The sequence below is a fragment of the Pyrococcus woesei genome (genome assembly GCF_050496105.1).
Lineage (GTDB): Archaea > Methanobacteriota_B > Thermococci > Thermococcales > Thermococcaceae > Pyrococcus > Pyrococcus furiosus.
This window is the reverse complement of sequence record NZ_CP179867.1, coordinates 948,698-1,064,040: the sequence shown is the minus strand read 5'-3', so window position 1 is coordinate 1,064,040 and position 115,343 is coordinate 948,698. Positions and strand designations below refer to the sequence as shown.

108 protein-coding genes, 3 tRNA genes, 2 other RNA genes and 3 pseudogenes (2 of these 116 running past the window's edge) are annotated in these 115,343 nt (G+C 39.5%); 73 read left to right on the top strand and 43 right to left on the bottom strand.

Annotated elements, in window-relative coordinates:
• The 4 genes from ACMFNG_RS05845 to ACMFNG_RS05830 form a co-directional block, all read left to right on the top strand.
• A protein-coding gene (locus tag ACMFNG_RS05845) for a cyclic 2,3-diphosphoglycerate synthase (RefSeq protein ID WP_011011665.1) crosses the window boundary here: on the top strand, window positions 1-205 show its 3' end. It extends 1,142 nt beyond the left edge of the window; only the last 205 of its 1,347 coding nucleotides appear in the window; its start codon lies beyond the left edge, outside the window; the stop codon is at window positions 203-205.
• A gap of 219 nt (window positions 206-424) precedes the next feature.
• A complete protein-coding gene (locus ACMFNG_RS05840) occupies window positions 425-1,717 on the top strand; it encodes a hypothetical protein (RefSeq protein WP_011011664.1) in 1,293 nt (430 codons plus the stop codon).
• Window positions 1,677-1,970, top strand: coding sequence for a hypothetical protein (locus tag ACMFNG_RS05835; protein WP_011011663.1), 294 nt, complete (start codon window positions 1,677-1,679; stop codon window positions 1,968-1,970). Before ACMFNG_RS05840 ends, ACMFNG_RS05835 begins: the two co-directional genes overlap by 41 nt.
• Entirely contained in the window at window positions 1,963-2,364 is a 402-nt protein-coding gene (locus tag ACMFNG_RS05830) for a secondary thiamine-phosphate synthase enzyme YjbQ (protein WP_011011662.1), read from the top strand. Before ACMFNG_RS05835 ends, ACMFNG_RS05830 begins: the two co-directional genes overlap by 8 nt.
• On the opposite strand, the gene ACMFNG_RS05825 is transcribed toward ACMFNG_RS05830, so the two are convergent.
• The 7 genes from ACMFNG_RS05825 to ACMFNG_RS05795 form a co-directional block, all read right to left on the bottom strand.
• Window positions 2,361-2,633: a ubiquitin-like small modifier protein 1 gene (locus ACMFNG_RS05825; protein WP_011011661.1), complete on the bottom strand. Its 273-nt coding sequence runs from the start codon at window positions 2,631-2,633 to the stop codon at window positions 2,361-2,363. The genes ACMFNG_RS05830 and ACMFNG_RS05825 overlap by 4 nt on opposite strands.
• 11 nt (window positions 2,634-2,644) lie before the next feature.
• Window positions 2,645-3,850, bottom strand: coding sequence for a molybdenum cofactor synthesis domain-containing protein (locus ACMFNG_RS05820; RefSeq protein ID WP_430515101.1), 1,206 nt, complete (start codon window positions 3,848-3,850; stop codon window positions 2,645-2,647).
• 27 nt (window positions 3,851-3,877) lie between these two features.
• Window positions 3,878-3,964, bottom strand: a tRNA-Ser gene (locus tag ACMFNG_RS05815).
• Between the two features lie 41 nt (window positions 3,965-4,005).
• Complete coding sequence (gene map, locus ACMFNG_RS05810; RefSeq protein ID WP_430515100.1) at window positions 4,006-4,893, bottom strand: type II methionyl aminopeptidase; 888 nt, start codon at window positions 4,891-4,893, stop codon at window positions 4,006-4,008.
• A 49-nt stretch (window positions 4,894-4,942) separates the two neighbouring features.
• The gene (locus ACMFNG_RS05805; protein ID WP_430515099.1) at window positions 4,943-5,551 is read right to left on the bottom strand and encodes a hypothetical protein; all 609 of its coding nucleotides are present in this window, start codon (window positions 5,549-5,551) and stop codon (window positions 4,943-4,945) included.
• 129 nt (window positions 5,552-5,680) lie between these two features.
• On the bottom strand, window positions 5,681-6,415 hold the full coding sequence (gene thyX, locus ACMFNG_RS05800) for an FAD-dependent thymidylate synthase (protein ID WP_430515098.1): 735 nt from the start codon (window positions 6,413-6,415) through the stop codon (window positions 5,681-5,683).
• Between the two features lie 144 nt (window positions 6,416-6,559).
• A protein-coding gene (locus ACMFNG_RS05795; RefSeq protein WP_430515260.1) for an IS982 family transposase occupies window positions 6,560-7,431 on the bottom strand; the annotation gives its coding sequence in 2 pieces (ribosomal slippage) (window positions 6,560-7,005 and window positions 7,005-7,431; 873 coding nt in all).
• Between the two features lie 107 nt (window positions 7,432-7,538).
• Here ACMFNG_RS05795 and ACMFNG_RS05790 point away from each other — a divergent pair.
• From ACMFNG_RS05790 to ACMFNG_RS05765, 6 genes and pseudogenes are all read left to right on the top strand, one after another.
• Window positions 7,539-8,975, top strand: a complete 1,437-nt coding sequence (locus tag ACMFNG_RS05790; protein WP_011011655.1) for a hypothetical protein — start codon at window positions 7,539-7,541, stop codon at window positions 8,973-8,975.
• Window positions 8,976-9,606: 631 nt separating this feature from the next.
• Window positions 9,607-9,684 (top strand) — tRNA-Arg (locus tag ACMFNG_RS05785).
• A gap of 207 nt (window positions 9,685-9,891) precedes the next feature.
• Window positions 9,892-10,029: pseudogene (locus tag ACMFNG_RS05780) on the top strand (argonaute domain-containing protein); the annotation flags it as partial.
• Between the two features lie 111 nt (window positions 10,030-10,140).
• Entirely contained in the window at window positions 10,141-12,168 is a 2,028-nt protein-coding gene (locus tag ACMFNG_RS05775) for a Piwi domain-containing protein (RefSeq protein ID WP_430515097.1), read from the top strand.
• 510 nt (window positions 12,169-12,678) lie between these two features.
• Window positions 12,679-12,734, top strand: an RNA gene (locus tag ACMFNG_RS05770) — C/D box small nucleolar RNA.
• Between the two features lie 44 nt (window positions 12,735-12,778).
• Complete coding sequence (locus ACMFNG_RS05765) at window positions 12,779-13,207, top strand: Tfx family DNA-binding protein (RefSeq protein ID WP_011011652.1); 429 nt, start codon at window positions 12,779-12,781, stop codon at window positions 13,205-13,207.
• 89 nt (window positions 13,208-13,296) lie between these two features.
• Here ACMFNG_RS05765 and ACMFNG_RS05760 read toward each other — a convergent pair whose 3' ends face one another.
• The 3 genes from ACMFNG_RS05760 to acdAII are packed head-to-tail and all read right to left on the bottom strand — an operon-like array spanning window position 13,297 to window position 17,214.
• Window positions 13,297-13,905 (bottom strand): indolepyruvate oxidoreductase subunit beta, encoded by a 609-nt coding sequence (locus ACMFNG_RS05760; protein WP_048192917.1) that lies wholly within the window; start codon window positions 13,903-13,905, stop codon window positions 13,297-13,299.
• A 2-nt stretch (window positions 13,906-13,907) separates the two neighbouring features.
• Window positions 13,908-15,848, bottom strand: coding sequence for an indolepyruvate ferredoxin oxidoreductase subunit alpha (gene iorA, locus ACMFNG_RS05755; protein ID WP_011011650.1), 1,941 nt, complete (start codon window positions 15,846-15,848; stop codon window positions 13,908-13,910).
• Entirely contained in the window at window positions 15,841-17,214 is a 1,374-nt protein-coding gene (acdAII, locus tag ACMFNG_RS05750) for an acetate--CoA ligase I subunit alpha (RefSeq protein ID WP_011011649.1), read from the bottom strand. The genes iorA and acdAII overlap by 8 nt, the downstream gene beginning before the upstream one ends.
• Window positions 17,215-17,389: 175 nt before the next feature.
• Here acdAII and ACMFNG_RS05745 point away from each other — a divergent pair, with 175 nt between their 5' ends.
• The 4 genes from ACMFNG_RS05745 to ACMFNG_RS05730 are packed head-to-tail and all read left to right on the top strand — an operon-like array spanning window position 17,390 to window position 19,714.
• Window positions 17,390-18,004 (top strand): energy-coupling factor ABC transporter permease, encoded by a 615-nt coding sequence (locus ACMFNG_RS05745; RefSeq protein WP_011011648.1) that lies wholly within the window; start codon window positions 17,390-17,392, stop codon window positions 18,002-18,004.
• Window positions 18,001-18,252 carry a PDGLE domain-containing protein gene (locus ACMFNG_RS05740; RefSeq protein WP_011011647.1) on the top strand — a complete coding sequence of 84 codons (252 nt, stop codon included), beginning with the start codon at window positions 18,001-18,003 and terminating at the stop codon, window positions 18,250-18,252. Before ACMFNG_RS05745 ends, ACMFNG_RS05740 begins: the two co-directional genes overlap by 4 nt.
• A gap of 2 nt (window positions 18,253-18,254) precedes the next feature.
• On the top strand, window positions 18,255-18,908 hold the full coding sequence (locus ACMFNG_RS05735; protein ID WP_011011646.1) for an energy-coupling factor transporter transmembrane component T family protein: 654 nt from the start codon (window positions 18,255-18,257) through the stop codon (window positions 18,906-18,908).
• Window positions 18,905-19,714, top strand: coding sequence for an energy-coupling factor ABC transporter ATP-binding protein (locus ACMFNG_RS05730; protein WP_011011645.1), 810 nt, complete (start codon window positions 18,905-18,907; stop codon window positions 19,712-19,714). The genes ACMFNG_RS05735 and ACMFNG_RS05730 overlap by 4 nt, the downstream gene beginning before the upstream one ends.
• Here ACMFNG_RS05730 and ACMFNG_RS05725 read toward each other — a convergent pair.
• Genes ACMFNG_RS05725 through ACMFNG_RS05710 form a run of 4 tightly spaced genes read right to left on the bottom strand, consistent with a single transcriptional unit; the run spans window position 19,694 to window position 22,272 of the window.
• Window positions 19,694-20,035 (bottom strand): hypothetical protein, encoded by a 342-nt coding sequence (locus ACMFNG_RS05725; RefSeq protein WP_011011644.1) that lies wholly within the window; start codon window positions 20,033-20,035, stop codon window positions 19,694-19,696. The two genes, ACMFNG_RS05730 and ACMFNG_RS05725, sit on opposite strands and share 21 nt — an antisense overlap.
• Window positions 20,016-20,792: a ParA family protein gene (locus ACMFNG_RS05720; RefSeq protein WP_011011643.1), complete on the bottom strand. Its 777-nt coding sequence runs from the start codon at window positions 20,790-20,792 to the stop codon at window positions 20,016-20,018. The genes ACMFNG_RS05725 and ACMFNG_RS05720 overlap by 20 nt, the downstream gene beginning before the upstream one ends.
• 46 nt (window positions 20,793-20,838) lie before the next feature.
• On the bottom strand, window positions 20,839-22,065 hold the full coding sequence (gene ftsZ / locus ACMFNG_RS05715; RefSeq protein ID WP_011011642.1) for a cell division protein FtsZ: 1,227 nt from the start codon (window positions 22,063-22,065) through the stop codon (window positions 20,839-20,841).
• Window positions 22,066-22,083: 18 nt separating this feature from the next.
• Complete coding sequence (locus ACMFNG_RS05710; protein WP_048059034.1) at window positions 22,084-22,272, bottom strand: ribbon-helix-helix domain-containing protein; 189 nt, start codon at window positions 22,270-22,272, stop codon at window positions 22,084-22,086.
• A gap of 203 nt (window positions 22,273-22,475) precedes the next feature.
• On the opposite strand from ACMFNG_RS05710, the gene cgi121 reads away from it, so the two are divergent.
• The 4 genes from cgi121 to ACMFNG_RS05690 all read left to right on the top strand — a co-directional run bounded on the left by cgi121 (window position 22,476) and on the right by ACMFNG_RS05690 (window position 25,710).
• Entirely contained in the window at window positions 22,476-22,904 is a 429-nt protein-coding gene (cgi121, locus tag ACMFNG_RS05705; protein WP_011011640.1) for a KEOPS complex subunit Cgi121, read from the top strand.
• 161 nt (window positions 22,905-23,065) lie between these two features.
• The gene (locus ACMFNG_RS05700) at window positions 23,066-24,238 is read left to right on the top strand and encodes a pyridoxal phosphate-dependent aminotransferase (protein WP_011011639.1); all 1,173 of its coding nucleotides are present in this window, start codon (window positions 23,066-23,068) and stop codon (window positions 24,236-24,238) included.
• A 10-nt stretch (window positions 24,239-24,248) separates the two neighbouring features.
• Complete coding sequence (locus ACMFNG_RS05695) at window positions 24,249-24,509, top strand: TMEM165/GDT1 family protein (protein ID WP_011011638.1); 261 nt, start codon at window positions 24,249-24,251, stop codon at window positions 24,507-24,509.
• Window positions 24,510-24,519: 10 nt separating this feature from the next.
• Window positions 24,520-25,710: an MFS transporter gene (locus ACMFNG_RS05690; protein WP_011011637.1), complete on the top strand. Its 1,191-nt coding sequence runs from the start codon at window positions 24,520-24,522 to the stop codon at window positions 25,708-25,710.
• Here the strand turns inward: ACMFNG_RS05690 and ACMFNG_RS05685 are convergent.
• Genes ACMFNG_RS05685 through ACMFNG_RS05665 form a run of 5 tightly spaced genes read right to left on the bottom strand, consistent with a single transcriptional unit; the run spans window position 25,703 to window position 29,487 of the window.
• Entirely contained in the window at window positions 25,703-26,116 is a 414-nt protein-coding gene (locus ACMFNG_RS05685; protein ID WP_011011636.1) for a hypothetical protein, read from the bottom strand. The genes ACMFNG_RS05690 and ACMFNG_RS05685 overlap by 8 nt on opposite strands.
• Window positions 26,110-27,333 carry a DUF58 domain-containing protein gene (locus tag ACMFNG_RS05680; protein WP_011011635.1) on the bottom strand — a complete coding sequence of 408 codons (1,224 nt, stop codon included), beginning with the start codon at window positions 27,331-27,333 and terminating at the stop codon, window positions 26,110-26,112. The genes ACMFNG_RS05685 and ACMFNG_RS05680 overlap by 7 nt, the downstream gene beginning before the upstream one ends.
• Before the next feature lie 10 nt (window positions 27,334-27,343).
• Window positions 27,344-28,288 carry an AAA family ATPase gene (locus tag ACMFNG_RS05675; protein ID WP_011011634.1) on the bottom strand — a complete coding sequence of 315 codons (945 nt, stop codon included), beginning with the start codon at window positions 28,286-28,288 and terminating at the stop codon, window positions 27,344-27,346.
• Window positions 28,275-28,694: a hypothetical protein gene (locus tag ACMFNG_RS05670; RefSeq protein WP_011011633.1), complete on the bottom strand. Its 420-nt coding sequence runs from the start codon at window positions 28,692-28,694 to the stop codon at window positions 28,275-28,277. Before ACMFNG_RS05670 ends, ACMFNG_RS05675 begins: the two co-directional genes overlap by 14 nt.
• On the bottom strand, window positions 28,684-29,487 hold the full coding sequence (locus tag ACMFNG_RS05665; protein WP_011011632.1) for a DUF4129 domain-containing protein: 804 nt from the start codon (window positions 29,485-29,487) through the stop codon (window positions 28,684-28,686). The genes ACMFNG_RS05670 and ACMFNG_RS05665 overlap by 11 nt, the downstream gene beginning before the upstream one ends.
• Before the next feature lie 136 nt (window positions 29,488-29,623).
• Between ACMFNG_RS05665 and ACMFNG_RS05660 the strand changes: the two genes are divergently transcribed.
• Together ACMFNG_RS05660 and ACMFNG_RS05655 are read left to right on the top strand one after the other, a co-directional pair.
• Window positions 29,624-31,177: an alanine/glycine:cation symporter family protein gene (locus ACMFNG_RS05660; protein ID WP_014835159.1), complete on the top strand. Its 1,554-nt coding sequence runs from the start codon at window positions 29,624-29,626 to the stop codon at window positions 31,175-31,177.
• A gap of 58 nt (window positions 31,178-31,235) precedes the next feature.
• Window positions 31,236-32,615, top strand: coding sequence for an acetyl ornithine aminotransferase family protein (locus ACMFNG_RS05655; protein ID WP_011011630.1), 1,380 nt, complete (start codon window positions 31,236-31,238; stop codon window positions 32,613-32,615).
• On the opposite strand, the gene ACMFNG_RS05650 is transcribed toward ACMFNG_RS05655, so the two are convergent.
• Window positions 32,616-33,140 carry a multiprotein bridging factor aMBF1 gene (locus tag ACMFNG_RS05650; RefSeq protein ID WP_011011629.1) on the bottom strand — a complete coding sequence of 175 codons (525 nt, stop codon included), beginning with the start codon at window positions 33,138-33,140 and terminating at the stop codon, window positions 32,616-32,618.
• 125 nt (window positions 33,141-33,265) lie between these two features.
• On the opposite strand from ACMFNG_RS05650, the gene ACMFNG_RS05645 reads away from it, so the two are divergent.
• The 4 genes from ACMFNG_RS05645 to ACMFNG_RS05630 are packed head-to-tail and all read left to right on the top strand — an operon-like array spanning window position 33,266 to window position 38,503.
• Window positions 33,266-34,084, top strand: a complete 819-nt coding sequence (locus tag ACMFNG_RS05645; RefSeq protein WP_011011628.1) for a DNA-3-methyladenine glycosylase family protein — start codon at window positions 33,266-33,268, stop codon at window positions 34,082-34,084.
• Window positions 34,081-34,371: a MazG nucleotide pyrophosphohydrolase domain-containing protein gene (locus ACMFNG_RS05640; RefSeq protein WP_011011627.1), complete on the top strand. Its 291-nt coding sequence runs from the start codon at window positions 34,081-34,083 to the stop codon at window positions 34,369-34,371. Before ACMFNG_RS05645 ends, ACMFNG_RS05640 begins: the two co-directional genes overlap by 4 nt.
• Window positions 34,368-36,470: a DUF6541 family protein gene (locus tag ACMFNG_RS05635; RefSeq protein ID WP_430515096.1), complete on the top strand. Its 2,103-nt coding sequence runs from the start codon at window positions 34,368-34,370 to the stop codon at window positions 36,468-36,470. The genes ACMFNG_RS05640 and ACMFNG_RS05635 overlap by 4 nt, the downstream gene beginning before the upstream one ends.
• A 5-nt stretch (window positions 36,471-36,475) precedes the next feature.
• Complete coding sequence (locus ACMFNG_RS05630) at window positions 36,476-38,503, top strand: ArnT family glycosyltransferase (RefSeq protein ID WP_011011625.1); 2,028 nt, start codon at window positions 36,476-36,478, stop codon at window positions 38,501-38,503.
• Here the strand turns inward: ACMFNG_RS05630 and ACMFNG_RS05625 are convergent.
• Together ACMFNG_RS05625 and ACMFNG_RS05620 are read right to left on the bottom strand one after the other, a co-directional pair.
• Window positions 38,493-38,687: a hypothetical protein gene (locus tag ACMFNG_RS05625; RefSeq protein ID WP_014835157.1), complete on the bottom strand. Its 195-nt coding sequence runs from the start codon at window positions 38,685-38,687 to the stop codon at window positions 38,493-38,495. The genes ACMFNG_RS05630 and ACMFNG_RS05625 overlap by 11 nt on opposite strands.
• 86 nt (window positions 38,688-38,773) lie before the next feature.
• Window positions 38,774-38,968: a class III signal peptide-containing protein gene (locus tag ACMFNG_RS05620; protein ID WP_430515095.1), complete on the bottom strand. Its 195-nt coding sequence runs from the start codon at window positions 38,966-38,968 to the stop codon at window positions 38,774-38,776.
• Window positions 38,969-39,077: 109 nt separating this feature from the next.
• Here ACMFNG_RS05620 and ACMFNG_RS05615 point away from each other — a divergent pair, with 109 nt between their 5' ends.
• The 9 genes from ACMFNG_RS05615 to ACMFNG_RS05575 are packed head-to-tail and all read left to right on the top strand — an operon-like array spanning window position 39,078 to window position 46,481.
• Window positions 39,078-39,626, top strand: a complete 549-nt coding sequence (locus tag ACMFNG_RS05615; protein WP_011011622.1) for a helix-turn-helix domain-containing protein — start codon at window positions 39,078-39,080, stop codon at window positions 39,624-39,626.
• A gap of 39 nt (window positions 39,627-39,665) precedes the next feature.
• On the top strand, window positions 39,666-42,116 hold the full coding sequence (locus tag ACMFNG_RS05610) for a tRNA(Met) cytidine acetyltransferase TmcA (RefSeq protein WP_011011621.1): 2,451 nt from the start codon (window positions 39,666-39,668) through the stop codon (window positions 42,114-42,116).
• A gap of 29 nt (window positions 42,117-42,145) precedes the next feature.
• Entirely contained in the window at window positions 42,146-43,141 is a 996-nt protein-coding gene (locus ACMFNG_RS05605; protein ID WP_011011620.1) for a FecCD family ABC transporter permease, read from the top strand.
• Window positions 43,134-43,850, top strand: coding sequence for an ABC transporter ATP-binding protein (locus ACMFNG_RS05600; protein ID WP_430515094.1), 717 nt, complete (start codon window positions 43,134-43,136; stop codon window positions 43,848-43,850). Before ACMFNG_RS05605 ends, ACMFNG_RS05600 begins: the two co-directional genes overlap by 8 nt.
• Before the next feature lie 30 nt (window positions 43,851-43,880).
• Entirely contained in the window at window positions 43,881-44,435 is a 555-nt protein-coding gene (locus ACMFNG_RS05595) for an NTPase (protein ID WP_011011618.1), read from the top strand.
• Window positions 44,404-45,240 carry a tRNA(Phe) (4-demethylwyosine(37)-C(7)) aminocarboxypropyltransferase Taw2 gene (taw2, locus tag ACMFNG_RS05590; RefSeq protein ID WP_011011617.1) on the top strand — a complete coding sequence of 279 codons (837 nt, stop codon included), beginning with the start codon at window positions 44,404-44,406 and terminating at the stop codon, window positions 45,238-45,240. Before ACMFNG_RS05595 ends, taw2 begins: the two co-directional genes overlap by 32 nt.
• Window positions 45,241-45,244: 4 nt before the next feature.
• On the top strand, window positions 45,245-45,958 hold the full coding sequence (locus ACMFNG_RS05585; RefSeq protein ID WP_011011616.1) for an arginase family protein: 714 nt from the start codon (window positions 45,245-45,247) through the stop codon (window positions 45,956-45,958).
• Window positions 45,955-46,272, top strand: coding sequence for an Sjogren's syndrome/scleroderma autoantigen 1 family protein (locus tag ACMFNG_RS05580; protein ID WP_011011615.1), 318 nt, complete (start codon window positions 45,955-45,957; stop codon window positions 46,270-46,272). The genes ACMFNG_RS05585 and ACMFNG_RS05580 overlap by 4 nt, the downstream gene beginning before the upstream one ends.
• Window positions 46,269-46,481 carry an ArsR family transcriptional regulator gene (locus ACMFNG_RS05575; RefSeq protein WP_011011614.1) on the top strand — a complete coding sequence of 71 codons (213 nt, stop codon included), beginning with the start codon at window positions 46,269-46,271 and terminating at the stop codon, window positions 46,479-46,481. The genes ACMFNG_RS05580 and ACMFNG_RS05575 overlap by 4 nt, the downstream gene beginning before the upstream one ends.
• Window positions 46,482-46,585: 104 nt before the next feature.
• On the opposite strand, the gene trmBL2 is transcribed toward ACMFNG_RS05575, so the two are convergent.
• From trmBL2 to ACMFNG_RS05550, 5 genes are all read right to left on the bottom strand, one after another.
• Window positions 46,586-47,380, bottom strand: a complete 795-nt coding sequence (trmBL2, locus tag ACMFNG_RS05570; protein WP_430515093.1) for an HTH-type transcriptional regulator TrmBL2 — start codon at window positions 47,378-47,380, stop codon at window positions 46,586-46,588.
• Window positions 47,381-47,592: 212 nt separating this feature from the next.
• Window positions 47,593-51,237, bottom strand: coding sequence for a reverse gyrase (gene rgy, locus ACMFNG_RS05565; RefSeq protein WP_011011612.1), 3,645 nt, complete (start codon window positions 51,235-51,237; stop codon window positions 47,593-47,595).
• 83 nt (window positions 51,238-51,320) lie between these two features.
• Window positions 51,321-54,503 carry a DNA topoisomerase I gene (gene topA, locus ACMFNG_RS05560; RefSeq protein WP_011011611.1) on the bottom strand — a complete coding sequence of 1,061 codons (3,183 nt, stop codon included), beginning with the start codon at window positions 54,501-54,503 and terminating at the stop codon, window positions 51,321-51,323.
• Window positions 54,500-56,479: a DUF460 domain-containing protein gene (locus ACMFNG_RS05555; protein WP_011011610.1), complete on the bottom strand. Its 1,980-nt coding sequence runs from the start codon at window positions 56,477-56,479 to the stop codon at window positions 54,500-54,502. The genes topA and ACMFNG_RS05555 overlap by 4 nt, the downstream gene beginning before the upstream one ends.
• Before the next feature lie 58 nt (window positions 56,480-56,537).
• Window positions 56,538-56,615, bottom strand: a tRNA-Lys gene (locus ACMFNG_RS05550).
• A gap of 104 nt (window positions 56,616-56,719) precedes the next feature.
• Between ACMFNG_RS05550 and ACMFNG_RS05545 the strand changes: the two genes are divergently transcribed.
• From ACMFNG_RS05545 to ACMFNG_RS05535, 3 genes are all read left to right on the top strand, one after another.
• Window positions 56,720-57,001 (top strand): hypothetical protein, encoded by a 282-nt coding sequence (locus ACMFNG_RS05545; protein ID WP_011011609.1) that lies wholly within the window; start codon window positions 56,720-56,722, stop codon window positions 56,999-57,001.
• 116 nt (window positions 57,002-57,117) lie between these two features.
• Window positions 57,118-57,705 carry a transcription factor E gene (gene tfe, locus ACMFNG_RS05540; protein WP_011011608.1) on the top strand — a complete coding sequence of 196 codons (588 nt, stop codon included), beginning with the start codon at window positions 57,118-57,120 and terminating at the stop codon, window positions 57,703-57,705.
• Window positions 57,706-57,722: 17 nt separating this feature from the next.
• Window positions 57,723-58,454, top strand: coding sequence for a DUF2110 family protein (locus ACMFNG_RS05535; RefSeq protein ID WP_011011607.1), 732 nt, complete (start codon window positions 57,723-57,725; stop codon window positions 58,452-58,454).
• Here the strand turns inward: ACMFNG_RS05535 and ACMFNG_RS05530 are convergent.
• The gene (locus ACMFNG_RS05530; RefSeq protein WP_430515092.1) at window positions 58,451-58,957 is read right to left on the bottom strand and encodes a hypothetical protein; all 507 of its coding nucleotides are present in this window, start codon (window positions 58,955-58,957) and stop codon (window positions 58,451-58,453) included. The two genes, ACMFNG_RS05535 and ACMFNG_RS05530, sit on opposite strands and share 4 nt — an antisense overlap.
• A 387-nt stretch (window positions 58,958-59,344) precedes the next feature.
• Window positions 59,345-59,722 carry a 30S ribosomal protein S6e gene (locus ACMFNG_RS05525; RefSeq protein WP_011011605.1) on the bottom strand — a complete coding sequence of 126 codons (378 nt, stop codon included), beginning with the start codon at window positions 59,720-59,722 and terminating at the stop codon, window positions 59,345-59,347.
• A gap of 189 nt (window positions 59,723-59,911) precedes the next feature.
• On the opposite strand from ACMFNG_RS05525, the gene ACMFNG_RS05520 reads away from it, so the two are divergent.
• Entirely contained in the window at window positions 59,912-60,913 is a 1,002-nt protein-coding gene (locus ACMFNG_RS05520; protein WP_011011604.1) for a cell wall-binding repeat-containing protein, read from the top strand.
• Here ACMFNG_RS05520 and ACMFNG_RS05515 read toward each other — a convergent pair.
• On the bottom strand, window positions 60,900-61,754 hold the full coding sequence (locus ACMFNG_RS05515) for a DMT family transporter (protein WP_011011603.1): 855 nt from the start codon (window positions 61,752-61,754) through the stop codon (window positions 60,900-60,902). The genes ACMFNG_RS05520 and ACMFNG_RS05515 overlap by 14 nt on opposite strands.
• 113 nt (window positions 61,755-61,867) lie before the next feature.
• Here ACMFNG_RS05515 and minD point away from each other — a divergent pair, with 113 nt between their 5' ends.
• The 5 genes from minD to ACMFNG_RS05490 are packed head-to-tail and all read left to right on the top strand — an operon-like array spanning window position 61,868 to window position 67,556.
• Window positions 61,868-62,605, top strand: coding sequence for a cell division ATPase MinD (gene minD / locus ACMFNG_RS05510; RefSeq protein ID WP_430515091.1), 738 nt, complete (start codon window positions 61,868-61,870; stop codon window positions 62,603-62,605).
• Between the two features lie 47 nt (window positions 62,606-62,652).
• Window positions 62,653-63,399 (top strand): ATP/GTP-binding protein, encoded by a 747-nt coding sequence (locus tag ACMFNG_RS05505; protein ID WP_011011601.1) that lies wholly within the window; start codon window positions 62,653-62,655, stop codon window positions 63,397-63,399.
• A gap of 52 nt (window positions 63,400-63,451) precedes the next feature.
• Window positions 63,452-63,940 carry a hypothetical protein gene (locus ACMFNG_RS05500; protein ID WP_011011600.1) on the top strand — a complete coding sequence of 163 codons (489 nt, stop codon included), beginning with the start codon at window positions 63,452-63,454 and terminating at the stop codon, window positions 63,938-63,940.
• Window position 63,941: 1 nt separating this feature from the next.
• On the top strand, window positions 63,942-67,091 hold the full coding sequence (locus ACMFNG_RS05495) for an ATP-binding protein (RefSeq protein WP_011011599.1): 3,150 nt from the start codon (window positions 63,942-63,944) through the stop codon (window positions 67,089-67,091).
• Between the two features lie 42 nt (window positions 67,092-67,133).
• Complete coding sequence (locus tag ACMFNG_RS05490) at window positions 67,134-67,556, top strand: translation initiation factor IF-2 subunit beta (protein ID WP_011011598.1); 423 nt, start codon at window positions 67,134-67,136, stop codon at window positions 67,554-67,556.
• A gap of 150 nt (window positions 67,557-67,706) precedes the next feature.
• Here the strand turns inward: ACMFNG_RS05490 and ACMFNG_RS05485 are convergent, their stop codons facing one another.
• The gene (locus tag ACMFNG_RS05485) at window positions 67,707-68,480 is read right to left on the bottom strand and encodes an alpha/beta hydrolase (protein WP_011011597.1); all 774 of its coding nucleotides are present in this window, start codon (window positions 68,478-68,480) and stop codon (window positions 67,707-67,709) included.
• Window positions 68,481-68,639: 159 nt separating this feature from the next.
• Between ACMFNG_RS05485 and ACMFNG_RS05480 the strand changes: the two genes are divergently transcribed.
• Window positions 68,640-70,037 (top strand): hypothetical protein, encoded by a 1,398-nt coding sequence (locus ACMFNG_RS05480; RefSeq protein ID WP_011011596.1) that lies wholly within the window; start codon window positions 68,640-68,642, stop codon window positions 70,035-70,037.
• A 73-nt stretch (window positions 70,038-70,110) separates the two neighbouring features.
• Window positions 70,111-72,279, top strand: coding sequence for an alpha-amylase family glycosyl hydrolase (locus ACMFNG_RS05475; RefSeq protein ID WP_014835154.1), 2,169 nt, complete (start codon window positions 70,111-70,113; stop codon window positions 72,277-72,279).
• Here the strand turns inward: ACMFNG_RS05475 and ACMFNG_RS05470 are convergent.
• Window positions 72,205-73,581: an alpha-amylase gene (locus tag ACMFNG_RS05470; RefSeq protein ID WP_143522516.1), complete on the bottom strand. Its 1,377-nt coding sequence runs from the start codon at window positions 73,579-73,581 to the stop codon at window positions 72,205-72,207. The genes ACMFNG_RS05475 and ACMFNG_RS05470 overlap by 75 nt on opposite strands.
• A gap of 156 nt (window positions 73,582-73,737) precedes the next feature.
• Between ACMFNG_RS05470 and ACMFNG_RS05465 the strand changes: the two genes are divergently transcribed.
• The 3 genes from ACMFNG_RS05465 to ACMFNG_RS05455 are packed head-to-tail and all read left to right on the top strand — an operon-like array spanning window position 73,738 to window position 77,011.
• Entirely contained in the window at window positions 73,738-74,496 is a 759-nt protein-coding gene (locus tag ACMFNG_RS05465) for a molybdopterin-binding protein (protein WP_011011593.1), read from the top strand.
• On the top strand, window positions 74,496-75,326 hold the full coding sequence (locus tag ACMFNG_RS05460) for a translation initiation factor IF-2 (RefSeq protein WP_011011592.1): 831 nt from the start codon (window positions 74,496-74,498) through the stop codon (window positions 75,324-75,326). The genes ACMFNG_RS05465 and ACMFNG_RS05460 overlap by 1 nt, the downstream gene beginning before the upstream one ends.
• On the top strand, window positions 75,323-77,011 hold the full coding sequence (locus ACMFNG_RS05455) for a MutS-related protein (protein WP_011011591.1): 1,689 nt from the start codon (window positions 75,323-75,325) through the stop codon (window positions 77,009-77,011). Before ACMFNG_RS05460 ends, ACMFNG_RS05455 begins: the two co-directional genes overlap by 4 nt.
• Here ACMFNG_RS05455 and ACMFNG_RS05450 read toward each other — a convergent pair.
• Window positions 77,001-77,663 carry a Kae1-associated kinase Bud32 gene (locus ACMFNG_RS05450; protein ID WP_014835152.1) on the bottom strand — a complete coding sequence of 221 codons (663 nt, stop codon included), beginning with the start codon at window positions 77,661-77,663 and terminating at the stop codon, window positions 77,001-77,003. The genes ACMFNG_RS05455 and ACMFNG_RS05450 overlap by 11 nt on opposite strands.
• A gap of 71 nt (window positions 77,664-77,734) precedes the next feature.
• Here ACMFNG_RS05450 and ACMFNG_RS05445 point away from each other — a divergent pair, with 71 nt between their 5' ends.
• From ACMFNG_RS05445 to ACMFNG_RS05430, 4 genes are all read left to right on the top strand, one after another.
• Complete coding sequence (locus tag ACMFNG_RS05445; protein ID WP_014835151.1) at window positions 77,735-77,899, top strand: class III signal peptide-containing protein; 165 nt, start codon at window positions 77,735-77,737, stop codon at window positions 77,897-77,899.
• Between the two features lie 13 nt (window positions 77,900-77,912).
• Window positions 77,913-79,106 carry an A24 family peptidase C-terminal domain-containing protein gene (locus ACMFNG_RS05440; protein ID WP_288072545.1) on the top strand — a complete coding sequence of 398 codons (1,194 nt, stop codon included), beginning with the start codon at window positions 77,913-77,915 and terminating at the stop codon, window positions 79,104-79,106.
• A gap of 73 nt (window positions 79,107-79,179) precedes the next feature.
• Complete coding sequence (locus ACMFNG_RS05435) at window positions 79,180-79,521, top strand: ASCH domain-containing protein (RefSeq protein ID WP_011011587.1); 342 nt, start codon at window positions 79,180-79,182, stop codon at window positions 79,519-79,521.
• Entirely contained in the window at window positions 79,518-80,090 is a 573-nt protein-coding gene (locus ACMFNG_RS05430; protein ID WP_011011586.1) for an ASCH domain-containing protein, read from the top strand. The genes ACMFNG_RS05435 and ACMFNG_RS05430 overlap by 4 nt, the downstream gene beginning before the upstream one ends.
• On the opposite strand, the gene ACMFNG_RS05425 is transcribed toward ACMFNG_RS05430, so the two are convergent.
• Entirely contained in the window at window positions 80,087-80,455 is a 369-nt protein-coding gene (locus tag ACMFNG_RS05425) for a Mov34/MPN/PAD-1 family protein (RefSeq protein WP_014835150.1), read from the bottom strand. The two genes, ACMFNG_RS05430 and ACMFNG_RS05425, sit on opposite strands and share 4 nt — an antisense overlap.
• 55 nt (window positions 80,456-80,510) lie before the next feature.
• Between ACMFNG_RS05425 and lonB the strand changes: the two genes are divergently transcribed.
• The 5 genes from lonB to ACMFNG_RS05400 are packed head-to-tail and all read left to right on the top strand — an operon-like array spanning window position 80,511 to window position 87,672.
• Window positions 80,511-83,597: an ATP-dependent protease LonB gene (gene lonB, locus ACMFNG_RS05420; protein ID WP_011011584.1), complete on the top strand. Its 3,087-nt coding sequence runs from the start codon at window positions 80,511-80,513 to the stop codon at window positions 83,595-83,597.
• Window positions 83,584-83,874 (top strand): hypothetical protein, encoded by a 291-nt coding sequence (locus tag ACMFNG_RS05415; RefSeq protein WP_011011583.1) that lies wholly within the window; start codon window positions 83,584-83,586, stop codon window positions 83,872-83,874. Before lonB ends, ACMFNG_RS05415 begins: the two co-directional genes overlap by 14 nt.
• The gene (locus ACMFNG_RS05410) at window positions 83,864-84,916 is read left to right on the top strand and encodes a glycosyltransferase (RefSeq protein WP_011011582.1); all 1,053 of its coding nucleotides are present in this window, start codon (window positions 83,864-83,866) and stop codon (window positions 84,914-84,916) included. Before ACMFNG_RS05415 ends, ACMFNG_RS05410 begins: the two co-directional genes overlap by 11 nt.
• Before the next feature lie 49 nt (window positions 84,917-84,965).
• Entirely contained in the window at window positions 84,966-86,927 is a 1,962-nt protein-coding gene (gene gor / locus ACMFNG_RS05405) for a glyceraldehyde-3-phosphate:ferredoxin oxidoreductase (RefSeq protein WP_011011581.1), read from the top strand.
• A 40-nt stretch (window positions 86,928-86,967) separates the two neighbouring features.
• Window positions 86,968-87,672, top strand: a complete 705-nt coding sequence (locus ACMFNG_RS05400; RefSeq protein ID WP_014835149.1) for a TIGR02253 family HAD-type hydrolase — start codon at window positions 86,968-86,970, stop codon at window positions 87,670-87,672.
• Here ACMFNG_RS05400 and ACMFNG_RS05395 read toward each other — a convergent pair.
• The 4 genes from ACMFNG_RS05395 to ACMFNG_RS05380 form a co-directional block, all read right to left on the bottom strand.
• Window positions 87,663-87,720, bottom strand: an RNA gene (locus ACMFNG_RS05395) — C/D box small nucleolar RNA. The genes ACMFNG_RS05400 and ACMFNG_RS05395 overlap by 10 nt on opposite strands.
• The gene (gene pgsA, locus ACMFNG_RS05390) at window positions 87,719-88,282 is read right to left on the bottom strand and encodes an archaetidylinositol phosphate synthase (RefSeq protein WP_011011579.1); all 564 of its coding nucleotides are present in this window, start codon (window positions 88,280-88,282) and stop codon (window positions 87,719-87,721) included. The genes ACMFNG_RS05395 and pgsA overlap by 2 nt, the downstream gene beginning before the upstream one ends.
• Window positions 88,230-88,811: a tRNA (cytidine(56)-2'-O)-methyltransferase gene (locus ACMFNG_RS05385; RefSeq protein WP_011011578.1), complete on the bottom strand. Its 582-nt coding sequence runs from the start codon at window positions 88,809-88,811 to the stop codon at window positions 88,230-88,232. Before ACMFNG_RS05385 ends, pgsA begins: the two co-directional genes overlap by 53 nt.
• Before the next feature lie 15 nt (window positions 88,812-88,826).
• Window positions 88,827-90,431, bottom strand: a complete 1,605-nt coding sequence (locus ACMFNG_RS05380; RefSeq protein WP_011011577.1) for a hypothetical protein — start codon at window positions 90,429-90,431, stop codon at window positions 88,827-88,829.
• 72 nt (window positions 90,432-90,503) lie between these two features.
• Here ACMFNG_RS05380 and ACMFNG_RS05375 point away from each other — a divergent pair, with 72 nt between their 5' ends.
• From ACMFNG_RS05375 to ACMFNG_RS05360, 4 genes are all read left to right on the top strand, one after another.
• On the top strand, window positions 90,504-91,277 hold the full coding sequence (locus ACMFNG_RS05375; protein ID WP_011011576.1) for an SAM hydrolase/SAM-dependent halogenase family protein: 774 nt from the start codon (window positions 90,504-90,506) through the stop codon (window positions 91,275-91,277).
• Between the two features lie 5 nt (window positions 91,278-91,282).
• A complete protein-coding gene (locus ACMFNG_RS05370; RefSeq protein WP_011011575.1) occupies window positions 91,283-91,849 on the top strand; it encodes a nicotinamide-nucleotide adenylyltransferase in 567 nt (188 codons plus the stop codon).
• A 10-nt stretch (window positions 91,850-91,859) separates the two neighbouring features.
• Entirely contained in the window at window positions 91,860-92,426 is a 567-nt protein-coding gene (locus tag ACMFNG_RS05365; RefSeq protein ID WP_011011574.1) for a metalloprotease, read from the top strand.
• A gap of 104 nt (window positions 92,427-92,530) precedes the next feature.
• Complete coding sequence (locus ACMFNG_RS05360) at window positions 92,531-94,030, top strand: carboxypeptidase M32 (protein WP_011011573.1); 1,500 nt, start codon at window positions 92,531-92,533, stop codon at window positions 94,028-94,030.
• On the opposite strand, the gene ACMFNG_RS05355 is transcribed toward ACMFNG_RS05360, so the two are convergent.
• Both ACMFNG_RS05355 and ACMFNG_RS05350 read right to left on the bottom strand, forming a co-directional pair.
• Window positions 94,027-94,359, bottom strand: a complete 333-nt coding sequence (locus tag ACMFNG_RS05355) for an ASCH domain-containing protein (RefSeq protein ID WP_011011572.1) — start codon at window positions 94,357-94,359, stop codon at window positions 94,027-94,029. The two genes, ACMFNG_RS05360 and ACMFNG_RS05355, sit on opposite strands and share 4 nt — an antisense overlap.
• Window positions 94,360-94,369: 10 nt before the next feature.
• Complete coding sequence (locus ACMFNG_RS05350) at window positions 94,370-95,482, bottom strand: geranylgeranyl reductase family protein (RefSeq protein ID WP_011011571.1); 1,113 nt, start codon at window positions 95,480-95,482, stop codon at window positions 94,370-94,372.
• A gap of 105 nt (window positions 95,483-95,587) precedes the next feature.
• On the opposite strand from ACMFNG_RS05350, the gene ACMFNG_RS05345 reads away from it, so the two are divergent.
• The 4 genes from ACMFNG_RS05345 to glnA all read left to right on the top strand — a co-directional run bounded on the left by ACMFNG_RS05345 (window position 95,588) and on the right by glnA (window position 99,350).
• Window positions 95,588-97,171 carry a hypothetical protein gene (locus ACMFNG_RS05345; RefSeq protein ID WP_011011570.1) on the top strand — a complete coding sequence of 528 codons (1,584 nt, stop codon included), beginning with the start codon at window positions 95,588-95,590 and terminating at the stop codon, window positions 97,169-97,171.
• Window positions 97,172-97,180: 9 nt separating this feature from the next.
• Entirely contained in the window at window positions 97,181-97,591 is a 411-nt protein-coding gene (locus ACMFNG_RS05340) for a DUF61 family protein (RefSeq protein WP_011011569.1), read from the top strand.
• A gap of 2 nt (window positions 97,592-97,593) precedes the next feature.
• Entirely contained in the window at window positions 97,594-97,872 is a 279-nt protein-coding gene (locus ACMFNG_RS05335; RefSeq protein WP_011011568.1) for a hypothetical protein, read from the top strand.
• Window positions 97,873-98,030: 158 nt separating this feature from the next.
• Window positions 98,031-99,350 carry a type I glutamate--ammonia ligase gene (gene glnA / locus ACMFNG_RS05330; RefSeq protein WP_011011567.1) on the top strand — a complete coding sequence of 440 codons (1,320 nt, stop codon included), beginning with the start codon at window positions 98,031-98,033 and terminating at the stop codon, window positions 99,348-99,350.
• Here the strand turns inward: glnA and ACMFNG_RS05325 are convergent.
• Window positions 99,347-100,225, bottom strand: a complete 879-nt coding sequence (locus ACMFNG_RS05325; RefSeq protein WP_011011566.1) for an AEC family transporter — start codon at window positions 100,223-100,225, stop codon at window positions 99,347-99,349. The two genes, glnA and ACMFNG_RS05325, sit on opposite strands and share 4 nt — an antisense overlap.
• A 61-nt stretch (window positions 100,226-100,286) precedes the next feature.
• Between ACMFNG_RS05325 and ACMFNG_RS05320 the strand changes: the two are divergent.
• The 6 genes and pseudogenes from ACMFNG_RS05320 to ACMFNG_RS05295 form a co-directional block, all read left to right on the top strand.
• Window positions 100,287-100,733, top strand: a pseudogene (locus tag ACMFNG_RS05320) (nucleotidyltransferase family protein); the annotation flags it as partial.
• A 72-nt stretch (window positions 100,734-100,805) separates the two neighbouring features.
• Window positions 100,806-101,507 (top strand): IS6-like element ISPfu2 family transposase, encoded by a 702-nt coding sequence (locus ACMFNG_RS05315; protein ID WP_011011181.1) that lies wholly within the window; start codon window positions 100,806-100,808, stop codon window positions 101,505-101,507.
• A gap of 4 nt (window positions 101,508-101,511) precedes the next feature.
• A pseudogene (locus ACMFNG_RS05310) lies at window positions 101,512-102,078 on the top strand (sugar phosphate nucleotidyltransferase); the annotation flags it as partial.
• 42 nt (window positions 102,079-102,120) lie between these two features.
• Window positions 102,121-103,179 (top strand): galactokinase, encoded by a 1,059-nt coding sequence (locus ACMFNG_RS05305; RefSeq protein ID WP_011011563.1) that lies wholly within the window; start codon window positions 102,121-102,123, stop codon window positions 103,177-103,179.
• Window positions 103,176-104,270: a hydrolase gene (locus tag ACMFNG_RS05300; RefSeq protein ID WP_011011562.1), complete on the top strand. Its 1,095-nt coding sequence runs from the start codon at window positions 103,176-103,178 to the stop codon at window positions 104,268-104,270. The genes ACMFNG_RS05305 and ACMFNG_RS05300 overlap by 4 nt, the downstream gene beginning before the upstream one ends.
• Entirely contained in the window at window positions 104,257-105,588 is a 1,332-nt protein-coding gene (locus ACMFNG_RS05295; RefSeq protein ID WP_430515090.1) for an MFS transporter, read from the top strand. The genes ACMFNG_RS05300 and ACMFNG_RS05295 overlap by 14 nt, the downstream gene beginning before the upstream one ends.
• Here ACMFNG_RS05295 and ACMFNG_RS05290 read toward each other — a convergent pair.
• Window positions 105,577-106,842, bottom strand: a complete 1,266-nt coding sequence (locus ACMFNG_RS05290) for a glycoside hydrolase family 1 protein (RefSeq protein ID WP_430515089.1) — start codon at window positions 106,840-106,842, stop codon at window positions 105,577-105,579. The genes ACMFNG_RS05295 and ACMFNG_RS05290 overlap by 12 nt on opposite strands.
• 56 nt (window positions 106,843-106,898) lie before the next feature.
• Between ACMFNG_RS05290 and galT the strand changes: the two genes are divergently transcribed.
• Together galT and ACMFNG_RS05280 are read left to right on the top strand one after the other, a co-directional pair.
• Entirely contained in the window at window positions 106,899-107,882 is a 984-nt protein-coding gene (gene galT / locus ACMFNG_RS05285; protein ID WP_011011559.1) for a galactose-1-phosphate uridylyltransferase, read from the top strand.
• A gap of 206 nt (window positions 107,883-108,088) precedes the next feature.
• A complete protein-coding gene (locus tag ACMFNG_RS05280; protein WP_011011558.1) occupies window positions 108,089-113,311 on the top strand; it encodes a vitamin B12-dependent ribonucleotide reductase in 5,223 nt (1,740 codons plus the stop codon).
• 232 nt (window positions 113,312-113,543) lie between these two features.
• Here the strand turns inward: ACMFNG_RS05280 and ACMFNG_RS05275 are convergent, their stop codons facing one another.
• Window positions 113,544-113,771 carry a hypothetical protein gene (locus tag ACMFNG_RS05275; protein WP_011011557.1) on the bottom strand — a complete coding sequence of 76 codons (228 nt, stop codon included), beginning with the start codon at window positions 113,769-113,771 and terminating at the stop codon, window positions 113,544-113,546.
• Between the two features lie 1,016 nt (window positions 113,772-114,787).
• Between ACMFNG_RS05275 and ACMFNG_RS05270 the strand changes: the two genes are divergently transcribed.
• Window positions 114,788-115,343, top strand: partial view of a PQQ-binding-like beta-propeller repeat protein gene (locus ACMFNG_RS05270; protein WP_014835146.1) — the 5' end (the start) only. 581 nt of this gene lie beyond the right edge of the window; 556 of the gene's 1,137 nt are visible here — the first part of the coding sequence; its start codon is at window positions 114,788-114,790; the stop codon falls past the right edge of the window.

Here is a 115,343-nt window from a genome sequence, read left to right as displayed (position 1 = left end):
GAAGCAGATCAAAGAGCTAGAGGAAACAATTAACAGAGCAGATGCAGACGTTGTCGTTATGGGAACTCCAGTAGACCTAAGAAGATTCATGAACCTCAACAAGCCTGCAGTAAGAGTCAAGTATGAGCTTGAGGAAATAGGCAAGCCAAAGCTCAGAGACGTTCTTGAGGAGTGGGTAAAGAAGTGTGAAAAGCTCAAGAAGTAAAGTATCTTCCCTCTATTTTCTTTGTTTCGCCTCTTTTCTTTAAATTTGAGACAACATTTTGACTACACCTTAAGCTTTTATTTAAACATTTTGAAACCATTAGTTCATCATCTTCCTACAAAAAGATTTGCTTCAAAAACGAAAAGATTAAAATATCTATGTCCATAAATTTACCTTAGTAAGTGCGTTTTGCCATGTATAATCTTATGGTGAGGTATTATGGTAATAGATGAAATATTAGAGTTAGTACCCTCGATACCAGACCCATTCGTTAGGGTATTAACATATGGGAGAATAGGAGTATATTTGTCTAAAATAAAAGATCCCAGGGCAGGAAAAGCATTCAGAAAAGCTTTCGAAGAATTATCAAAAATAGAAGATCCTTATATTTTAGTAAGAGCTCTTCTCGCCATTGGATATTCAACAAGTTTAGCAGGGCTTAAATCAGCAAAGAAAGCATTTAGAGAGGCCATATCATCGGCACAACTTCTTCCAGAGGAAATTCAGGACATTGTAAAAGCCGAAGCAATCGATTATTTGCTTTCATTAAAAGACACTGACGAAGCGGTATTTTATGCCGTGGAGATTAAGAACAAGAAGCTTAGAAACAAAAAACTTCTTGAAATACTCGAAAAAGTTTTAGAAAATTTGGAAGGGGAAAAACTAAACAAAATATATAAAAGAAGGAAAGTACTCCTAATTCTCGAAACTATTGAGGAGCCCTATAGAGAGGAGGCAATAGTCAAGTCAATTAAACCACTACTTTCACTAGGAGAATACAAGCTTGTTCTTGAGTTAATAAACTCTATAGGGAGCAAACTCTGGATAGCACAGGCATTAAATGAGGTTCTAGAATTTTTGAAGAATAATGAGGAAAACTCAGAAATAGTAAAAATTTTGATAGAAGAGAGTGAGGAGCTGGCTAAAAAAGTGGGAGAAGATATAAGGGAAGATATTGCCTACATATTTGCAATTCACGGATTTATCCAACAATCGATTGAAGTATTAAAGACAATACCGCCCACCACGCAAAGAATAATAGTTAGGGAAATTCTAACTTCTCTACTTTCTAAAGAAGACTTAGATAAGCTGAAAATTTTAATGGAAAGCCTTCCCCCTGATATGGTCCTAATGGTTAAGGATATCATATTTAGGATTCTAGAGAGGGGTTCTCCCAAGATGGAGCCAATGATTCAAGTCCTCCTCGAGAAAGAGGGAATAAGCGAAGACATACTAGTAGGAATAACAAAGTATTATTTAGAGCTCAACAACCTTCAACAGGCAGTTAGAGTAATAAAAAGAATTAATAGCGAACGGCACAGGTCAGTTGCCTTAGGATTCCTAGCCCATTATCTCATTAGAATTGGGCGTGTTGGAGATGCTATTGACGTTGTTTTGAATATTAAAGATAGAGGTATTGCTTCAAAACTTGCTTCCGAACTTTTAGTAAAAGTGGTAGAGGGGAAAGTCAATGAGAAGATTAATACTAAGAAGGAAGCTATTGCAAGATAGAATATTCATTCTAGATCGAATCCTCGAAGGACTATCTAAGAAAACCCTAAGAGAGGAGAGCATAGACGAAGCATACTTAATGCTAAAAAGAATTCTAAAAGAGACAACAGATCAAAGGTTATTGGAGGCCTTTGAGAGCATTGTTACTGTTAGGGCCACGTTAAAAAACATTAATGAAGAAGAGGCAAATAAGCATATAGAAAACGCTAGGGAGATGATAAAAAGGTATCTAGAGGGGAAGAAATATGATTGAAACCATCACTATAAGGACTTCCAAAGAAGTTGAAATAATAGATATAACGGAAAAAGTCCAGGAAATCGTTAGAAAAAGTGGCATCGATAATGGAATTGCCGTTGTCTATACTAGGCATACCACCACAGGAATAATAGTAAATGAGAACGAGCCAAGGCTCCTTAACGACATAGAAAATATTCTCTCAAAATTAATTCCCAAAGGTGCAGGATACAGACACGATTCTATAGATAACAACGCCCACTCTCACCTCAGAGCTATAATACTTGGCCCAAGCGTGACTATTCCAATAGTAAATGGCCAACTTATGTTAGGAACTTGGCAGAGCATTCTCTTTGTAGAGTTAGATGGACCCAGGAGAAGAGAAGTTTATGTAAAAGTATGTAAATGTTAACCTCCGCTTACGGGAGGAAATACTCCAACAACATCCCCATCCTTTAACTCTTCATCCCAGCTTACATACCTTCCATTTACGGCAATGTTAACATCGGCATCCTCATCGTATCCTTCTCCAAAGACCTCCTCCTTAAATTTTTCATGTCTTTTCTTTATTTCTTCTATCAAGTCCCTAACTCTAGCTCCCTCTGGAAGCTCAATCTCCTCTTCATCAACTCCTGCAAGTTGCCTAAATCTAGCAAAGTACTTAACCTTAACCTTGACCATACTATCACCTCCTAAAACGAGAACAACGTTACCGTTACTTCTTCTCCCTCATCAAGGCTTTCTACATTCTCGGGAATTTCCACAAAACCATCTGCCTCCACAAAGCTTGTGACTGCTCCGCTTCCCTTCAAGATAGGAACCGCTACATCTCCCTCAAGTTTAACTGGGAGGAATTGTCTTCTTCCCTTTACCGAAAATACTTTATGCTTAATTTTCGCCTTAACCTTCTTAATTTTTCCTTCCCTTCCAAGTAGCCTCAAAAGCAGGGGAGCAACTAAGAGGGTGAAGTTTGTTAAGCAACTTGTTGGATACCCAGGAAGACCAAAGACTGGTTTACCATCTATATCACCTATTATTGTGGGTTTACCTGGCTGAATTGCAATTCCGTGAACTTTAACTTCTCCAAGCTCCTCTATTACCGACGCTGTTAAGTCCTTCATTCCCCCACTTGCCCCCCCACTAATAACGATAATATCTCCAACTTCTAAGGCTTGAAATATCATTTTTTTGAGGCTTTCTTTATCATCTTGTGCTATTCCAATGAATATTCCCTCTCCCCCTATTTCATTTACGGCATCAACTATTGCCCTACCATTTATGTCGTATATTTGCCCAGGCTTAAGCTCTTCACCTGGGAGAACAATTTCATTCCCCGTACTTATGACCGCAACTTTAGGCTTTTTAAAGACCTTTACTTTTAAAAATCCTACAGCAGAAAGCAGGGCAGTTTCTTTAAACGTCAGCTTAGTTCCTTTTTTAATTAAAAGCTGACCCTTTTTTATGTCAGTTCCTTTCTTCATGACTCCTAACCCTGGGTATGCAGGCTTGTAAATTCTTATAGTGTCTCCTTCTCTCTCCACTTCTTCAAAAGGTATTACAGCATCTGCATTCTCTGGTAGCATTGCCCCAGTTGTAATGTAGACTGCCTCTCCCCTACTAAGCTTTACTAAAGGCTCCTCTCCTGCATGAACATTACCAATTACTTTAAGTTCCACTGGATTGGCCTCACTGGCCATAAAAGTGTCCTCCGCCCTAACGGCATATCCATCAACAGTTGATCTATCGAAGGGGGGAATATCTAGGGGAGAGTAAATATCCTCCGCAACTATTCTCCCCAGTGCTTTATCTAGTGTAACTTCCTCACTCTCTATTTCAAGTTTAAAGCTATTGATTATTGAAAGTGCTTCCTCCAGTGACACTACCTTCAGAAATGCCATATTATCAACCTCCAAGTGCTCGGCAGGTGGCGCCGGGGCGGGGATTTGAACCCCGGTGGGCGAACGCCCACGGGATCTCGAGTCCCGCGCCTTCCCTGGCTAGGCTACCCCGGCGCTCCCAATTTCTTCATACCTGGGAATTTATAAAGTTTAACTCATTCAGTTGTTACTATCACAGAATCTTTTTCAACAATGATTGTGTGCTCAAATTGCGTCACAATACCATTTCTAATTTCTTTGAGCACGGGGTATCCATATATGGATCCAGCCTTTTCAAGGGTTTTTAAGGCCAATTTAAGCTGTCCTTCGGGCATCTCGTTCTGAAGCCACCTGTAGGCAAAAGGCAAGGTTTTATACTCTCTCTTTATCTTAGCCAAAAGGAACCTAGCTTGGACCATTCTAACTGGAGCATCTCTAACATACATGTAGATTAAGGTTGGAGGAACCTCAATTACTTGACCAGCCCCTGTAGTGGCAAAGGGCTCAATTGCAAAAACATCTCCTTCCTTCAGAACATAGTTGTCGTGGGGCCTGTAAATGTTTGGGATGCTAATTCCCGCATGAAGCTTATACCTTTCTATCTTATGTCCACTTAGGTTAACTATTGGGTTAAATCCTCTCTTTCTAATTTCATTCTCTATTGCCTTCCCTAGTTCCTTTATCTCTACTCCAGCCCTAGCTACAGAGATTGCAGCGTTTAATGCTTCTTTGGCAGCCTCCATAAGCTCGTCTTCCTCCATCCCAACCCTGACTGTAACCGCAGTGTCGGCAATATATCCATCTATGTGAACCCCCACGTCGATCTTTAGATAATCCCCCTCTTTCAGAACAGTAGTATCTCCCTTGTAAGGAGTATAGTGAGCTGCAATTTCATTAATTGATAAATTTACTGGGAAAGCAGGTTTACCCCCAAGTTCCATTATCATCTTTTCTATAGACTCTGCAAGTTCTAACAACAACATCCCAGGTCTAGCAAGTTTAATAGCTTTCTCTCTTACTTTTTTTGCTATTTCTCCGGCTTTCATAAGTTTTTCAGTATCCATTAGCTCACCCTAATTTAAAGATAAAGGAAAACTTTAAAGACTTTTATGTCTAAATTTTCCAAACCTTAACATATACTCCAGAAGAATCTAACTGAGAGTCTCGTATTATTCTCCATTTTCCTTCAAAAAAAGCACAAGAGTGAGTATTATTGCCTACCAATGAGACGTAGTATCTTCCATTTGTGACGCTTGCGAAGACGTCTTGAATTTTATCTAGGGGGAGCGTATCTTCAAAAACTACTTCACCTCCCGAAAGGAAAAAGTAAATCCCAAGAGCAGTGTCGAAATCTCTCACTATTTTAGTTAAAAGAGCTTCAAATGGCATCTTAAGTTTTAATGGATTGTCGAGTAATTTTGGGATAAGCTCTAATATTAAATCCTCGGGAGTTCTATACTTTTTCACGGGAATAGAAAACAGAATATGAACTTCATCATTTATGATAATCTCCTCCTCATTATTCTCAACATCTCCTATCACATAAATTTCCGAGAATATTCCGTCCCTTAAACTGAACACACCAACAACTCTTGGATGTATATATTCTTTTACTTCTCTCCAGACTTCTCTTATTTTATCAAAATCCGTCATTGAATGAGCTACACTTCCTATTTCTTCATGAGTTTCAAATGTCCTAATACTTCCATACTCCATTTCCATCAGTATCGCTCTTGAGACTATGATTTATAAACCTTTCTTTAATTGATATGAAAATTCAATTCTATCTTGTTTTTGTAATAATAATAAAAATCTAGAAGAGATCAAAGAAATTTATACTTAATGTTGTAATTAACTCTTGCTCCCTACAACTTGTTCCCACTTTTTTCTAGTTTTCTTTAAGCACCCAGGAGGCATTAGATCTCTCTCGGGACAATAGCCAAACTGAATGCACCTAGGCCCAAGTTTAGCCCACTTTATTATCGGCCTTATATCATCCCTCTTCGCCATCTCCTCTAACATCTTCCATGCAACTTCCCTAATCTCCCATTGAGCCCTTTCACATAGTCTAAGGCCAAAGAAGTGCTTCAATTCTCTCAAGTTCATCGTCACAATTATCTTCGTTTTCACAGCTTGAGGAAGAATGAATCGAGCATCTTCCTGGTGAACTCCCCTATTTATGCTCTCCTTGTAAAGGCTTATTGTCTCAGCCATGACCTTCTTCCATTTTTCATAAAGCTCTCTATCTTTCTTTATCGATTCAGGAATTACAAACGTTTCCTCAACGTTCTCCTCGTCAAGAACAATGTAACGCTGGCTTTGCTGGGTGTAGCTGGCTATTCTATGCCTCACAAGTTGATGAGTACAAACCCTACTACAACCTTCGATTGAGAAAGTAAACGTTGCATGCTCCAAAATGCTCTCATGACCATAACCCAATATCCGAGGGAGATGCTTTTCTACATCATTCTCACTTATCCTTTCAAATGATTCCGTGCTCCATTCCCCCCAATAGCTTATAAGGGCAGCCCAAGTTATTGTTTCTAAGGGCCTCTTTGTATAGTTAACGAGCGTAACACGAACCATTTCTTACCCCCCACTTCATGTCCTTCAATATCTTGATATGGTTTTCCATACTAACCCCTATGAAAAGATCATAAGTGGCATAATAATCCACTAAGTAAACTTTTGCCATTATTATGATTAATTGACGATCAAAAAGTTTTAACCCTAGTTCCCACCATCTGTGAAGTTGTATAATCTGTCCAGATTCACGGCCAGAATCGCCCCTAAAATCCTGACAACCAACCCCCTCAAACTAACACTCCTGCTCGGCTTCAGAAGAAACTCAGAAAACTTCGAAAACAAAGTCTCAATCCTCCTGCGAAAGTCAGACAAGTACTTGTAAAACTTCTTCTCCTCCAGATTACTAACCTGATTCTCCCGCTTCACCGGCGTGTAAACAACGCCAAACTTCAGGAATTCCTCCTGAAGTTCTCTACTAACATACCCCTTATCCAAAAACAGAAAACAGCCAGAAAACTCCTCAACAATCACCCAGAACTTTTCCCTGACAACACTCACATCATGCTTATTCGCCGGATCAACAGACAGTAAAGCCAGCAAATTTCCATCAGAGTAACAGGTCAGCTTGTACCCATAGTAAAACTTTTTTTAGAGGGAACAAACCCAACTGCGGGCTTTTCAGAGATGATTTCTGAAGAACCCTTCTTCTCCTTCCTGTTTTTTCTGGCCAACTCCTTGGTCTGAATGGGTTTTGAGTCCAGTATTCTAACGTATTCTCTGGCGTGTTTTTTGAATAATTCTTCCTGCGCTAGGAGCAGGAGTTTTTCGTGCCTGTTCAAGCGTTCTGTTAGTTTGTTGTACCTGATTTTGGGGAACAGCTTCATTTCTTCGATTAGGACTCTGTAAGCGTGCTTGTAAACTCCTCCGAAGTGCAGGTGGGCTAGTATTGCGAAGGTTATCAGGTCGTAGAGGCTGATTACTTCCCTGCGAGTGTTTTTCGGGTAGTGTTTGCTGACTATCGGATAGATTTCGGATTTTATGATCAGGATTTCCTGCTGAAAGTTCATAACAACCACCAACCAATCAAAAAAATTTAAGTACTTAATAATTCTAACGACCTGATGGGAACTAGGGTAAAAGTTTTATGTAGTTTTATTACTATTCATGATTTGGTGAATACACTATGTCCAGAAGAAAATTCTTAGTTAGAGTCCTATTGTTGATATTCTTAAGTGGGAACATGGTAAATGCTCTGAATTATTTGGCGAGCAATGAAGATTCGATAACCAGAATACTGGGCTACGATGTCTACAAGATCGAAGGCTCTGGAAATTACACTATCTATTACCCACTCCCCAATGGAAGCATTAAAGTCTTAAAAAGGGGAAAAGCAGGGGGCATTTTCCCAGTTTTCGTTAAAGTTCCTAGAGAAGAGTGGGTAGGAAAGCTTTCGACATCCGGAGAAGCCCTTTACGCACCTCCAACCCCACTAATCCTATACATTACCCCAGATGGAAAGTTAGGAGTTAAGAGTATTACCGCAAGTAGGATTAGGCTTGAGAATGAAGAGGACTTAAACTTAAAAGACTTAAACTTAAAAGGGAGTTACCAAGCCCAGTCCTCATGCCCAAATGGTTGGATCGACTTTGGAGGGAGGTACTGCTTAAGCCCCAACTGGGATTTCCACTTTGAAAGCAACGCAAAAACAAAAACCTTTGACGAATGGATAACAATAACGGGGCTAAAAATAGAGAATAACGTGGCAGAAGAAGTATACTTTGCCTGGGATTTATCTCTTAGTAGTAGTACTTATAGTTACTGGACGATTGGGATTGATGTTGGTCCTTTCACAGTGCTCAGCGTATCCAAGGGGCATAAGTTTGAAGGACAAGCGTTATATATAAGTTACCAGTCTAAAGGGCCTTTGGTGGTTGATTCAGACACTTGGGAGCGTTATCTTAGTATTAGGGTTGAGTATATTATAGTTCATTCCAAGGTTCCTGCTTATGATAAACTTGCCAGGGAGTACGTGTGGATAGAAATTGCGCAGACATATCCAGTCAAAATACACAGCACTGGGGAATACACAATAAGGGAGTCTTCTACAAGGGGGATTTACTTTACAGAGTCTAATGGGAATAATCCTCCGAGGATTACTACAACTCCCAACATCTGGAGCCTCCCAAAGGAAGCGGAGTGGAAGAGGACGTGGATTAGCAATACTGGAGACTGGGAGGATGCTATTTATATTAAACAATCTCAAAGTTATTCATTCTCTTCCACTTCCAGCTTGAGTATCCCGATTGGTTATGCTGGTGGTAGGTATCTCTCGAGTATTAGTCCAACTCTTGGAAGGCTTGCAAGTGCATTAAGCTTGACATTTGGATTCTATAAATACATGAATGTAGCATCATATGCAAAATATAGCGTCGATATTAAGCCTAGAAGGGATTGTTATGCTATGTACAGTATTTTGAATGTTAAAGTTGGGGAGAGTGGGCCCAAAGTTGAGGTTCCACTCGTGTTCGGTGTCATTACTGACGGCAAAACCCCAACACCACCCTGCAACCCAGAAACAAACTTATGCATCACCACCACAAATAAAATCAAAGAAACATAATCACCCCTGTAGAAGCTGAGCGCTCTTCTTCAATTTCTTCTCTTTTCCCTATTCTGTATACAAAGGGAGGTTTGACAATATACAATTCGTTTAATTCGCTCGTATTCGCAATTTTAAAGGATTCAGATCAGAATTGTATACATAAGCCTCGGAACTGTAGGTTTTGACCATATTAATGTTCATCAACAGGGAGGAAGAGCTAAATCTTTTGAGAGAGACGATTGAAAAAAGAATTGAGGAGTGGGGATGATTAGTGTGGGAATTAGAGGATTTTGGGGCTTTGAATCAAGGTTCTCACCAAAAAACATTACTATGGTTGAAGTTTGAATAAAGCAGATTAAAACTTCTCTCTGGTGTCAAGTTATTGATCAAAGACCTTTATATTTTGCTTGCCCTTACAAGAAAAGCATTGATAAAGACTGCAATAAATCCGAAAAGGAAAAGTAATAGATATGGTAATGGACGAGAAGATAGTCCTATATACCTCCCAGGAGATCGCAGAAGAGCTGGATCTTAAGCTGTTATCAGAAAAGTGTTGAAATACGTGGGGGCCGCTCCCTACCTATAATGTTATCTTGCCAATCTCACCGCAAGGTTTAAAAATTCTTAATAAGCATAGAGTTTCGAGTATGGACCGGTAGCCTAGCCAGGATAGGGCGGCGGCCTCCTAAGCCGCAGGTCCGGGGTTCAAATCCCCGCCGGTCCGCCAAGTTCTTTTTAGACTTTTTTTGAGATTATTTTCTTGGGTACGATCAAGAAACTTATGATATTTAGGATAACTTTTAGGAGAACTTCAAAATCCTCATAATTCCAAAAAAATATCATGAAAGCTTTAAATTTTAAATAGTATGATATTAATTGTAATCACTTGGTGATAATATGAAAGCGAAAGTTGTTATTAATCTGGTAAAGATAAATAAAAAAAATAATTCCAGATAAAATATATGTATATAGGCTCTTTAATGACCCAGAGGAAGAACTTCAAAAAGAGGGATATTCTATTTATCGCCTTGCATATGAAAACGTTGGTATTGTTATTGATCCAGAGAATCTGATTATTGCCACCACAAAAGAGCTTGAATATGAGGGAGAATTTATTCCCGAGGGTGAAATATCATTCTCGGAATTGCGTAATGACTATCAGAGTAAACTTGTCTTAAGATTGTTGAAGGAGAATGGAATAGGTGAATATGAATTATCGAAACTTCTTAGGAAGTTTAGAAAACCAAAAACTTTTGGGGATTATAAGGTCATTCCAAGCGTTGAGATGAGTGTGATAAAGCATGATGAAGATTTTTATTTAGTAATTCATATAATTCATCAAATACAATCAATGAAAACACTGTGGGAGCTTGTAAACAAAGACCCTAAAGAGCTTGAAGAGTTTTTAATGACTCACAAGGAAAATTTAATGCTGAAGGACATTGCGTCACCACTTAAAACTGTTTATAAGCCTTGCTTTGAAGAGTATACTAAAAAACCAAAACTTGATCATAATCAAGAAATAGTAAAGTACTGGTATAATTATCATATTGAAAGATATTGGAATACTCCAGAAGCTAAATTAGAGTTTTATAGAAAATTTGGCCAAGTTGATTTAAAACAACCTGCAATTCTAGCGAAATTTGCATCTAAAATAAAGAAAAACAAAAATTACAAGATATATCTCTTGCCCCAATTAGTTGTCCCAACTTATAACGCCGAACAATTAGAAAGTGACGTGGCGAAAGAAATTTTAGAATATACAAAACTGATGCCAGAAGAACGTAAAGAGCTTTTAGAAAACATCCTTGCAGAAGTTGATAGTGACATTATAGACAAATCATTAAGTGAAATTGAAGTAGAAAAAATTGCACAAGAATTGGAAAACAAAATAAGGGTTAGAGATGACAAAGGGAACAGTGTACCAATTTCTCAATTAAATGTTCAAAAATCTCAATTACTACTTTGGACGAATTATTCACGAAAATATCCAGTTATATTGCCTTATGAAGTTCCAGAAAAGTTCAGAAAAATACGGGAGATACCAATGTTTATAATTCTAGATTCAGGACTTCTTGCCGACATTCAAAATTTTGCAACTAATGAATTCAGGGAGTTAGTAAAGAGCATGTACTATAGTCTTGCCAAAAAATACAATAGTCTTGCCAAAAAAGCAAGGTCAACAAATGAAATAGGATTACCCTTTTTAGACTTTCGTGGGAAAGAAAAGGTTATAACTGAAGATTTAAACTCTGACAAAGGTATTATAGAAGTTGTGGAGCAGGTATCTAGTTTCATGAAAGGAAAAGAACTAGGCCTAGCCTTTATAGCTGCAAGAAATAAACTTTCATCTGAGAAGTTTGAGGAAATTAAAAGGAGACTCTTTAATTTAAATGTAATATCTCAAGTGGTTAACGAAGATACTTTAAAAAATAAAAGAGACAAATACGATAGAAATCGACTTGATCTATTTGTCAGACACAACTTACTTTTTCAAGTATTATCTAAACTTGGAGTAAAGTATTATGTGCTAGATTACAGGTTCAATTATGACTACATCATTGGAATTGATGTTGCTCCCATGAAGCGTTCTGAGGGATATATAGGTGGTAGTGCCGTAATGTTTGACTCTCAAGGTTACATACGAAAAATTGTCCCAATTAAAATTGGTGAACAAAGAGGAGAATCAGTTGACATGAATGAGTTTTTCAAAGAAATGGTTGATAAATTTAAAGAGTTCAATATTAAGCTAGATAATAAGAAAATACTACTTCTAAGAGATGGAAGAATTACTAATAACGAAGAAGAAGGGCTCAAGTATATTTCCGAGATGTTTGATATTGAGGTGGTCACGATGGACGTGATAAAAAATCACCCTGTGAGAGCCTTTGCTAATATGAAAATGTACTTTAACCTAGGTGGTGCAATATACCTAATCCCCCATAAGCTCAAACAAGCTAAAGGAACACCAATACCAATAAAGTTAGCCAAAAAGAGGATAATTAAGAATGGAAAAGTCGAGAAGCAGAGTATCACTAGACAGGACGTCTTAGATATCTTCATTTTAACTCGTCTTAACTATGGGAGTATTTCTGCTGATATGCGGTTGCCAGCACCCGTTCACTATGCTCACAAGTTTGCAAATGCAATCAGAAATGAATGGAAAATAAAAGAAGAGTTCCTTGCTGAGGGATTTTTGTATTTTGTTTGACATTAACTTTTTCTATTTAAACAATTTCTAACCTCTATCAGTCTCAATCCCTCCATAAAACTCTTTTCTTAATTACTTTGTCTTCTAAAAGTCTAACCCTTTAGTATGAGATATAGTAAATTGTATGCTTTCCCTGAACTCCTTGGCTACCTTCATTATCTCTCTTAATCCTTCAGTAAGCCTGAGAACTAGAACTAAATTCCTCAACTTATAGCCTTTTTTTATAGTTCCCATAATATTTTTTGCTCAAAGGCTATTTTCCAAACTTCAGTGTATTCCCAAATAAATTGTCTATGCTCCTATGTTCTTAAAAGGACAGTAAAAGAGATATAAAAGGTTTCCTGTTCTCGGGAGAACAGGAGCTGTAAGTTGACTCTAATAACGTATTAGTCTGGAATCTTAAAATCGGGAGGTTCTAGAGAAAGATAAAAAAGAACTCTCAAGTTGAAACTTCTCAGAAATATATTGAAACGAAAAAATATTTTTAATGCAGTATGGAAAACTTAATCTGGCGATGACGAAGGGTGACGTCCCTGAGTGGTGATGAAGCCCGCGATAGCTGAGCAATTCTTTTAACTATTGTTTTTGATTTAAATGTGGGTGCTTAACAATGAAGACTTTTCTCACCGAGCAACAGATAAAGGTGCTAATGTTGAGAGCTAAAGGATATAAGCAGAGTGAAATTGCAAAAATTCTTGGAACAAGCAGGGCAAACGTTAGCATTTTAGAAAAGAGAGCTATGGAAAAAATTGAGAAAGCTCGAAATACATTACTGCTCTGGGAGCAGATAAACTCAAAGGTGATAGTGGAAATTAAAGCTGGAGAAGATATATTTAGTATACCCGAAAAGTTCTTCAAAAAGGCAGACAAAGTAGGAGTAAAGGTTCCTTACAGTACAGCTGAAATCATAACGTTTTTAGTTGAACATGCGCCAGTTGAAGATAGGCTTGCTAAGAGGGATTTTGTGCTATTTCTAGATTCAAAGAATAAGTTAAGAATTGGTGATTGCCTAGTCATAGAAGAGATTAAAGAGGATTAAACTATTAGTAAAATCTCTACTTCTAAATTTTATGAATCCCTGATCAGCGTCTATTGTGACGATTAAGGACAGTCAAATAAAAAGGAAAGTTAAAGAGCAAGCATTTCTTTCGCTGTCTTTACTCCCAAGTCAAAAGCTCTCATGTTGATCTCTACAGCTTTTGGAGGAACACTAAGCTTTATTACATCTCTTACATGATCCTCAGACAATGGGAATCCTGGGGTTTGTGTCAATGCTCCAATCAAAACAACGTTTGTCGTAACAACGTGTCCAGCTTCTATAGCGAGCTTTTCTGCATCAAATGCCAGAAATCTCCCCCCAAAATCCTCTTCCACGATTCTCTTTATCTCCTCTAGGCTTGGATATCTTGCAATCCCCATAGAAACTTGAACTGGTGGGATTGGCCTGGCATTTGTAAATACAAGACCTCCCTTCTTTAAGTAGTTAATGTACCTCAAAGCCTCTACAGGCTCAAAGCTAAGTATAACGTCTGCCTTTCCCTCTGGGACCATTGCACCATACACTTCCTCTCCAAAGCGGACATAAGCTATAACGCTACCAAAACGCTGGCTCATTCCGTGAATCTCGCCGACTCTAACCTTATATCCAGCCCTAAGAGCGGCCCAACCAAGAATATTAGCAGCAGTTAGAATTCCCTGTCCTCCAACTCCAGTGATCACAATGTTATACTCCTTCAGGCTCATAGCTCTCCCTCCCTAACCTTCTCAAAAGCTCCAAATGGACATACTTGAGCACATCCACCACATCCCCAACACATTAGTGGATCGACTCTAGCCTTCTTCTTTTCAGCATCCCAATAAATTGCTGGACATCCATAAGCATTTATACAGACCTTACATCCAGTACACTTTTCTTCGTTGACTTGATAAATTGGCCACTGCTTTCCTTCTCTCCTGAGCTGCCCAATTCTATAGAGGGCACAGGCTCTTCTTGAAACTACGACACTAACTCCCTCAACTTCCAAAGCTTTCTTTATCGTCTCATAGGTAGCTTTTATGTCGTAAGGATCGACAACAGCAACAAAATCAGCTCCCATTGCAGCAGCAACTTCTTCGATAAGTATCCTTCTTCCTTCTCCATGTGGAGTCTCACCAGTACCTGGGTTGGGCTGATCTCCAGTCATTGCAGTCACTAGGTTGTCCATGACAACTATGAGGACATTTGAGCGATTGTATATGGCATTAGCTAATGCTGGCAAACCCGTGTGGAAGAACGTTGAATCCCCTATTGTGGCAACTATAACCTTCTTCTCCTTTCCAGTCTTCCTCTGTTCTTCACTCAAAGCTCCATTAAGGGCTATGCTAAGTCCATGAGCAATCCCTATTGATCCCCCCATAGCTATGGTAGTATCAACGGTCTTTAATGGCGGAAGAACTCCAAGAGTGTAACAACCGATGTCACTTGGATATATAGCCTTTGGACCAGCTGCCTTTCTTATAGCAAAGAATGTATTCCTATGAGGACATGCTGGACAGAGGCTAGGTGGCCTAGGAGGAACGATCTCCTGAACCTTCTTATACTTCTCATCAATCTCTTCAAACTTTATTGGAGTGCTAACTCCAAGGAACTTGGCTATTGCCTCTACAGCTCTCCTCGTTGTCATTTCGTAAACCCTTGGAACTAAGTCTTTCCCATGGATTGGAATTCTTACGTCATTATCATAAGCCCATAGCTTAACTTGCTCCTCTACTACAGGTTCGAGTTCCTCAACAATGAGAACCTTTTCAAGCCCATCGAAGAACTTCTCAAGGAGAGCATAGGGAACGGGGAACGGTGTTCCAAGCTTCAATATTCTTATGTTTTCCATGCCTAACCATGCCAAAGCTTCCTTAACATAAGCATAGCTCAATCCTGGGGCTATTATTCCCACCTTTCCGTCTCCTTCAATCCAATTAAAAGGAGAACTCTCAAATTCTTTTCTGTACTTCTCTATAGTTTCAAGTAGCCAGAGGTGCTTCTTTCTCTGGAATGCAGGAATATCTACATACCTCTCTGGGTTCTTTTTGAATTCTCCAAACTTTCTCTTACCTTGCTTTATTTCCTCGGGAAGCTCTCCTAAGACCACATCACCCCTCATATGAGAGCTTCTTGTGGTTGTTCTAAGAATTACCATTTGCCCATACTTTTCACTGATCTCAAATCCATATTTCACAATATCCTTTGCTTCTTGGACACTTGAAGGCTCTAAAACTGGAATGTTCGCGAACTTTCCTATTGCCCTTGTATCCTGTTCATTTTGGCTACTCCACATGCTTGGGTCATCTGCAACCATTACTATGAATCCACCGTTAACTCCCATGTAGCTAACCGTCATGAAACTGTCCATTGCAACGTTCAATCCAACATGCTTCATCGCAGTCATTGCCCTTAATCCAGCCCAGGAAGCGCTTAATGCGGTCTCAAATGCTACCTTTTCGTTAGTAGAGTATTCCATATAAACTCCAGCCCTCTTTGCAACAGCGGCCATTGTGTCAGTTACTTCAGAACTTGGTGTTCCTGGGTAAGCAGCAAAAACAGCGATATTCCCCTCCAAAGCTCCTCTAACTATTGCCTGATTTCCTAAAAGGAGAACCCTTTCTCCAGGTTTGTCCCACAAAACTATATCAGTAACTTTAACCATTTACCCCACCTCCAACATTCTTAGCCTGTTGCACCAGGGCATAAGCAGCGGCAGCTACATCTTCTGGCCTTTCGTAAGTTGGAATTCCATTCTTCTCCAACAATTCTTTAGCCTTTTCACTAACATAACCAGCCATAAATAAAGCCAATACAGGTTTTCCATTATTAACCTCTTTTACAGCTCTAATTATTCCTTCCGCATGCTCAGTAGGTGTCATTCCAGCAAAAGTTGGAACAACACATATTGCTATTAGAATATCAACGTTTGGATCTTGAAGAAGCAATTTTGCCGTTCTATAATAATCTTCTCCCCTAGCACTCGCAATCATGTCAACTGGATTTTTAACTGCAGCCATTGGCGGAAGGAAAGATCTAAGTTCCTCTATTGTTTTCTCCTCTAAGTTTGCGAGTTTGAGCCCCCTCTTATCTATTTCATCTGCGGTTAAAACTCCCGGGCCTCCCGCATTGGTCATTATTGCTACTCTGTTCCCTTTGGGTAGAGGCTGAGTAAAGGCCCTTGCCATGCTGAGCATCTCATCTATCGTATTTGCAACTAAAACTCCACTTTGTTTGAATGCAGCTTCATAAATTTTCCAACTCCCTGCTAGTGAACCAGTATGACTTGCTGCTGCTCTAGATCCACTTTCACTCTTTCCAGCCTTTAAGGCTATAACAGGCTTCTTCTTTGTGACTTTCTTTGCAACTTCAATGAACCTCCTTCCATCTTTTATCCCCTCAATGTAGAGCGCTATAGCCTTGTCTTCCTGGGTGTCTGCTAGATATTCCATGAGGTCGGCAAAATCTAAGTCTGCCATGTTTCCAACGCTTATGAATTTTGAGAATCCAATGTCCTCTTTTATTGTCTTGTAGACTATTCCCGCGCCCAACGCTCCACTTTGGCTTATGAAGGCAACATTTCCTTTCTTTGCCACTGTAATGAATGTTGCATTCAAGTTCGCATGGGTGTTCATTATTCCCACACAGTTAGGTCCTATTATTCTCATTCCATACTTGTGGGCTATCTCTACGAGCTCCTTTTCCTCCCTTTTTCCTTCCTCCCCAGTCTCCCCAAATCCAGCGGTTATTATAACTACTCCCTTCACACCTTTTTCTCCACATTCAATTAACGTCTGCTTGACGAATTTCTTTGGGACTACAATTATTGCGAGATCTACTTCCCCAGGAATTTCCTTGACACTCTTGTAAGCTTTAACTCCTTGAACTTCTTCCTCCCTAACATTTACCGGGTATACTTTTCCTCCCTGATATTCTTTTAAATTCTTGAAAACCTCGTAACCAAGCTTTTTTGGATCATTAGAAGCTCCAATTACCGCAATTCCTCTTGGATTAAAGAAGTAGTCAAGCACGCCTATCCACCCATTTCATGCTCGTAAAATTACCTTATAAGGTTTCTTAGGCCTCAATGAACGTTTGAATTCAATAATGAGCAAACCTTACGTTGGTAACAAAATGTTTAAAAAATATTTAAAAATCGTGCTACTATTTTTAACTTTGGTAACACAAATTAGGGAGGGATAAGATGTGCATATCCCAGACGGCCTATTGAGCCCTCCAGTGATAGCCGCTACATATTTGGGTTTTATTGCCGTTCTAGCGTACTCACTTAGAAATCTAAAGGAGTTCCCAGAAGAGAAGATACCACTATTAGGACTTTTTGCAGCAGGAATCTTCGCAGCACAAATGGTCAACTTCCCCATAATTGGAGGAGTTAGTGGGCACTTACTGGGAGGAGCTTTGGTGGCGGTAATTTTAGGCCCACATGCCGCCTTCATTGTAATGACAACGGTTTTACTAATCCAAACATTCTTCTTTGGGGACGGAGGAATAACGGCACTTGGAGCCAACATATTGAACATGGGAGCTGTGGGAGCGTATCTTGGCTACTATATCTACCAGAAAATTAGCAAAGTCAAAGAAGAGCTCGGAATTGCACTTGCAGCCTGGCTATCAGTAGTGATAGGAGCAGCACTAACAGCAATTGAAATAGGAGTTAGTGGAAATGTGCCATTTACAAAAGTGTTCTCCCTTATGGTTGCTTATCATTCGATAATTGGAATTGGAGAAGCACTGATAACCCTGGCCGTTATAAAAGCAGTGAAAGGTAAAGTAGCAAGTATTGGAGGTGTTCCAACATGAAAAGACAAATAATCTTAGGATTTCTTGTTATTATTCTCGCACTAGCAATTACACTTCCCCTGGCTTCCTCGAATCCTGACGGGTTAGAAGCCACTATGGAAAAAGTGGGGCTAGAAGAAAAGATAATATACACAGCCCCTCTAAGCTATGGAGAAAGCTGGATAGAAGGAGTTCTTATGGGGCTCTTGGGAGTTGCAATGGTGTTTGGAACAGCTTACCTAATAGGAATGTTGATCAAGAGGGTATGAGTATGAACGTCCTATTTCTCTTTCTTTATTCCTTCATACTCTCAACTAGGAAGGATATTTATGAGTTATGGTACTTTTTAGTAGTTTTTCTAGCCCTACTTCTTTATTTCAGGCCAAAAAAGTCTATATTCAAATCGCTTCTAGCTCTCTCGGGCATAGAACTTGGAATATTTGCAATGGCTATTTTTAACCCAGGTAAACCAATACTTTCAACACCATTCGGAGAGATAACTGAAGAGGGTATTCAAATGTTTGTGTTACTGTTTTCAAAAGCATTCCTGTCCTCAGCTACAATCCTCACAGTAACGAGTGCAGTGGGCATATCAACAATATTAAATGAACTAAAGGAGCTCAAAGTACCTTCCATTATACTACTTACTCTCGCATTGGCCTATGCCTACCTCGAGTTGTTCAGCCAAGAAATTAAAAGGATGAAGAGGGCATTAGATTCCAGAGCTTTTGGATTGTCTAAAGTAGAGTATTACAAAACCCTGGGGTTAATGATTGGAGAACTAGTGAGAAGAGTATATATAAGAGGGATAAAAGTTAGTTGGGCAATGCAGGCAAGGAATTTTTCTGAATTCCCTACATTTAGTGGGAACAAAAAAGTTCATCCATTATTTATAATACTCACACTAGGAGGTTTCTTCTTATGAAGCAGCCCATAATAGTGGTGGAGAACCTATATTCATCCTACGATGGGAAAAACTACGTTCTTAGAAACGTTTCATTTACAGTAAATGAAGGAGAATTATTTGGGATATTAGGCCCTAATGGTGCTGGAAAATCAACCCTCGTGCTTCACCTTAATGGAATATTAAAAGCAAAAAGGGGAAGAGTACTTGTAAGTGGCATTGATGTTAGGAAAAATCCCAGGGAAGTCAGAAAATTAGTTGGAATAGTGTTCCAAGATCCTAATGACCAGCTTTTTTGTCCAACCGTGAGAGAAGAGGTTGGCTTTGGCCCATATAACCTTGGAGTTAGAGGAAAAGATTTAGAGGATGTTGTCTTTAACTCGCTAAAACTTGTTGGGATGGAAGGCTACATTGATCGAGAGATAAAAAGTTTGAGCTTTGGAGAAAAGAAAAGAGTTGCAATAGCGGCTATTCTAGCAATGAATCCTCAGATAGTCATTTTTGATGAGCCGTTTGCAAACCTTGACTTTAAGGGAAAGAAGCTAGTATGGGATGTTATAAAAACTCTTAGAAAAGAAGGCAAAACAGTGATCATTGTTACTCACGAAGCTGAATATTTATTAGAATGCGATAGAATTTTACTTCTAGCAAATGGGGAAGTTATAAGGGTGGGGGAACCAGGAGAAGTTCTAATTCCAGAAATATTAAAAAGGAATAACCTAGATGTTCCTTTAATTATTGAACTGTTTTTTGAATTAGGCCTTGAGTTGCCAAAAAGTTTAGATGACGCCAAAAGGGTATTAAAATCAAAGCTTAAACTTGGATAAGTATTCTCTAAGAAACTCCACGTCTTCTCTCTTTACAACCTCCAGCAACTCATCAAACTTCCTCTCTCCCAGAGCCTTTTTAAGGTAATAATACAAGTCCACGGCATCCTCTATAATTTTACTTTGCCTCCTTCCTTCCTCTCCATATAGCTCGATTAACTTTCTGTTCGTGTCCAAAGAAATGTAGAGAGTTTTCTGCTTCTTTTCGTGCTTCAAGTCTTTTTCCTCTTTTTTTGATGGAGGAGCAGGTTTTGTTAAATCGTCCAGAGATCCCAAAAACAACTTTGGTATTTTCCCTTTTTCATTCTTCTCCTTCGGCAATTCTTACCACCTCTCTTGCTAACTTTTCAAAAGCCCTACTAGCTTTGCCATTGGGTTCATATTCAAAAATGCTCTTACCCTCTCCCTGGGCCTTTTCTATTGATATAGATTTTGGTATCGTTGGAAGAATTGGAGCCTCTGGATAAAGTTCCTTAAGCTCTTTTAGCCTCATTTGAGGCACTCTAGTCTGCTTGGTAAATTTATTTGGCACTATGCCCATAAGTCTTAAACTGTCGTTGGTTTCTTCCCTAATCATTTTCATTAAGTTAAACATGAGTTGCATTCCTATTACTCCAAAGTAGCTGAGCTCTAGTGGAATTAAAACGAAATCTGATGCCGTAAGAGAGTTCACTAGAAATACTCCCATGCTTGGTGGATTATCAATTAAAATATAATCATACTCAGGAAACACCGGTTTTAGAGCTTTCTCTAACCTTCTTTCTCTGTTGTACGTGTTAATTATTTCTATTTCTTTTGATGCTAGCATTAGATGGCTCGGAATTAAGTGAAGATTTTGGTTTATCTCAACTATTGTATCTTCAATCGAGCTCTCCTTTGTCATTAAAGTCCCCACATTTTTGTCACTGTAATTTATAACATCCATTCCAATTAAGGCAAATGTCAAATTGAATTGAGGATCAACATCGACTAGAAGAACTTTCTTTCCCATTTTAGAGAGGGCGTACCCTAGGTTAAGCGTTATTGTAGTCTTTCCAACCCCACCTTTTTGGTTGGCAATACTCACAACTACCCCCATTAAAGCCACCTAAAGGAAATGAAGAAGGAAAGAATTTTAAAAGTTTTTATAACTCTTTAAATCCAAGCTCCTTTAGTATTGCATCTCCCACAGAGGGCCTCTTTCTTCCAGCTCTTGAGCCATTAAAGTCAGGAAACATTTTTTCAATCCTTGGATCTCCAATTAATCTCCTGTCTTTTGGAACAACCCAGGAAGAAGAGTCAGTTAGAGCATTTACATTTCCCAGGATGTAGGGACTTCTAACACCAGTCATTATTACCATGGCTCTAACTGTCTTCCCCATCTCTGGATCTACCATAGCTCCCCATTTTATTTCGCTCTTCTCACTAAGCTTTTCGTACACTACTTCCATAGCCTTGTTTATCTCTTCTAAACTTACATCTGGTCCTATTGTAAAGTGTACCAAAGCTTTTTCGCCACTTCCAAATTCAACATCAAGCATTTTATTAGTCAAAGCATTGTTCACCGCATCAACAGCTCTATTGTTTGAATCACTCTCTCCTATTCCTATTAAAGCAGGTCCTCCTCCTTTCATTATGCTATAGACATCTGCAAAATCTATGTTGACTATTGAATTAAGCTTTATTGTCTCCACAATTCCTTTAACCATTCTTGCAATTAACTCGTCGGCAAACCTGAAAGCAGATTGTAAGGGAAGTTTAGGAACTAGTTCTAGTAACTTGTCGTTTTGAATTATTATAACGGTATCAGAGTATTCCAATAGTCTCTGGATACCCCACTTAGCTTTTTCTATTCTCACAGTTCCTTCAGTCTTAAATGGGAATGTCACAACACTAACAACAAGAGGCTCCTGGAATCTTCCATTATTCCTTGCAGTTTCCTTAACTATTCTAGCTACAACTGGAGCAGCCCCAGTTCCAGTACCGTTACCCATTCCCGCCGTTATAAAAACAAGATCGTATCCATCTACAGCTGCAGCGATTTCTTGAGCACTAGCTTCTGCAGCCAAATAACCAACTTTTGGATCTCCACCAGATCCCTTACCTTGAGTTATGTGCTTACCGAGAAGGACTTTCTTGTGAGCCTTAGTTATTGCCAAGTGTTGGGCGTCGGTATTCATTGCTATTAAATCTGCCCCCTGAACTCCAAGATCATAAAGCCTCGAAATTGTATTGTTTCCAGACCCTCCAACTCCAACAACTGCAATGTTTATCTTATATCCAGAAAATTCGTCAACAATTTCAGATTTCTTTTCCTCTTCCCCATCAAAGTCAAGCTTTATTCCTGCCTGCTCTAATAACTTCTCAAGCATTTTCCCCTCCCCCAACTATTATTTAACAACATACTCAGGAATTTCTTCTTGGATTTCTTCCTTGTAGAGCTCCTTTTTTAGAAGCTCTCTTATTGCTACCCTAATTGCTTCACTTCTATTAGGATAAATTCCCCTCTTAACGAGGGCATCTAAACCATGGATAAGACTTTGAGGCAGTTGGACACTAATGATTTTCATTCTGCTCATCTCTGAAACACCCTGAGCACCAGTATTCACTATTTTGACTATGCATATAACTAAGTTAAATATTTTTTGGCTTGATTTATTTTTCTTGTAATATGAATTTTAAAAAAATTTAATTTTGGTCCTTTGTTGACTTAATTTTTTTAAAGCTAAATGTTAAACAATGGTGAGAAAGGAATAAATAGGAGGAGTAAAATTCTACCCACATGCTTGAAATCAGAACAAAAGTTGGAGAAATATGCATATCAAAAGTATGGCTAACAGACGAGCAAATTAACAAGCTCTTCGATAGGTTTAAGGGAGATTACCAAGTTGTAAATGCAGAATGTGCAGATAAAGTTATATTCGCCACTATTATTGCAATAAAGGCTGTAAAAGAAGGAAGAAGCATAGCAAAGACAGTTCCAGGAGAAATTCTAGTGAGGCTTAGTGGAAATAGGCAGATAAAAGAGGCTATCAAAAAAGTTGGCGCAAAAGAGGGAGAAAATTACATCGTTACTTTTGGAGAAAATGCCTCCGCATTGCTTCAGAAAATCCTTTCAACACTTGAGATAAAGGAGCTCGAATTAGAAAGATGTGACTTGGAGTATGCTAAGAAGGCCTTTGAGGATATAGCAATAATAGAGGCCCTATAACTTTCAATTTAACAGATGGTAATCAAAAATTTAATTGAGCTATAGCTTTTATCTTTGAAATATTTTTGATAGAACCTTAAAAAAGCCTAAAACCGCTTTTTAATCCCAAACTCCAAAGAATTTATAAAGAATTTCCCTATTCCCCCATGAGGGAACTCCGTATGAAAGAAAAGAGGAAATATTTTATGGCCCACAGAATTGGAGTTATCCAGCGTTCAAAGATTAGAGAGTTGTTTGAAAGAGCATCTAAAATGGAAAACGTGATATCTCTTGGTATAGGTGAGCCTGACTTTGATACCCCGAATAACATAAAGGAAGCTGCAAAGAGAGCCTTAGACGAAGGGTGGACTCATTACACTCCAAATGCCGGAATTCCAGAGCTAAGAGAAGCTATCGCGGAATACTACAAGAAGTTCTATGGAATTGATGTGGAAGTAGACAACGTTTTGGTGACTGCTGGAGCTTATGAAGCCACATATCTTGCATTTGAGACCATGCTAGAGCAGGGGGATGAGGTAATTATACCAGACCCAGCATTCGTTTGTTATGTTGAAGATGCGAAGCTTGCAGAGGCAAAGCCCATAAGACTACCTCTAAGGGAGGAAAATGACTTCAAGCCAGATATAGACGAGCTACTAGAAAGAATTACAAAGAGAACTAGGATGATAGTCATAAACTATCCAAACAACCCAACCGGAGCAGTTTTAGATAAGGAGACAGCCAAAGCTATAGCGGATGTTGCTGAGGATTATAACATTTACATTCTGAGTGATGAACCCTATGAGCACTTCTTATATGATGATGCAAAGCACTATCCAATGATAAAATTTGCTCCCGACAATACCATTCTCGCAAACTCATTCTCGAAGACTTTCGCAATGACTGGATGGAGACTTGGATTTGTCATAGCACCTACCCAAATAATAAGGGAAATGATTAAACTCCACGCCTACATAATAGGGAATGTTGCTTCGTTCGTCCAAGTTGCTGGAATAGAAGCTCTCAGAAGTAAAGAAAGTTGGAAGGCAGTGGAAGAGATGAGAAAAGAATACAACGAGAGAAGAAAACTAGTCCTACAAAGATTGAGAAAAATGCCATACATAAAGGTAAGAGAGCCCAAGGGAGCATTCTACGTATTCCCCAATATAAGCGAGACCGAGATGAGTAGCGAGGAATTCAGTGAGTGGTTGCTAGAGAAGGCCAAGGTAGTAGTGATCCCAGGAACGGCCTTTGGAGAAAATGGAGAGGGATATGTGAGAATTAGCTATGCAACAAGCAGAGAAAAACTTATAGAGGCAATGGACAGGATAGAAAAGGCCCTAGAAGAAATATAGAGGGATAATTATGAAAGAAATTCTTAGCATTTTCATTGCAATCTTTTTAGCCGAATTTGGAGATAAGACTCAGCTAGCTACAATAGCTTTTGCCTCTAAATATGGATGGTTCAAAGCATTTGTCGGCGCTGCAACAGCTTTGGTCCTTGTAAATCTAATTGGAGCTCTTGTAGGTGAGAAACTAAGAGAATTTGTCCCCGCAAGTGTGCTCCACAAAATTGCAGGTGTATTTTTCATAATCTTTGGAATTCTAATGATAATAAAGGAGTGAGGGAGGCAAAATGGGAAGGTGGAAGACCGTCATATTGGACACCCTAGTTATGACGGCTGGTTTTGGAACGCTAACTTTTATGAGCGTTGCAAAGCCTGACATAATTGGGCACTTCAACATAACATCAGATCAGTATGATCTCCAACACGTAGCTTATGTTTTTGGTCTCTTTGTGGCCTTTCTCCTGGGGCACACAAGAATATACGAAGGTTCTTTCAAAAGAAGCGTAGGAATAGCCGTCTCCTGGGCAGCAATTCCACAAATCCTGATTCCATTTGTAGGAAACTGGAATATAGTCGTCTTTTTAAGATTTATCCAAGGATTTGTAGTTGGGCTAGTACCACTTTTCAGCACGCAGATAGCTAGATACTTTATAGCTGAGAGGCCTTTCGCCAAAGGAATAATCCTGTCAGGGATATTCTGGGGAGGAGTCTTTGGAAACATTGCTGCCAGATATTTGTTGGGATATGTAGACTGGAAAACGGGCTTTGTAATTACTGGCCTAGTAATATATTTAGTTTACTTACTATGGTTCCTCCTAGTTGAAGACTTTGAAATAAAGCATCCAAAATCTGGAGATGCAAGAATAAACGTTTGGAAGCTACCCTTCACGTGGGCTCTTGGATTTACGTTCTTCCCGGCCCTTTGGGTAATCTTCACGATAATAGGCTTCACAACCAAGCTTGGATACGACATAGGATGGACAAAAGATCACGTCTCAACTCTCTCAACAACGCTAAACCTATCAAAGGCACTTTGGAGCATAGCCTTTGGATACCTGGGATTTGTACTCTCAAAGAAGAACACCACTCCAAGAGGATTATTCAACGCAATAGTTAAAGTCATGATAATTGCCTATGCATTCGGCTTTGCAGGACTACTCCTGTACTCCAAGGCTATGCTATCTGGAAACTATGAATTAGCACTCTTTAGCGTAGTTTTAGTTGGTGCTCTACAGGGGACAGGCCCAGCATTTTGGACCAGCGCTCCAGCTACATATCCAGAAAACGTAGTCCCCAGGGCAAACTTTGCTTTAGGCCTAATTTCCAATTCAGCGAATGCCATTGCCCCAAGCATAACTGAGGCACTAGCAAGGACTAATGAAGAACTAGCATTGATAGAACTCTCAATGATGCCTTTAATAGGGATACTCGCCCTAATAATTGCTAGCAGAATGAAGCTCCCAGTTGAGACTACTTGAAGGAATAGCGGAAGAACAAGTACACCAAAAAGGCCAAAATTATTGCTAAAAGGGTTACCTCAATTCCAACTCCAGCCTGGGAAACTAAGAGCACAAAGAGGTAAGCGGGGATTGAGAGAAAGGTTGCAATGATTGCGTAAACATAATGAATCTTTGGTGCCTCTGCCCTTTCCATTTCTGTTATTTCCAAGAGAAGGAGAGATAAGGCAATAATAAAAATTCCTAAAATATTTGTGTAGCCTTTTAAAACTAGAAATACTCCTAACAAAGCCAAAAAAATCCCTCCCAGGGCGAAAGAGATAAACGGAAGAATTAAGAGAGGAATCAGAAGTTTCCCACTTGGTAATGTATACAGAATTAATCCAAGCATAAGGGCCAATAATATTGAGAATAATCTTTTCACCATTTTACCACCTCCAAAACAGCAGATTTTAGCGGAACATTTACATTCCAATCTATTATTGGAGCGTAGCTCCTAAGCTTTCTAATCCGAGCTTTTCTCTTCAAGCTGAGCAACCTAACGGCCAACTCCTCTTCTCTTGTCTTTGGCTTTATAAGTGAATACGGGTCAGGACTTATTGCAACAATTCTGTAACCAAACCTATACATAGTTATGAGAGCATCTTCACTCTCTTTTGTCATGAAGGGTGAAATGAAGATTATTTGAGCCCTGGGAGGGATTTTCGTCCTAGCTAAATGCTCCACTTGATAAGCTATCAAGTTGTTCTTGTCGGGACTTGCCATACTTAAGACATCTATGCACTTAAAGAAGTGCCGCTTTCCGTAATCAACCTTCATCCAAAGTGGAACTGACTCCGAAATTAAAAGCCCAAAACTTGTACCGTTCTTAAGGGAATCAAACAGAAGAGAAGCCGCTGCTCTCATCATATGATCAAAAACTTCTCCAGCCTTGTAAGTTGCATCAATGACCAAAACAACATCCACCTTCCTTTCACTTTCAAATTCATTTACCATGAGCTTTCCTACCTTTGCTGTTGCTTTCCAGTTCATTATCTTAATTGGATCTCCAGGGTGATACTCTCTAACTGCATGAAACTCTAATCCTTCCCCTATTCTTGGAGAAGGAAGAGGCCCAGTGGTTATCTTCGTTCCTTTAGTAGAATATGGAGTCACTATATCTTCAAGCCTGGGAACACCAACCACTTCATCGTAAGCTTCAATGATTCTATCCTCTTCAAAGATGCCGAGAGGATCTCTATAAACAATTCTAATCCCAGGAAACTCATGGATACCTCTTCTAACTTTAACCTTATACCTCAATTTTTTCTCATCTTCTTCCTCAAGAGAAATAACCCAGGAATTCTTTCCAATTACTTCCAGAGAAGGGGGAGTTAGGTCTTCAATGTAGAGTGACCTTATCCTCTCTTTGCTTTTTACAATAATTTCAATTTCAGCTTCTCCACCTTCAATAACTCTTTCTTGACTCACAATCCTCCTAACTTCGACATCCAAATTTGGCTTAAAGAATAGGGTAGAGAACATTATTAGGGTAAAAATCGGAATTGTAAGGAAAACGCCTGTCCATTTAAGAAAGGCATAAGAAGCAAATATTATTACCCAGGTGGCCACTGCTAGGCTGTAAGCCCTTCCGCTGGGCCTCATGTTTCATCCCTTACTCAAACTTGGGGACAGGAACTTTTTCGAGTATCTTCATAATAACGCTCTCTTGACTTACCCTAGTGTACCAAAGCTCCCTCTTTAGAATAATTCTATGGCTTAAAGCTGGAACAGCAACGGCCTTAACGTCATCGGGAATTACATAGTCTCTTCCTTCAATCGCTGCGTATGCTCTAGAGAGCTTCAGCAATGCCAGACTTCCCCTGGGAGAAACACCCACTTCAATGTTCTTTCTGTCCTCCCTAGTGGCCCAAACAATGGAGGTTATATATTCTATAATTGCTTCACTCACGTAAACATCCTCAATCTCTCTCTGCATTTCCAGAAGCTCTTCGGGCGAAAGAACAGTATCTATTTCAACTTCTTCCTGCTTTCTCTCTATACGTCTCCTGAGAATTTCCTTTTCATCCTCTTTACTTGGATAACCCACTCTCAGCCTAACTAAAAATCTATCCAATTGAGCCTCTGGAAGGGGATACGTCCCTTCCTGTTCTATTGGATTTTGAGTTGCTATAACTATGAAGGGGCGGGGAAGTTGATACGTTTTGCCCTCAACAGTGACTTGTTTTTCTTGCATGGCCTCCAAAAGTGCTGACTGAGTCTTTGGAGGAGCCCTATTTATTTCATCAGCCAAAAGAATATTCGTAAATACTGGACCTTTTTTGAATTCAAACTCCAAAGTCTTCTGGTTAAAAACATTGACTCCAATTATATCGCTTGGAAGAAGATCTGGAGTAAACTGCACTCTTTTGAATTCTAAGCCCAAAGCCTTTGCAAAGCTCTTCGCCATCAAAGTTTTCGCCAACCCTGGGAGATCTTCAATCAATATATGACCATCGGCAAGTATTGAAGTCAAAACTAATTTTAGTACATCATCTTTTCCAACTATTGCCTTCTTTACTTCTTCAATAACTCTTTCAGCCTTCTTATGCACCCTCATTTATTTCGCCCTCCAATAAATCTAATGCCTCATTTAGTCTTTCTAAAAAGTTTCCTTCTTCTTCAAGAACCTTTATTCCTGAGGGTGGAGAGCTGTTAAGCTCAGAATACTCATACCCTAAAATATTATATGCTTCCAATAAATGTTCTTTGACTATTCTCCTCGATACCCCACTCTTCTCTCCTCTGCTGATTATTTTTGCTAATCTCTTAACTTCATCCCTCCTTAACTCCAAAAAGTTTGAGAAAATACTTGTTTTCCTCTTAGGCTCCCATCCTTCCACTGATTTAATAAACAAGAGTGCCGTAACAAAAATCGCAAGTAGCCATCTAATCACATAAGAAGGGATCAAGAAAGCGCTTATTCCTACCAATACAATAACTAGGCGACCCTTTTCAACTCTCACCCTTAATCACCTTGTACAGTTCATATGCCCTCCTTGCGTCATCCATAGTTACCTTTTCAGGCGCATACTTGGCCTTTTCAAAGAGTCTAGCAAGTTCGACATAAGCCTTCTTCTTATATTCAACTTTCTTCGCATGTTCCCAGTGAGTCCAACTTTCCCGATAGGGAATTCCCAGGATTTCCAACCATAAGACAGCTTTACGATAAAATTCTATCACTGCCTCCCTAGGATCAGAAAATGCATCTACACCAAGATCATCAACCTTTTTATCAAAGGCCTCAAGCTCCCTTTTAATTTGTCTCGTTTTTCTTAATTCATTCACATCTCGCCCCATTGAAAGAAGTGCCAAGACGAAGATTATTGCAAAGAATATTATTGGGATGTAGACAAAAACCGAAGCAAGAGTTGCCTCTGAGGGTGTCTCAAAAAAGGAAGGAGGAACAACTACATGGTCTGTTGTTTGAGTAATGTTTTCCATTTCTTTAACCTTGAAGAGCTTTGAAAGATAAAACGATGCGTACAAAAAGAGAGCAGCTGCAACAATCAACCAATATTTCAAAAATGCAAGGCTAGCCCTTAAATGCCCTCTTGCCTCCAGATCCTTTTCACGAACCAGAATAACAAATGCTATCAACAGCAAGGCAAGAAAAATTAAGGATATTAGGGACATCCATAAAAAAAGAGCGCTCAAGATAGAACTACTAAATGCACTTCTTACCCTTCCAGTAGTTGAACCATACAATATGCCCATTACCACTAGAATGGCAAAAAATACTATCAAAGATTTTTTCATCGAGCTCTATTGGTAGTTCAAAATAAAAAACCTTGTGTGCTCATATATGTTCTTAAGTGAACAAGTTCTCATTATAAAGACTTATATATGTCATCTTACACTATTTTATTTCGATAAACTACTGGGAGGTGCATTGATGGGCGCAATTATGGACTTTATAAATTGGCTTGATGGAGAAGTCTGGGGACCGCCAATAATAGTGCTCCTACTAGGTACCGGTCTTCTATTGACAATAGTCCTCAAGGCAATACAGTTCAGAAGGCTAGGGTGGTCAATTAGATTTACACTCTTCGAGGGAAGAAAGAAAACGGGTGAAGGAGACATAACACCTTTTCAAGCACTAATGGCAACTATTTCAGGAACCGTTGGAATTGGTAACATAGCAGGTGTTGCAACAGCAATACACTTTGGTGGACCTGGAGCTTTGTTCTGGATGTGGATTACAGCCCTTGTCGGTATGGCAACTAGATACTCAGAAGGACTTTTAGGAGTGGCATTTAGAGGAAAGCTACCAGATGGGACGATGATAGGAGGAACATTCAACTTCTTAGAAAGAGGATTTTCAGAAGTAAAAGGAACAGGTATAAGTAGGGCTATTGCTTCGATATTCACATTGCTATTTGCAGTGTTCTTGATAAAGGATGGTTTAGGACTGACAGGAGGACTAAGAATTGTAGCCTTCATAATTGGAATCCTCTTTGCAATTCTAGGGCTAGCATTACTCAATGAAGCCTACCTCCCAACCATAGGAAAAGTACTCGCGGTACTATTCGCTTTATTCGCTGCAATTGCCGCATTCGGTATCGGAAACATGACCCAGTCAAATTCGGTTGCAGATGCTATTGAGACAGCCTTTGGGATTCCAGCATGGGTTACAGGATTGGCATTAGCTGTTCTAACGTTCATAGTAGTCATTGGAGGTATAAAGAGAATTGGAGAAGTTGCAGAAATGTTGGTACCATTTATGGCAATCGTGTACTTCCTCTTTGCGATAGGAGTTTGGATAAAGTTTGCAGGACAGATACCTTCTGCAATTGCCACCATAATAAAGGACGCATTTACAGGAAAAGCAGTTGCTGGAGGAGCAATTGGGCAGGTAATAATATGGGGTGTAAAGAGAGGATTGTTCTCAAATGAGGCTGGACTTGGTACAGCAACCTTGGCTCACGCTGCAGCAAAAACTGATCATCCCGCAAGGCAAGCTCACGTTGCAATGTTGGGACCCTTCATTGACACAATAATAATCTGTTCATTGACTGGAATAAGCATTGTAGTCACCCAAGCATACACCAAGTATCCCGACCTTAACGGTGCTCCATTGACCCAGGCTGCCTTTGCAGAGGCATTTGGTCATTTAGGAGAAATCATGGTTGCAATTGGAATAGTTCTCTTTGCATATTCAACAATACTAGCATGGTCATTCTATGGAAGACAGAATGTCATGTATTTGGCCAAGTGGATTACCCAAGACCCAGAGAAATTCGCAAACCTCTATCCAAAATTACACTTAATCTACAACCTCCTCTTCGTTATCTTCATATACATCGGAGCTGTTAAGCCATTAGAAGATGTATGGAACTTCTCAGACATGATGAACGGACTGATGGCAATTCCGAACCTAATAGGGCTGATAATTCTCTATCCAGTGATCAAACAATACACTGAAGACTTTATCTCGAAGAATCCATAGAGACTTTTAGTTTTTCTCTTTGTTATCATTCCTATTTTTTGTCATGGGGGGAACTATAATGGAATATCCAAAGATTATTACTAAACTTCCTGGACCAAAAGCTACTGAGATAATTGAGCGAGAGAGCAGAATTCTTTCCCCGGGAATTGGGGTTAAGTTGTTCCCACTAGTACCTAAGAGGGGATTTGGCGCTCTTATAGAAGATGTTGATGGGAATATATTCATAGACTTTTTAGCTGGTGCGGCTGCCGCGTCAACAGGTTATTCTCATCCCAAGCTAGTAAAAGCTGTGCAAGAGCAAGTTGCCTTAATTCAACATTCCATGATAGGGTACACTCACAATGAAAGGGCAATAAGGGTGGCTGAAAAATTAGCAAAAATCTCCCCAATTAAAAACCCTCGCATAATCTTTGGAATGAGTGGTAGCGATGCTGTGGATATGGCAATAAAAGTTTCAAAATTCTCAACAAGAAGGCCCTGGATCCTCTCATTTATAGGGGCTTACCACGGACAAACCCTCGGTGCCACATCTATAGCAGCCTTCCAAAGCTCACAAAAGAGGGGATTTTCTCCCCTAATGCCCAATGTTATTTGGCTACCTTACCCAAACCCCTACAGAAATATCTGGGGCATTGACGGTTATGAGGAGCCAAATGAGCTTATAAACAGGTTCTTGGACTACCTTGAAAATTACGTGTTCTCTCACCTATCTCCTTCAGATGAAGTTGCCGCTCTCTTTGCTGAACCCATTCAGGGGGACGCGGGAATCGTTGTTCCTCCTGAAAACTTCTTTAAAGAGGTTCAAAAAGTTCTAAATGACCTGGGAATTCTCCTTGTTATGGATGAAGTTCAAACTGGAATTGGAAGGACTGGAAAGTGGTTTGCGAGTGAGTGGTTTAGCGTTGAGCCCGACTTAATAATATTTGGTAAAGGCGTCGCTAGCGGAATGGGATTGAGTGGAGTAATAGGGAGGAAAGAGTTAATGGATTTAACAAGCGGTGCAGCATTGTTAACTCCCGCAGCAAATCCGGTTGTTTCGGCGGCAGCAGAAGCAACTTTAGAGATTATAGAGGAAGAAAACTTGCTTGAGAACGCTCTCAAAGTAGGTAATTTTATCAAGAAAAGGCTAGAAGAGATGAAAGAAGTGTTTGAAGTGATAGGAGATGTGAGAGGAAAAGGACTCATGATAGGAGTTGAAATAGTAAAGGACAGGGAAAGCAAAAAGCCAGACCCAGAACTTACTGGGAAGATATGCTGGAGAGCCTTTGAGCTCGGACTAATACTCCCAAGCTATGGAATGTTCCAGAACGTCATAAGGATAACTCCTCCTTTAGTTATTACCCAGGAGATAGCAGAGAAGGGGTTAGAAATAATGGAGAGGGCAATTAAAGACGCCCTTGCAGGAAAAGTGGAGAGAAAGGTAGTCACTTGGCACTAGTTACTTCTTCCTCTTCTTTACCTTTATTCTTGCAATATCTCCCAGTGTAGGCTCGTAGTCCTTTGGTATTCTCGGTTTTTCTTCGAATTGAGGCTCAACTCTTTCAATTAACTTTATCTTAAAGAACTTCTCCAGCTTTCTTGCCTCTTCTATAGTTGGAGTGTATTCCCCGTGGGCAATCCTCCTCAGTACATTAACAGAGAGCCCAACCTTATGGGAGAGTTCCTCATAGCTCAGTCCACTTTTCCTTATTGCTTCAGAAACAATCTCAGCATAATCCTCCACAATGTCCTCGGTTATTAGGGGCCTCTCTCTTGGAGGGGACATCCTTTTCCTGGGTGTAGAAGTTGTAATCCTTGTAGGTTCTCTCCGAGGCATAATACTAAATGTCCCAGGCTTTCTTCCGTACTTCCTATAGCAGTCGTCACAAACTAAAAGCTCAGCCCCCTCAATCCTAACCACATGTCCTTGACCTGTTATTTCCCTTCCACAAAGCTCACAATACCTGGGCTTAGCCTTTGCCATTACTTTTCCCCATACCCTACTTGTCAGCAATGTTAAAAAATAATATGGTCATTAATAAGATGCGCGATGAAGAAAGCGAACTGCTCTGAGAGATGATGAAAAGGGCCTAACAGAGCGTGAGAGGCATGATTGATCTAAAAAAGACCACTCATGAGATGATCAAGAACGGAACTTGGAAATTTGAGAATGGAATCTTTTGGCAAGCTCTTCCCTCAGGAGTTGTTGGTTACAATGGAGAAGACTTTACATTTCCAGATCACTTTGGGAAAAGGGAAAAGAAAGAAGCAGAAGAGAGAATAAGGTTTATTTTAGGCCTTGATACAAATTTAGAAAAATTTTACTCAGAAATTCAAGATTCGAAGTTTGCCTTTCTTGTAGATGAGTTTTATGGTTTAACCATGCCAGCTGCCCCAACACCATATCAGGCAATTGTTGAAGTTATAGCCCAACAACAGATAAGCTTTGAATTCGCACAGAAAGCAATCTACAACCTAGTTAAACTTATTGGTAAAAGAATTGGAGACCTCTATCTCTTTCCTGAGCCCAAAGATATACTAAAACTTGGGGAAAGAATAAAGGAAGCAAAGCTTGGATACAGAGGGGATTACATATTGAACATTACCCAAGAATACGTAAAAGGGAATTTAAGGCTAGACTTATGGGAATTAAATGAGAAAGATGCAACAAAGTACCTCACTAAGTTTAGAGGGATAGGAAGGTGGAGTGCTGAGCTATTTTTAATGTATGGGCTTAGGAAAAATGTTTATCCCGCGAGCGACCTAGGATTGAGAAGGGGAATAGCAAAAATATTTGGGCTACCTCTAAAGAAGGTTACTGAGAGGACTGTTAGGGAGATCATTGAACCCTATGGGAAGTGGAAAAGCCTTTTGGCATTTTACATCCTGTGTTATGATAGAAAGACAGAAATGGAGGTGAGGAAATGAGAATCAGAGAGTTCCAAGAAATGATCAAGGAGATTTACTATCACAAAGACAAGAAGAGGGGAGTGGAAAAAACTTTCTTCTGGTTTGTTGAGGAAGTGGGAGAGCTAGCCGAGGCCTTGAGAAAAGGGGATAGAGAGGCTTTGGAAGAGGAATTCGCTGATGTAATTGCATGGCTTGCCAGTCTAGCCAATTTAGTAGATATAGACCTTGAAGAGGCCGCAAAAAAGAAATACCCAGGAGTCTGCCCCTATTGTGGAAAGAAGCCATGTGAGTGTGAAGAGAAGTGAAAGCCATTATCCTTGCAATAATTGGAACAATTTTGATTTTCACTTCAAATCCTACTCTTATCCTTCTAGGAATTGCTATTTTTGGCTACATGTTATCTCGAAGAACTGTTCCAGAGGCTTTGCTAAGTGCCCCCGCTTTTGGAATCGTAGCTACCACCCTTATCCTCTTAGCCACTAGTAGAATTGGAATAGATGTAGAGCCCTCAAGAATAGTAATTGCTACCCTAACCATAATATTGGGACTCAAAACGGAGATTAAACTAAAATTAGAGGAGGGAAAGCTTAAAGAGTTAGGGCTCCTGGGAATAGCATCATTTTTAGGCTTGGTTGTTAGGAACTTTTATTTTCTCCTTCCCGACTATAGAGCTGTAGACACATGGTTTCATGGTTCCAAGGTTAAGATGATAATTTCAACAGGAACCGTGTACTTTACTCATGTTCCCGAATACTTCTCACGGCAAATTATTACTTACCCCCCAGGTTATCATGCTTTGGTTGCCCTCTTATCTGGGTTTAAGACTGAAAACATAATATACGCAATGAACACTCTAAGAATTTTTGAAATTCTATATCTTCCAGTATTAGCATATCTCGTTGGAAAAAACATAAAGAGAGAAGTAGGAATTTTTGCAGCTTTTCTGGTGAACTTCTCCGCTCTATATTATTATTTTGTTCAATATGCCCTCCTCCCAGCTTTTACAAACTACATGCTTTTCCTGTTCGCCTTATACATTCTACAGCTTAGCATAAGAGAAAGAAAACCCGATATAATTTTACTTCTCGGGTTGACTTCTGGAGTCATGGTAGTCACTCATCCTTACCAGTACATGCTATTCCAAGCAGTCGCATTTTTCACAACTATATCTCTAGAAAATAAAAGAGAAGGCCTCAAGATATTCTTAGCTCAGTTAATTGTAAGTGGAGCAATATTTCTGGCGTTTACCCCTTCATCTTCAACTTATTTATCTCGCGGTGTTTCGATGAATCCTAGGTTCTCCAATAAAGACAATCCTGACTTTCTTATCTCAATAATTAAATATTCTTTCATTGAAAATGGTCAGCTATTATTTGGCTTTACATTTGTTTTAGGACTTATTGTATCCATAATAAGAGGTTCTTCAATCGAAAGAGGAATTGCTCTCGGATTTTTGACAATAATATCTCTAATGCTTAACAAAACTTACATAGGAATTACAATCCCATACTTCTCAGCTATATGGAATTCTGAGAGGGCATTTATGCTAACAACTCCAATTATCCCCCTTTTGGAAGGTATAGGAATGGAGAGAGTGGCAAGAATAAAAAAAGAGGTAGCAATTTCTCTGCTAATTATAGGAATGATAATTTCCTACCCCCACTTAAGGATTGAACATATTGGAAGCGAATCTTCTTACCTTCTTGACAAAGAAATCGTAGATTTCATAATGAACGTCTCAAAAATTGCGGGAAATGAAACAGTGATGACAGCATGTGAGTTTGATTCAGGGAGATGGATTCCAATTCTCACCAATACTCCAATAGCATGTTATCCAAAGAACATCTCAAAAGTGAAGTATTTATACGTCGATACTAGGGGGGCAGGGGAAATCGAGGTGTATCTAATCAACATAGTTAACTTTCTAGATAGAAAAGTTATAATGTTCAGAGATGGACTTTGGCTTTTAAGATTAGACGAGCATGGATCACCTCCTAGGGATGTTCTTGAGTACTATCATACAAATGGAACAATTCGGCCTCTAGATGATACAAGATGGTTTGTTTATGGCTATATTAATCAAAATCCTGTGATAATAAAACTAAGAAAATTTGAAAAGTTTCCATATGCACTTATGATATCGAGCTCTTCTTCAGTCTTATTTTCAACATCTGAAACTTTTAATGAGCTCATTATAACAATTAACGGAAGAGAGAATAAAACGGTTGAAATTTATCTAGACGGAAAATTACTTAGAAGGTATAAGTTCAAAAATAATTACAGAGATGAAAAGGTGAATTTGAAAGTAACTGTCCCCCCTGGACTCCACTATTTAACATTTTACTCCCCAAATACAAGTTATAGAGACCCTATAGGGATAAAGGAGATAGCTCTCAAGAGGTAAGGCTTATGAAGAAAAGAACAACTATAGCTCTCCTGGGGATACTAACACTTTATGTAGCTCTTAGAGTACCTCCTCTTTTTTGGATGGATGAATTTAGCGATTACGATGAGGGAACATATCTTTTAATTGCTAGAAGCATAAACAGTGGATATCTCCCTTATAGAGATATTTTTGCCGTCCATCCTCCACTTTTCTACTATTTTTTGGCCTTGTGGCTTAGAATATTTGGAGACAATGTAATTTCCGGTAGATCGTTTTCTCTATTTTTTGGAGCTCTCTCAGTTGTTCTAGGGTATTTAATTGGAAAAAAACTAAAGGATGAAATCACGGGATTGTTTTTGGCTACTCTCTTAGCTCTCGATCCTTTCCTCATGTTTTACAATGCAAGTGTGTATCAATTAACTTTGATAGAGTTTTCATTCTTGTTAACGCTTTATTTGTGGCTTAGAGAAACCAACGACTATATTACTTTCTTTATCTTAGGAGTTCTCTCAACAGTAAAGCACACAATAATCCCATATACACTAGCGTTGCTTTTGGTTAGATGTCTAAATTTGGACATTAAGATAGACAAAAAAGTAATCAAAGCCTTCGTTTTAGCTTATTTATCTTTGTTAATACTAGAAATCCTCCTAATAACACTGTATTCCAGCAAACTCGCCAGGAATCTTTTAATCTTTCCTGGAATTAAGGAGGGAGAAATTGTAGGTAGTTTCCTTCCAGTCTTGTTGCTTTTAGTGTTCTTTCTCCTTAACCTAAGAATCTTCAACGTGTTTTCATTTAAGATGATTATGGAAGTTATTAAAAAAGTAAACATCAAGAAAGCATTGTTAATTGTCTCAACATTTATCGTAGGAAGAGCCATAATCGAAATCCCCCTTGGACTTGCACTTTCCAAGTCGTATTTTTCAATGGTTTACTTATCAAACTCTTCTAGGTACGTTCCTCTTTTGAATCTCCCAAATCTCGTTACCACTATATTAAAAACCATCATAGACGGAGATCTGGAACTTCTTTATCCGTATTATTCAATTTTGGTACTCCTTTTTCTTATATTGGCAAAAGGGAGAAACAGTGGAGATGCAAAAGTTAGAACTCTCACCATTATATCAGCTCTTGTGTATCTTCTCTTTCCAATTCCCCACTACCCACGATTCTTATATCCGATTTTCCTTCTGCTTTTAATTTACCTTGCTAGCAGTCTTAAAATAAACAAGTGGAATGCTATAATCGCAATATTCCTCATAGCTATCTTCTCCATTGCACTGCTTATGAATGTCCCAAAGGGGAAGCTTGCGATACCCTTCGCCGAACATACGGAGGAAATAAGAAGGGAAGCTTCCAATATAGTGACAAAACTAAACGGCTCTGTATATTCTTTTAATCCAATGAATGCATATCTCTTTGATTTGAAGGAACCAGTATGGTACATTGATAATTTTGGAATTCTATACCTCCAAAATGAAGACCCAAAAGAATTCATTAAATCATTAAATGTGTCTAATATCATCCTAAGTACCTGGGTATTCGCAATAGCGGATAACTCCCCTGTCCTATATGAAAAATATTCTGCCATCATTGATTACCTAACAGTCAATGGATCCCTACTTTATGGAATCGCATATTCAAGCGGAGAAAAACTTCTCATATACTCCCTTAACAAAAGTTCAGAGGTATCATTTTTCTTAGATTCAGATAGTCTTGTGGTATATTATAACAGCTCCAAACTGTTTAAACTAAAATTTGCCAATAAAACTCCCAAGAAAATTATCGTAGAAAGGATACCACCAAACACATACAGGATAAATGTTTTATTTGACAAAAAAATGATTGCTAGGAATATTAAAATTTTGGGAAACGAAATTGTTGTCAATGATGAGAGTTATTTAGAGTTCCCAGGGGACATAAGCATAGAAAATTCAGCTATTCTATATAGGAACCACAAGATTGTAATATCTACAGCGGGGATTTCAACACTTTCCGAGAATGTAGTTAGAATTCAAGGAACGGCAAGAATAAAAATTACTCATTGAGTTCTTTTTCAGTGATATTCTTCACACCCTCTTTAATAGTTTCTCCACCCTTCTCCACTGTATTAGCTGCAGTAGAAGCCTCACTATGGGTGTATCTAGCTACATAACCAACTACTAAAAACACTACTATTATTGTTATTCCGAGAGCCAAAAGATATTCTATTGCGGACTGAGATCTCTTCAATTCCTATAACCCCCAAAAACTCCTAAAAATTTATTAAAGAAGGAAGAGAAATGCCATCATGAAGTAGAGTTTGTGGCATTTTTGATCTATTTACTTATAGCCTCAGAAATAGCCTCAGAAATACCCTCAGAAATCAACTCTCCTACCTCAGCTACTGTCTGATTTGCCTGCTCTCCAGCAGTTTCACCAGTCTCTCTTAGGTATCTAATTATTACTGCAATTATGATCAACGCTGCTGCAATCATAAAAAGGTACTCAATTGCTCCTTGTGCCCTCCTCATCTTTTCCACCTCCAAGGTATTCTTCTATATTATTTAGCCCAAAAACCCTATATATCCTTTTATCCTCAAATTTGTCGTAGAGATTATTCATTTTTGTAGAGGTGATAGGATGCTCGTTTTGTTACACAGCGAGAGTGCCAGCGTTCATGAATGCCTTAAAACCATTAGCGAATTAAGTAAAATGAAATTACCCCCACAAGGAAAAATAACAACTTCCAAAATCAAAATATCCACAGGTGCCTTCCTTTCCATAAGCCTAGCACTAACCATAGATCTTGCCCACCAATACAGGCCAGGAATAGCGGCTGAATACTCCGTCTCTGGAAGCAAAGAAAAGGCAATTGAAGAATTACAAGAAAAGCTAAACTCCCACATAACCCCCGACATAGAGATAGTTGACTTCCAACTTGAAACATATACAACCCCAGTAACCAGGAGAACTTATGCAATCGGAGTTATAGTCTTTAACAAACCAAGGAAAGTTCATTCTGAAGATTACATGCTTCAAAATAGAAGGAAGGTTCTAGCAAAAGTTCTTGAGCTCTTAAATTACAATCCTAAAGCCTTAAACATTTCTGAGCTCGCCAGAATGTTCGGCGTTTCAAGAGATACTATATACAACGATATCCAACAGATAATAAAAAACGTTGAAGTTTAAGTTTTTAAGCTTGAATTCCGTCTTTTATTGGGGTTAAAGATGACGGTTAAGGTTAAGTTTCCCAAGGACATTCGCGAGTACGCGAGAAAGGAAAAGGTTAAAGACTCACTCATCAAGCTCACCGAAACTGCACTTGCTGAGGCAATTTCAAAGTTTCATCGGAGAATGATTGTGCTTCAGGGAGATACTCTAAACAAGGCTAAGTTGGCGGGAATACTTGCAGGGGGAGCTGCAAGAATTCTTTCCGAATATATTCCAGAGATGTTGGAGAGAAAGCTAAGGGATACGGAGCAGATAGAGGTTCTATATGCCACAGATGCTTTAGGAGAAGATACTTATGGAAGAAAGAGATTTGAAGAGTTTAGGAAGCACTTCTCCCTTTTGGCTCCCACAGCAGAGCTAACTTCCGTAACTTTCAAACACAGTAGAGACATACTGGGGAGAACCTTTGACATTTTAGTTATTGACTTAAGCTATGATTATTCTCCAAACGACCTGGGAAGAATTATAGAAACGGTGAGAGGAGGAGGACTAATATTCGTCCTTACAAATCCCTTCGAAAAGTGGAAGGACATGTGGACGGGCTTTCACAAGAGCCTTGTAACCCCTCCCTACACCATTGAAGACGTGAAAAAGAGGTTTAACAGGAGGTTAATCAGAAAGTTTACGGAGCACAAGGGAATATACATAGTCAATACAGATAGGATGAGCATAGAGAGAAAGCCTGGGAAGTATAGGAGCCAGGCAACTCTCCCTGAAAGGGAAAAAGTCGAGATACCAAAAAATATAAGGTTTCCCAGGGAGCTCTACGAGCTGTGTTTAACTAGAGGTCAAGTTGAAGTTCTAAAGACTTTGGAAGAGTTAATTGAGAAAGAGGGAATGGTGGTTTTAACGGCAGATAGGGGAAGAGGAAAGAGCGTTTCCATAGGAATTGCAAGTGTTGGCCTAGCAGTTTCAAGCAAAAAGAAGAGGTTCAGAATCGTGGTAACAGCTCCAGAGCCAGAGAATGTGCAGAGCCTAATGAAGTTCGCCAAAAAGAGCCTTGAGGTCTTAGGATATAAGACCAAGGTCATAACCGATAATGGACTAATAAAAGAGGTATATGCAAAAGGGATCGGAATAAGGTACTATCCTCCAACAAAGGGGTACAGACAGAGGGCTGAGCTGTATATAGTGGATGAAGCCGCTGGAATTCATGTCCCCATTTTACATAGATACTTAGAGAAGGAAAGAGTTGTTTTCTCATCCACAATCCATGGTTATGAAGGAGCTGGAAGAGGATTTTCAGTGAAGTTCTTGAAGAAGGCAAAAGAGAAGAGGGAATACAAGGAAGTTCACCTATCAACTCCCATTAGGTATGCTGAAGGGGATCCAATCGAGAAGTGGCTCTTTGATGTACTTCTTCTCGATGCAGAGCCTGTAGAGTTAACCGAAGAGGATTACGAGCTCATAAGAAAGATGGAAGTATATTTGGAAGAGCCAGACTTAGATGACTGGTTTGAGAACGATAGAGAGGACTTAAGGCACTTCGTCGGCATCTACGTCTTGGCCCACTACAGGAACAGGCCAAGTGATGTTGCCCTTTTAGCTGACGCCCCTCACCACGAGGCAAGGGTGCTTAGGCTAAAGAACGGAAAGATCGTTACGGCGATTCAGATTGCCAAAGAGGGAGGCATACCGAAGGCTGTGATAGATAAGATGGCCAAGGGGTACAAGCCCCCAGGGAACATCATACCAGACATGATGGTAAAGCACCACTATGCCAAGGAATTTGCAAGGCTCAAGGGGTACAGAGTTGTTAGGATAGCAACTCACCCAGATGCAATGGATATGGGACTTGGAAGCAAGGCTTTGGAGCTTTTAATTAAGGAGGCCGAGGAGAAAGGGTTGGACTGGGTGGGTTCGGGATTTGGAGCAAGTCCAGAGCTGATAAGATTTTGGGTGAGGAATGGGTTTGCCGTGGTTCACCTAAGTCCTACTAGAAATCCCGTAAGTGGTGAATACACTGCCATCGTGATAAAGCCCATCAGTGAGAAGGCCAAAGAAATAGTGAAGAAGGCCAATGAAGAATTTAGGATTAGACTCACGGAGTGGTTAGGGGATACACATAGAGATTTAGAGCCAGAGATTGCAAGATGGCTCTTTGAAAGTCCATTTGGAGAGGCCGTTAACTACCCAATATACCTCACAAAAACGCAGAAGAGGAGACTAGAGATGTTTATAAAGAGAATTTTAACTTACGATACAGTTGTAGATGCCGTAAAACCCCTCGTAAAGCTCTACTTCTTGGATGGATGGATGAGGCCGTATTTGGATGAGCGGCAGATAATGCTTTTGATCCACAGAGTTTTGCAAGCTCATGACTGGAAGGAGACGGCTAAGCTTTTGAATAGGACGGAGATGTATACAATGGTAGAGCTCAGGGACATAGTTAGGGGTCTATGGTACTACTATAAGCATCTCATAAAGGATGAAGAAGGGGAAAAGTGATATAAATACGTTGGCATATTTGTCCAATCGTGAAGAAGGTAATAACTGCATTAATCCTAGCATCGTTAGCTTCAGTAATCTTGGGTGTAGTGTTTGGATCAGTTCGTATTCCACTTAATGACGTTGTTTCTTCTTTATCTTTGCCCACCATATTGAAATATCTTAGGGGGGAAGTCTCAGGAAAAGCATATATCATCCTGGGAATTAGACTTCCCAGAGTCCTTCTGGCCTATCTCGTTGGATTCTCCCTAGCACTGGCAGGAACTGCTACTCAAGCTCTTTTCAAAAATCCCCTTGCAGATCCATACATATTGGGAATCAGTGGAGGGGCCTCTATAGGAGCAGTTATAGCCCTAATATATTGCCCCCACCTCACTGAAGTTTTCGCATTCTTGGGGGCAGTTTTAGCAGTTTATGTGGTATATAATATTGCGAAAGTTGATGGACATGTTCCTGTAGATATACTCCTCCTTGCGGGAATTGCATTTGGGTTCTTCTCACATGCCATAACATCTTACCTCCTTTATCTCAACAAAGATAAGGTTCACCAAGGTCTCAGCTGGCTTTATGGAACATTTTCCTTGGCCTCCTGGGAAAAAGTAGGGATTGCTTTTGTCGTCTCACTCCTTGGTTCATTTCTTTTACTAACCAGCTGGAGAGAGCTAAATCTTCTCCTCCTGGGAGAGGAGAGCATAGCGCTTGGCTTAGACATAAATCTCTATAGGAAGTTCATAATCTTTACAGTAGCCCTACTTACGGGAGTTGCCGTTGCTGAGAGTGGAATAATTGGATTTGTGGGCTTAATAAGTCCCCACGTGATGAGGATGATTGTAGGGCCAAACCACAAAAGGTTACTCCCGACATCTGCACTTTTCGGTGGAACATTAATGGTAATCTCCGACTTACTTTCCAGGACGATAACGGCTCCAGTTGAGATCCCAATAGGTATCGTTACTGCTCTATTTGGAGCACCATTTTTCGCTTACCTCTTAATTAAGAGGAAGAGGGGAGAGCTCTATGCATAAATTAAAAGTCAGTGTTTCATTTTCATATGGAAAGAAAGAGATAGTGAAGAACGTTGAATTTGAAGGTAAGGTAGGAGAGATCATAGCTATTATAGGCCCCAATGGGGCAGGAAAATCAACACTCTTGAAATGCATCGCTGGAATTCTTAAGCCAAGAGGGATTATCGAATATAATGGAATAGACCTAACAAAGTTAAAGCCCAAAGAAAGAGCAAAGATAGTGGCTTATGTTCCTCAATCCTCTTATCCTGAATTCGCCTTTACCGTTGAAGAGTTTGTTGAGCTTGGAACTTATGCAGGAAAGGGAGATGTGGATGAGGCCATAAGAAGAGTCGGATTGTGGGAGAAAAGAAAGGAGTTCATAACAAACCTAAGTGGAGGGGAATATCAATTAACCCTCATTGCACGAGCCCTAGCACAGGGAGGGGACATAATGCTTCTTGATGAGCCCACAAGCCATTTGGACATAAACCACACTAGAGAGATAATGGAAATCCTTCAAGAGCTCAAAAAAGAGAAACTCATCATAGCTGTTTTTCATGACCTCAACCTGGCCATTAATTATGCCGACGAAATTATTGTTTTGAAAAATGGAGAAACAGCGTGGAAGGGAAAGTCAAAAGAAATATCCGAGGAAGTTATTGAGGCGACTTACGGAATAAAGCCTAGGATTGTAAGAGAGGATGGGATAGTTGCCGTGCTCCCATAACCTTATTAAGCCCCACCGCTAGGTAAGAACATGAAAAAGTTCAGGTTCTTTGTTAGTGGAATGCCTGGAGTTGGAAAGACAACACTAGCTAAAAGAATAGCCGACGAGATTAAGAGAGAGGGATTTAAAGTTGGGGGGATAATAACTCAGGAAATTAGAAGTGGAGCAAGAAGGAGTGGATTTAGAGTTATAGCACTAGATACTGGCGAGATAGGAAGGCTTGCATATGTTGGTCAAGGATATCCTAGGCTGGGAAGGTATGTCATAGATGTCGAGAGTTTCGAAAAAGTAGCAATTCCAGCAATTTCAAGGGCTCTTAGAGAGGGGGATCTAATAGTTATAGATGAAATTGGCCCAATGGAGTTTAAGAGCAACGAATTCCTCAAAGCCCTTGGGCTAGTACTTAGGAGTGAAAAACCCCTATTAGCTACCGTTCACAGAAGGTTCGTTGAAAGGTACAGGCCACTTGGTGAATATTATTGGCTAACTCCTGAAAATAGAGAGGCTGTATTTTCCGAAATACTTGTAAAAATAAAAGAACTGCTTAGGGAAAATGAGAACGCAGGTAATAAAGCCCAGGATTAGGGAAATTTTATCAAAAGAGCTCCCTGAAGAGCTCATTAAGTTGTTACCAAAGAGGTGGGTTAAGATAGGGGACGTTCTTTTACTCCCCCTAAGGCCAGAGCTAGAGCCCTATAAGTATAAGATAGCCAAAGCTTATGCAGAAGTTCTCGAAGTTAAGACTGTGTTAAGGAAAGGCCACATTTACGGAGAAACTAGAAAGCCAGATTATGAAATTCTTTATGGAAGCGACACGATAACGATTCACGTAGAAAATGGCATCAAGTACAAGTTAGATGTTGCCAGAATAATGTTCTCTCCAGCAAACGTCAAAGAGAGAGTTAGAATGGCCAAAGTTGCAAAACCTAACGAATTGGTTGTAGATATGTTTGCGGGCATAGGACATTTGAGCCTTCCAATAGCAGTCTATGGGAAGGCCAGAGTTATAGCGATAGAGAAGGACCCATATACGTTTAAATTCTTAGTTGAGAACATTCACCTAAACAAAGTGGAAGACAGAATGTCGGCATATAACATGGACAACAGAGACTTCCCAGGAGTGGACATAGCTGATAGGATATTAATGGGATATGTTGTTAGAACTCACGAGTTCATACCAAAGGCTCTAAGCATAGCTAAAGACGAAGCAATAATACACTACCACAATACAGTTCCAGAGAGGTTAATGCCGAAAGAACCCTTTGAGACATTCAAAAGGATTGCAAAAGAACATGGTTATGAAGTGGAGAAACTGAACGAGTTAAGGATAAAGAGGTATGCTCCAGGAGTCTGGCATGTTGTCCTCGATCTTAGAGTTTTCAAAAGGTGATAAAATGACGGTGTTCATCCTAAATGGAGAAGAGCCAAATCAAGAAGGGGTAAGGTACGTGGCCAAGCTATTGAAGAGGGAGAAGCTTGTGGAAGATATACACTTCTCCACGATAGATGAGATTCCTCTAGACAATTCCTACGTTCTCGGTGACCATTCTGGAACGTATTTTATTTTAAAGAAGATAAAGCCAAATGCCCTAATTAGCTTAGACGCACATACTGACTTAATGCAGGATTACTTCGATCATGCCTCTTGGCTTGCGTATGCGTTGAAAGACAACATCATAAAAAGAGCATCAGTAATAGGTGCTGTTCTAATGATTCCCACAACTTCCGGAACTAAACTTTGGAAGAGGGGAGTAAAGGTATTTCCAGCATTGCCTAGAACCAAAAAAATAAGAGGCAAATGGAAAGCTTACACAAACCTTGAGCAACACGGCGTTGAAAGAGTCCTCAAAGAGACAAGAGAATTTCTTGGAAAAGAAATTTACCTTTCAATAGATTTAGATGTCCTAAGTCCTGAATATAGAATAGCTCGATTTCAGCATGGGGAGCTAACTCTTAGGGAGCTCCTAGACATAATAGAGGCAATTAAGAAGAACTTCAAGATCATAGCATTTGACGTAGCTGAAATCTCATTTAGAGTAGCAAAGTCCAAATATGGGAGAAGAGCTATAATTGAGGTGTTCTCTTCCTTAAAGGAGGTGTTTGAATGATAACAGATGAGGAAATTAGAAAAGTAATCGCCCCACTTCTTCTCTCAGGAGCAAAAATGCTAGATAAGCATTGTCCAAAGTGTGGCTCACCGCTCTTTGAAAAAGATGGAAAGGTGTTTTGTCCAGTCTGTGAGTATAGGGAAAAGCAGAAAAAAGAAAAGGTTAAGGGAGTTGAGGAAAAGTTAACAGAGAAGTTAACCCAGTTGGCAAATTCCCTTCCTGAGGACATCGACGAGCTTGAGAAATACTTAAAGATTATGGGGAAGATAATTGAAGTGTTGGAGAAATACAGAAGACTGGAGGGAGGAAGATGAAGAGTGCAAAAGTTTTAAAAGCCCTCGAGAATGGGCCAAGAACAGTTGAAGAGATCGTCAAAGAGACGGGAATCAGAGATATGGAAGTTAGGAGGTATCTTCTTAGATTTATGGAACAGGGGAAAGTTGAAAGCTTTCAAAAGGATGGGAAATTATTCTGGAAGCTAAAGGAAAAAAATGAGCTCGAAGAAGAGTTCAAGTATCTGTAATTCTGCTTCTCTAACTTCCTATTATGAGGTGAGCTTATCAGTGAGGGTTTTATTACTCTTGAAGCATACCTTTTCTGAAAACTTAAAAAATAGAAAATAGAACATCAAACCTTCTCAGCCTTCTCCCAGTATTCGTTGAACTTCTCTTTGAAGAGAGCTACAACTCTGTGATCCTTAATCCAAACCTGGGTCTCATAGTTGAAGTATCTAGCTGCCAAGTCCTCCAGTGCAAAGAATACCTCTTCATCACAGATCAGCATTGGAAGATCAAACTTATCAAGTGCCCTCAGCTCGAGCTTACCCTCTTTTGCATAGTCAATGATCTTGGAGGCCTTTAGCCTTGGAAGTAAGTTCTTTGTTAGAAGGATCTTTGTCTTAACTCCTCTGTCAACTGCCTTTATTATGTCATCTTCAAGGTTAACTGCTATGAATCCATCGTCTGCCAATAGTATTTCATTTTGAGCTTCTTCCAGCATTTCTTTGGTCTTTAATGTTGAGTTCTTAATTCCTCTAACCACCCAAACTCTCTCAACTCCGTACTTTGGAACCTCTGTCTCTATTAGTGGGGCCATTAATTCAAGGAGTTCCTCCTTAGCTTTCTTCTTAGCCTCAAGTTCTTCCTTAACCCTCTCTTGCCAGTCCTGGATGAACTTTTCAAGAACGTTTGCTAGGTGAACTGGCCTGTACTTGTTTGTCTTTCCTGGTTGAGTCATGGCAAATCCTTTCTTTTCTAAACTCCTAAGTACATCGTAAGTTCTTGGCGCTGGAACTTCCGAAACACTTGCTAATTCTGCTGGAGTAAGAACACCAAACGCTACTAAGGCAACATATGCTCTAGCCTCGTATAAGTTCAACTCAAAGTGTTCTTGTAATAGTTCTACCATTCTATCTTTGCTCATCCTTACCACCACCACAAACTTGTCAATTTGTTATATGGCGTAAGATTATATAAGCTTTTCTTTTACATGGAGGAAAATCACATACTTCTTATATTTTTATTGAAGTTGCATAGATATGCATTATAATTAAACTTAAAAAGATTTTCTTCACCACAAATAGATCTCAGAAAAATTGTTATAGAAGGAGGTAAAGTAAATAAACAACTGTCCCTTCAAGATTTAACGTATCTTAAGATTTCCTCATAGAGTTCATTGAGAACTTCTTGATAGTTTGCCTTCGCCTCCTCCACCATATCCATTAACTTTTCTAGCTGTCTTGTTCTCTCTTCACTAACGAGGTCTTTGTATTTAGACACAAGGTAGTGATATACTTTTATTCCCTTCTCCGTTGGAACTAATTTCTTCTTACTCTTTGTTTCAATAACGTATCCCCTCTGTAATAGGGTTTGCACAATCTTCGCATAAGTTGATGGTCTACCAATTCCCCTCTCTTTCATTAATGCTATAACGTCACCCTGGGTATAAAGTGAAACTTTTGGAGCTCTCCATTTTCTAATTTCAGTGACCTTCAATATTTGGTCTTTTTCTAGCCTTGGAAGTTTCTTCAGTGGAAGAGGCTTAATTCTAGACCATCCATCATATATAACATCAATGTATCCCTCTATTTCAACCTCTCCATAAGGAGTTCCAATAACTGCTCTTTCATACAAAACCTTGGCAGGCTTCATTTGACTAGCCATGAATCTCCTGAATATGAGATCATAAAGCTTAAAGTGATCTTTTGTTAAGTTTCTGGGCAATGTTATTATTCCATCTCTAATGAGCTGGATCAATCTTCCAGTATCTATTGGTCTAGTGGGTCTTATCGCTTCGTGAGCTCCTTCTTCTCCCCACTTTCTCGGAGCAAAGTATTCTTCCCCAATTTCCTGGGTTATGTATTCTTTTGCTATCTCAATTCCAGTGTTACTCACATGTATACTGTCAGTTCTGTGATAAGTTGTCAAACCTAGTTCGAAGAGATCTTGAGCTAATTGCATTGTGTGAGTTGCTGAGAACCCCAGGAACCTAGATGCATCTTGTAGCATGGCATCTGTGGTGTAGGGAGGAAGTGGATTAATCTCTCTCTCCTCAATTGTTACTTCCTTAACGTAAACTTCCTGAACATCTCCAGAGACTCCCTCCAGGATTATAGTTATATCATTCTCTAACGTAAGTCCCAGGAAGTCAGTTTCACTCTCCGTAAACTCCTTATATCTTTGGACAATCCAACCAAGAACTGGAGTCTGAACTCTTCCAGCCGATAAGTTGTAGTTCTCAAACACTTCCCATAACTTTTGGCTAAGCTCAAATCCAATCCACCTATCTTCTATCCTTCTCACAAGTTGGGCATTGACTCTATCTTCGTTTATATCCCTGGCCTCGTTGATGGCTCTTAGGATTGCAGGTCTTGTAACCTCGTGAAATTCTATTCTCTTAATCACGGGGGCATAAGGTGAGAGAACGTTCCTAATGTCCCAAGCTATCTTCTCTCCCTCTGTATCTGGATCCGTACCAATTAATATTTCATCAACTTCCTGGGCAAGATCTCTCATTGCCTTTACATTCTCTAGGGCATCGTAAACGTTCCTGCTTCCACATCTTGGACAAACCCCTTTCTCCTCCCAATCTACGAATTGATGGCCACAGTCTCTACACCTTTTTATAGTGTCGTAGACTGGGACAAAGTATCTTTTACCCCCCTTTTCTAGAAGAAGAACTCCGTGATATCCTTCAGTAGTGACTAGATCAAACATATGTCCTCCACTTGCTAGAATCGTCAACATTTTGTCTCCAATGGAAACTTCATATGCAACTAAATCACCAATTCTTCTTTTACTTGGCTGGCCAAAGAAGTTAGCTATTGTCCTGGCCTTGTTGGGGCTCTCCACAATCATTAGTGCAGACTTAACAAGGTCTTTAACCTGTTCACTTATCTTGCCTTCTAAGACTAACCTAACTTTTTCCCTATCCCTATCAATTTCCTTAAGGACTTCTTCTATGTTTATCTCGCCAAGAGGCTTTATCTCGAACTCAACAAATCTCCATCTCATCTGCCTTATAAGTCCGTTGAACACTTTCTGATCGTCTACCAATATGACGCTAAGACCCTTGGTAATGCCCCCCGCAAAGAGTCTAGATGTCCTGCCGCTGGCCTGAATATAAGTTCTTACATCTGGTATCTCAATGTACCACTTACCTTCTATCTGCTTGAGACTTAAGAATGGATTTTCTGCTATTTTCTTTAGGACTTCTTCATCCTTTAATGCCTCTCTTAAGAATTCAACAGCCTGCTTAAATACCTCTAACACATGATTGTAAAATCCTTCTAGTTCTAGTCCCTCTGCAAGGGCTTCCTCTATTTTCATCAGTTCATATTGCGGAATGTTCCTTATTAGACGCCTAAGCCTTGCATATAATTTCTCCCCTTCTGTTCTCTTTTCTTCAGGTAAAAACTCCAGTATTTCACTCATTAATCCGAGGACTCTATATATTGTGGGTTGCTCTAAATCGAGGGAGAACCTGAATTTTGGCACTCCTGTAAAGATTGCAAACCTCACTAAATGAGGCAGATCAAGACCTCTCACAATTGTCCCATAATATGTGGCCACTCCAACGAGATAATCGACTTCTTCTTTTTCGAAAAGTTCTAGTCCTTTCTTGTCTCTAGCTGAGACAAGCTCAACTTTAAATCCTTTGGACTTTAGGTAATTTGTAAGTTGTTCGGCATACTCAATTCCCTTATCAATTGGAACGAAAATCAAGCCACCTCTTCCAAGGGTCTTTAGTAGTTCTTCGACATGTTCCTCCATGCTTTTCTCGGGAATAATGTAAGTGTCAACAATATTTCTCAGAACGCTCCTTCCACTTCCGACTTCAAATCCAAGGAGCTCTCTGTATAGTTTTATTCTATCTCCCCTGGCACTTCCCGTAGCAGACGCAACGATCAAGATTCCTATTTTATTTTCTTTCTTGTACCTTTCAATTTCTCTCTCAAGTCTTTCTATCTCCCTATTTAACTTTTCCACTTCTTCATTACCACTTTCATTTTGAAGAAGCTTGGCGAGTTGTTTCTTGAGCTTTATAATTTCCCAGGCCTTTTTGATTATCTCTTCATTAAATCCAAGCATCATTAAAGAGCGGTCAATGTTTTTGCTTGCCTTAAGAAATGCATCCACATCGTCAACAAACATGAAGTCTATACGCTTATCCTTTAGCAATTCATCAAACCTTGTGGCCAAGAATTGGCTTGAAGTTACCAAGATATCAAAGTTTCCTGATTTTATTTTTTCGAGGGCTTCATCTTTTTCTTTCTTCTTTAGGTTTCCATGGTAATAAACGAGGTTAACTTTAACTTCCGCTTTTTCCATCATCGCTTTAATTTTCTTTACAGTTTGGACAACTAGAGGAGTTGTAGGAACTACGATATAACTCTTCTTTCCTTTTAATGCAAAGTAAATGGACATAAAAGCTCCGAAGGTACTCTTACCCATTCCTGTTGGAGCTATAATAGAAAAGCTCTTTCCTTTTATTATTCTCTTCACCCAGGAGCGCTGGGCGCTCCAAAATGTAAATCCAGTTGCCTTTTTAAAGAGTTCTTCAATTTCTTTAACTTCTTTGTTAAGAGCATAAATTTCCTCCCACTCTTTAAGCACTCCCTTTAATTTGAGAGCCTTCCTAATGGCAGTTACAAGTTGAAAGTAATCATCCATACTTATTGGTTCATCCAAACATGCATCACAGGGATTTTTTGCTGCAAGTCTTTCATCAGTTATTGCCCCTCTACAATTGGGACACATATCCCTATATATTGCCTTCATAATGCTCTCCCTCTAAGTCTAAGTTCACTACTTTTGTTCTTAAAAAGGTTTCTAGCTCCCCGTATTTTAGAAATAAGCTATTTCTATCTCTTTTTCTTAATAGTATTATATTCCTTGCAATTCATATCTAGACATATCTCCCATTCTCTTCCATCTTTTTCTCGAATTATAACTACCGGGGCACCGTTACAACAAGTTTTATTGGTTGGTATAATCTCCCCTCTCTGAAGAATCGGGTATGTAACATTACATTTTGGCCAATTAGAACAACCTACAAACCTCTTCCCAGTCTTTTCGTTATACTTAACAATTAAGTCTCCTCCACACTTGGGGCACTTCCCTACAATTAATGGAGGCTTCTCTTCCCCAACTACAATCTTTGCCAGTTCAAGACCTATTTCAAGCTCCTTCTTTTTGAACTCTTCAAGTATTTTTGTAAGCCTAATTTTGGCTTCCTCTATTACTTCCTCTTTTGTTAGTTTACCTTCCATGATTAGTTCCATCTTCTTTTCAAATTCTCTAGTCAACTCAACACTTATTATTTCTGGAACGTACTTTTCTAGAGTTTCTATAACTTTCATTCCTAGGGGAGTTACCTTTATCGATTTCTTTCCTTCTATATATCCTCTCTGATATAGGGTCTCAAGTATTTGGGCTCTTGTGGCCTTGGTGCCCAATCCCAAATCTTCCATCTTTTTAATGACTGCAGCGGGGGAGTATCTAGCGGGGGGCTTCGTCTTTTTCTTTTCTCTCTTTACTTGAAGGACTTTAATTCTCTCACCGATGAAGAATGTTGGAAGTGTAACTTCATCGAACTTAACATACTTTCCATACACCCTCAGCCAGCCTTCTTTAACCGTTCTTCCTCCAGAAATGAAGAACTTGTGCTTTCCTGCAGAAATTGTGACTTTAACGGTTTCTCTAACTGCTGGCTCCATAAATACCGCTAAGAATCTTCTAACAATCATGTCATAAAGCAGAGCTTCATCTTTAGTTAAATCTCCAGGCCTGGGAATTTCACCCGTTGGATAAATGGCCGGATGGGCAGGATCCTCCTTTTTTCCTTCTACCGGCTTAAGTTCGGGCATTCCCAGGAGTAGGTGTGCATAAGGCCTGTACTCTGGAATTCTCGCTAAGTTCTGAATGATAAACTTATAGTTTAGATTCTTGGGGAGCTTTTGGCTTTCTGTCCTGGGATAAGAACAGTTGTGAACCGCAATTCCATTGGCTATGAAGTTGTGGTAATTTTCAACTACAAGATCATAGACCTTCCCCTTATAGTGGAATTTCTCTATTGACTTTATTCCAATAATGTAGATATCCCCTCCAAGTATTCTTGGAAAGTCATAACTTCTTTCGTCAAAATCAGTGAATACAGGAACTTGTGAAGTTTCTACATATAATTTTCTCCGGCTAAACTTTCCAAGAAGTTCTCTAAAGCGTTGTAGATCTTCCAGGTGAACCTTAAGTTTGTTATCTTCAATCTTTGCTCTTATACCCAAAAGCTGTAGGTAAACTTTAATTTTGTAAAGAGCCTCCAAAGTTAAGCCCTCAAGTAAAGTTGCGTCGTAGTATCCAGCCAAAAAAGCCTTTAGCCACTCAGTATTGTTTATTATTCCATAAACTTCTGGAACACGTGGAGTATAATGAATTAGGTGCAGTAATCTAACAAATGATTTGTTACTTAAAACAATTCCTTCTTCTGTTTCAATTAAATCAATGTTTAAAGATTTTGTTAAACCAACAATTTCTTTTGTTCTAGAGCTGATTACAACTCCATTACCTTTGATCTCTCCTCCCTTTCCTGCTAAATATCCAATGAGGTACCACAACTCATCTCTTAACATCACTTTACCAAAGTTATTGTGTGAAAATCCGACCACTGCAATGTCTTTTATTTCCCCCCTCTCCACAAGCATTTTTAAGGAATGCAACGATAGTGTTTCACCATTCTCTAGAATTGCATAATCCTCCTGGGAATCAGTTATCTCAAGTAAAAGATCCAAAAATCCATAATTATCTCTGGCAGATTTATTAAGGACTAAAACCACATGATCAGTTTCTCTAAGCTTATCAGCGGGTACAAAAGCCAAATTACCCTCTCTGTACACTAAAACTGGATGATCTGCTGTTAAATACAACTCCGTCCCGTCAAGAAGTGTAACTTTATACATTTGCTCATCTGCATCACGCTCGAGAAGCCTATACTTTGCTTTTGACAACTTTAGATTAAAGTCCAAAGCAAAGACTTCCCCCTCTCGAGACAACTCTTTAATTTTCCTAACCCCCTGGGAAGTTAAGATCAAGGTGTCCGGGTGAAGGCAGAATCCCTTTTCATAAAGACTCTGAGCTATATCTAAGGTTTTCTTTGGTGAAAACCCAAAGGCGGAATAGGCTTCCCTTTGAAGAGTTCCCAGGTCGAAGGGAACAGGGGGATTCCTATTTTGTTGTTTAACTTCAATATTTGTTACCCTTGCAGGGGCCTTTTTTACCTCTAATACAATTCTTTTTGCTTCATTTTCATCCCAAATCTTATCCTTTTCGTAGTTTGCCGTGTACTTTTTCCCATTCTTTTCAAATATCAGCTTTATGACCCAATAAGGTTGGGGAACAAAGCTTTGAATTTCCCTTTCTCTATCAACTAAGAACTTGAGCGTTGGTCCTTGTACCCTTCCAGTACTAAGGACAACCCACTTTCCACTCGCCCTCTTTATTGCATGGGTTAACGCCCTTGATAGGTTAACCCCCCAGTACCAGTCCAAAATATGCCTGGCAATACCAGCATTTGCCATTCCAAAGTTTATAGTTGGCTCAAGATTGTACCATGCTTTGATTAAGTCCCTCTTAGTTAATGCAGAAAATTTCATTCTTTTAGCAACCCCAGGATCCACGCCACAGGCATACTTCAATGCAGTATAACCAATGACCTCTCCTTCAGTATCATAGTCACAGGCAACAATAAATTCTCTAACCCTTTTGGATAGGACTGAAAGCAACTTAATGTAATCTTTTGCATATTCTTTTCCTTTTTCAGCTATGTAAACAGGAACCCATTCCACATCAAATATCGGATATCCAAAAAAGTCATTTTTGGGGGCTAAACCGTATAAATGACCAACTGCTGAGGCAACTATGAGTCTTTTTCCATCCCTAATTAACTCGTAGTAGGGAACTCCAAAGAGAGTTTTCTTAATAGGCTTCACCTCAGCTAGTGCCATTGCTATTTTTCTAGCAACGTTTGGCTTCTCTGCAATAACGAGGATCATTGTCCCTCCTCCTCAGCTTTTCTCACTAACTCTTTAATTCTCTCAATCTTGTATTCTTCAATAACTCTGAGAACACTTTCAAGTTCTTTTTCTCTCTTTTCTTCCTCCCATTCTTCAATCCTCTTCTTGATAGCAGTCTCAAGTTCATCTCTTTTAACAACGGCAAATTCATCTAACCAAATAACTTCAATGTCAGTATTCTCAAGCAGAACAGGAATTCTTTCTTCCATTAGGAGTTCATATATTGAAAATGGAAGATTTGCCCGAGAAATAATAGCTCTTGGTCTTTTGCTCACTAAGTATTCCCCAAGTTTCTTTCCGGCTCCTGCCGGGTTTATTATGTACAGTATATCCCCCTTTTTAATCTCAAATTCTTTTTCCGCTTTTTCCAGTCCCTTCCATGTTAATTCTTCTATGATCTTAAGCGGATAAACCTTACCGCTGAGCTCCAACCACCGCATTTTTCTCATTTGAGCTAGCTTCTTTGCCAAAATCTCAACTTTTTCCTTTTCTTCTTTTAATTTCTTTTCTAACATTGCAATTCTTTCATCTCTTGCCTTAATTTCTCTCTCCTTTAGAATGCGCGCTCTAATATTTTCATCAAATTCCTCAAGCTTTCTTTCAAGCTTTTCTATTATTTTTCTTTGCTCTTCTATTATAGCTCTCAACTCTTTGTTTTCTCTTTCAAGTTCTGCTATTGTCTTCGTTAGCTCCTTTATTTTCTCCATATATGGAGTTACATCAACTTCGCTTACTTCCTTCTCTTTTGGTTTCTCCATTCTCGGCTTTTCTTGGAATTTCACTTTCATAATGGCCTCTCCTAGGCTATAACCAGATAGAACTAGTGCTTTTATCTCATTTCTCTTTGTCCATAAGCCACTTTCTTTGAGTCTGGCCTCAATGTGTTCAAGTTTTGGTTTATATCTTAGATAAGCCTTATATGCTGCTGCTAGGGCATCTCTTTGATGATCATCATCAACTGTAATTCCAAGATTCCTTAGAAGCTCGTTTTTCTCTTCAACTTTTAAGCTCTCCCTGGGAACAAAGAGTTGAGCTTTAAATGATCTTGCAATTTTCTCAACAAGTCCTGGGGCAGGATTTACGTCAGTGGCTATAATTATAGGATGTCCTAGCTCGCTGATGAACCTAACTATTTCGCTCAAAGCCATATTTTTTTCACTGTAGACTGCTACTACATTACCATCTAAATCCACAGCAGCTATTCCAACCGTTATTCCTGGATCAAGTCCAACTATTATGCTCTTCCTCTTCTCAATTTCAACTTCTGCTTTAAGTGGTACGAACTCAAGTGTTTTTCTCTCAACGGGAGTTATCCTAATCTCTACGTCTCCCCCTCTCATGGGCCGAACAAGGCCTGCAAGCTCCTCCCTACTCGCATAAACTTTGAATTCCCCTTTGGATACCCCATAATCTCTTTCTTCAATTTCCAAGTCAAAAGGTATGTCTGCTCTCCTGAGAATATCCTCTATTTGCCTAACTTTGGCCTGAACCAAGTTATAAACTCTTCTTCTGTATCTATCCTGACTCCATCCACCCTTTCCCTGGCTCCTACCTCTCGTAACAGTTATTAGGACTTCATCTTCAAATGCTAACACTTCATATCCAACGCCTTTAGAGGCAAGGAGGGCAGAAATCTTTGCTTCTTCGAATGGATCAAACTTATCTCCTCCAGTCCGAATTCCATACTCTCTCGCCAATGACCAGAGAGATTTTTGCTCACCCGGTTTTCCAGTAACTTGTACAAGTTTAGTACCTTCAGGAAGAGACCTTAAGAAAAATTTCAAGTCTTCTCCAAGTTCAGTTATACTATCCATTGCAACTATGTCTGGCTTTTTAGTTCTAATGTATCGAATGAGCCTTGGTAGTGTAAATTCTCCTTTTCTCTCCAATTTACCATTAAACCAAATTACAACAGCAAACTTTTTTGGATTCTCACTTACAATATCAATTCCCATAATTAAGATATTCCACCACCCCGCATCATGAGGTGATAAGAATGGAGGTTTATATTCATGGCGGGCCGGGCGGGATTTGAACCCGCGACCACCGGGTTAAAAGCCCGGTGCTCTAACCAGGCTGAGCTACCGGCCCACCCATTGGTGGGTAAGTATCCAGAAGTTTTATAAATTTTTTCGTCAAGAGGTATTGTGATAAACAACAAAGACCCAGAAAGGGCAGAGATGGGGGTGACTTAGTTGGAAGTCATCATTGAAAAGTTCAAACCTAAAGTTACTAGACCATTCAAGAGAAAAAATGAATGGTGGGTCAAGCTTATCACGGAGGATGGGGAGTATATAATGAAGTTCAAGAGTCCAATTGAAGCCGAGGACGTGGTTTATGGGTTACTGGATTTGCAGGTTTACGGAGGTAAAGTTAAACTAAAACTTAAAGAAGGAAATGTTATAGAAGATATTGAAGTTTTAGAAATCTATAAACCATCAGCAAAGGAGTTAGTTGATGAATACTTGACCAAATAGTCCCCTTCTTGATTCTTTTGATTAGCATCGAAAAAGTATATATAACAGAATGAACACATTTATTTATGTGTGGAGAGTTATATAAAGAAAGATCCAAAAAGAGGGAGGTCTAAAACATGGGCAGAGACAAAAAAAATACAGCGCTTCTAGATATTGCAAGAGATATAGGAGGAGATGAAGCTGTAGAAGTTGTAAAAGCCTTAGAAAAGAAAGGAGAAGCAACAGATGAGGAATTGGCAGAATTAACTGGAGTAAGAGTTAATACGGTGAGAAAAATCTTATACGCCCTGTACGATGCTAAGCTTGCAACCTTTAGAAGAGTTAGAGATGACGAGACTGGTTGGTATTATTATTACTGGCGCATTGATACTAAAAGATTACCGGAGGTTATTAGAACAAGAAAGTTGCAAGAGCTTGAAAAGTTAAAGCAGATGCTTCAGGAAGAAACCAGCGAGACCTATTATCACTGTGGAACTCCAGGGCATCCAAAGCTAACATTTGACGAGGCCTTTGAGTACGGGTTCCAATGTCCAATATGTGGAGAGATACTTTACGAGTATGACAACTCAAAAATAATTGAAGAACTCAAAAAGCGAATTGAAGAATTAGAGATTGAACTCGGACTGAGAAGTCCACCAAAAGAAGAAAAACCAAAAAAAGCAACAAGAAGAAAAAAGTCAAGATCAGGGAAAAAGAAGAAATAAAGGTTTAGGGATGAGTTATGGAAGTTATAATACCTCAAAAGATCTATGGGGATAGAAGTGGAATTGAAAAATTGAATAAGAAGTTAAAATCTCTCTTAGGAGATTTGGATGTTAAATGGAGGATTGCTATAACCAAGAAACAGTGGGTCAAGATAATTTTGCAAGGAGAAGATAGTGAAATATCAGCGAATCTAATTAGAGAAGAGTTTGGGGAAATTCCAAGATCTCTTTCAAATGTGAATGTTGGCGATATTTTTGTTGGAAGGTTAATTGATTTAGGAAAAGTTGGTTATGGAGTCTATGTTGATATTGGAATTTTAACTCCTAGGCCAAAAGATGCCCTATTGCCTCTCTACTGGCTAAAGAGGACATTTGAAGATAAACCAGTCCGACAAATGATAAGAGAATTTGGATGGGTGGATAACTTACCAGTTGAAGTAAGGATAGAGAAAGTAGAAAGACTTGCCCAGGAAATCGAAGTTTATCTTACAGAAAAATGGATAAAAAAGCTTAAAGGATGGCTAACAGACAAACATGACAAGCTTTTCATAGCAGGAACAATAAGTGAGAATGTAGAAAATGCTTTAATACAGACAGGACACAGCAGAGATGTAAGGAGGATAGAAGAGCTAGGACTTATGGAAACGATGCTCATTCTGAAGAAGGGCACTCACGCACCAGGAATTATTAAAGAAATTGGGCCATATATAAGGGCCGCAAAAATAGGAGCCATAAAATTTGAAGATTAAGCCACCATCTTCCCCTCTTTCACCTCTAAAATATCATAGTTTGGGAAACTGCTTATTAGTCTAATTCCAATGAGAGACAAAAGCAGAAGTCCTTCAACTTCATAATTGCCTAAAAATGGGAAAGAAAATAGGAAAAGCATTATAAGCACAGATGTTTGCCTCTTCTTAACTATATTTAGTTTTTCAGTTGCCAGAGAATAAGCTATTAAGATCATTGGAAGGATAGCACTTAAGTAAAAATTGTTGGAGGGTAAATTTAAACTAGGAAATTCATATATCCCCATTTCAGTTAAAATGATTATTATGATTGTTGCAACAAACCCATAAAGATAACTTAAAGGAGACACTGGAAATACTAGAATTATGGAAGGTATTAGAAATACAACTATCGAAAGAGTAGGAGAAAGTAAACCAGTTAGAATTCCTGAAATTGTCCATAGAAACGCTGTTTTAAACCTTGAACCAGAAAAATGAAGCGAGAGAATTATAACTAGCAAAATCATGAATACTGAGAGCTCAAGAGATTTGAAGATATTAAGTTGACTTCTAATGTAAGGGGAAGACAAGAGGAGAGCAAATGCCAAAAACCCAAGTTCTCTTGAATGCCTGGGCATTAAGAAAAAAGATAACGAAAGAATAGGAACAAGATGGTAATATGACGGATTTAGCAATAAATATAGGAGGGGGATAACAAATAAGTACATAACCTCTCTACTGGATGTTAACACTAAAATTATGGAGGATAATAAAGAGAGTAAGAGTATTAGATATATCTCAACGTGCAAAATCAACACCTCTACGTAGCCCGGTCCAGCGCGGCCCCATTGCTACGGCATCTGCCGGTCTGAGCCGCGCAAGAAAAATATAGAAAAGCAGTTTAAAAATTTTATTCAATATACAAGCTTTACATTTACTTGAACTATTTCGGGGCTAATAGTGTTCCCTCTCACAGTTTTCTTTCTTCTTTCTCCCTTTTCCTTAGGTCTAAATCCTGGCCCTTTGGAGAGTAGAACTCTTACCCTTCTAGGACCATGAATGTCAGGCCTCATTGGGAATCCATCTTTGTCTGTTCCTCCTCTTATCTCTAACTTCACGTCCTCTGGGAATTCTTTTCCAAACAGTTCGTTTAAGTTTATGTTTAGCTCTTTTGCTGGGATCTGATCACCTATTCTCTTTCCAATGAGTTTTTCCGTCTCTGCTCCTGTAATTTCCACCTGCTTTGCTATCCCACTCTTAGGATCGGATATAACAAGCTTGAAAGTCGCCATTTCCTCCCACCTCCTGGGAATGTTCATCAGCGGGATTCATCGAGCTTCCGCCCAACGGCGGATCTCTCAAACCCATCACTTGGCACTTTTAGGTGGGGTATTTAAAACTTTCGAACTTTGTGTTTAAAGGATAAACACTTTTAAATACGTCAGATAATAATAAAATCCGAGTAACTGGAGGGGTATACAGTGAAAAAGGCAATTGTCTTTATGACAGTAATATCATTTCTCCTTCTAATTCCACCAGTATTAGGAGAGGAACAGCCTAGATACGATTTAATTCTTGTTCGAAATGATGAGCTTATTGACTATCTCATTACACTACCATATTCACACTCCTTTAACATTCCAATTCTACCAATTAATCCAAAAGAGCTTAATGAAGTCACAAAAGCCCAATTATACTCTTATATTCAATTAGGGAGAACGAGACTTCTAATAGTTGGAAACGTTAATGCAATTAGTCTAGAAGTTGAAAAAGAATTAGAAAACATGGGGTTCATTGTAACCCGAATAGGGGGGGCAGATAGAACAGAAACTGCAGAAAAACTTGCTTTGCACTTTTATCCAAATGGGAGTAAGACAGTTATACTTGCAAGCGCTTTGGATTATGGTTCTACTCTTGCCGCAGCTGAGTTGGCAGTGGAATATAACTATCCCCTCCTTCTGACCTGGGAAAGTCAACTTTCTCCAAGTGCCTTAAGAGGACTAGAAGAACTTAATGCAAAGATAGTTGTTTTAGTTGGATTTGGAATAAATGAAACTGTTGAAAATACTCTAAAGGAGCTAGGATACGAAACTTATTGGATTGGGAGAAGCATAGAGCCACCCCCATTCTACACCCAAACCTCAACAACTCCTCAGCCCCAAGAAAGTAAATACTCATTCCTAAAGGGAGTTCTAATAACCCTAGTTGTATCAGCTCCAATATTCTTCTACCTGGGAAGAAAAGTTAGGACCCAACAAAATGAAATCTTAAATCTCCTAAATGAAAAAGAAAAGGCTGTATTAAGAGCTATTTTAGAGCATGGAGGGGAAATCAAACAAGAGGATCTTCCAGAATTAGTTGGCTATTCTAGACCTACAATAAGCAAGGTAATACAAGAACTTGAAAATAAGGGTCTCATTAAGAGAGAAAAGAGTGGAAAGACTTTCGTAGTCAAAATTGAGCGGAAAATCAAGCTTGACTAATTAGTATTATTCCTGTTATGATTAGGATTAGACTAATCAATATTTTCTTGTTGAAGGGCTCTTTAAGTAATCCAATAGCCAACAATGTGGAAATCATTGGGTTAATAGCGGTAACCGGAGTCACTATTTCAGCACCCACCAATGCAGTACCTTTTACGAATGAATACTGAGCCACAACTAATCCCAAGAGTCCAGCAAGACTAAGAACTAAAAGTTCTTTTCTTGTTGCTTTTTTAAATTCTGGAAGATACCTCCAAGAGACGAAAGTTATCCCAACAGCCGCGTAAATTATCCTTAGTCCTGCTAGGGATAGAGATTCTATCCGTGAAGAGAGCCAGTCCATAATTATAATCGCCAAGCTCCAAAATATTGGAGTTAGGAAGGCATATAAAATACCTACAGGATCAACATTCTCTTCTGTCTCTGCTTTCCTAACAATTACTATGCCTATAACGATTAAAACAGCGCCAATAACAGTTAACACTGTAATTTCTTTACCCAGCAAAAATGCCCACAATATTGTCCAAAGAGGATATGTGGATGTTATTGGAACTGTTCTTGAAACTCCCAACCGTTTAAGAGCAGAGAAGTAAAAATAATCGCCAATAACAAAGCCAAACTGACCAGAAATAAACGCCAAAATGTGGTACTTTATTGGCAAAGAGACCAATAGCTCAAGTCTTCCAGTAATCAGAAATATTAATACGTAGGTTGTTGCGGAGAAGTAAAGCCTTATAACGTTAGCATATACTGGACTCTTATCCTTTAACCCAACTTTAACTAGGACAGAGGCACTTCCCCAACAAAATGCTGAGATTAGCCCTAAGATTATCCCCAACACAAACAGAGCCTCACTGCTTAGCTTAAAAACTTAACGTTTCGATGGCAAACTAAAAACGTTAGCACAAAAATGTTAAAATTCGTAGGGAAGATATAACATTTGGAGGTCATTAAATGGGGAGGATAATCTCGATAGTTTCAGGAAAAGGAGGTACTGGAAAAACTACGGTAACTGCAAATCTCTCAGTAGCATTAGGAGATCGTGGAAGAAAAGTTCTTGCGGTCGATGGAGATTTAACAATGGCTAATCTAAGCTTAGTTTTAGGGGTAGATGATCCTGATGTTACTCTTCATGATGTCCTCGCTGGAGAAGCTAATGTGGAAGATGCAATATATATGACCCAATTTGATAACGTCTATGTACTTCCAGGCGCTGTAGACTGGGAACATGTTTTAAAAGCTGATCCGAGAAAGTTGCCAGAGGTAATAAAGTCTCTTAAGGACAAATTTGATTTTATTCTGATTGACTGTCCAGCGGGACTTCAACTAGATGCAATGAGTGCAATGCTTAGCGGAGAAGAGGCACTCCTTGTAACTAATCCCGAGATTTCCTGTCTTACCGATACAATGAAGGTTGGAATAGTCCTGAAAAAAGCTGGATTGGCAATTCTAGGATTTGTTTTAAATAGATATGGCCGAAGTGATAGGGATATTCCCCCAGAAGCTGTAGAAGATGTAATGGAGGTTCCACTCCTTGCTGTAATTCCAGAAGATCCAGCCATTAGAGAAGGAACCTTAGAAGGGATTCCAGCAGTTAAGTATAAGCCCGAAAGTAAAGGAGCCAAGGCTTTTGTTAAGCTTGCAGAAGAAATTGAAAAACTTGCAGGCCTTAAAGCGAGAGTCATGTACTAGTTAAGCTTTAAACTTGTTAGGGCTACCTAACGAATGGGGAGAAACCAATGATAATAGCATTTTTAGGAACCGCGGGAAGTGGGAAAACTACTCTAACTGGAGCATTTGGAAGATACTTAGAGGAAAACTACAGAGTAGCTTACGTTAACTTGGATACAGGAGTCGAAAATCTTCCATATAAGCCTGATATAGATGTAAGAGATTTTATAACAGTCAGAGATTTAATGAAAGAAGGATATGGACCAAATGGAGCAATAGTCGAAAGCTATGATAGGCTATTGACAAGAGTGGAACATTACATAAACAAAATTTTGGAGTTGGAGAAGTCCAATGACTATGTTTTAATCGATACTCCTGGACAGATGGAGACTTTTATTTTCCATGAATTTGGAGTCAAACTAATGAACAACTTACCATATCCTTTAGTTGTTTACCTTTCCGATCCAGAAATCCTCAAGAGACCTCACGACTACTGTTTCGTAAGATTTTTCTCTCTCCTAATAGACCTAAGACTAGGAGCAACAACAGTGCCAGCATTAAATAAGGTAGACCTTTTATCTGAAAAAGAATTTGAAAGACATAAAAAGTATTTTGAAGATATAGAGTACCTAACTACGAAGCTAAAATTTGATGTCTCAACTCAAGGACTTTTAGCTTATAAAATGTGTCAAGTCTTCCCCGAACTTTCTCCTCCAGTAAGGGTTTTGTACCTCTCAGCAAAGACAGGAGTAGGATTTGAAGACCTTGAAACTTTAGCGTATGAACATTATTGTACATGCGGCGACCTCACTTAGATTTTTTAACCCCTATTTTCTCTAATGTCATTCAAGTATTGGGGGAGTAATCATGTTCACGGGTAAGGTATTGATTCCAGTAAAAGTACTCAAGAAGTTTGAGAATTGGAATGAAGGAGATATGATACTGCTAGAAGATTGGAAAGCCAAGGAATTGTGGGAGAGTGGAGTAGTTGAAATAATCGATGAAGCTGATAAAGTCATAGGAGAGATCGATAGAGTGTTATCAGAAGAAAAGAAAAACCTCCCATTGACTCCAATACCAGAGGGACTGTACGAAAAAGCTGAATTTTACATCTATTATCTAGAAAAGTACATCCAAGAGAAGGTCGACAACATAGAAACAATACAAACTAAGGTCACAAAGTTAGCAAATCTAAAGAAGAAGTATAAGACTCTGAAAGAGATAAGATTTAAAAAGATACTAGAGGCTGTGAGGCTTAGACCAAACAGTATGGAAATTCTAGCGAGATTATCCCCAGCTGAAAAGAGAATATACCTTGAGATCTCTAAAATAAGGAGAGAGTGGATAGGTGATTAGCGTGGACAGGGAGGAGATGATTGAGAGATTTGCAAACTTCCTTAGGGAGTATACAGACGAAGATGGTAACCCAGTATACAGAGGTAAAATAACTGATTTACTTACAATAACACCCAAGAGGTCTGTTGCAATAGACTGGATGCACCTAAATTCCTTTGACTCAGAGCTAGCTCATGAAGTTATAGAGAACCCCGAAGAAGGAATAAGTGCCGCAGAAGATGCAATCCAGATTGTATTACGAGAAGACTTCCAAAGAGAAGACGTGGGAAAAATACACGCAAGGTTTTATAATTTGCCAGAAACCCTAATGGTCAAAGACATTGGGGCAGAGCACATCAACAAGTTAATTCAAGTAGAAGGAATCGTGACGAGAGTAGGAGAAATTAAGCCCTTTGTCTCTGTGGCAGTTTTCGTATGTAAGGACTGCGGTCATGAAATGATAGTGCCTCAAAAACCCTATGAAAGCCTTGAAAAAGTTAAGAAGTGCGAACAATGTGGAAGCAAAAATATAGAACTAGATGTTAACAAGAGCTCCTTCGTAAACTTCCAGAGCTTTAGGATTCAGGATAGACCAGAAACCCTAAAAGGAGGAGAAATGCCAAGGTTTATCGATGGTATTCTGCTTGATGACATAGTGGATGTAGCCCTCCCAGGAGACAGAGTTATTGTAACAGGAATTTTGAGAGTCGTTCTTGAAAAGAGAGAGAAAACTCCAATATTTAGAAAAATCCTCGAGGTAAATCACATTGAACCTGTTAGTAAAGAGATACAAGAATTAGAAATTTCTCCAGAAGAGGAGCAGATAATAAAGGAGCTAGCAAAAAGAAAAGACATAGTAGATGCAATAGTTGATTCAATAGCTCCTGCCATATATGGATACAAAGAAGTCAAGAAGGGAATAGCACTTGCCCTGTTTGGAGGAGTTTCAAGAAAGTTACCTGATGGAACTAGGCTTAGAGGAGATATACATGTCCTCCTGGTCGGAGACCCAGGAGTTGCAAAGAGCCAGATTTTAAGGTATGTGGCAAACCTCGCTCCTAGGGCCATTTACACTTCAGGAAAAAGTAGTTCCGCAGCAGGTCTTTGTGTAGCTCCCGATTCTTTAGTGGTAGTGAATGACAAAGTTCAAGAAATAGGAAAGCTAACGGAAGAATGGGGAAGAGAAGTAGGCTTCCTAGAATACTCAAGTGGGATTTTCTATGCTCCTTACCTGGGAAGAGGAATATCCCTAGATTTAGTAACAGGGAAAGTCAAACCTTCAGTTGTTAGCAAGGTTTGGAAGTTAAAATCCCCAGAAGAATTAGTTACAATAAAGACCATTACTGGAAAAGAGATAACAGTAACTCCTGAGACAAAACTTCTGACCTTCAATGGGACACTTGAATGGAAAGAAGCTGGAAAAATAAAACCTGGAGATTACGTCCTAACGGTTAAAAAGTTACATATCAATGGGAAACAAGAAACTTTAGATGAAAAGCTTGCATACAAGCGTGGACTGTCCCTTTCCGATCCTTTGGAGTTCTTTAGTTCATCTGAGAGGACAATTTCCGCTTATCTAAAGGGAATATTTGACAAAGTCGGAAGACTCGTCGGAGATACAGCGGTCATTAAAGTCGATAAAGATATGGCAAAGAGGCTACAGATTTTATTGCTAAGGCTTGGAATAGTTTCCTCGGTAGATGAGACAGGAAAAGTCATCATTGGAAGGGAGTACATCCAGAAAATCTTAGGGTACAACGTTAGCGTCGTGACCCATGAAGTGGAGCTATTTAGAGAGTTTATAGCTGAAATATCTAAGTTCTATGGAACCAGTGAAGAGGATGTCTACAGTTCCCTCCATGAAAAAGGAGAACTCGATATAGGGACAGTTCCAGTAGAGCTCCCAGAGGGCTTAAGAGAAGAAATAAATCGTGAAAGAGCAACTTACAGTGAACTTGTGAAAATTGCCCAGGAAATAAAAGATGAAAAACTCTACAATAAACTTGCGTGGATTTTAAGTGAAGTTACGGAAGAAGAGGCAAAAATTAAGGAAAAAGTTAACACTCTAAAGGTCATACTCTCCTCAGATTTGATACCAGAAAGAGTAGAATCTGTAAAGATTATCAAAAGTCCATACCCCTACGTTTATGACCTTACAGTTGAAGGTTCTCACAGCTTCATAGCAAATGGCTTTGTAGTCCACAATACTGCTGCAGCAGTTAGGGATGAGTTCACGGGAGGATGGGTTTTGGAGGCGGGAGCTTTAGTCCTTGCAGATGGGGGTTATGCTCTAATCGACGAGCTCGACAAGATGAGCGACAGGGATAGGAGCGTGATACATGAAGCCTTAGAACAACAGACAATAAGCATTTCAAAAGCAGGGATTACGGCAACTCTAAACGCTAGAACTACAGTCATTGCGGCTGCAAATCCGAAACAGGGAAGATTTAATAGAATGAAAAATCCATTCGAGCAAATTGACCTTCCCCCTACACTTCTAAGTAGATTTGACCTAATATTTGTGTTAATTGATGAGCCCGATGACAAAATTGACAGTGAAGTTGCCAGACACATCTTAAGGGTCAGAAGGGGAGAAAGTGAAGTCGTGGCCCCAAAAATACCTCATGAAATTCTAAGGAAGTACATCGCTTATGCAAGGAAGAATATTCATCCCGTTATAAGTGAAGAAGCTATGGAAGAGATAGAGAAGTACTATGTGAGAATGAGAAAGAGTGTAAAGAAGACAAAGGGAGAAGAAGAGGGGATACCACCAATCCCAATAACAGCTAGACAGCTCGAGGCCCTCATTAGATTAAGCGAAGCTCATGCAAGGATGAGGCTAAGCCCAATAGTAACAAGGGAAGATGCAAGAGAAGCAATAAAACTGATGGAATACACGCTAAAGCAAATTGCAATGGATGAGACCGGGCAAATTGACGTGACAATTCTAGAATTAGGTCAGAGCGCAAGAAAGCTCAGTAAAATAGAGAAAATACTGGATATCATTGAAAAGCTTCAGAAGACCAGCGAAAGAGGCGCCCACGTTAATGATATCTTAGAAGAAGCAAAGAAAGCAGGAATAGAGAAGCAGGAAGCAAGAGAAATCCTTGAAAAACTTTTGGAGAAGGGTCAAATATATATGCCAGAGAGTGGTTACTACAAAACCGTCTGATTTATATAGTAGGAAAAACAGCTAGATGTGGGGGTGAGGTAAATGGAAATTGACTATTACGATTATGAAAAGCTCCTTGAAAAGGCATACCAAGAGTTACCTGAGAACGTTAAACACCACAAGTCACGTTTTGAAGTCCCAGGAGCTCTCGTAACTATTGAAGGTAATAAGACTATAATCGAGAACTTCAAGGATATTGCGGATGCTCTAAACAGAGATCCACAGCACTTGCTCAAGTTCTTGCTTAGAGAAATAGCTACAGCTGGAACTCTTGAAGGTAGAAGAGTAGTCCTTCAGGGTAGATTCACGCCATATTTAATAGCAAACAAGCTAAAGAAGTACATAAAAGAGTATGTTATCTGTCCAGTATGTGGCTCTCCTGATACGAAGATAATTAAAAGGGACAGGTTCCACTTCCTTAAGTGTGAAGCTTGTGGTGCAGAAACTCCAATCCAGCATCTCTAGCTGTTTTTATACATTTTTCTGTTCAATCTAGAGGCTTATTCTCGACTCAGTAAATGTTATAAAAAACAAAAACAAGGTGTTGCAGGAGGGGATGATGAGTTTGCCGAGTGCTGAGCTAGTGATGAATAAACAGTCGCCTGACTTCCCCTCTCAATGCTTCTTTATCCACTCAACTATCTTTTTATGAAACTCTTCTCCCCATTCTGGATCTTCAAATATCTCATGGTATGCACCTTCGAACTCTACAATTTCCTTATCTTCCACTTTGATTTCCCCGTATAACTTTCTAGCTCCTTCTGGAGGAGTTATAACATCCCCAGTCCCAACTAAGAGTAGAACTGGAACTTTAATTTTGTGGGCTTCTCTGTGAGCAAGATCCATGTTCTTGAATATGCTCCTTCCCAGTTTGGCAGAAATTCTGTCATGAACCAGGGGATCTTCTATGTATCTTTTTACAGCATCTGGATTTCTTGAGAGAAGATTGGGATCTATTCCATTGGAGAGTGTTAAGCTTGGAAGCAAGACTCCAAGAATTTTTGCAAGTGCAACCATAAAAGAGGGTGTTTTTGGGCTCTTAGCCAGAGCTGGGGAGGAGGCAATAACTCCTCTAATCTTTTCTGGCCTTGTTTCTGCATATCTTATCACTGTTAATCCTCCGAGGCTGTGGCCAAAGAGAAAAGGTTTATCGTTTATCTCCTCTATGATAAAGTCTATTATTTCCATTGCTTCTTCAACGCTTGTATGACCTCTTTTTCCTGGGCTCTTTCCATGACCTGGCCAGTCAAATGTATAGACTGCATATCCTTCATTTACAAGCATGCTTACCAGTTTTGAGTACCTTCCACTGTGCTCTCCTAATCCGTGAACTATTATAACCCATCCTCTGTTTGGAGTTCCAAATTTTGCTTTGTATACCTGGGTCATATAGATAAATAGGAATTAAAGGATTTATCTTTTTCCTCTTTTTTATGTCAACTTAGCTTAGTACATATACAACTCCTACAACACCTTTCGTTAATTATAGGATTATTATCAAAAGTCTTAAATAGGATTATTAGTACAAACGTACATTGGAGAAGAATAATGCCCAAGAAAAAACTATTAGTATTAGTTGTATTATTTTTCCTATTACTAAGCTTGTTAGGAGAGAGATACTTAGCAGGGGCTTTCAAGTTTCCAAAATTGCAATTTATACTCGTAGACGAAAATGGAACTCCTTTAACAAAAATATCAAAAAACGTAGAAGTTCAGGTGCAGATAGATGCTCTAGTCCCTACAGACGAAGTGTATAAGACTATTTACTATGGAACTCTCAAAAAACCTACCATACTAAAGTTTTGGGACTCTGGAAATATAATTAAGATCTCTGTAGCTGACCAGAAGATCCAAAGTGTTATCTCGAAATGGGTAGAACAATACTCTGAAGAAATTGGGACATCTTTTGTTATATCAGTATGGGTACTTGATTACGAAAATAAAAAGCTCTACAGAGGATTCACTATAGTGAATTATGAAATCAAGGACATGAGAAAGGGGTTCAAAAAAATAGTTAAGGTAAATATTCACAAACTACCCTCCAGCGAACTTCCATCTAATAGAACAGCATCCATTCAAGGGTCTAACAAACAGTTTTATTACTGGAAAGTCGATTGGAGTCGTTCTTGGAGACCTAATGATTACATAAAAATTCCCATACTGATTGTAGATAATAAGTATTCTTCATCGGGACTAATCAATGCTTGGGTAGACATTAGCAGGGAAGAGTATACAAACTTTGATGTTACAGTTGCATATGGCTACAAGCTCTCCGAAAAGTATGACACTCCAAGTTTAGATATATACAGTAATGGATTTCCCACAATCTATGGTAAATTTTATTTTGCCGAAAGTATAGTGCTTGGACCTAATGAAAAAGGTTACATTTACATATATGCAAAACCTTATCATCTACATGAAAAGGAATACTATTGTACAGCCAGCCTAAACAACTGCGTCCCCACAGGCGAAGAGAGAATTCAAGAAGGAATTAACGCAATAAAAACTACTGGAAACAATGAGATTGTTGGAGGTAGTTCTAAAGGGTTACCAGATTCAAATATTATGGAGAAAATTTACAGTGGAACAACTCTTAAGTACGCTACTACTCTTAATGTGGGTGACTCAAAACCCCTAGCACTATTAATCTCAGAGGCTTCAGGTTCATGTTCAACAGAATTTGGAATAGGTCTTCCAGTAGGCGCCCTTGCAGTGGCTTTAAGCGGAGGCACTATACCTCCCTGGGCTGCAGGCTTAAGTGTTGGGATGCATTACTCTCATTCGAGTTCTCTTGTCTTGTATGGTGGCATCAAAAACTATGGAGAGCTTTTTGGAACAGGCAAAAATATTCAGGAGTACATTTACCTAGGAGTTAGTGAGTATACATACTCTGTTGGCAATTGTAATACAAAAGTTCCTGTAGGTGTGTACATTGAAAGTAGGTGATTCTTAATCTTTCTCTTCTTTATAACAGAAAAACATAAATTCCTATTTTTTCTGTATCACTAAAGGTGATAACATGAGAAAGCTGATAATAAGTTTTACAATTCTTGTACTCTATTTTTCCCAGGTCGCAGCCTATTATGTTCCAGAGAGAAGTGTTATATATCAAATAATGGTGGACAGATTTTACGATAGAAACCCAACAAATAACGAACCCTTCTATGATCCAGAGAAGAAAAACTACAGGCTCTATTGGGGAGGAGACATTGAAGGCATCATAGAGAGACTTGACTATATAGAGAGTCTAGGTGTTTCAATGATATGGCTTTCACCATTAAACGACAACATAAACAGAATGGCAGGTGGAAGCGCTCCTTATCATGGGTATTGGCCAAGAGACTTCAAAAGGATAGACGAGCACTTTGGCACCTGGGAAGACTTTAGAAGGTTAGTAGAAGAAGCTAAGAAAAGAGGAATTTGCATAATAGTAGACTATGTCCCCAACCATTCAAATCCAGCAACTGATGGGGAGTTTGGAGCTTTGTACGATAATGGAACATTAGTGACTAACTACTATGAAGACAGAAAAAATGCCACAAGAAATCCCTATACTGCGAGCCTGGAAAACATCTATCACCACAATGGCAACATAAACGATTGGTTTGGCTTTCAGCTTAAGTACGCAAATCTTTTTGGATTGGCAGATTTCAACCAAATGAATGACTTTGTGGATAATTATCTTAAAGAAGGGGCAGCTTTATTCGTGAAAAATGGCGCTTGTGGATTTAGAATTGATGCTGTTAAGCATATAGAGCTGGGATGGCTTGAAACCTTCTACCTTTACCTATATCAAATCTCAGATGAACCACTCTTTATCTACGGAGAATACTTTGCAAACACTCCTGACAAAACGTTTGACCTCTATGAGTTCTATAGGTACTCAAATGTATCTTCCCTCTTAAATATCCCAATTAGAGAATCAATTGCGAGAACTTTTGCATATGGAGGAAGTTTTGAGCAGCTAGCAAAGATGTTAGAGGAGTATTACAGTTTGTTCGTTTATCCCAACAAGCAGTTGAACTTCTTAGACAGCCATGATTTAGTTAGGTTCCTGAACATGAACCCAAACAAAGACAGGTACCACATGGCCCTCGGATTAGTAATGACACTCCCAGGAATTCCTGTTATATATTATGGAGATGAAAGCTATTTAGTGAGTAAGGAAGGGAAGGGAGACCCCTACAACAGACCAATGATGGTTTTTGATAACTCTACTAAGGCTGCTGAGATTATAAGAAAGCTTTCATTGCTAAGAAAAGTCAACGATGCCCTTGCTTATAGTGATTTCAGAACCGTATATGTGGACTACAACACATGGATATTTGAGAGAAAGTTTGGAAGCCACAAGATATTAGTTGCTCTAAACAAAGGGCCAGACAAAAACATCACGATTTCCCTAAACTGGACAGATGGAACATACATAGACATCATCGAAGGAGCAATTCTCAAAGTTAAAGAAGGTCAGGGTGAGATAAAGCTACCCAGATATTCATTTTATGTCTTTCATGTAGAGGAAGAACAGAAAACCCCTCTCATAGGATCTATAACTCCATACATAGCCCAACCTGGGCAAAAAATCCTTATAGCCGGAGCAGGCCTCAATGGAAACATCAAGGTGTATATAGGAGGTAGGAGAGCAAGAATTATTGAGAAAGAAGAAAATTCCATCCTTGTAGAGGTTCCCGAGATTAAAACTATGAATGCGTGGATTCCTGTTTGGGTTGTTGTTAATGGAACTAGAAGCAATGAGGTTAAGCTTAGGTACTATTCTAGCAATGATATCCCAGCACTAATAGTCCTACAAGGAAACTACACTGGTTACCTTTGGGTCAAGGGGAACATACCAGAACTCTCAGAGCCGAGACCCCTCTTGAAATCTCCAACGGGACACTACTTTGCCGTGGTTCCCCTCCCCAGAAACAAAACTTTTACAGTTCAACTATATAAGGGACTTCCCTGGGAACCTCTCCAACCAACAAATGTCACGTTGTATGGAATTGGAAATAAAACAGTAATATTGAATGAAGCCGCTCCAGAAACTCCTGTATGCGGCCCAGGAATTGTCGCAGTATTTGCACTTCTCCCATTGTTAAAAAGAAAAAAGAAAAAGTCACCCAACACCACAATAACTCCATACGGAGTACCCATAGTAGCCGTTAGCTGGATCGTGAGGTGGTGCCTCTAGGTATACCCATCCGCTACTATCTACTCTTTTATCTACCCATCCTCCTAGGTTTCCAGTGTATTCATGAATACAAGCCCCTGCAAACTTTGGAACGTATACCCACCTACCAACCCAGTTAGGGCTCAAGTTAATGTAAGTTATAAGCCCAGGCCTTCTAGAATCTCCATTTCTCACAAATATGAGCTCATCGTTGTCGTAGTAGACAATTGTTGTGCTTCCTCCTGCCAAATGATCATGGATCCAAATGAGGTTAATTAGCTTATCCTTGTTCAGCCATTCCTCAAAGTCCCTGTAGAATATTACTGGCTGTCCCTCATATGTCAATATGAACGCATATGCTGGATACTTGTTCCATATTATATCTGTGTCATGATTGGCAACGAAAGTTACTGCCTTAAATGGATCTCTCGAAACTACAGTTTGTCCGTTTTGTAGGGCATAGACTAATGCTGGAATGTTGTTATTGTCAAATGCTTCATCCATTTTATAGTAGAGCGGGAAGTCAAAGACCTTTGCACCACTCTCATATGCCCAGCTTAGTAGTGCATCTACATTTGTGTCCCAGTACTCTCCAACTGCCCAACCTCCCCACCAATTAAGCCAGTCTCTGACAACCCAAGCTCCATAGCCCTTAACATAGTCAAATCTCCAACCATCAAATCCTATGCTTCTTAAATAAGCAGCATAACTCTCATTGCTCTTCCATAGCCAGTACTGATCCCACTCTTTGTGATGACATATATCTGGAAATCCTCCAAAGGTTCCTTCGTCACAACAATGAAGCTCGTTTGGATGGAAGTCCAGATAGTTAGCTGTATATTTCCCTGAGGCAACTTTAGAAAAGTCTGTCCATGTGTAATCTCCAACGAAGGGGTTCCATTCTAGGTCACCACCAGCCCTGTGGTTTATAACTACATCGGCGATTACCTTTATTCCATAGGCATGGGCAGTTTGTATCAATCTCACTAGTTCTTCTTTTGATCCAAAACGCGTCTCTACAGTTCCCTTCTGGTAGTACTCGCCGAGATCAAAGTAATCATAGGGATCGTAGCCCATTGAATATCCTCCACTCATCCCCTTGCTTGGTGGAGGTAGCCATATTGCAGAGATTCCAGCTTCATACCATTCAGGAATCTTCGATCTTATATGATCCCACCAAATTCCTCCCCCTGGAACATCCCAATAGAATGCTTGCATTATAACTCCTCCCTCTTCAAGCTCCAAGTATTTTGCTGCACTTACTGGACTTGCTAGTACTATAAAAAACAGTAATAGAGTTAGGAGGGGTGTTAATTTCTTTATGTTCACGTGATCACCTCCATACACCAAAGTCTCATAATGTATCACTGGTGATGATACATATAAATTTTTCTGTTATGATCATGTGAACATAAATGTTCATCAACGCACGTCAAAATCTAATAAACTCTTGATAAAAACAATTCCTGGGGAGAACCAATGTTCGCGGAAATAATTACCGTAGGTGATGAACTTTTAACAGGGAATACTGTAAACAGCAACTCAGCACACATAGCGAAGAAATTAACGGAGAGAGGATACCTCGTTAAGAGAATAACTACTGTTGGCGATGACGTGGAGGATATAAGGTCTGTAATTTTAGAATCCCTTAACAGAAAACCCGATGTTCTTATTATTTCGGGAGGCCTCGGGCCAACTCACGATGACGTTACAATGGTGGCCGTCGCTAAGGCGCTGGGAAAAGAATTAGTGCTCTGTGAAAAATGCTTAGAGGAAATAAAGGAATTTTATGAGAGATTATATAGGGAGGGGCTAATTGATGATCCTACGCTGAATGATGCAAGGAAAAAGATGGCTTACCTTCCCAAAGGAGCCATTCCATTGAAAAACTCTGTTGGGGCAGCACCTGGGGCCTATATAGAATATAGAGGCACTAAAATCTTTGTGCTCCCAGGCATGCCAAGAGAAATGAAGGCGATGCTTGAAGAGGAAGTTTTACCAAGAATTGGATCAAAGAAATTCGTTCAGAAGAAATACCTTGCTGAGATAACCGATGAAAGCAAATTGGCACCAATTTTAGAAGAAACTATAAAGATTTTCGATGTAAAGATACACTCCTCCCCAAAAGGTTTTGGGAAGTTCATTGGAATCATAATATTTGCTCAAGACGAAGATACCATAAAAAAGGCAGTAGAATTTATGAAGAGTAAGGGAATCGAATTTAGGGAGGGCTGGTAGTGCTTCCAGAGAAAGTTGTAAAGATACTTGAGGAGATGAAGAACGAGAAAATAAGAGGAGCTAGCTGGATGGCCAAAAAGGGAGCTGAAGCCTTTATATTACTCAGCGAAGAGTTAGATGAAACTTCCCTAGAGGAAGGAATAATAGAGTTGAAAAGAGAAATCCTTGAAATTAATCCATCGATGGCCTCCCTCTATAATCTTGCAATGTTTATTCCAATAACAAACGACAGAGAAGTGGTAAAACTAAGAGCTGAGGAGTTCATAAAAAGAGCGGAAGAAGCTAAGAAGGAAATTGCCTCTATTGGAGCCCAACTAATAGATAGTGGGGATGTCATAATAACCCACTCTTATTCTTCAGCTGTCTTTGAAATTCTAAAAACTGCCAAGAGAAGAGGGAAGCAGTTTAAGGTTATACTCACAGAAAGTGCTCCCGATTACGAGGGCCTATATTTAGCAAAAGCCCTGCAAGATGAAAGTATTGAAGTTGAAATTATAACAGATGCCCAACTTGGATTATTTGCTAAGGATGCAACACTGGCAATCGTTGGAGCAGATACTGTGACAAAAGATGGATACGTTGTGAATAAAGCTGGAACTTATTTACTTGCCATCTCCTGTTATGAAAGTGAAGTTCCATTTTATGTTGCTGCCGAAACCTACAAGTTTCACCAAAAGATTACATCCAAGGAAGTAGAACTCGTGGAGAGACCTTTGTATAGGGAAGGAAGTAGAGTTAGAAATGTTTTGTTTGACATAACTCCCTGGAAATTTATAAGAGGGATTATAACTGAGCTAGGAATTATACTTCCCCCGAGGGATATGATATGAAGTTGCGGGGGGATGCCAGAGAAGTCTACAAGAGGTTACTCTCCCGGCTAGAGTCTATGATTAAATTAGGGGAGGCCAGGACATTTCTTAAAAAATTTGAACCGACAAGTGATAGAGAGGAAATTATAAAAAGGCAAAATTACTTAAAAGAAGGCTTAAAAAATGTGAGAGATGACTTAGAAGAATATCTCCTTTCAATAAGGCCAATTAGATTTAGGAGAGAATTTTTTCATGATAGAATTTTGCTGGTCTCCGATGAGGAAGTAGAAGAAGCAGAAAAGCTTGACTTATGCCCAGTAACTTCTGATCCCTCTGAAATTGAAGATTATCCTCTTATTTTAAGCACGATTGGGTATGGAATTGAGGTTGAGGTAAAGCCTTCCCATATTGCCCCAGAGCTTTATATAATTCCCCTGTGGGAAAATAGGGACGTTCTTGAAGCACTTTCAAAAGTTTTCCCAGGAGGAGCGGCCGATAAAATTTTGATTTCTTTAAAAGAGATAGAAGAGATTTTTAAGAAAATGGAAATTCTCGAAAATCTAGATGAAATAATCGTTGAGAAAGAAAAGGAACTCAATAGGAAAATTGAAGAAAAGCTTGAGAGATTTAAGTTAACCCTAAGCGGCAGAGATCTTGTGGAATTTATGAAAGCCTTAAGAGCTGGAAACCTGGAATATCTTTTTCATAAGTTCTCAGCTCTTAATGACGAAATCATAGAGGAGATTAATAAAGCGGAAAAGGAAATTTCCGATGTTCTGGGAATTAGTGTAGAGATTTTTCCTAGAGATTTCCCAGTAGAAGTTCCTCCAGAGCAGATAGAAGCCCTTAAAAGAGAGCTAGAGAGAGAATTTAAGATAGAATTTTATCTTAAAAGCAGAGAAACTGTAGAAAAAATCCTGCCCCATCTGCAAAAACTAAAAGAAGAGATACAAAAAGCCTACGAATTATACTTTTTGCTTGTGGTTAAAAAATTCACAAGAGACTTTGTGTTTCCAGAAATTGTTGAAGAAGGGATCGGGTTTATTGAAGGTAGGAATCTGTTCATAGAAAACCCACAACCAGTAAGTTATTTCGTAGGGAAGTCTTATGGTAACTTCCCAGGAGTTGAAGAAGCAAACATTGTAATTTTGACAGGGGCTAACAGCGGAGGTAAAACTTCTCTCCTTGAGCTCATCTCCCAGATTGTCATATTGGCCCATATGGGCTTTCCAGTTCCTGCAAAAAAAGCCTGGTTTACAGTTTTAGATGAAATATTTTTCTTTAAGAGAAAGAGAAGTGTTTATGGAGCAGGAGCCTTTGAAACGTCTCTAAAAGGATTGGTAAGGGCAATTAAAGGAAAAGGAAAAAAGCTAATTCTAATTGATGAATTTGAGTCAATAACTGAGCCTGGAGCTGCCGCGAAGATATTGGCAGAGCTCCTGAAAATAGCTTATGAGAAGGGATTTTTCGTCGTAATTGTCTCTCACTTAGGAGAAGATTTGAAAAGAGAGATTCCTTTTGCGAGGGTGGATGGAATAGAAGCGAAAGGCCTTGACGAAAACTTGAATCTAATAGTTGATAGACAGCCAAAATTTGGAGTTATTGGAAGAAGTACGCCAGAATTAATAGTAGAAAGACTTGCTAGAAAGGGAAGAGGAGAAGAAAAAATGATAATGAACAGAATACTTAAAAAATTTAGGAAGTAATCCAGCTTCTCTCCCTATATCTCCCTCTCAATTCAATTTCCTTGATTTTTTCCTCAATCTCACGCCTCTTCTCTTTCCCCCTTACCTCTTCATATCCTCTTAGAACAGCTTTAAATCCCTCTTCAACCCAGCTGTAGTGAGTACTCTCCATTGCTCTCCTCAGCAAGTGAAGATCAACACCCTGGGCTTCTAAAGTATCGTCAAACTCAGCTAACCCGAAGTCTATGAGGTAAATTTTTCCATCTCTCATTATCATATTGGAGGTCGTCAAATCCCCATGGACAATACCTGCCTCATGTAACTTTCCTATGACCCTGCCAATTTCCTTACATATCTCCAACCTTTCTTCTATGGGAAGTTTTTCCAAAAGCTCCTTGAGCCTCTCCCCCTCTATGAACTCCATAACTATTATCATGTTCTTGGTATCAACTTCAAACACGTAGGGAACATTTACACCAGCTTTCTTAGCTCTATGGAGTATTCTAGCTTCTCTTATTGTTCTCTCTTTTCTGAGTTTTATGTCGATTTCAGGAATCCTATATCTTTTCGAGACCCTTTCCTTAACGATCACCTTGATGGGAAGATCATAGTATAATTCGGAAAAGTCTGCAAGATATATCTTTGCTTCAGCCCCCTGCTTTATGAGCTTCATCTTTAACTCCCCTCTCACTTAAACAGCAAAAGCCTTAAATTATTTTGTGAACAACTTTTAATGAGGGCCCCATGAAAAGAGCTCAAACTGCCATTGAATATCTCCTCATGCTGGCTGCAGTTCTGATTTTGGTGGCCATAGTGCTTAACGTAGTTGTTGATAGCATGAGAACTCTAACAAATTATGTTGAGGAGTACACAAAAGTCATAAGAGAAAGACTTCTAGAGTCGCTTTAGTGGAGGTGAATTCATGATAATTCCTCTGATTCTGGGAATATTAGTTGGGATTCTTACATCTTATACGGACATTAAAACAAGCTACATATACGAGGAACGCTTTTTTCCAAGCTTTTCACTCCTATCAAAGTGGTGGTGTAAGAGGAAGGGATGTAATTATGAGGTAAAAGGTCCATACATACCCATTGTAGAGGCTGGAATTCTATACTATTTCTTCCTGGGAATAAAAAACGAGGATCTAATTCTTGCATTTTCTGGAATTATTGGATTGCTCTTAGGTTTTGCCGTAGGATCCCTCCTTTATTATACTGGAGGATGGGCTAGTGGTGACGTGCTAATTCTTGCAGCATTTTCATCCCTTCTCCCCTATGCCCCAGAATCTGCCAAGTACAAAGCTCCGTATGCTGTAGTATTGCCCCTAAATGCCTTAACGATTCTGTTTAATTCGATCCTTCTTATATTCCCCCTAATATTTGTGTATGCATTTGCAGGACTTATTGCAAAGAAGAAACTCAGCCTCTTAAAAGAACTGTTTGTTAAAGGCATTAGGAACGTCTTCGAAGTGTCTTTGTGGATAATGTTTTCTGTTACTCTCTTTGTAGTGATAAGCATCAACCTTGGAATATCGCTACATCCGCTCTTGAGATGGATTCTTACCTTTCTGTTGATAGCTTTTCTTAGCAAAATTAGGGTTATAGGAGATATTCTTGGAGTATTATCCCTTGTATACGTCACATATCTTGTAGGATTTTCATCCCTATATTTCTTCCTCAGATTAGTGATTATCCTCTATGCATTCAAGCTTTTGCTATCCTCAGTTAAGATGTTAAGAAAAGAAGTTTTAACCAAAGTCAAAAGAGTTGAAGAGCTCAAAGAAGGAGAAGTTCTAGGAGAGAGAATACTGGAAGTCGGAGGCAAAATAGTCAGGGATAGGAAAGACTTCTTTGAAAAGCTCAATGAAGTTTTGAAAAGTGGGAAATTCGAACAGATTAGTGGAAAAGAGATAGCTGGTTTTAGTGTTGAAGGATTAACTAAAGAGCAGATTGAAGAGCTCAAAAAGCTAGTAAGCGAAGGAAAGCTCGAGAATGAATTTTTAGTCAGAAAAGCAATGCCCTTTGCCCCAGCATTGTTCCTGGGGTTTTTAACAAGTTACTTCTTTGGAGACATTTTGTGGTGGATCATTCTCAAGGTTTCTGGAATGGTGTGAATTATCCCGTCCTTTCGGAAGAGGACCTCTCCACCCGAATAGGTTAAAAACAGGCAAAGATACTTAGAAAACGATGAAAGTATACAGGCTCTATTTAAAGGATGAATATCTTGAGATGGTGAAAAGTGGAAAGAAAAGAATTGAGGTTAGAGTGGCTTATCCTCAGTTAAAAGACATTAAGAGAGGGGACAAAATTATTTTCAATGACTTAATTCCGGCTGAAGTTGTGGAGGTTAAGAAGTACGAAACTTTTAGGCAGGTACTTAGAGAAGAGCCGATAGACAAGATATTTCCAGATAAACCAAGCTTTGAAAAGGCTCTCAAGAGGTTCCACAATATGTATCCGAAGTGGAAAGAGTATAGGTACGGAGTTTTGGCAATAAAGTTCAGAGTTCTTGGGAGGGATAAAGAATGAAAAACTTAAAATTTGATGGAAGATACAAGGACGACATAATCTCAGGGAAAAAGAGAGCAACAATTAGGTTGGGAAGGAAGATAAACCTAAAGCCTGGAGAAGAGGTTCTTGTGCACGCTGGAGGTTACGTTTTGGGAAAAGCAAGAATTATTAGGGTCGAAACTAAAAAAGTCGAGGAGTTAACTGACGAGGATGCTAGAAAAGATGGTTTTAGAAATAAAGAAGAACTCATAAAAGCACTCAAGGAACATTACAAGTTCGTTAGACCTGATTCTCCTGCAACAATTGTGGAGTTTGAGATGATAAAACTCTTAGACAAGCCAATTCTTTCAGCAGATTTCCCATATGAAGGAAATAACCCAATTGAAATTGCAGAGCTAGCCCTAAAGCACTTGGACAACTTAAGTTTCGAAGAAGTAGCCCTTCTAAAGTTATTTTTGAATGAGGGAAGCCTAAGAAAGGCTGCAATGAAGTTGGGTGGTCTTAATAAAAGATATAAGATCCGTGAAGTTCTGAGAAAAGCTTATGAAGAGCTCAAAAAGAGAGGAATTATGCAACCTAAAATCTAGGGGACTATTTCAATATCCAATTCTGTTCCATCGCTTCTAAAAGCCTTTGTACTTTCCTTAGTATAGGGAAATGCTATTATTATGTGAACTCCCCCAAACTTGGAGAAAAAGTCCAAATCAGCTTTAGAAGGATAAGGATAAGGAGAGGGATGAGAATGAACAGTTCCTTTAATAGTTTCATCATGAGGCAAGAGATTTAGATCAAAGTATACCGACTTTGTTCCAAAGAACCCCTTTGGCAAAAATAAAACCTCCTCAAATACCCCATTTTTCTCTCTCAGCAGGCCTGCAAACTCTTTTGGATGAAAAGAGGCTGCGAGATCCAAAAGATATTCAAAGAGTTCCTTCCTAACTTTAACTCTCATATTGTATGGAAACTTTATAAGGCATATAAAATTATCCATGATTGGCGAGAGGAATATGGAGGAGGAGAGACTCGATCTTGGGATCGAGTTTGAGACAACAGAGGAGATTCCTGTCCCAGAGAGGTTAATTGATCAAGTTATAGGTCAAGATCACGCTGTTGAAGTTATAAAAACTGCTGCAAAGCAGAGAAGACACGTACTTCTCATTGGAGAGCCAGGAACAGGTAAGTCAATGCTTGGCCAAGCAATGGCAGAACTACTCCCAACCGAAAATCTCGAAGATATCCTAGTTTTTCCAAATCCAGAAGACGAGAACATGCCTAGGATAAAGACTGTCCCAGCTTGCCAAGGAAGAAAAATCGTCGAAGAGTACAGAAAGAGAGCAAGAGAACAGGAGAGCATTAAGACATATCTATTATTCTTTGTATTTCTAGTCGTTGGAATGGCTGTTTTGATGAGTAAGGGAGATCCAAACACGCTCCTCCTGGGAGTATTTGTCATTCTAGTAGCCCTAATGGCAGTAGCAAACATGAGAATTAGAACCCAGGCCATGGTGCCCAAGCTACTTGTAGATAACTGTGGAAGAAAAAAGGCCCCATTTGTAGATGCGACAGGGGCCCATGCTGGAGCTCTGCTTGGAGATGTTAGACACGACCCATTTCAATGTTTTAGCGGTGAAGAAGTTATCTTAATTGAAAAGGACGGAGAGAAAAAAGTCTTCAAACTTAGGGAGTTCGTTGACGGTCTCCTTAAGGAGGCGTCTGGAGAAGGGATGGACGGAAGTATTAGAGTAGTTTATAAAGATCTTCAAGGGGAAAACATAAAAATACTCACAAAAGACGGACTTGTAAAGCTCCTTTATGTCAATAGAAGAGAAGGGAAGCAAAAGCTTAGAAAAATAGTAAATCTTGAAAAGGATTATTGGCTTGCATTAACACCTGAACATAAAGTGTACACAATAAAGGGCCTTAAAGAAGCTGGAGAGATAACTAAAGATGATGAGATAATAAGAGTGCCTCTCACAATTCTTGACGGCTTTGACGTAGCCGAGAAGAGTATAAGAGAGGAACTTGAAAGGCTTAGCCTACTTCCACTAAATAGTGAAGACAGTAGACTAGAAAAGATAGCAGGAATCATGGGCGCACTCTTTGGTAGTGGAGGTATCGATGAGAATCTCAATACCCTTAGCTTTGTTTCTAGCGAGAAGAAAACAATTGAACAGTTTGTTAAAGCACTCAGCGAGCTCTTCGGGGAATTTGACTATAAAATTGAAGAAAAAGAAAACAGCATTATTTTCAGAACATGTGATAAAAGAATAGTGACCTTCTTTGCTACACTTGGTGCACCAGTTGGAGACAAAAGCAAAGTTAAGCTTAAGCTTCCATGGTGGGTCAAGCTTAAGCCGTCACTTTTCCTCGCCTTCATGGATGGTCTCTACAGTAGCAATAGGAATGACAAAGAAATCCTCGAAATAACTCAACTTACTGACAACGTCGAAACGTTCTTCGAGGAAATATCTTGGTATCTGAGCTTCTTTGGAATTAAGGCAGAAGCTGAAGAGGATGAAGAAAAAGATAAATACAGGGCTAGACTTACGCTATCCTCATCAATAGACAACATGCTTAATTTCATTGAGTTCATTCCAATAAGCTTTTCTCCAGCAAAGAGAGAAAAATTCTTTAAGGAAATTGAAAAATATCTGGAATATAGCATTCCCGAAAAGACTGAGGATCTTAAGAAACGAGTTAAGAGAGTTAAGAAGGGAGAGAGAAGGAATTTCCTCGAAAGCTGGGAGGAAGTTGAAGTTACTTACAACGTAACTACAGAGACAGGAAATCTACTTGCTAACGGTCTATTTGTTAAGAACTCTGGAGGTCTTGGAACACCGGCACACGAAAGAGTTGAACCCGGAATGATCCACAGAGCTCACAAGGGAGTTCTGTTCATAGACGAGATAGCAACACTTAGCTTGAAGATGCAACAAAGTCTACTAACTGCAATGCAGGAAAAGAAATTCCCAATAACCGGACAAAGCGAACTTTCAAGCGGTGCTATGGTGAGAACAGAGCCCGTTCCTTGTGACTTCATCTTGGTAGCTGCTGGAAACCTTGATACAATAGACAAGATGCACCCAGCACTACGTTCAAGAATCAGGGGATATGGATATGAAGTCTACATGAGAACCACAATGCCCGACACTCCAGAGAACAGGAGAAAGCTTGTCCAATTCGTAGCCCAGGAGGTAAAGAAAGACGGAAGAATTCCACATTTCACGAGAGATGCCGTCGAGGAAATCGTAAGAGAAGCCCAAAGGAGAGCTGGGAGAAAGGGCCACCTAACATTAAGACTCAGAGACCTGGGCGGAGTTGTAAGGGCAGCTGGAGATATTGCCGTAAGAAAAGGAAAGAAGTACGTCACAAGGGAAGACGTGCTAGAGGCCCTCAAGCTGGCCAAGCCTTTAGAGAAGCAATTAGCAGATTGGTACATCGAGAACAAGAAGGAGTATCAGGTAATAAAAACCTCAGGTGAAGAAATCGGCAGGGTGAATGGTCTAGCTGTTATAGGAGAGCAAAGCGGTATTGTGTTGCCGATCGAAGCTATGGTAGCTCCAGCCGCAAGCAAAGAGGAAGGTAAGATCATAGCAACAGGAAAGCTTGGAGAGATTGCAAAGGAAGCAGTCCTAAACGTTTCAGCTATTATTAAGAGGTATAAGGGAGAGGACATCAGCAGGTACGACATTCACGTTCAATTCCTACAGACATACGAGGGAGTTGAGGGAGATTCCGCCAGCATTAGTGTTGCTACTGCAGTTATATCCGCTTTAGAAGAGATTCCAGTAAGGCAAGATGTTGCAATGACAGGTTCACTAAGCGTTAGAGGAGAAGTTTTGCCAGTAGGAGGAATAACTCCAAAGATCGAAGCTGCGATAGAGGCAGGAATAAAAACAGTAATAATTCCTAAGGCAAACGAAAAGGATGTCTTTCTATCCCCAGATATGAGAGAAAAAATTGAAATAGTTGCAGTAGAGAGAATAGATGAAGTGTTAGAAGTGGCACTTGCAGATTGTGAGAAAAAGAAAGAGCTCATAGAGAAAGTTAGAAAAAGCCTTCCCCTGGGGGGAATTGAAAATGTTAATAGCTAAACCCTGCACAAGCATGGGAGGGGTTCTTGTTCAACTCTATCTTTGGGACAAAGAAGTAAAAATTGAAATATCTAAGCTTGCTCAAGAGCTCAAGCAAAAGGGATACAAAATAAAAACACTAATTCCTGGGATTATGGTTGTTACGGAAATTGACGGGTATGAAGCCAGCATTTATCCCAGCGGTAAAATCATAATAAAAGATCTAAGGGACGAGAAAAAGGCCGAGGAGATCGCCAGAAAGATTTATGATCTGGCGGGGGTAAATATTGAAGATTGAGCTTCTTCTTTTGTTTTTAGTATTTGCCTGGGACGGATATTTCTTTCTTAGATACATTATTGGATTGACTAGAAAATACAGGACAATTCAATGGAATCCAACTGTTAGTGTTATAATTCCAGCGTATAATGAAGAAGAGAACATTGAAAGTGCAATAAAGGCAGCTCTCTCACAAGATTATCCAGTAAGTGAAGTGATAGTAGTTGATGATGGAAGTGAGGATAAAACTTACGAAAGAGCTTTAAGAATGGCCCAGGAAGATACAAGAGTTAAGGTCATAAGAATTCCTCATGGGGGAAAAGCTAGGGCCCTTAATGAAGGAATAAAAGTCGCTAGGGGAGAAATAATAGTTACCACTGATGCCGATTCTTATATGGCCAAGGATGCCGTTAGAAGGTTAGTAGAGAGGTTTTATTCGCCAGACATCGTTGGAGTTGGAGGGCAAATTAGAGTAGTTGTTGAATCCTTCTTAACTTTGGTTCAAGACATAGAACACTTAAGAATAGCTATGTACAGAAGAGCCAAAGAGCTTGAAGATTTAAGCCTAGCCCCAGGCCCACTATCTGCCTTTAGGAGAGAAGCTCTAGACCAAATTGGAGGAATTGCAGAGAGTATAGTCGAAGACTATGCTACAACAAAGCTTTTAAAGAAAGTGGGTAAGGTGGTGTACGCGCCTAAGGCAAAATTGTTTACTAGAATGCCCATTACCTTAAAAGAGCTCTGGAGACAAAGAAAAAGATGGTTTATAGGGGATCTAAATCACCTTGAACCAAAGGATTATGCGATATTAATGTTAAGCGATTTCATTGCATTCCTCGATGTTATCCTTCCATTATTATTTATTGTTAGAGGAGAATTTCTTTTACTTGGAGCTTTCTTTGGGTTCGAAATCTTAACTATGCTGCCTCCAATAATTTTTGAAGGAGGATCAATAATTGAGGCACTTTCTTTTCCTTTTATCTTGATATTTCTGGCCATGTTTTATCTAGGCATTCACATTTACGGATATTTGACAAAATTAAATGCAAAAATTTTTAAGTAAGTTAAATGAAATCACGTCACTGGTAGTGGTATAATCGAGGTGATGACGTATGAAATTTTCAGTTCTAAAACTAGATGTAGGTAAAAGGGAAGTAGAAGCTCAAGAGATAGAAAGGGAGGACATTTTCGGAGTTGTAGACTACGGAATCATGAGACACAATGAACTAAGGACATATGAAGTTGATCCCTACGATCCAAGGAATATAGTTATCTTTGGAATAGGACCTTTCGCAGGTTCTGTTTTGCCTGGAAGTCACAGGCTAGTATTCTTCTTTAGGTCTCCCCTCTATGGAGGTCTATTCCCCTCCACAATGGGTGGAGCTGGATATCAATTCAAAAATGTAGGTGTTGATTTCGTTGAAATTCATGGAAAAGCTGAGAAGCCTACCGTGATAATTCTAAAGAATGACGGTGAGAAGTTAAGCGTTGACTTTTATGAAATTGAGCTTGAGAAACTCTTAGATGTATGGAAAGAATACAAAGGAGAAGAGGGGGTTTATGCACTAACGCAATACCTTCTTGATAACCTAGCGAGTGTATTTGAAGGCATGGAGTTTAGAATTGCCGTAGTTGGCCCAGCTGCACTTAACACTAACATGGGTGCAATTTTCTCCCAAGCTCTAAGAAATGGTAAGAGGGCTGTAGGTAGCGAAGACTGGGCCGCAAGGGGAGGTCCTGGAAGTGTTCTTTTGAGGGCTCACAATGTAGTTGCCATAGCATTCGGTGGAAAGAAGAGAAAGAGAGAATTCCCAGGTGAGGACATAAGCGATGTAAAAGTTGCCAAAAGAGTGGTTGAAGGAATTCACAAGAAGGCTCAGAGGGATGTGATTAATGAAAGCACCGTGAAGTATAGATACAATCCAAAACTTAACACAGGAGGTACATTTGGAGGTAATTACCCAGCTGAAGGTGATTTAGTGCCAGTTTTAAACTGGCAAATGCCTTACATTCCAAAAGAAGAGAGGATAAAGATTCACGAGCTCATAATGAAATATTACTGGGAACCCTTCAACAAAGAGTCAATACAACCAAAGAACTGGACTACCTGTGGCGAGCCCTGTCCAGTAGTTTGTAAGAAGCACAGAAAAGGACATCACGTTGAATATGAGCCCTACGAAGCAAACGGTCCTCTCAGCGGAAGTATATACCTCTATGCAAGCGATATTAGTGTTCATGCAGTAGATGCCATGGGATTTGATGCAATTGAATTCGGCGGTACAGCAGCGTGGGTGTTGGAGCTGGTTCACAAAGGTTTACTAAAGCCTGCAGAGGTTGGAATTAGCGATGTTCCAGAATTTACAAAGGACGATCTAATCACAAAGCCTGTGGAAGCAAGCGAGAAAAATGCTAAACTTGTTGCAGAGCTGGCCCACTCAATAGCTTTTGGAAAAACGGAAGTTGCTAGGATAATTGGAATGGGTAAGAGGAAAGCAAGCAAGATCTTAGATGAAAAGTTCAAGGACAGACTAAGTTATGGAGAGAGCTTTAAGGATTATGGAGTCTACACACCCTTAGGTGACGATGGAGAGATAAACCCAACAATGTATTGGGCCATTGGAAACTTCATACCATTGCCTATTCAAGGTAGATACTGGACATTCTATCAATTTGGAGTATTCCTAGAACCAGAGGAACTTGCTCAGAAAATTGTTTCAAGTGCTTTGTGGGAGTTCTGGTACGATAACGTAGGCTGGTGTCGTTTCCACAGAGGGTGGATGAAGAAAGTCCTAAAGGCTCTGTTTATGGAGGCATATGGTGTCAGCATTGACATGGAAGAGCACGCCAAAAAACAGATTAGAAAGCTTATAGACTACCTTAAGAAGGCAGGTTATGAGCCAGTATTTTGGGACAGCATGAGGGTAATCGACTTAGTTGCAAAGGGCAGTGAAGAGTTTGGAAACGAAAACTGGGCCAAGAAATTCAAAGAAGACAAAATTGGAACGGCCAAAGAGTACTTGAAGAGAGTCCTAGATGCATACAGTCAATTAATAGGAACTGAGTGGACTCTTTAATCTTTTTATACCCCTTAATCCTTTTTATAATGGTGATAGCATGATTAAGGCAGTCTTTTTTGATTTCATTGGCACTCTGTTAAGTCAAGAAGGAGAATATGAGACGCATCTAAAGATAATGGAGGAAGTTCTCGGAGAAAACAAGAAAATATCCCCCGAGGAATTGTTACGTGAGTATGAGGCTCTAACAAGGGAGGCATTCTCACAATATGCAGGAAAACCCTTCAAGCCTATTAGGATAATAGAAGAGGAGATTATGAAAAAGTTGGCAGAAAAATATGGCTTTGATTACCCCGAAAACTTCTGGGAAATCCACCTGAAAGCTCACCAAAGGTATGGGAAATTGTATCCTGAGGTTGTAGAAGTGTTGAACGAGCTTAAGAAACGAGAATATCACGTTGGTTTAATCACTGATTCAGATACAGCATATCTAAGGGCACACCTTGAAGCCCTAGGAATAGCCGAGCTCTTTGATTCAATTACCACAAGTGAAGAGGCAGGATTCTTTAAGCCACATCCCAGAATATTTGAAGTTGCACTGAAAAAGGCTGGCGTTAAAGGAAGTGAAGCTGTGTATGTAGGAGATAATCCAATAAAAGACTGCGGTGGGGCAAGACAGCTTGACATGCTCTCAATATTGGTAGACAGAAAGGGAGAAAAGAAAGAGTTATGGAAAGAGTGTGAATTTGTAATAAGCGACCTTAGGGAAGTTATTCAGATAGTTGAGGAGTTAAACGGTCAGTAACGGCAGGGTTCATCATTATTTTCAGAGGTAGCAAATCTCATCATCCCTATTTTTCAAGCCTTTTCTTTGCTTCATAAACTCTTTGCAAGAAGGTTATCCAAGAGAGTATTGCAACCAGATACACACCAATATCAATAATTCCGAATAATCCTGCAATAACAAGAATCAATAATCTCTCTCCCCTCTCAGCAATTCCAACTGCTAAAGTTCCAGAACCAGCTAATTCAGCCCTACATCTTGTATAGCTTACCATGTAAGAGCCTATTAACGCTAAAAACGCTACTTTCCAATTAACTAACTCTCCCAATGCAATTCCAAAGATTATTGCTGCATCGCTAAGCCTATCCATCGTAGAATCGAGAAAACCACCAAATTTTGTAACTCTTCCGGTTAACCTTGCTAGGCTCCCATCTAAAGCATCTAAGAACGCCCCAAGTAATAGTATTAATGAGCCAAAAACCTGATTATTGAGGTAATATTCATAAGATGCAAGTAAAGACAGGAAAAATCCAACCATAGTGAGTTGATTAGGAGTTATGCCAAGCTTTGAGAATGGCTCAGCTATCTTTTCCAGTGGCTTTTTCGCCAATGGTCTCAAATTGCTCAGCACTGCTTTCAACCTCCACTACTTTTTTCCCGCGTTCTTGCGGTATTATCCTAAGTTTTGCATTCTTAAACTCCTTTTTTAATCCTTTTCCTTCCAAAAGTCTATCCAAGAAGACTGCAAGAGCAGCAACTTCGCTATGAGGTTGATTTCCTATAGCAACATTGTAATCAGCTAGCTCATAAACTTCTCTCGGAACTTTTTCAGCTCCTACTATCACCATTATGTCATTCCCTTCTCTAAATTTCGCTTTAATATCCTCTATTATATCGTCAACATGTAGTCCATACATCGTCAAGTGCACTTTTATTCCTCTAAATTCCTTTATCTCTTTTCTCCAGTTTTTTTCAAACCTAATGAAGAACGACCCACCCCATCTCTTCACTACATCCTCCACGCTCTCTTTAACCTTTTCATCTTCTTCTCCAGCAATTATTATTCCATCAGCTCCAAAAGCTCTCGCTGTTAATGCTACATGGGTAGTTACCCTCTTGTCTCTTTCTGGTCTGTGGCCTAGTCTTAACACAACTATCATGATTGGAACACCCCTCTAGCTGTAAATCTGCATTAGCTTTACCCAATATACTCTAAAATCTTCCTCCCATTCTATGTCATAATAAAACTGGTATAGTGCTTTAATTGTCTTCGCAATATTCTCCAAACTTGCCTTCGAAAGAAGAGTTTTAATTTCCTGAGGTTCGGCTGAGGAAAATAGAAACAAGGCAAATATCCTTTCCTCTTTTGTTTCTAAACTGTCCACAATTCTGATTACCTTTGAGTAGGTCTCCCTGTCTAATCTTTCCTGGAGTTGTTCCTCTATAACATCTTCAATACCAGCGACGTATTCCTCCGTTATATCTTCATGAGAATGCTCTAAGATAGGAGCTGGCTTCAATGCAACAATTCTATAGTTTTTCTGAGTTATTAACTGGTAGATTCTCGGGAACCACCTACTTGCAATATATTCGTCTCTTGGTGCAAAATATGTATGGCCAAGGTCTATAACAAACCATTTTCCTTCTAGATAAACTTCAGTTATTGGGCTTTCTGTGCACTCAATATTGTTATATAAGGCTATAATTCTAGCTGGAAGGTTAGCAGACCTAAAGTATGCCACAGCTAGGATGTTTCCTTCTATGGGCGATATAGAAGGAGTTTTATCAATCTCCTGAGGATTTAAAGTTCTTACTATTCTCTCACTAAATATGTGATGGGTTATAAGATAGTTGAATATTGCATTGCCAGCTTCTAAGTCAGAATCCGATGTTTCTAAAGTTTTTAAGATCTTCTCTCGGAAGTATGTTCTGTTTATTGTGGAATCTGAGTTATATATCCACTCCCAATATCCATCAACAATCTTATCGTAGAAAATCCATTGTGAAACCTCTTTGTATAAATCCCTTAGTATAGTTTCGTTTAAAAGCCATGGTTTTAAAGTTGCTCTTATACTTATGTTCTTAACTACCTTCGCAATTCCCGTCTCAGGGGATTTATATTCAACAAGGAAAAATATAGTATCTTGAAACGTTTGATGTGGAACTTGAAATGTATAAACGACTTTAACAGAAGAAGCAGGCATCACTACAATATCTTTTTGAAAACTTGTGTTGACAACTTTTATTTTTCCTGCAATTATATCAATCTTTGAAATCGTTATTGGGACAGGATTATTGTTCTTTATTATAAGAGAGATGTTGAATTCTGAACCCCCATATATCTCTTCTGGGAGTATTGCTTCAACTTTAACTTTTTGTTCTGAATTACTAGAGCTTTCAACCTTTATCGTTGTTTCATAAATAAATCCTTTCCAGACTCTGTTCAACTCGTCTTTTATGTCCACATAAATTTTTACCGGATATACCCCAGGAACTGGTGGAGCTTTAACGACCCATATAAGTTTTGTAGCTTCTCCAACTTTTATTGGGCTTGTCAAACTTGGCCTTTGAACTACCAAAAATCCTTCTCCTTCAATATTAAGGTTTACATCCACGATTGCAAATTTTCCCGTATTATTTACTTCCACTACAATATAGAAATATTCTCCAGGTGTAACAACAGTCTTATCTAAGCTAAACCTAACCTGGGCAGGAGACTTTATAAGACAACCTAATCCAAGTAATACCATCATTACCACAAGTATTTTTAAATGTCTCATAACTCACCTATATGATGTAGGTGATATATTTAATAAACTTTCTGGAAGAATAATCTAGAGGAGGGAAAATAAGTGATAACAATAACAACAGACTTTGGATTAAAGGGGCCTTATGTCGGAGAGATGAAAGTTGCAATGCTCAAACTAAATCCCAATGCGAGATTAGTTGATGTAACTCACAGCATAACCAGACACTCAATTCTAGAGGGTTCCTTCGTTATGGAGCAGGTCGTTAAATATTCACCACAAGGAACTGTGCATCTTGGAGTCATTGACCCAGGAGTTGGAACTAATAGAAGGGCAATAATAATTGAAGGTGAACAATGGCTCGTTGTTCCAGACAACGGCCTTGCTACACTCCCAATGAAGCATATAAAGCCCAGAAGAGCCTACGAAATTGATATGAAAAAAATTAAGAAGTATGTAACCTGGGAAATTAGCTCAACCTTTCATGGAAGAGACTTGTTTGGCCCCGCCGCTGCATTAATTGACAAGGGCGTTGATCCACTAGAATTTTCTAACGAAATCCCTCTAGAAAGTATTGTTAGGTTAAACATAACCCCCAGGAGAGAAGGAGACGTTTGGATACTAAAGGTAATATATGTAGATGATTTTGGAAACGTGATACTAAACCTTGAAGGATACGAGAAACCTAAAGAAGTCGTTTTACCAGACTTCAAACTAACTCTTCCTTATCTTGACACATACGGTCAAGTAAAACCAGGGGAAATGCTGGCCCTCCCAGGTAGCCATGGATACTTAGAAATAGCTGTAAATCAAGGATCAGCTGCAGATGTATTAAAAATTAAAGTAGGAGATGAAATAAGAGTGATCCTAAGGAGGTAGAAACTATGAAAAGAGGACTTTTTGTTGGAAGATTTCAACCGGTTCACAAAGGCCATATAAAAGCGTTAGAATTTGTCTTTGATCAAGTTGATGAAGTTATCATTGGAATTGGAAGTGCACAAGCAAGTCACACACTCAAAAATCCGTTTACAACTGGTGAAAGAATGGAAATGCTAATTAGGGCGTTGGATGAATCTGGGTTAAGCAAGAAAAAGCGATACTACCTCATACCCCTACCCGACATAAACTTCAATGCAATTTGGGTTCCATACGTTGAGAGCATGGTTCCTAAGTTTGAGGTTGTTTTTACTGGGAACTCATTAGTTGCCCAGCTCTTTAGAGAAAGAGGATATAAAGTTGTAGTTCAGCCAATGTTCAAAAAGGATATACTCTCTGCAACAGAAATTAGAAGAAGAATGATAGAGGGAGAACCCTGGGAAGATCTAGTACCGAAGAGCGTGGCAGAATACATAAAGGAGATCAGGGGGGTAGAAAGAATAAGAATGCTAGCAACGAACCTTGAAAGTAGTGAAAAAGAACTTCAGGCCCCAATTAGGATTCCAGAGTATTGAGGTGTTATCCATGAAAAGACAGGAAATTGAAGACCTACTGATATCATTTATAGTTCTCTTACTCCTTTTTTCGGACTTTAATATTAGAATTATGCCTTTCGTTGTCCCAGCACTTCTCACAGCGTTTATTTTTCATGAACTTGCTCATAGACAAGTGGCAAGGTATTATGGATACTATGCCTTGTACAAGAGATGGGATACTGGTATAATAATAGCACTACTCCTAGGCCTATTCTCGAAGCTTCTCACTGGCAGTACATGGGTTTTTGCTGCCCTTGGTGCAGTCCATATTTACGCTCCATATCAATTTTGGAGAGATAAGAAAAGTGAGGGCATAATAGCATTATCGGGGCCACTCTCAAACATTATAGTGGCCATTGTTTCAGTTATCCTCTCCAATTTTACAGGAGGGGTATTAAAGTTAATCTTTACCTACACTGCAGGAGTAAATTCATGGCTAGCATTCTTCAACTTACTTCCATTCCCATCCCTTGACGGCTTTAAGGTTCTCTTGTGGAATCCTGGGTACTGGGGAATTTCGATAGGAGTTGCATTCATGCTTTACAATCTAGTTTAATTTTTACTACCAAAAGCAATAACGTTGTTATATTTATTTTTTCGTGTAAATTTTGATGGAAACAGTTTTAACATACAAAATAATCACTTGAAAGTGGTGGTAATATGGAAGAGGTATTCCAAAACGAAACGATAAAGCAGATTTTGGCAAAATATAGAAGAATATGGGCAATTGGACATGCTCAGAGCGTTCTTGGCTGGGATTTAGAAGTCAACATGCCCAAAGAGGGAATTCTAGAAAGGTCCGTAGCCCAGGGCGAACTCTCTGTTCTTTCTCATGAATTGCTGTTACACCCAGAATTCGTAAATCTCGTAGAGAAAGCCAAAGGACTAGAGAACCTCAATGAATATGAGAGGGGAATAGTTAGGGTTCTAGATAGGAGTATAAGGATAGCGAGAGCATTCCCTCCAGAATTCATTAGAGAAGTTAGCGAAACAACTTCTCTCGCCACTAAAGCTTGGGAGGAAGCTAAAGCAAAGGATGATTTTTCAAAATTTGAACCATGGCTGGACAAGATAATTTCCCTGGCAAAAAGAGCAGCCGAATACCTAGGATATGAAGAAGAGCCCTATGACGCTCTCCTAGACCTATATGAGGAAGGACTTAGAACAAGAGATGTAGAAAAGATGTTTGAAGTCCTGGAAAAGAAACTGAAACCACTCCTCGATAAAATACTTGAAGAAGGAAAAGTTCCCAGGGAGCACCCATTAGAAAAAGAAAAATATGAAAGGGAATGGATGGAAAGAGTTAACCTTTGGATATTGCAAAAATTCGGCTTTCCCCTGGGAACAAGAGCAAGACTCGACGTTTCAGCCCATCCCTTTACAACTGAGTTTGGAATAAGGGACGTTAGGATAACTACACGTTATGAGGGATATGACTTCAGAAGAACTATCTTAAGCACGGTTCACGAATTTGGGCATGCACTTTACGAACTACAGCAGGATGAGAGATTTATGTTTACCCCCATTGCAGGAGGAGTAAGCCTAGGAATTCACGAGAGCCAAAGCAGATTCTGGGAAAACATAATTGGACGTTCTAAAGAATTCGTTGAGCTCATATACCCAGTTTTAAAAGAGAACTTACCCTTCATGTCGAACTACACACCTGAAGATGTCTACCTATACTTCAACATAGTCAGGCCCGATTTCATAAGAACTGAGGCCGACGTAGTGACATACAACTTCCACATATTGCTCCGCTTTAAGCTAGAGAGACTAATGGTGAGTGAAGAGATAAAGGCAAAGGATCTTCCAGAGATGTGGAATGATGAAATGGAGAGACTTCTTGGGATAAGACCCAGGAAGTACTCAGAAGGTATCTTACAAGACATTCACTGGGCACATGGAAGCATAGGATACTTCCCCACGTACACGATAGGGACACTCTTATCAGCTCAACTATACTACCACATAAAGAAGGACATACCAGACTTTGAAGAAAAGGTTGCCAAGGCTGAGTTTGACCCAATAAAGGCATGGCTCAGAGAAAAGATACACCGTTGGGGAAGCATTTATCCTCCAAAGGAACTCTTAAAGAAAGCAATTGGAGAGGATATGGATGCTGAATACTTTGTGAGGTGGGTGAAGGAGAAGTATCTCTAATACTCCAAAGGTTCAATCTCTATCGCCACTACCCCATATTTCTTCTCTTTTTCCTCATCATAAAATCTTCTATAAACCTGAATTCCCTCTTCGATACTTTTCACTCCTGGGAGAACATTCTCTAATCCTTCTTTCTCCAGCATTTCCCTAAATGAATTGTATACTCTAATAGCTTTGACCCTAACCTTTAACTTTCCACCTTCAAAGGATATTACATCGCCAGGCTTTATTTGTCTCCTTTTTTCATCATAAAGCCTACCCTCAATCTTCTTTTTTCTAAGCTTTATTAGCTCTAAGAACTCTTCCTGTAACCCCATCTCCCATTCCATTTCTCATCCCTCATACTAATGTTCTCAGTATTATTGGTGCAATTCTAATCAGCTTGCTTAAAACTTTTGGGCTTTTGAGCAAAGCCTTTACAGTTTTTGCATGATCATCAAAATCAGCTCTCTCTTCAATAAGCCTTATCACATCTTCTGAACTTAGAACGTTGAATATCTCTTCTATGTGGTCTTGTGTTAATGACTTGAATACCTTTCTAATCCTAAGACCAAAGGATATCTGCTCTTTAACCCAAGAGCACATTTTCTCATAACTCGACAATTTATTGTTGAGGATAGCCTTAGCTAAAGCCCTTGCACAGAGAGCCCCAAAAACTATTCCTCCTGCAGTAGTGGGTTTAATTTGTAGTGCAGCATCTCCAACTAAAGCTACATTTCCCTTAACCCAAGGTTTTCTCATTCCCAATATTACTGCTCCAGTTTTAAATTCCAAAATCTGCCCTCCTTTAAGCTTCCTCATTTGGAGAAACTTAGCTAAAGAATCAACGGATCCAAAAGTTCCAACTCTAGCCACTTCTTCATTTATGGGAGCAACCCAGAAAAAGAAATCAGGGTTTATGTCCTTATTTACCCACACTTCTACTGAATTCCTCCTGAAATTACCAAGTACCTCTACTTCCCATCCTTTAAGGATTTCTCCCTCTGTTTTTGCCCCTATTTCTTTTGCCACCGTACTGTTCACTCCATCTGCCCCGACATAAATCTTTGCTCCTATTTCCATTCTACCATCAAGATGCTGAAGAACAGCCTTCCCATTCTTAAACTTTAGGAAATTCGTTGCCAAATAATACTCTGCTCCTTTTTTCATGGCCTTTTTTGCTAATTCTCTTTCTAAAATTTTTCTATCCACAAGATAAGCTTGTGGAGTCTTTCTGCTTATGTGAAAATATTTTTTCTTGGAGATAAAGTACGCACCATTAAAGGTATTCAAAACGGCCTTTTCTGGAAAACCAAGAGCTTCGTAATTGTCAGCCCCAATGATTCCAGTGCACGCCTTCCCTCCAAAACTTCCTTTCCTCTCCACTACTGCTACACTGAGCTTTCCAGCTAAAAGAGATGCGAGATAGTTACCCACTGGTCCTCCACCAATTATCAAAACATCATAATCCATAATGCTCTCCCCTAAACTTAATTAAACCTCAACAATAAAAACTTTGTATCTTAGAGAAGAAAATTATTTTAGCCTCATCTTCCTATAATAACAGGAGGGACCATAATGAGGAGATGGATTATTTCCCTGATCCTGATAACATTGATTATGCCAATTGTTAGCGCTCAACTACTTGAATTCGAGCCTGAGGGAAAAGTTATTACTCTTGTTGGAGCCAAAACTACAGGAGATTTCGAACTCAAAAACCCTTTCACAATTACATTTACTTCTGTGACAATTAAAGATGTAAAGATATTGGACAAAAACAAAAATGAAGTTAGCGGATTCAGCATTTCCCTCTCACCAAAGATGTTTTACGAATGGAAGCCTGAAGAAAAAAGAGTTATAACATATACGATTGTTACCGACAAGAATGTTGCTCCAGGAGAATACACTCTTTACATATTCATGTGGGGCTTTCATGATGATGAAATGTATTTAATAAGGGCATATGTCCCTTTGGAAGTTAAAGATAAGCCCCTAATTTTTTATGAAGCTGTTTCATATGTAAAAGAAAGGCCCAACTCGAATATCGTCTTTAATGGGGAGACCATCATAGTTTATTCACATGTAGCGAACCTTGCGAGTGAAGTGATAAATGCTACAGCTTCAACTTGTTTGAAAGACATGGGAGGGAACATTGTTATTGAAAAGTATGCAAATTTATCACTTTTCCCAGGAGATAATTTAGTGAAATTTGAATTAAAAGTTCCAGAGTCAGTGCCTCCTGGAAATTATGAGCTGACATATAAAATCTCCTATGAAAGGGGAGAATATGTGTTTAGAAAGGATTATATAGTGGAATTCGGGGTTTCCCTTGCAACTATCTCAATAGAGAAAACCAACGTTCTCCAAGGAGAAGAAAACTATGCATATGTCTTTATTTCTTCTGAAAGAGATATACACGTCAACTTAACTGTGCAAGTACATTCAGAAGATGGAAATGCTATATATAAGAATAAAACAACAATTAAAGCACGCCCTGGGTCTAATTTGGTAAAGATTAAGCTGCCTACTGAGTACCTGGGAGAGAATGTAGTCAATGTAAATTTAGAATACGACGGATTAAAGCTGGGAAGCGCTTCCACTTGGTATCTTGTAGTTGGATATCCAACTTTAACTATACTCACTGAAAACAACCAAACTGTACTTCCTCCAACAATCATCATCAACAATCCAAATGCTTTCCAAATTCCTGCAACGCTCACGTACACAATTAGATGGATGAATGGAACAATAGTAAAGGAGATTAAGGAGATATACTTGCCCCCAGGAGAAACAACAGTTAAAATTCCAATAAATGGGTATGGGAAGTTTTCGTATGAGATAACTTTAACTTCATTTGGAAAGAGCACGAAAATTAGTGGGTGGGGAGAAGTATTACCTCCATCTGAAACTAGTGGACGGGAAGAAACAAAGCCTTCTCAGACTTCTACAACCCAATCTACTTTTACCTTCACTACTAAAAACCAAACATATACTACCCCAGCCTTAACAGGAAACAACCAAAAAACAATAATTCTTTTAATCTCTGTAATGCTTCTGGTTCTCGTAGGTGCTGGAATATATTATTATAGTCGGAAAAAGACAAGGAAAAGAAAAAGGGAACGCCCCAAGCCAAAGAGAAAGTCACCGCTTGGAAGGAGGTGATCTTGACTCATGGAAAAAGTAGACCGAATTATTCAAATGGAGATAGGAAGAATTAATTCCCACCTCCCAAAGGCCAGAAAATCCCTATGTGAGCTACTTAAAGAAGACTCCCCATCAATAGAGCTTAGAGACGGCTCTCTTCACTATTTTAGAAGATCAGAACTTGAATTTTTAAAAACCTTGGCAGGAGAGGAAGCTTGCCTAGTTAAATTGCCTATTATACTAGAACTAAGCACCTTAGATAGAGGGTACTTTGTCGTTAGAGGGAGAGGAGAGGTAAGGGTTATTAAAAAGCTTCTAGAGCTGAGTGAGGATATTTATTTAGAAGAAAACACTGTGAGGCTACCGAGGTACTATCTTCCAACAATAAGGCGAAAGCTTCCAACAACTACAGTTTATGCCTTCATAACGGAGTGGTAATTATGAAGGAGGAAGAAAAAACCCTGGTAAGATATTACGCATTAACTATTCCCCATATTACTCTATTTGCGGGTGCAATCCTTGGAATATTGATGTTAATGAAAGCTGATTTTATACTTTCCTTAGGCATATTTTCCACTTTATACGGATTAATGCTCCTCATAGTTGGAATTATAGTGAAAGATCACTTCTGGGAGCTCACATTGTATAAGCTTAGCCTACTTGCATTTTCCCTCTTTATACTTTTTGGATTGATTCTCATATCTATGTCAATATTCTAGATTCAATTCCCTAAATATAATCAAAATTTTGTCAATTCGCTTACCAAATGAACTCTTTTTGTCAATTATCTAATGTTCATGCCTAAAAGCTTATATTGTATAAATGTTCATTGTATGCTGGGAATAAATAGACAAATAATCATGAAGGGGGGAAATAAATGAACATTAGTGTAAGCATGAACAAATTTGACTCAAAGATCAAATTTGTACAGTTAGTATTTGTGGATATAAACGGAATGCCCAAAGGGATGGAAATTCCAGCAAGCAGGTTAGAAGAAGCAGTCACTGATGGGATATCCTTTGACGGCTCCTCAGTCCCAGGTTTTCAAGGCATTGAAGACAGTGACTTAGTGTTTAAGGCAGATCCAGATACTTACGTTGAGGTCCCCTGGGATAATGTAGCTAGGGTGTATGGGTTCATTTACAAAGATAACAAGCCATATGGAGCAGATCCTAGGGGAATCTTGAAGAGAGCTCTTGAAGAACTAGAAAAAGAAGGCTACAAAGCGTACATTGGACCAGAACCTGAATTCTATTTATTCAAGAAAAATGGTACCTGGGAATTAGAAATTCCTGACGTCGGGGGTTATTTTGATATCCTCACTTTGGACAAAGCAAGAGACATTAGAAGGGAAATAGCTGAATACATGCCATCATTTGGTCTAATCCCAGAGGTTCTTCACCACGAAGTAGGTAAGGCCCAACATGAAATAGACTTTAGATACGATGAAGCCCTAAAAACTGCAGACAACATAGTGAGCTTTAAGTACATAACAAAGGCAGTGGCAGAAATGCACGGTCTATATGCTACATTTATGCCAAAGCCCCTCTTCGGATTCCCAGGAAACGGAATGCACCTCCACATAAGCTTGTGGAAAGATGGAGAAAACGTTTTCATGGGAGAAGAGGGGCTAAGTGAAATAGCACTACACTTCATAGGTGGAATACTAAAGCACGCAAAAGCACTAACTGCGGTTACAAACCCAACAGTGAACAGTTACAAGAGGCTCGTCCCAAGTTACGAAGCTCCAGTGTACATCAGCTGGGGTTATAGAAATAGGAGTGCTCTAATCAGGGTTCCAGCATTCTGGGGTAAGGGAGCTAGAATTGAATATCGCTGCCCAGACCCCAGTGCAAACCCATACTTTGCCTTTGCAGCTGTACTAAAAGCTGGTCTTGATGGAATTAAGCACAAAATTGATCCATTTGCATACGTAGAGGAGAATGTCTATGAAATGAGCGAAGAAAAGAGGAAAGAACTTGGAATTGAAACACTCCCAGGAAGCCTGGGTGAAGCTCTGGAAGAACTTGAAAAAGACAAAGTTGTAAAGGAGGCCCTTGGAGATGCATACAAGAACTTCATTAACTACAAGTGGAAAGAGTGGGAATCCTACTTAGAATACCTAGAAGAAAAGCACATGCCAAAAGACACAAAGAAGGTTACAGAATGGGAGCTTGAGAGGTATTTCTTCCTCTAACTCAACATTTTTAAAACCGAGTAGAACGCTATCACAATCAAAGTCCATACAAAGGTTGTACTAATTGCCTCTTCTGCTTTAAGATTGTATTGAGCTAAGATAGCATTTGCCGAAATTGCTGGAGGCATTGAAGCTTCAACTAATATAGCATAGAAAATTTCTCTTTCTGCTCCTCTGAGAGTTATTAAAACGAATAGGAAGGGAATAATTGTTCTAAAAGTTGCCACCTCAAGCAATCTTCTAATAGAAAACTTGCCCAATGAAATTCTTGAGCCAAAGTAAATTAAGAGGAGCGGAATGTTCCACCATCCAATTCTAATTATTGGCTCCAAAAGCCACTCTGGAAGCTTTATGCCCAACATAACTAAAGTCAAGGCCAACAAATTGGCTGAGGTAGGTGGAAACTTTAGAGCTCTTTTTACGCTTTCCTTTATTGAGCTCTGCTTGCCAGAAAAATGAGCAGCTATAAAGGTAACAATTGGGAGAATTATTAATGAATTGGTAGTTGCGTACAAAATAGCTGGAGTTATATCTCGAAGAAATAGACTAGCAATGGGAAATCCCAATGCAGCTGTGTTAGGATATGAAGAGAGAACCATGAGAGCTCCACGCCATTCTCGATCTTTTAGGAACAGTTTTCCATAAACATAGGATGTCAGCAAGCTTAGCCCAATAACCAAAAATACATATATGAAAACGAGCTTTATCCTTATCAAATAATCTAGGCTTTTGCTAGCCACGTTCCCAAAAACAAATATTGCAAAGAGAACTTCATTAACTATTATCCTCAGGATACTAAACGGCCTTTCATCATTGATTAATCTTCTAAGAATATACCCCAAGGATATCAAAGCAAGCATTTCTGGAATGTTCATGGTAGCTTTTCCTAGAATTACCTTTAAAAATCCTATTCCAACAAATATGGGGGATAAACGTATGAAGGTTCTAATAATGGCCGGAGGCTATGCTACTAGGTTATGGCCAATAACAAAAAATAAACCTAAACCCCTTCTTCCAGTTGGCAATAAAACAATAATAGAACACATTTTAGAAAAGCTGGCTAATATAAAATATCCTATTTATGTTTCAACAAATAAATTCTTTGAAAAGAGCTTTAGAGAGAAGCTATCGAAATACGATGTTGAACTAATTGTAGAGAATTCATATAGGGAAGAAGAAAAGTTTGGAACAATTGCCGCAATTAAAAATGCAATTGAAACAATAGGAGATGATGATTACCTCATAATATCTGGGGACAATTTGTTTTCCCTATCAATAGAGGACTTTCTCTCAAGATTTGATGAAGTAAAGAAAACTCTAATAGCCGTTTATGATATCGGAGACTTTGAACTAGCCAAGAGGTATGGTGTAGTTGTTCTGGAGATACTGTTAGGATAAGCGGTAGGGCGTTAGGTTTAAGTTTCTGATAATTTTTCAGAAAAAGAAGGGAGAGAAATGAAGGCTGAGAGCATTCTATACTCACTGATTTCAGTCTTAAAACCTTTTCGCCGCAACAAAATCCCACCAGAAAAGAAAATCAGAGCAGTAGAACTATACCTGCGAGGCCTCAGCTACAGACAAGTCGGAAAAATCCTCAAAATCAGCCACACAACAGTCTGGGAGGCAGTTCAAAAACTAGCAGAAGCAGTTTACCAGCCAACACTCCTCGCAGTAAGAAAACAGAGGAATTTTATCGCAGTTGATGAGACTGTCGTAAAAATCAACGGGGAGAAGAGATTTCTCTGGGCTGCACTTGACGTTGAGAGCAGGGAAGTTCTCGCAGTCTGGATTACAACAACCAGAAACTGGTGGATTGCTAGAGACTTCATTCTGGTTGTTTTGAAATCCTGCAAAGGACAGCCTGTTTTTCTGGTTGATGGTGGGAAGTGGTACAAGTCTGCTTTTAAATCCCTTGGACTGGATTTTGTTCACGTAACCTTCGGGCCGAGGAACTGTATTGAACGCTGGTTCAGGACTTTAAAAGAAAGAACAAAGCGTTTCTGGAATAATTTCAGGGCTAGAGACTGGAGGAGGGTTCACAGGTTTGTTTTTCTGTTTGCGTTCTGGTATAATTTTGTTAGGTTTCATTCTCGGTTTGGTTGTCCGCCTGGTGATGTGACTGAGTGGCTTCAAGAGGTGATGCCCCAGTTATCCTGACAGTATCGTTCTGGAAGGGGATAAGATTATAAACTTTGAAGAAAAGCCACCAAATCCAAAAACAACCCTAGTAAGCACTGGAATATATGCATTTCCAAAAGAAGTAATTTCCTTGATAGATGAATACCTAAAAGAAGGTAATAAAGACGCCCCTGGGTACTACATTCAATGGTTACTAGAGAAGGGAATAGAAATCCGCGGCTACAGGTTCTCAGGATATTGGTATGACATTGGAAGCTCAGATAGTTACCTCGAAGCCCTAAAGGATTTTTTAAAAGAGACTCAAATCGAAGAAATTCAAATTAGCCCATATTCAAAGATAATTCCTCCAGTAATAATCAAAAAAGGGGCAAAAATACTTGGTAGGTCAATTATAGGACCTTACGCATATATTGGTGAGGGATGTATAATAGAAAATTCTGATGTAAGCGACTCAATAATTTTCCCTGGTACAATAATTAGAAACTCAACAATATGGAGATCAATAATTGACGAGAAATGTGAGATAAGAAACCTCGAACTAAGGAAAAGCTTAGTTGGAGGACATGCAAAAATTCAACGAGGAGATTAATCACAAAAAAATTTAAAAATTATTTGAAGGTAAAATATTTACATGAGTAAAATCACTGTAAAATCTCCTGGTAGGGTTAACTTGATCGGAGAGCACACCGATTACACCTATGGTTATGTAATGCCAATGGCAATCGATCTCTACACAATAATAACAGCCGAAAAATACGATAAAGTCCAGCTATACTCCGAACACTTCAACGAAGAGAAAACATTTACATTAGATAATCTCACAAAGGAAGGATCATGGATAGACTACGTAAAAGGAGTATTGTGGGTTTTAATCCAAGAAGGGTACAAAATTGGAGGACTAAAAGGAAAAATAACAGGGGACCTTCCCCTCGGAGCTGGTCTAAGTTCCTCAGCAAGCTTTGAAGTTGGAATTTTAGAAGTGCTAAATCAACTATATAATTTAAATATCGATCCACTCAAAAAGGCATTACTTGCGAAAAAAGCTGAAAATGAATTTGTGGGAGTTCCATGCGGAATCTTAGATCAATTTGCAGTTGTTTTTGGAAAAAAGGACAATGTTATATTTCTAGATACACAAACACTGCAATATGAATATATTCCTTTTCCCAAAGACGTTTCAGTGTTGGTATTTTATACTGGAGTAAAGAGAGAGTTAGCATCTTCAGAATACGCAGAAAGAAAACGCATAGCAGAAGAAAGTCTGAGAATTCTTGGGAAAGAGTCCTCAAAAGAGGTGACAGAAAAGGACTTGGGCAAACTTCCTCCCCTACACAGGAAGTTCTTCAGCTATATAGTTAGAGAAAACGCTAGAGTTCTTGAAGTTAGAGATGCACTTAAAGAGGGGGACATAGAAAAGGTAGGAAAAATTCTCACAACAGCACATTGGGATCTAGCGGAGAATTATAGAGTCAGCTGCGAAGAGTTAGACTTTTTTGTTAAAAAAGCGATGGAATTAGGCGCTTATGGGGCCAGGCTAACAGGCGCTGGATTTGGTGGCTCGGCAATAGCACTAGTTGATAAAGATAAGGCAAAAACAATAGGAGATGCAATATTGAGGGAATATCTCGCGAAATTTTCATGGAAAGCTAAATATTTCGTCGTAAAACCCTCCGATGGTGTGGGAGTATGAGAGCACTAGTCTTTCATGGGAATTTACAATATGCAGAAATACCAAAGAGCGAAATTCCAAAGGTTATAGAAAAAGCATACTTCCCCACTATTTCAGAACTCATAAGAAGAGAGATACCCTTTGGCCTTAACATAACGGGATACTCATTAAGCTTTCTCCCAAAAGATTTGATTGCCCTCATAAAGGAGGGAATAGAGAGTGGCCTCATAGAGATTCTTGGAACAAGTTATACTCACGCAATTCTCCCACTTCTCCCACTCTCTAGAGTTGAGGCACAAATAAAAAGAGATAGAGAAGTGAAAGAGAACATATTGGAAGTCTCCCCAGAAGGATTCTGGCTTCCCGAATTGGCATATGACCCAATAATTCCAGCAATTTTGAGGGACAACAACTATGAATATCTCTTCGCTGACGGCGAGGCTATGCTATTCTCTAACCATCTAAACTCTGCAATAAAACCAATTAAACCCTTATACCCTCATCTAATAAAAGCCCAAAGAGGAGAGGGGTTAGTGTACTTAAATTACCTTTTAGGCCTTAGAGAGCTCAAAAAGGCCATAAATCTTGTCTTTGAAGGAAAAGTCACACTAGAAGCAGTCAAAGAAATCGAAGCTATCCCGGTATGGGTTTCCATCAATACTGCAGTAATGCTGGGAGCGGGAAGATTTCCACTTATGAATCCTAAAAAAGTCGCAAAATGGGTAAAGGAAAAAGATGAAATTTTGCTTTATGGAACAGACATAGAGTTCCTCGGATACAGAGATATAGCAGGGTATAAGATTACAATTTCCAACCTATTGGAGATTATAAATGAGCTTGAAGGAGAATTAGGTCTACCCAGGAAGATAAAGCATAGTGAAAAAAAGCTATATCTAAGAACCTCAAGTTGGGCTCCGGACAAAAGTTTGAGAATTTGGACAGAGGATGAAGGGAATGCAAGATTAAACATGCTTACCTCCTATATGGATGGAGAACTTGCATTTTTAGCTGAGAATAGTGATGCCCGAGGTTGGGAACCTCTTCCCGAAAGAAGGTTAGACGCATTTAAAGCTATATACACCCATTGGAGGAGTGAAAATGGGAAACATTAGAAGAAGGGTTTCCATAGTTCTTCTGATATTGATGGCCGCTTTTTTAATGGCTGACCAAAACTTGCTACCTCCAAACTACCAGCAAATCATGAAAGAGTTCGGCATAGGGGAAACTCAAATGGGACTTGTTTCCTCGATATTTGTGGCCACTAGCGCCTTAATTACCATAATCTGGGGTATGTTAGCTGATATAAAGCAAAGAAAAAAATTATTGGTCATTGGAGTCCTCTTAGGAGAAATTCCTTGCTTCCTTACTGCATACGTTCAGACATACTGGCAACTTCTAGCAATGAGGTTCCTCACGGGCATTGGAATTGGCTCAATAATTCCAATAGGGTATTCACTGATTGCAGACATGTTTGAAGAAGAAAAGAGAGGAAGGGGTTATTCGTACATAGAAACAGCTTTTGGATTTGGAACATTATTTGGAATGATAATTGCTGGGATGATAGCCAGCTGGAGAACCCCATTCATCATTGCAGCAGTTCCAAACTTTATACTTGCTCCCCTATTTTATATAATAGCTGAGGAACCAAAGAGAGGGGCAGGAGAAAAGGAGATTAGAGCTCTTATTGAAAAGGGATACGAGTACACCTACAGATTGAATCTTGAGGCAATAAGAAAATCATTCCAAACAAAAACAAACATTCTAATTTTCCTCCAAGGAATTATAGGAACAGTTCCATGGGGGATACTTCTCTATTGGCTTGTTTCCTTCCTACAGGTTACAAGAGGAATGGATAAACCAACAGCAACATTCGTACTTCTAATAATCGGAATAGCCAGTGTTTTCGGTAGCCTGCTTGGTGGATTCGTAGGAGATTACTTTGAGGCTAAGAGAAGAGGAGGAAGAGCCACTATAACAGGAATTGCCATTTTCCTGGGAATGTTAGCCTCAATAGGCCTAATACTTTACCCACTTCCAAGCAAACTTACTACAATTCATTGGATCGGCCTAGCGATTTACTCAATTCTATTCATCCAATTTGTCTCTTACGCAGGACCAAACGTGAGAGCCATTGTCTCCCAGGTCAATCTACCAGAAGACAGGGGGACAGTTTTCGGACTCTTTAACATACTTGATAATGTTGGAAAGGCAATCGGACCACTATTTGGAGGATTCCTTATAGAAACTCTCAAGAGTATGGGATACATGGAACCATTAGCATACCAATACACCCTCTTAATTGGAGCATTGTTCTGGATACCCTGTGCACTAGTCTGGATTTGGATAAGAAAGAGCTACCCAGAAGACAGGGATAAAGTTAAAGAAATATTAAAGAAGAGAGCAGAAGAAATTTTAAAGTCAAAGACTTGACAATCCATATTTTTCTATTAGTTCATCTTTTATTTCCTTACTTTTTGCAATCCCCCCATATATGTAGGCACTCTTCCTGGGCCTTCTTTCAAAGGTCTCATAATCTACCTCCACCAAACCAAACCTAGGTTCAAAGCCCTCTCTCCATTCATAGTTGTCCATAAATGACCAGTAGAAGTAGCCTCTTACATCCAAGCCATCTTCAATGGCCTTATAAACGTATTGGAGATGTTGGATTATGAACTCTATTCTCCACTCATCATCTAGCGTTGCTATTCCGTTCTCGGTAATGTATAGTGGTTTTCCATACTTAGAGGCCTTTTTTAGAGCTATGTATATTCCCCTGGGATAAACACTCCATCCCATCTGGGTCTTTCTCTCACTAACATCCGCCAATTTCGCGTCAAAGAAAAACTTTAGCGGATTCCAGCTATGCCTCACTTCACTTGCCGTATAGTAATTTACGCCAATAAAGTCTGCATCGCTTTGTGGAACCCTATAAGCCTTGAATGCTCCCCTGTACACCCCACTCCAAATTGCATCCAAGAAGTACCAATTGAACAAATTATCAGCCTTTCTAGCAGCTTTTTTGTCCCTCTCTTTGTCACTAGCTGGAAGCATTATTGGAACGTTCTTCACTATACCAACTTGAAACTTCCCATGAAGAATTTCATATGCAAGCGCATGAGCTTTGAGCAAGTTTGCAGCAACTTTAAAGGCTTTGAGGGGACTTTTAATAAATGGGGGCCAATAGGCAGTTAGATAACCCATCATCACATATACCATTGGCTCGTTAAAAGTTGCTATCAACTTGACTTTTTCTAAGAGCTCTGCAGACTTTTCCACATACTTTTCCCAGAACTTTAAGTTCTCCTCTCTAAGAAAGCCTCCTTTCTTCATGAACCAGAGCGGACTAGTAAAGTGATGGAGAGTCACTAGAGGAGTTATGTTGTTCGCTAAAAGCAGGTCTATAATTTCTTGATATCTATTGAAAGCTTCTTCATTAAATTTGTTCTCTTCTGGGAACAATCTGCTCCACTCTATGGAGAATCTATAGGCATTGTACCCCAAACTTGCCATTAGCTGGATATCCTCTTTATAGAATTCCCAATGGTTACACGCCTTCCCAGACTTATAGGGGAGTTTGCCAATCTGCTCATAATACCACCAATCATTCCACTTGTTGTCTCCCTCTATTTGGTGAGCCGCTGTTGCAGTACCAAACAGGAACTCTTCAGGAAACTTAAGGGGCATTTGAAACCACCAAATACATTTTAAAAAGATAAGATATTTTAAAGTTTGGTGGAAAGATGAGGGAGCTGAGATATAACCCCCTCACAGGTCAGTGGATCATGGTGTCTGCAGTTAGGAAAAAAAGACCATGGAGACCCACAAATTTCTGTCCATTTTGCCCAGGAAGCGAAGAGACAGGTTATGGATGGAAAGTTCTTTTGCTTCCAAATAGATTCCCAATGTTATCTTTTGATGCCCCAAAACCTGAGAGTGAGGAATTTTACAAGAAAGCTAGGGCAATTGGCCAGTGTAGTGTTATCGTCGAGACACCAGATCATGATCTTAAAGATCTAGACGAGCTTCCCAGGGAGCAAATGGTTAAGGTTGTTGAACTGTGGGTAGAGGCTACGAAAACACTAAAGGAAAATCCCCACGTTGCTTATCTCGCGATATTTAGAAATAAAGGGGAGGAAATTGGAGTAAGCTTAACTCATCCCCACGGCCAGCTTTATGCCCTTCCGTATATTCCTCTCAAAGCTAGACTCAAAATAGAAAACTCTAGAAAGTACTACAAGAGCAAAAATGAATGTTTGTTCTGTAGGATACTTAAAGAAGAAAAAGAAAGTGAAGAGAGAATTATCTACGAAAATGACAACTTTATAGTTTTCATGCCCTTCTTTGCAAGTTGGCCTTTCGAAATGCACATTTATCCAAAAAGACACGTTCAGTATTTAACAGACCTCAACAAGGAAGAAATAGAAAGCTTGGCGGATGCAATTCAAGCTACCACTGGAACCTTAAACACCATTTTAGAAAGGCAAATGCCCTACACAATGATGATATTCCAGGCTCCATTTAAAGGAAACTACAAGTTTTATCACCTACACATAGAGTTCTACCCTATTTTAAGAGACAATGGAAAGATCAAATACGCAGCAGGAATTGAAATGGGTACATGGGAATTTACATACGATGCAATCCCAGAAGAAAACGCCAGAAAGCTTAAAGAGGCATGCAAAAAAGTTTCACAAAGACTTAACCTTAAAGGGAAATGTATTTAAGCTCTCCTACGTCTCTTTTTCTTACCCACTATTCATCAAGTGGATTTTAGTAACCCCTGAATATTACGACAAAGTTATCATATTATTCTTGTCACATTGCTTACTCTGATGAGGATAAGGTATAATAACCAATGACCCAACATTTTTGGTGCTGATACTCTTCCAATATATGAAGGTTTTTAAAGATAAAATGTCGAGGTGTTATTATGGCAGTTGAAAAAGTGATGAAAAGAGATGGCAGGATAGTACCATTCGATGAGTCACGTATAAGATGGGCTGTACAAAGGGCAATGTGGGAAGTAGGCATCAGGGATGAGAAGAAGCTTGACGAAGTAGTTAAGTCAATTGTGCAGAGGATAAACGAACTATACGACGGCAAAATCCCACACATTGAAAACATTCAAGATATTGTAGAGCTGGAACTTATGAGAGCAGGACTTTTTGAAGTGGCTAAAGCCTACATCCTCTATAGAAAGAAGAAAGCTGAAATAAGAGAAGAAAAGAAAAGGATTTTGAACAAGAAGGAACTAGACGAAATTGACAAGAGATTCTCTATAAATGCCTTAAGAGTGCTTGCGTCGAGATATCTCAAAAAAGATGAGAACGGCAACATTGTAGAAAGTCCAAGAGAGTTGTTTGAGAGAGTAGCAATTTTAGCTGTCATCCCTGATCTCCTCTATGATGAGAGAGTCTTTGATAAGAATGGCAACTATTCTCAAGATTTAAAGCGCGTTGAGTACTATCTAGAACATTTTGAAGAATTTGACAGAAAATATTCAATAGGAAAATACAAGCTCAATAAATATCACTTCGAAAGAATGGTCAACCTATACAAGGAGCTTGCAGAACAGGGGAAGATGAAAGTCAGCATTGACGAGTTCTTAGCTATGTTAGAGAAAGGAGAATTCAATGAATATGAGAAAGAAATTAATGAGTACTTTAGGTTAATGACAAACCAAATTTTCATGCCAAATACTCCGGCATTAATAAATTCCGGAAGGCCCCTGGGAATGCTCTCAGCTTGCTTTGTTGTCCCAATAGAGGATGATATGGAGAGTATTATGAAAGCAGCCCACGATGTTGCCATGATACAGAAGATGGGAGGAGGGTGCATAGACGGAAAGGCCAAGATAATCTTTGAGAACGAAGGTGAGGAGCATCTAACGACGATGGAGGAGATGTACGAGAGATACAAGCATCTAGGTGAATTCTACGATGAGGAATACAATAGATGGGGAATTGATGTTTCAAACGTTCCTATTTATGTAAAGTCATTCGATCCAGAGAGTAAGAGAGTCGTCAAAGGTAAGGTGAATGTGATATGGAAGTACGAGCTTGGGAAGGATGTTACTAAGTACGAAATCATTACCAACAAGGGGACTAAGATACTAACATCTCCCTGGCATCCGTTCTTCGTTCTGACACCTGACTTTAAGATAGTGGAGAAGAGGGCTGATGAGCTCAAGGAAGGAGACATTTTAATCGGCGGAATGCCAGATGGCGAAGATTACAAGTTCATATTTGACTACTGGCTTGCTGGGTTCATAGCAGGTGACGGATGCTTTGATAAATACCACTCACATGTTAAGGGACATGAGTACATCTATGACAGACTCAGGATATATGACTATAGAATTGAAACATTTGAAATAATAAATGACTATCTTGAAAAAACCTTTGGAAGGAAGTACAGCATTCAGAAGGACAGGAATATATACTATATTGACATAAAGGCGAGGAATATAACCTCTCACTACCTAAAACTCTTAGAGGGGATAGATAACGGAATACCACCCCAAATTCTAAAAGAGGGCAAGAATGCTGTTTTATCTTTCATAGCGGGCCTCTTTGATGCAGAGGGTCATGTGAGTAATAAACCAGGTATCGAGCTTGGAATGGTAAATAAAAGGTTAATAGAAGATGTTACTCATTACCTTAATGCCCTTGGAATAAAAGCAAGAATAAGAGAAAAGCTGAGAAAGGATGGCATTGATTATGTGCTTCACGTTGAGGAATACTCATCACTCTTAAGATTTTACGAACTTATAGGAAAGAATCTCCAGAACGAGGAAAAGAGGGAGAAACTTGAGAAAGTTCTTAGCAATCACAAAGGAGGAAACTTTGGTCTTCCACTGAACTTTAATGCCTTCAAGGAATGGGCATCAGAGTATGGAGTAGAGTTTAAGACAAATGGTAGCCAGACGATAGCAATCATTAATGATGAAAGAATTTCACTTGGACAGTGGCACACAAGAAATAGAGTCTCTAAGGCAGTTCTTGTAAAGATGCTAAGGAAACTCTACGAAGCAACAAAGGATGAAGAAGTCAAGAGGATGCTCCACCTGATTGAGGGTCTCGAAGTTGTGAGGCATATAACAACCACGAACGAGCCGAGGACGTTCTACGATCTAACCGTTGAAAACTACCAGAACTATTTGGCGGGAGAAAATGGAATGATTTTCGTCCACAACACCGGACTCAACTTCTCAAAACTCCGTCCAGAAGGAGATATAGTGGGAACAACGACAGGCGCAGCTAGTGGTCCTGTCTCGTTCATGCACCTCATAGATGCCGTTAGCGATGTAATAAAGCAAGGTGGTGTGAGAAGAGGAGCAAACATGGGGATACTTGAGATATGGCATCCAGACATTGAGAAATTCATCCATGCAAAAGAGAAAAACATTGGAACTAATGTCTTGAGTAACTTCAACATCAGCGTTGGAATATGGGAAGACTTCTGGGAGGCTCTAAAGGAAGGAAAGAAATACCCACTCATAAATCCCAGGACCGGTGAAGTTGTAAAGGAGGTTGATCCAAAGACCTTATTTGAAGAGTTAGCTTACATGGCTTGGGCTAAAGCCGACCCAGGAGTTATATTCTTCGACGTTATAAACAGGAGAAATGTCCTAAAGAAGGCCAAAGGCGGGCCGATAAGGGCAACGAATCCATGTGTCGTTGGAGACACTAGAATCCTAACTCCAGAGGGATATCTAAAGGCTGAAGAGATATTCAGTTTGGCGAAAGAGAGGGGCAAGAAAGAGGCAGTGGCCGTGGAGGGAATAGCGGAGGAGGGAGAGCCGTACGCGTATTCAGTCGAGATCCTCCTGCCGGGAGAAGAGAAGGTAGAGTACGAAACCGTTCACGGAAAGGTTTTAGCCGTTGCTGATCCAGTTGCGGTTCCAGCATATGTGTGGAAGGTTGGAAGGAAGAAGGTTGCGAGGGTTAAGACAAAGGAAGGTTACGAGATTACAGCGACTCTCGACCACAAGCTCATGACTCCAGAAGGATGGAAAGAGGTCGGCAAATTAAAAGAAGGGGATAAGATACTTCTCCCAAGGTTCGAGGTTGAAGAAGAATTTGGAAGCGAGAGCATAGGGGAAGATTTGGCCTTCGTTCTCGGATGGTTCATCGGTGACGGCTATCTCAACGTGAACGACAAGAGGGCATGGTTCTACTTTAACGCCGAGAAGGAAGAGGAAATTGCCGTGAGGATAAGGGATATACTCGTGAAGCATTTCGGAATCAAGGCAGAACTTCACCGCTATGGCAACCAGATAAAGCTAGGAGTTCGCGGGGAAGCATACAGGTGGCTTGAGAACATCGTGAAAAACAACGAGAAGAGGATTCCAGAGATAGTTTACAGGCTCAAGCCAAGAGAAATAGCGGCCTTCCTTAGGGGCCTCTTTAGTGCGGATGGATACGTTGACAAGGACATGGCAATAAGGCTAACTTCAAAGAGCAGAGAGCTCCTCAGAGAAGTTCAAGATCTGCTCTTGCTATTCGGAATACTGTCAAAGATTTACGAGAAGCCTTATGAGAGCGAGTTCCATTATACAACTAAGAATGGGGAGGAAAGGATCTACAGGAGCAAGGGTTACTACGAGCTCGTCATAACTAACTACAGTAGAAAGCTCTTCGCGGAAAAGATAGGCCTTGAAGGCTACAAGATGGAGAAGCTCAGCCTCAAGAAGACGAAGGTTGACCAGCCAATTGTCACGGTTGAGAGCGTTGAGGTGCTTGGAGAGGAAATAGTCTATGACTTCACGGTTCCCAATTATCACATGTACATAAGCAACGGCTTCATGAGCCACAACTGTGGAGAAGAGCCTCTATACGAATACGAATCCTGTAACCTCGCATCGATCAATTTGGCCAAGTTCGTCAAGTACGACGAGAACGGAAAGCCGTACTTCGATTGGGATGAATATGCATACGTGATTCAAAAGGTTGCTAAGTACCTTGACAACTCCATAGACGTCAACAAGTTCCCGTTGCCAGAGATAGATTACAACACGAAGCTGACGAGGAGGATCGGAGTTGGAATGATGGGACTTGCCGATGCGCTCTTCAAGCTGGGAATTCCATACAACAGCGAAGAAGGCTTCAAGTTCATGAGGAAAGTCACCGAATACCTAACCTTCTACGCCTACAAGTACAGCGTCGAAGCTGCCAAGAAGAGGGGAACCTTCCCACTCTACGACAAGACCGAATATCCAGAGGGTAAGCTACCCGTGGAGGGCTTCTACCACCCAGAGATATGGAACCTTCCATGGGATAAGCTCGTCGAGGAGATAAAGAAGTATGGGCTCAGGAATGCAATGGTCACGACGTGCCCACCGACCGGTAGCGTTTCGATGATAGCCGACACCTCAAGCGGAATTGAACCGGTCTATGCACTCGTCTACAAGAAGAGTGTTACCGTTGGTGAATTCTACTACGTCGACCCAGTGTTCGAGGAAGAACTTAAGAAGAGAGGCCTATACAGCGAGGAGTTGCTTAAGAAGATAAGCGACAACTACGGCTCAGTCCAGGGGCTAGAGGAGATTCCAGAGGACATGCAAAGAGTCTTCGTGACGGCCCTGGACATACACTGGCTCGACCACATAATAGCCCAGGCAAGCATTCAGATGTGGCTGACTGATTCAGCGAGCAAGACAATAAATATGATAAACGAAGCGACGGTTGAGGATGTTAAGGCAGCGTATCTCATAGCGAGATTCCTGGGATGCAAGGGAGTAACTGTCTACAGGGATGGTTCTCTGAGCGTTCAAGTGTACAGCGTAGAGGGAGAAAAGAAGAAGAGAAGATTCAAGCCAAAGCCAAGTGAGTACGCCAAGAAGATATTGCTTGAGATAGTCGAGAAAGAGCCTTGGATAAAGAACTTCATAAACGTTGATGAGATACTCAACGGAAAGAAAGAACAACTATTGTTCTCTCTGAGACCAGCTAATGAGAGTAAACTAAAAGTTCCAGGCAGAGAAGAGGAAGTGAGACCTGGGAATATTCCGGAAGAAAAGATAAGAGAGCTCCTTGGAGTGGTCTACTGTCCAGTGTGTTACGAGAAGGAAGGAAAGCTCGTTGAGCTGAAGATGGAAAGTGGATGCGCGACCTGTCCAGTCTGTGGATGGAGCAAGTGCGTTATCAGCTGATTTTTCTTCTCTATTTCTCTTGATCCTCATTCTATGGGTTCAAGATGATCCTAGAGCTTGAAGTTTGAAGCTGGAAGAGAAATAGGGGACTAGAATTATTGCAAGGTTTTTACTTTCAATGAACTCCAGTTTGTCCCTTGAGAGGAGTATCTTCTTTATCCCAATCCTTGGAAAGTCCTGAAGAAGTAGGTTTGATAGAATTGCTTTAAGTGCTCACCCACAATTCCCTTGATCATCCTATCAATGCCAGGTCCGGTTCCAAAGGTTCTCCTGAAATCAACTTAATAATGTCAAAAATTGCTGTATTGTAGAGCATCTTGTAGATTTCCGAAGCTATTCCTCCTCCTAGCGATTCATAGATCAACTTTAGATAACCTCCAGAGAAGAAATAAAAGTTTAGTGTCCCGCTTAGGACATCTAGATATGAGTAGAGTCCGAGGACATTTTCGTAGAATTCCACAGTTGTCCTTGGAAACCTGTAGGGAAGCTCGAGGTTCTTTAACTTTGGTTTAAAGATTTTAGCCCAGCTAAAATCGAACTCGTAACTTGAAGCACTATTCTTAAGGCAAGAGGGGAATCAAGGAGGAACTAACTGCTCGCTCCCAGTTATCAACGAAGTACCTTATCAAGGAAGACGCATGCCTTCCCTTTACGCTATGGAGAAAGAGATTTAATAACGGAAACTATCTCGCGATAGTCTTTAAGGGGATCTCACGAGAAGTAAAGAATGTTTCTTGGATCGACTCCTGCTTCAATAAGGTTTAAGGTTTACTATGGAGGAGCTTCATGTAGGTAATCTTACCGACCTGTCTCGGGTCAATTAAGATTCAAAGAGGTAGCCAATCCCAGGTTCCTAAAAGAGGACTTTTTAACACATTAGTCCTCGTATATTGCACTTGGCTCTATCCACTGGGGATTTTGTATAACTAATTAAGTCCCCATTTTATATCATTATAAGGTCTCAAAATAAAGGTAAACTTAGCTGAATGTTAACGAAACTTTGATCCTTAGATAGAAATTTCAATTGGATTTCCTTAAAAACAGGAATAATTTTTAAAAGAAATCTTAACCTCACTACTTGCAATATAATTGACTTCTGAATGTAAGACTGGTCTTAACAAATCTAGGGAGAAGGAGAAGATTATGGAACAACCTATTTTCAACAAAAAGATAAAAACAATAGATTAATGAAATTACTTATGACCTTGTTATTTAAAGAGAGGAGAATACACAAAGACTTAAGAAAGATATCTTACCTAGCGCATATAACGTGAAATTATAGGAGGATTGATCTTGTGAAGTGGAAAGTTGTTATGGCCATATTGGGAGCACTTTTAGTTATCTCTTCCACATTGAACACAATGGGTATCAGCCTCAACGACCCTTCAATTCAAGTAAACTCACACTGTGGAGGATGCTTCGCTCCAGACAAATCTGCTAGTCAATATTTTGCAAAATCTTAAGGAGGTTATAGATGTGAATTGTAAGATTTTCTACTCATTTTTACTCTTGATGTTTTTAAGCAGTGTACTAGCCCAAGACTTGCTGTTCAAGGATGCCATCATATCAGATGGAATATACACCCTAGATGAGAACAACGCTCTCATAAGGTTGGATGAGAATATTAAGCCAGTTTGGAAAGTTCAAATTAAGGAAATAAGCTTTGAACGCCTTAGCTCCTCCGATAACGGTGTCCTTCTCCTCGGTGAAATTCTGGCTAAAGTTGACAATAATGGAAAAGTTGTTTGGGTAAAAAACATAAGCGTTGATGATGCCATTGGTTTGCCCAATGGCCATGTTGCGTTTCTAAAGGATAACCTCGTTGGACTGATTAATTCAGACGGAAACCTGCTCTGGGCCAGGAGATTCATTGCAAATGGAACCAAATTGAAGCTACTTGGCCCTCTTAATGGAACAATTCTCGTAGTTGGAACTATCAGACTCAATGATGATCCAAAGTCCCACCTTCTTCTTGGTGCTCTCTCCTTGAATGGAACTCTTCTCTGGGCCAAAATAGTCAATACAGGTTATT

Excerpts from the sequence above, each read along its gene's own strand:
- ACMFNG_RS05840 (WP_011011664.1), top strand. The coding sequence starts at position 425 with ATGGTAATAGATGAAATATTAGAGTTAGTACCCTCGATACCAGACCCA.
- ACMFNG_RS05835 (WP_011011663.1), top strand. The coding sequence starts at position 1,677 with ATGAGAAGATTAATACTAAGAAGGAAGCTATTGCAAGATAGAATATTC.
- ACMFNG_RS05830 (WP_011011662.1), top strand. The coding sequence starts at position 1,963 with ATGATTGAAACCATCACTATAAGGACTTCCAAAGAAGTTGAAATAATA.
- ACMFNG_RS05825 (WP_011011661.1), bottom strand. The coding sequence starts at position 2,633 with ATGGTCAAGGTTAAGGTTAAGTACTTTGCTAGATTTAGGCAACTTGCA.
- ACMFNG_RS05820 (WP_430515101.1), bottom strand. The coding sequence starts at position 3,850 with ATGGCATTTCTGAAGGTAGTGTCACTGGAGGAAGCACTTTCAATAATC.
- map (WP_430515100.1), bottom strand. The coding sequence starts at position 4,893 with ATGGATACTGAAAAACTTATGAAAGCCGGAGAAATAGCAAAAAAAGTA.
- ACMFNG_RS05805 (WP_430515099.1), bottom strand. The coding sequence starts at position 5,551 with ATGGAAATGGAGTATGGAAGTATTAGGACATTTGAAACTCATGAAGAA.
- thyX (WP_430515098.1), bottom strand. The coding sequence starts at position 6,415 with ATGGTTCGTGTTACGCTCGTTAACTATACAAAGAGGCCCTTAGAAACA.
- ACMFNG_RS05790 (WP_011011655.1), top strand. The coding sequence starts at position 7,539 with ATGTCCAGAAGAAAATTCTTAGTTAGAGTCCTATTGTTGATATTCTTA.
- ACMFNG_RS05765 (WP_011011652.1), top strand. The coding sequence starts at position 12,779 with ATGAAGACTTTTCTCACCGAGCAACAGATAAAGGTGCTAATGTTGAGA.
- iorA (WP_011011650.1), bottom strand. The coding sequence starts at position 15,848 with ATGGTTAAAGTTACTGATATAGTTTTGTGGGACAAACCTGGAGAAAGG.
- ACMFNG_RS05740 (WP_011011647.1), top strand. The coding sequence starts at position 18,001 with ATGAAAAGACAAATAATCTTAGGATTTCTTGTTATTATTCTCGCACTA.
- ACMFNG_RS05735 (WP_011011646.1), top strand. The coding sequence starts at position 18,255 with ATGAACGTCCTATTTCTCTTTCTTTATTCCTTCATACTCTCAACTAGG.
- ACMFNG_RS05730 (WP_011011645.1), top strand. The coding sequence starts at position 18,905 with ATGAAGCAGCCCATAATAGTGGTGGAGAACCTATATTCATCCTACGAT.
- ACMFNG_RS05720 (WP_011011643.1), bottom strand. The coding sequence starts at position 20,792 with ATGGGGGTAGTTGTGAGTATTGCCAACCAAAAAGGTGGGGTTGGAAAG.
- ftsZ (WP_011011642.1), bottom strand. The coding sequence starts at position 22,065 with ATGCTTGAGAAGTTATTAGAGCAGGCAGGAATAAAGCTTGACTTTGAT.
- ACMFNG_RS05710 (WP_048059034.1), bottom strand. The coding sequence starts at position 22,272 with ATGAGCAGAATGAAAATCATTAGTGTCCAACTGCCTCAAAGTCTTATC.
- cgi121 (WP_011011640.1), top strand. The coding sequence starts at position 22,476 with ATGCTTGAAATCAGAACAAAAGTTGGAGAAATATGCATATCAAAAGTA.
- ACMFNG_RS05700 (WP_011011639.1), top strand. The coding sequence starts at position 23,066 with ATGAAAGAAAAGAGGAAATATTTTATGGCCCACAGAATTGGAGTTATC.
- ACMFNG_RS05695 (WP_011011638.1), top strand. The coding sequence starts at position 24,249 with ATGAAAGAAATTCTTAGCATTTTCATTGCAATCTTTTTAGCCGAATTT.
- ACMFNG_RS05690 (WP_011011637.1), top strand. The coding sequence starts at position 24,520 with ATGGGAAGGTGGAAGACCGTCATATTGGACACCCTAGTTATGACGGCT.
- ACMFNG_RS05685 (WP_011011636.1), bottom strand. The coding sequence starts at position 26,116 with ATGGTGAAAAGATTATTCTCAATATTATTGGCCCTTATGCTTGGATTA.
- ACMFNG_RS05680 (WP_011011635.1), bottom strand. The coding sequence starts at position 27,333 with ATGAGGCCCAGCGGAAGGGCTTACAGCCTAGCAGTGGCCACCTGGGTA.
- ACMFNG_RS05675 (WP_011011634.1), bottom strand. The coding sequence starts at position 28,288 with ATGAGGGTGCATAAGAAGGCTGAAAGAGTTATTGAAGAAGTAAAGAAG.
- ACMFNG_RS05665 (WP_011011632.1), bottom strand. The coding sequence starts at position 29,487 with ATGAAAAAATCTTTGATAGTATTTTTTGCCATTCTAGTGGTAATGGGC.
- ACMFNG_RS05660 (WP_014835159.1), top strand. The coding sequence starts at position 29,624 with ATGGGCGCAATTATGGACTTTATAAATTGGCTTGATGGAGAAGTCTGG.
- ACMFNG_RS05655 (WP_011011630.1), top strand. The coding sequence starts at position 31,236 with ATGGAATATCCAAAGATTATTACTAAACTTCCTGGACCAAAAGCTACT.
- ACMFNG_RS05650 (WP_011011629.1), bottom strand. The coding sequence starts at position 33,140 with ATGGCAAAGGCTAAGCCCAGGTATTGTGAGCTTTGTGGAAGGGAAATA.
- ACMFNG_RS05645 (WP_011011628.1), top strand. The coding sequence starts at position 33,266 with ATGATTGATCTAAAAAAGACCACTCATGAGATGATCAAGAACGGAACT.
- ACMFNG_RS05640 (WP_011011627.1), top strand. The coding sequence starts at position 34,081 with ATGAGAATCAGAGAGTTCCAAGAAATGATCAAGGAGATTTACTATCAC.
- ACMFNG_RS05630 (WP_011011625.1), top strand. The coding sequence starts at position 36,476 with ATGAAGAAAAGAACAACTATAGCTCTCCTGGGGATACTAACACTTTAT.
- ACMFNG_RS05620 (WP_430515095.1), bottom strand. The coding sequence starts at position 38,968 with ATGAGGAGGGCACAAGGAGCAATTGAGTACCTTTTTATGATTGCAGCA.
- ACMFNG_RS05615 (WP_011011622.1), top strand. The coding sequence starts at position 39,078 with ATGCTCGTTTTGTTACACAGCGAGAGTGCCAGCGTTCATGAATGCCTT.
- ACMFNG_RS05610 (WP_011011621.1), top strand. The coding sequence starts at position 39,666 with ATGACGGTTAAGGTTAAGTTTCCCAAGGACATTCGCGAGTACGCGAGA.
- ACMFNG_RS05600 (WP_430515094.1), top strand. The coding sequence starts at position 43,134 with ATGCATAAATTAAAAGTCAGTGTTTCATTTTCATATGGAAAGAAAGAG.
- ACMFNG_RS05595 (WP_011011618.1), top strand. The coding sequence starts at position 43,881 with ATGAAAAAGTTCAGGTTCTTTGTTAGTGGAATGCCTGGAGTTGGAAAG.
- taw2 (WP_011011617.1), top strand. The coding sequence starts at position 44,404 with ATGAGAACGCAGGTAATAAAGCCCAGGATTAGGGAAATTTTATCAAAA.
- ACMFNG_RS05585 (WP_011011616.1), top strand. The coding sequence starts at position 45,245 with ATGACGGTGTTCATCCTAAATGGAGAAGAGCCAAATCAAGAAGGGGTA.
- ACMFNG_RS05580 (WP_011011615.1), top strand. The coding sequence starts at position 45,955 with ATGATAACAGATGAGGAAATTAGAAAAGTAATCGCCCCACTTCTTCTC.
- ACMFNG_RS05575 (WP_011011614.1), top strand. The coding sequence starts at position 46,269 with ATGAAGAGTGCAAAAGTTTTAAAAGCCCTCGAGAATGGGCCAAGAACA.
- trmBL2 (WP_430515093.1), bottom strand. The coding sequence starts at position 47,380 with ATGAGCAAAGATAGAATGGTAGAACTATTACAAGAACACTTTGAGTTG.
- rgy (WP_011011612.1), bottom strand. The coding sequence starts at position 51,237 with ATGAAGGCAATATATAGGGATATGTGTCCCAATTGTAGAGGGGCAATA.
- topA (WP_011011611.1), bottom strand. The coding sequence starts at position 54,503 with ATGATCCTCGTTATTGCAGAGAAGCCAAACGTTGCTAGAAAAATAGCA.
- ACMFNG_RS05555 (WP_011011610.1), bottom strand. The coding sequence starts at position 56,479 with ATGGGAATTGATATTGTAAGTGAGAATCCAAAAAAGTTTGCTGTTGTA.
- tfe (WP_011011608.1), top strand. The coding sequence starts at position 57,118 with ATGGGCAGAGACAAAAAAAATACAGCGCTTCTAGATATTGCAAGAGAT.
- ACMFNG_RS05535 (WP_011011607.1), top strand. The coding sequence starts at position 57,723 with ATGGAAGTTATAATACCTCAAAAGATCTATGGGGATAGAAGTGGAATT.
- ACMFNG_RS05530 (WP_430515092.1), bottom strand. The coding sequence starts at position 58,957 with ATGATTTTGCTAGTTATAATTCTCTCGCTTCATTTTTCTGGTTCAAGG.
- ACMFNG_RS05525 (WP_011011605.1), bottom strand. The coding sequence starts at position 59,722 with ATGGCGACTTTCAAGCTTGTTATATCCGATCCTAAGAGTGGGATAGCA.
- minD (WP_430515091.1), top strand. The coding sequence starts at position 61,868 with ATGGGGAGGATAATCTCGATAGTTTCAGGAAAAGGAGGTACTGGAAAA.
- ACMFNG_RS05505 (WP_011011601.1), top strand. The coding sequence starts at position 62,653 with ATGATAATAGCATTTTTAGGAACCGCGGGAAGTGGGAAAACTACTCTA.
- ACMFNG_RS05500 (WP_011011600.1), top strand. The coding sequence starts at position 63,452 with ATGTTCACGGGTAAGGTATTGATTCCAGTAAAAGTACTCAAGAAGTTT.
- ACMFNG_RS05490 (WP_011011598.1), top strand. The coding sequence starts at position 67,134 with ATGGAAATTGACTATTACGATTATGAAAAGCTCCTTGAAAAGGCATAC.
- ACMFNG_RS05485 (WP_011011597.1), bottom strand. The coding sequence starts at position 68,480 with ATGACCCAGGTATACAAAGCAAAATTTGGAACTCCAAACAGAGGATGG.
- ACMFNG_RS05480 (WP_011011596.1), top strand. The coding sequence starts at position 68,640 with ATGCCCAAGAAAAAACTATTAGTATTAGTTGTATTATTTTTCCTATTA.
- ACMFNG_RS05475 (WP_014835154.1), top strand. The coding sequence starts at position 70,111 with ATGAGAAAGCTGATAATAAGTTTTACAATTCTTGTACTCTATTTTTCC.
- ACMFNG_RS05465 (WP_011011593.1), top strand. The coding sequence starts at position 73,738 with ATGTTCGCGGAAATAATTACCGTAGGTGATGAACTTTTAACAGGGAAT.
- ACMFNG_RS05455 (WP_011011591.1), top strand. The coding sequence starts at position 75,323 with ATGAAGTTGCGGGGGGATGCCAGAGAAGTCTACAAGAGGTTACTCTCC.
- ACMFNG_RS05450 (WP_014835152.1), bottom strand. The coding sequence starts at position 77,663 with ATGAAGCTCATAAAGCAGGGGGCTGAAGCAAAGATATATCTTGCAGAC.
- ACMFNG_RS05445 (WP_014835151.1), top strand. The coding sequence starts at position 77,735 with ATGAAAAGAGCTCAAACTGCCATTGAATATCTCCTCATGCTGGCTGCA.
- ACMFNG_RS05440 (WP_288072545.1), top strand. The coding sequence starts at position 77,913 with ATGATAATTCCTCTGATTCTGGGAATATTAGTTGGGATTCTTACATCT.
- ACMFNG_RS05435 (WP_011011587.1), top strand. The coding sequence starts at position 79,180 with ATGAAAGTATACAGGCTCTATTTAAAGGATGAATATCTTGAGATGGTG.
- ACMFNG_RS05430 (WP_011011586.1), top strand. The coding sequence starts at position 79,518 with ATGAAAAACTTAAAATTTGATGGAAGATACAAGGACGACATAATCTCA.
- ACMFNG_RS05425 (WP_014835150.1), bottom strand. The coding sequence starts at position 80,455 with ATGAGAGTTAAAGTTAGGAAGGAACTCTTTGAATATCTTTTGGATCTC.
- lonB (WP_011011584.1), top strand. The coding sequence starts at position 80,511 with ATGGAGGAGGAGAGACTCGATCTTGGGATCGAGTTTGAGACAACAGAG.
- ACMFNG_RS05415 (WP_011011583.1), top strand. The coding sequence starts at position 83,584 with ATGTTAATAGCTAAACCCTGCACAAGCATGGGAGGGGTTCTTGTTCAA.
- gor (WP_011011581.1), top strand. The coding sequence starts at position 84,966 with ATGAAATTTTCAGTTCTAAAACTAGATGTAGGTAAAAGGGAAGTAGAA.
- ACMFNG_RS05400 (WP_014835149.1), top strand. The coding sequence starts at position 86,968 with ATGATTAAGGCAGTCTTTTTTGATTTCATTGGCACTCTGTTAAGTCAA.
- ACMFNG_RS05385 (WP_011011578.1), bottom strand. The coding sequence starts at position 88,811 with ATGATAGTTGTGTTAAGACTAGGCCACAGACCAGAAAGAGACAAGAGG.
- ACMFNG_RS05380 (WP_011011577.1), bottom strand. The coding sequence starts at position 90,431 with ATGAGACATTTAAAAATACTTGTGGTAATGATGGTATTACTTGGATTA.
- ACMFNG_RS05370 (WP_011011575.1), top strand. The coding sequence starts at position 91,283 with ATGAAAAGAGGACTTTTTGTTGGAAGATTTCAACCGGTTCACAAAGGC.
- ACMFNG_RS05365 (WP_011011574.1), top strand. The coding sequence starts at position 91,860 with ATGAAAAGACAGGAAATTGAAGACCTACTGATATCATTTATAGTTCTC.
- ACMFNG_RS05360 (WP_011011573.1), top strand. The coding sequence starts at position 92,531 with ATGGAAGAGGTATTCCAAAACGAAACGATAAAGCAGATTTTGGCAAAA.
- ACMFNG_RS05355 (WP_011011572.1), bottom strand. The coding sequence starts at position 94,359 with ATGGAATGGGAGATGGGGTTACAGGAAGAGTTCTTAGAGCTAATAAAG.
- ACMFNG_RS05350 (WP_011011571.1), bottom strand. The coding sequence starts at position 95,482 with ATGGATTATGATGTTTTGATAATTGGTGGAGGACCAGTGGGTAACTAT.
- ACMFNG_RS05345 (WP_011011570.1), top strand. The coding sequence starts at position 95,588 with ATGAGGAGATGGATTATTTCCCTGATCCTGATAACATTGATTATGCCA.
- ACMFNG_RS05340 (WP_011011569.1), top strand. The coding sequence starts at position 97,181 with ATGGAAAAAGTAGACCGAATTATTCAAATGGAGATAGGAAGAATTAAT.
- ACMFNG_RS05335 (WP_011011568.1), top strand. The coding sequence starts at position 97,594 with ATGAAGGAGGAAGAAAAAACCCTGGTAAGATATTACGCATTAACTATT.
- glnA (WP_011011567.1), top strand. The coding sequence starts at position 98,031 with ATGAACATTAGTGTAAGCATGAACAAATTTGACTCAAAGATCAAATTT.
- ACMFNG_RS05325 (WP_011011566.1), bottom strand. The coding sequence starts at position 100,225 with ATGAACATTCCAGAAATGCTTGCTTTGATATCCTTGGGGTATATTCTT.
- ACMFNG_RS05315 (WP_011011181.1), top strand. The coding sequence starts at position 100,806 with ATGAAGGCTGAGAGCATTCTATACTCACTGATTTCAGTCTTAAAACCT.
- ACMFNG_RS05305 (WP_011011563.1), top strand. The coding sequence starts at position 102,121 with ATGAGTAAAATCACTGTAAAATCTCCTGGTAGGGTTAACTTGATCGGA.
- ACMFNG_RS05300 (WP_011011562.1), top strand. The coding sequence starts at position 103,176 with ATGAGAGCACTAGTCTTTCATGGGAATTTACAATATGCAGAAATACCA.
- ACMFNG_RS05295 (WP_430515090.1), top strand. The coding sequence starts at position 104,257 with ATGGGAAACATTAGAAGAAGGGTTTCCATAGTTCTTCTGATATTGATG.
- ACMFNG_RS05290 (WP_430515089.1), bottom strand. The coding sequence starts at position 106,842 with ATGCCCCTTAAGTTTCCTGAAGAGTTCCTGTTTGGTACTGCAACAGCG.
- galT (WP_011011559.1), top strand. The coding sequence starts at position 106,899 with ATGAGGGAGCTGAGATATAACCCCCTCACAGGTCAGTGGATCATGGTG.
- ACMFNG_RS05280 (WP_011011558.1), top strand. The coding sequence starts at position 108,089 with ATGGCAGTTGAAAAAGTGATGAAAAGAGATGGCAGGATAGTACCATTC.